The organism is Dryocola clanedunensis subsp. sulfonylureivorans (genome assembly GCF_016756775.1).
In the GTDB taxonomy this organism is placed as follows: domain Bacteria; phylum Pseudomonadota; class Gammaproteobacteria; order Enterobacterales; family Enterobacteriaceae; genus Dryocola; species Dryocola clanedunensis.
Genome location: NZ_JAERMU010000014.1, coordinates 1 through 113,726, shown reverse-complemented (window position 1 = coordinate 113,726; position 113,726 = coordinate 1). Strand labels below are relative to the sequence as shown.

The 113,726-nt window shown below is 54.4% G+C and carries 116 protein-coding genes and 1 tRNA gene (1 of these 117 running past the window's edge); 28 read left to right on the top strand and 89 right to left on the bottom strand.

All coding sequences use genetic code 11. The features are described from left to right. Together iutA and HYQ67_RS15750 are read left to right on the top strand one after the other, a co-directional pair. On the top strand, window positions 1–1,332 hold the 3' portion of the coding sequence (gene iutA, locus HYQ67_RS15755) for a ferric aerobactin receptor IutA (protein ID WP_202304924.1). The gene continues 867 nt to the left of window position 1, outside the view; only the last 1,332 of its 2,199 coding nucleotides appear in the window; the start codon falls outside the window, past its left edge; its stop codon occupies window positions 1,330–1,332. 140 nt (window positions 1,333–1,472) lie between these two features. Further along, a complete protein-coding gene (locus HYQ67_RS15750) occupies window positions 1,473–2,501 on the top strand; it encodes a Gfo/Idh/MocA family oxidoreductase (RefSeq protein ID WP_202304922.1) in 1,029 nt (342 codons plus the stop codon). 85 nt (window positions 2,502–2,586) lie between these two features. On the opposite strand, the gene HYQ67_RS15745 is transcribed toward HYQ67_RS15750, so the two are convergent. The 8 genes from HYQ67_RS15745 to hinT all read right to left on the bottom strand — a co-directional run bounded on the left by HYQ67_RS15745 (window position 2,587) and on the right by hinT (window position 8,649). After that, window positions 2,587–3,123: a glycine zipper 2TM domain-containing protein gene (locus tag HYQ67_RS15745; protein ID WP_202304920.1), complete on the bottom strand. Its 537-nt coding sequence runs from the start codon at window positions 3,121–3,123 to the stop codon at window positions 2,587–2,589. Window positions 3,124–3,298: 175 nt separating this feature from the next. After that, the gene (locus HYQ67_RS15740; protein WP_202304918.1) at window positions 3,299–4,603 is read right to left on the bottom strand and encodes an NAD(P)/FAD-dependent oxidoreductase; all 1,305 of its coding nucleotides are present in this window, start codon (window positions 4,601–4,603) and stop codon (window positions 3,299–3,301) included. A gap of 225 nt (window positions 4,604–4,828) precedes the next feature. Beyond that, entirely contained in the window at window positions 4,829–5,371 is a 543-nt protein-coding gene (gene ycfP, locus HYQ67_RS15735; protein WP_202304916.1) for an alpha/beta hydrolase YcfP, read from the bottom strand. 38 nt (window positions 5,372–5,409) lie between these two features. Further along, entirely contained in the window at window positions 5,410–6,435 is a 1,026-nt protein-coding gene (gene nagZ, locus HYQ67_RS15730) for a beta-N-acetylhexosaminidase (protein ID WP_202304914.1), read from the bottom strand. Window positions 6,436–6,447: 12 nt separating this feature from the next. Next, window positions 6,448–7,281 carry a thiamine kinase gene (thiK, locus tag HYQ67_RS15725; RefSeq protein WP_202304952.1) on the bottom strand — a complete coding sequence of 278 codons (834 nt, stop codon included), beginning with the start codon at window positions 7,279–7,281 and terminating at the stop codon, window positions 6,448–6,450. Continuing rightward, window positions 7,259–7,858 (bottom strand): penicillin-binding protein activator LpoB, encoded by a 600-nt coding sequence (gene lpoB / locus HYQ67_RS15720; RefSeq protein ID WP_237391279.1) that lies wholly within the window; start codon window positions 7,856–7,858, stop codon window positions 7,259–7,261. Before lpoB ends, thiK begins: the two co-directional genes overlap by 23 nt. A gap of 55 nt (window positions 7,859–7,913) precedes the next feature. Next, window positions 7,914–8,288: a YcfL family putative periplasmic lipoprotein gene (locus HYQ67_RS15715; protein WP_202304912.1), complete on the bottom strand. Its 375-nt coding sequence runs from the start codon at window positions 8,286–8,288 to the stop codon at window positions 7,914–7,916. Between the two features lie 4 nt (window positions 8,289–8,292). After that, on the bottom strand, window positions 8,293–8,649 hold the full coding sequence (hinT, locus tag HYQ67_RS15710) for a purine nucleoside phosphoramidase (RefSeq protein WP_202304910.1): 357 nt from the start codon (window positions 8,647–8,649) through the stop codon (window positions 8,293–8,295). A 300-nt stretch (window positions 8,650–8,949) separates the two neighbouring features. Here hinT and fhuE point away from each other — a divergent pair, with 300 nt between their 5' ends. Beyond that, a complete protein-coding gene (fhuE, locus tag HYQ67_RS15705) occupies window positions 8,950–11,139 on the top strand; it encodes a ferric-rhodotorulic acid/ferric-coprogen receptor FhuE (RefSeq protein WP_202304907.1) in 2,190 nt (729 codons plus the stop codon). A gap of 184 nt (window positions 11,140–11,323) precedes the next feature. Here the strand turns inward: fhuE and ptsG are convergent, their stop codons facing one another. The 14 genes from ptsG to yceD all read right to left on the bottom strand — a co-directional run bounded on the left by ptsG (window position 11,324) and on the right by yceD (window position 23,586). Further along, entirely contained in the window at window positions 11,324–12,757 is a 1,434-nt protein-coding gene (ptsG, locus tag HYQ67_RS15700; RefSeq protein WP_202304906.1) for a PTS glucose transporter subunit IIBC, read from the bottom strand. A 299-nt stretch (window positions 12,758–13,056) separates the two neighbouring features. Continuing rightward, window positions 13,057–13,851, bottom strand: a complete 795-nt coding sequence (locus tag HYQ67_RS15695) for a metal-dependent hydrolase (RefSeq protein WP_202304904.1) — start codon at window positions 13,849–13,851, stop codon at window positions 13,057–13,059. Window positions 13,852–13,861: 10 nt separating this feature from the next. Continuing rightward, a complete protein-coding gene (gene holB / locus HYQ67_RS15690; RefSeq protein WP_202304902.1) occupies window positions 13,862–14,869 on the bottom strand; it encodes a DNA polymerase III subunit delta' in 1,008 nt (335 codons plus the stop codon). After that, entirely contained in the window at window positions 14,869–15,507 is a 639-nt protein-coding gene (gene tmk / locus HYQ67_RS15685; RefSeq protein WP_202304900.1) for a dTMP kinase, read from the bottom strand. The genes holB and tmk overlap by 1 nt, the downstream gene beginning before the upstream one ends. Beyond that, window positions 15,497–16,519: a cell division protein YceG gene (gene yceG / locus HYQ67_RS15680; protein ID WP_202304898.1), complete on the bottom strand. Its 1,023-nt coding sequence runs from the start codon at window positions 16,517–16,519 to the stop codon at window positions 15,497–15,499. Before yceG ends, tmk begins: the two co-directional genes overlap by 11 nt. A 10-nt stretch (window positions 16,520–16,529) precedes the next feature. Next, window positions 16,530–17,330: an aminodeoxychorismate lyase gene (gene pabC, locus HYQ67_RS15675; RefSeq protein ID WP_202304896.1), complete on the bottom strand. Its 801-nt coding sequence runs from the start codon at window positions 17,328–17,330 to the stop codon at window positions 16,530–16,532. 124 nt (window positions 17,331–17,454) lie between these two features. Beyond that, the gene (gene fabF, locus HYQ67_RS15670; RefSeq protein WP_202304894.1) at window positions 17,455–18,696 is read right to left on the bottom strand and encodes a beta-ketoacyl-ACP synthase II; all 1,242 of its coding nucleotides are present in this window, start codon (window positions 18,694–18,696) and stop codon (window positions 17,455–17,457) included. Window positions 18,697–18,784: 88 nt separating this feature from the next. After that, complete coding sequence (gene acpP / locus HYQ67_RS15665; RefSeq protein ID WP_034456161.1) at window positions 18,785–19,021, bottom strand: acyl carrier protein; 237 nt, start codon at window positions 19,019–19,021, stop codon at window positions 18,785–18,787. Between the two features lie 154 nt (window positions 19,022–19,175). Then, window positions 19,176–19,910, bottom strand: a complete 735-nt coding sequence (gene fabG / locus HYQ67_RS15660; protein ID WP_202304892.1) for a 3-oxoacyl-ACP reductase FabG — start codon at window positions 19,908–19,910, stop codon at window positions 19,176–19,178. Between the two features lie 13 nt (window positions 19,911–19,923). Further along, a complete protein-coding gene (gene fabD / locus HYQ67_RS15655; RefSeq protein ID WP_202304890.1) occupies window positions 19,924–20,853 on the bottom strand; it encodes an ACP S-malonyltransferase in 930 nt (309 codons plus the stop codon). 16 nt (window positions 20,854–20,869) lie between these two features. Then, window positions 20,870–21,823, bottom strand: coding sequence for a beta-ketoacyl-ACP synthase III (locus HYQ67_RS15650; protein WP_202304888.1), 954 nt, complete (start codon window positions 21,821–21,823; stop codon window positions 20,870–20,872). Window positions 21,824–21,829: 6 nt separating this feature from the next. After that, window positions 21,830–22,864 (bottom strand): phosphate acyltransferase PlsX, encoded by a 1,035-nt coding sequence (plsX, locus tag HYQ67_RS15645; RefSeq protein WP_202304886.1) that lies wholly within the window; start codon window positions 22,862–22,864, stop codon window positions 21,830–21,832. A 13-nt stretch (window positions 22,865–22,877) separates the two neighbouring features. Beyond that, window positions 22,878–23,048, bottom strand: a complete 171-nt coding sequence (gene rpmF / locus HYQ67_RS15640; protein ID WP_202304884.1) for a 50S ribosomal protein L32 — start codon at window positions 23,046–23,048, stop codon at window positions 22,878–22,880. Between the two features lie 16 nt (window positions 23,049–23,064). Next, window positions 23,065–23,586 (bottom strand): 23S rRNA accumulation protein YceD, encoded by a 522-nt coding sequence (gene yceD, locus HYQ67_RS15635; RefSeq protein WP_202304882.1) that lies wholly within the window; start codon window positions 23,584–23,586, stop codon window positions 23,065–23,067. Between the two features lie 142 nt (window positions 23,587–23,728). On the opposite strand from yceD, the gene HYQ67_RS15630 reads away from it, so the two are divergent. Beyond that, on the top strand, window positions 23,729–24,313 hold the full coding sequence (locus HYQ67_RS15630; RefSeq protein WP_202304880.1) for a Maf family protein: 585 nt from the start codon (window positions 23,729–23,731) through the stop codon (window positions 24,311–24,313). Between the two features lie 130 nt (window positions 24,314–24,443). Here the strand turns inward: HYQ67_RS15630 and rluC are convergent, their stop codons facing one another. Further along, the gene (gene rluC, locus HYQ67_RS15625) at window positions 24,444–25,397 is read right to left on the bottom strand and encodes a 23S rRNA pseudouridine(955/2504/2580) synthase RluC (RefSeq protein ID WP_202304878.1); all 954 of its coding nucleotides are present in this window, start codon (window positions 25,395–25,397) and stop codon (window positions 24,444–24,446) included. A gap of 569 nt (window positions 25,398–25,966) precedes the next feature. Here rluC and rne point away from each other — a divergent pair. Then, complete coding sequence (gene rne / locus HYQ67_RS15620) at window positions 25,967–29,359, top strand: ribonuclease E (protein WP_202304876.1); 3,393 nt, start codon at window positions 25,967–25,969, stop codon at window positions 29,357–29,359. 164 nt (window positions 29,360–29,523) lie between these two features. Here rne and flgL read toward each other — a convergent pair whose 3' ends face one another. The 11 genes from flgL to flgB all read right to left on the bottom strand — a co-directional run bounded on the left by flgL (window position 29,524) and on the right by flgB (window position 39,364). After that, a complete protein-coding gene (gene flgL, locus HYQ67_RS15615; protein ID WP_202304874.1) occupies window positions 29,524–30,489 on the bottom strand; it encodes a flagellar hook-associated protein FlgL in 966 nt (321 codons plus the stop codon). 11 nt (window positions 30,490–30,500) lie between these two features. Beyond that, window positions 30,501–32,156: a flagellar hook-associated protein FlgK gene (gene flgK / locus HYQ67_RS15610; protein WP_202304872.1), complete on the bottom strand. Its 1,656-nt coding sequence runs from the start codon at window positions 32,154–32,156 to the stop codon at window positions 30,501–30,503. A 75-nt stretch (window positions 32,157–32,231) separates the two neighbouring features. Next, window positions 32,232–33,173: a flagellar assembly peptidoglycan hydrolase FlgJ gene (gene flgJ / locus HYQ67_RS15605; protein WP_202304870.1), complete on the bottom strand. Its 942-nt coding sequence runs from the start codon at window positions 33,171–33,173 to the stop codon at window positions 32,232–32,234. Then, window positions 33,173–34,267 carry a flagellar basal body P-ring protein FlgI gene (locus HYQ67_RS15600; RefSeq protein ID WP_202304868.1) on the bottom strand — a complete coding sequence of 365 codons (1,095 nt, stop codon included), beginning with the start codon at window positions 34,265–34,267 and terminating at the stop codon, window positions 33,173–33,175. Before HYQ67_RS15600 ends, flgJ begins: the two co-directional genes overlap by 1 nt. A gap of 12 nt (window positions 34,268–34,279) precedes the next feature. Then, window positions 34,280–34,975 carry a flagellar basal body L-ring protein FlgH gene (flgH, locus tag HYQ67_RS15595; protein WP_237391272.1) on the bottom strand — a complete coding sequence of 232 codons (696 nt, stop codon included), beginning with the start codon at window positions 34,973–34,975 and terminating at the stop codon, window positions 34,280–34,282. Between the two features lie 55 nt (window positions 34,976–35,030). Continuing rightward, a complete protein-coding gene (gene flgG / locus HYQ67_RS15590) occupies window positions 35,031–35,813 on the bottom strand; it encodes a flagellar basal-body rod protein FlgG (protein WP_202304864.1) in 783 nt (260 codons plus the stop codon). A gap of 30 nt (window positions 35,814–35,843) precedes the next feature. Beyond that, on the bottom strand, window positions 35,844–36,599 hold the full coding sequence (locus HYQ67_RS15585) for a flagellar basal body rod protein FlgF (protein WP_202304862.1): 756 nt from the start codon (window positions 36,597–36,599) through the stop codon (window positions 35,844–35,846). Between the two features lie 20 nt (window positions 36,600–36,619). Further along, on the bottom strand, window positions 36,620–37,831 hold the full coding sequence (gene flgE, locus HYQ67_RS15580) for a flagellar hook protein FlgE (RefSeq protein WP_202304861.1): 1,212 nt from the start codon (window positions 37,829–37,831) through the stop codon (window positions 36,620–36,622). A 28-nt stretch (window positions 37,832–37,859) separates the two neighbouring features. Continuing rightward, window positions 37,860–38,531 (bottom strand): flagellar hook assembly protein FlgD, encoded by a 672-nt coding sequence (gene flgD / locus HYQ67_RS15575; protein WP_202304859.1) that lies wholly within the window; start codon window positions 38,529–38,531, stop codon window positions 37,860–37,862. A gap of 11 nt (window positions 38,532–38,542) precedes the next feature. Further along, window positions 38,543–38,947 carry a flagellar basal body rod protein FlgC gene (flgC, locus tag HYQ67_RS15570; protein ID WP_202304857.1) on the bottom strand — a complete coding sequence of 135 codons (405 nt, stop codon included), beginning with the start codon at window positions 38,945–38,947 and terminating at the stop codon, window positions 38,543–38,545. Window positions 38,948–38,950: 3 nt separating this feature from the next. Next, complete coding sequence (gene flgB, locus HYQ67_RS15565; RefSeq protein WP_202304855.1) at window positions 38,951–39,364, bottom strand: flagellar basal body rod protein FlgB; 414 nt, start codon at window positions 39,362–39,364, stop codon at window positions 38,951–38,953. Between the two features lie 152 nt (window positions 39,365–39,516). On the opposite strand from flgB, the gene flgA reads away from it, so the two are divergent. From flgA to flgN, 3 genes are all read left to right on the top strand, one after another. Then, window positions 39,517–40,176, top strand: a complete 660-nt coding sequence (gene flgA, locus HYQ67_RS15560) for a flagellar basal body P-ring formation chaperone FlgA (RefSeq protein ID WP_202304950.1) — start codon at window positions 39,517–39,519, stop codon at window positions 40,174–40,176. A gap of 95 nt (window positions 40,177–40,271) precedes the next feature. Then, on the top strand, window positions 40,272–40,565 hold the full coding sequence (gene flgM, locus HYQ67_RS15555) for a flagellar biosynthesis anti-sigma factor FlgM (RefSeq protein WP_202304853.1): 294 nt from the start codon (window positions 40,272–40,274) through the stop codon (window positions 40,563–40,565). 4 nt (window positions 40,566–40,569) lie between these two features. After that, the gene (flgN, locus tag HYQ67_RS15550; protein WP_202304851.1) at window positions 40,570–40,995 is read left to right on the top strand and encodes a flagella biosynthesis chaperone FlgN; all 426 of its coding nucleotides are present in this window, start codon (window positions 40,570–40,572) and stop codon (window positions 40,993–40,995) included. Between the two features lie 96 nt (window positions 40,996–41,091). On the opposite strand, the gene HYQ67_RS15545 is transcribed toward flgN, so the two are convergent. From HYQ67_RS15545 to rimJ, 5 genes are all read right to left on the bottom strand, one after another. Continuing rightward, window positions 41,092–41,577, bottom strand: a complete 486-nt coding sequence (locus HYQ67_RS15545; protein WP_202304849.1) for a cold-shock protein — start codon at window positions 41,575–41,577, stop codon at window positions 41,092–41,094. Between the two features lie 80 nt (window positions 41,578–41,657). Then, window positions 41,658–43,193: a murein biosynthesis integral membrane protein MurJ gene (gene murJ / locus HYQ67_RS15540; RefSeq protein WP_202304847.1), complete on the bottom strand. Its 1,536-nt coding sequence runs from the start codon at window positions 43,191–43,193 to the stop codon at window positions 41,658–41,660. A gap of 219 nt (window positions 43,194–43,412) precedes the next feature. Beyond that, on the bottom strand, window positions 43,413–44,336 hold the full coding sequence (locus HYQ67_RS15535; protein ID WP_202304845.1) for a Gfo/Idh/MocA family protein: 924 nt from the start codon (window positions 44,334–44,336) through the stop codon (window positions 43,413–43,415). Window positions 44,337–44,338: 2 nt separating this feature from the next. Next, the gene (locus tag HYQ67_RS15530) at window positions 44,339–44,992 is read right to left on the bottom strand and encodes a YceH family protein (protein ID WP_202304843.1); all 654 of its coding nucleotides are present in this window, start codon (window positions 44,990–44,992) and stop codon (window positions 44,339–44,341) included. 9 nt (window positions 44,993–45,001) lie between these two features. Further along, the gene (gene rimJ, locus HYQ67_RS15525; RefSeq protein ID WP_202304838.1) at window positions 45,002–45,586 is read right to left on the bottom strand and encodes a ribosomal protein S5-alanine N-acetyltransferase; all 585 of its coding nucleotides are present in this window, start codon (window positions 45,584–45,586) and stop codon (window positions 45,002–45,004) included. A 301-nt stretch (window positions 45,587–45,887) separates the two neighbouring features. Here rimJ and HYQ67_RS15520 point away from each other — a divergent pair, with 301 nt between their 5' ends. Further along, window positions 45,888–46,130, top strand: coding sequence for a putative hemolysin (locus HYQ67_RS15520; protein WP_202304837.1), 243 nt, complete (start codon window positions 45,888–45,890; stop codon window positions 46,128–46,130). A 65-nt stretch (window positions 46,131–46,195) separates the two neighbouring features. Here HYQ67_RS15520 and fumD read toward each other — a convergent pair whose 3' ends face one another. Both fumD and HYQ67_RS15510 read right to left on the bottom strand, forming a co-directional pair. After that, window positions 46,196–46,414 carry a fumarate hydratase FumD gene (fumD, locus tag HYQ67_RS15515; RefSeq protein ID WP_202304836.1) on the bottom strand — a complete coding sequence of 73 codons (219 nt, stop codon included), beginning with the start codon at window positions 46,412–46,414 and terminating at the stop codon, window positions 46,196–46,198. Window positions 46,415–46,483: 69 nt separating this feature from the next. Next, the gene (locus HYQ67_RS15510; protein ID WP_202304835.1) at window positions 46,484–46,693 is read right to left on the bottom strand and encodes a hypothetical protein; all 210 of its coding nucleotides are present in this window, start codon (window positions 46,691–46,693) and stop codon (window positions 46,484–46,486) included. A gap of 343 nt (window positions 46,694–47,036) precedes the next feature. Here HYQ67_RS15510 and grxB point away from each other — a divergent pair, with 343 nt between their 5' ends. From grxB to HYQ67_RS15465, 9 genes are all read left to right on the top strand, one after another. Next, window positions 47,037–47,684 carry a glutaredoxin 2 gene (grxB, locus tag HYQ67_RS15505; RefSeq protein WP_202304834.1) on the top strand — a complete coding sequence of 216 codons (648 nt, stop codon included), beginning with the start codon at window positions 47,037–47,039 and terminating at the stop codon, window positions 47,682–47,684. A gap of 114 nt (window positions 47,685–47,798) precedes the next feature. Next, window positions 47,799–48,359, top strand: coding sequence for a lipoprotein (locus HYQ67_RS15500; RefSeq protein WP_202304833.1), 561 nt, complete (start codon window positions 47,799–47,801; stop codon window positions 48,357–48,359). Between the two features lie 154 nt (window positions 48,360–48,513). After that, complete coding sequence (gene pyrC / locus HYQ67_RS15495; protein ID WP_202304832.1) at window positions 48,514–49,560, top strand: dihydroorotase; 1,047 nt, start codon at window positions 48,514–48,516, stop codon at window positions 49,558–49,560. Window positions 49,561–49,635: 75 nt separating this feature from the next. Then, the gene (dinI, locus tag HYQ67_RS15490) at window positions 49,636–49,881 is read left to right on the top strand and encodes a DNA damage-inducible protein I (RefSeq protein ID WP_202304830.1); all 246 of its coding nucleotides are present in this window, start codon (window positions 49,636–49,638) and stop codon (window positions 49,879–49,881) included. A 302-nt stretch (window positions 49,882–50,183) separates the two neighbouring features. After that, window positions 50,184–50,438 (top strand): biofilm formation regulator BssS, encoded by a 255-nt coding sequence (gene bssS, locus HYQ67_RS15485; RefSeq protein WP_202304828.1) that lies wholly within the window; start codon window positions 50,184–50,186, stop codon window positions 50,436–50,438. 132 nt (window positions 50,439–50,570) lie between these two features. Then, entirely contained in the window at window positions 50,571–51,686 is a 1,116-nt protein-coding gene (gene solA / locus HYQ67_RS15480; RefSeq protein WP_202304824.1) for an N-methyl-L-tryptophan oxidase, read from the top strand. Between the two features lie 57 nt (window positions 51,687–51,743). Beyond that, window positions 51,744–51,857: a YceO family protein gene (locus HYQ67_RS15475; protein ID WP_202304822.1), complete on the top strand. Its 114-nt coding sequence runs from the start codon at window positions 51,744–51,746 to the stop codon at window positions 51,855–51,857. A gap of 298 nt (window positions 51,858–52,155) precedes the next feature. Next, on the top strand, window positions 52,156–52,710 hold the full coding sequence (locus tag HYQ67_RS15470) for a cytochrome b (RefSeq protein ID WP_202304820.1): 555 nt from the start codon (window positions 52,156–52,158) through the stop codon (window positions 52,708–52,710). Between the two features lie 17 nt (window positions 52,711–52,727). Then, window positions 52,728–53,300, top strand: coding sequence for a YceI family protein (locus tag HYQ67_RS15465; RefSeq protein ID WP_202304948.1), 573 nt, complete (start codon window positions 52,728–52,730; stop codon window positions 53,298–53,300). A gap of 200 nt (window positions 53,301–53,500) precedes the next feature. Here the strand turns inward: HYQ67_RS15465 and trhO are convergent, their stop codons facing one another. Further along, entirely contained in the window at window positions 53,501–54,550 is a 1,050-nt protein-coding gene (gene trhO, locus HYQ67_RS15460) for an oxygen-dependent tRNA uridine(34) hydroxylase TrhO (protein WP_202304818.1), read from the bottom strand. A gap of 226 nt (window positions 54,551–54,776) precedes the next feature. Here trhO and HYQ67_RS15455 point away from each other — a divergent pair, with 226 nt between their 5' ends. The 3 genes from HYQ67_RS15455 (at window position 54,777) to HYQ67_RS15445 (ending at window position 57,607) form a co-directional block, all read left to right on the top strand. Then, window positions 54,777–55,697 carry a Kdo(2)-lipid IV(A) acyltransferase gene (locus HYQ67_RS15455; RefSeq protein ID WP_202304817.1) on the top strand — a complete coding sequence of 307 codons (921 nt, stop codon included), beginning with the start codon at window positions 54,777–54,779 and terminating at the stop codon, window positions 55,695–55,697. Between the two features lie 201 nt (window positions 55,698–55,898). Next, window positions 55,899–57,125 (top strand): multidrug efflux MFS transporter MdtG, encoded by a 1,227-nt coding sequence (gene mdtG / locus HYQ67_RS15450; protein ID WP_202304816.1) that lies wholly within the window; start codon window positions 55,899–55,901, stop codon window positions 57,123–57,125. 107 nt (window positions 57,126–57,232) lie between these two features. Then, window positions 57,233–57,607: a MysB family protein gene (locus HYQ67_RS15445; RefSeq protein WP_202304815.1), complete on the top strand. Its 375-nt coding sequence runs from the start codon at window positions 57,233–57,235 to the stop codon at window positions 57,605–57,607. Between the two features lie 3 nt (window positions 57,608–57,610). Here the strand turns inward: HYQ67_RS15445 and HYQ67_RS15440 are convergent, their stop codons facing one another. The 3 genes from HYQ67_RS15440 to mdoG all read right to left on the bottom strand — a co-directional run bounded on the left by HYQ67_RS15440 (window position 57,611) and on the right by mdoG (window position 62,000). Then, entirely contained in the window at window positions 57,611–57,844 is a 234-nt protein-coding gene (locus tag HYQ67_RS15440) for a YceK/YidQ family lipoprotein (protein ID WP_431355446.1), read from the bottom strand. A 96-nt stretch (window positions 57,845–57,940) separates the two neighbouring features. Beyond that, complete coding sequence (gene mdoH, locus HYQ67_RS15435) at window positions 57,941–60,472, bottom strand: glucans biosynthesis glucosyltransferase MdoH (RefSeq protein WP_202304814.1); 2,532 nt, start codon at window positions 60,470–60,472, stop codon at window positions 57,941–57,943. Continuing rightward, window positions 60,465–62,000: a glucans biosynthesis protein MdoG gene (gene mdoG, locus HYQ67_RS15430; RefSeq protein ID WP_202304944.1), complete on the bottom strand. Its 1,536-nt coding sequence runs from the start codon at window positions 61,998–62,000 to the stop codon at window positions 60,465–60,467. Before mdoG ends, mdoH begins: the two co-directional genes overlap by 8 nt. A 292-nt stretch (window positions 62,001–62,292) precedes the next feature. Between mdoG and mdoC the strand changes: the two genes are divergently transcribed. After that, window positions 62,293–63,438, top strand: coding sequence for a glucans biosynthesis protein MdoC (mdoC, locus tag HYQ67_RS15425; protein WP_202304813.1), 1,146 nt, complete (start codon window positions 62,293–62,295; stop codon window positions 63,436–63,438). Window positions 63,439–63,551: 113 nt separating this feature from the next. Here mdoC and HYQ67_RS15420 read toward each other — a convergent pair whose 3' ends face one another. From HYQ67_RS15420 to HYQ67_RS15410, 3 genes are all read right to left on the bottom strand, one after another. Next, the gene (locus HYQ67_RS15420; protein WP_431355445.1) at window positions 63,552–65,039 is read right to left on the bottom strand and encodes a phospholipase D family protein; all 1,488 of its coding nucleotides are present in this window, start codon (window positions 65,037–65,039) and stop codon (window positions 63,552–63,554) included. Further along, entirely contained in the window at window positions 64,990–65,514 is a 525-nt protein-coding gene (ymdB, locus tag HYQ67_RS15415; protein ID WP_202304806.1) for an O-acetyl-ADP-ribose deacetylase, read from the bottom strand. Before ymdB ends, HYQ67_RS15420 begins: the two co-directional genes overlap by 50 nt. A gap of 257 nt (window positions 65,515–65,771) precedes the next feature. Then, window positions 65,772–67,967 carry a TonB-dependent receptor gene (locus HYQ67_RS15410; RefSeq protein WP_202304805.1) on the bottom strand — a complete coding sequence of 732 codons (2,196 nt, stop codon included), beginning with the start codon at window positions 67,965–67,967 and terminating at the stop codon, window positions 65,772–65,774. A gap of 381 nt (window positions 67,968–68,348) precedes the next feature. Here HYQ67_RS15410 and HYQ67_RS15405 point away from each other — a divergent pair, with 381 nt between their 5' ends. Continuing rightward, window positions 68,349–69,569 (top strand): mechanosensitive ion channel family protein, encoded by a 1,221-nt coding sequence (locus HYQ67_RS15405; protein WP_431355447.1) that lies wholly within the window; start codon window positions 68,349–68,351, stop codon window positions 69,567–69,569. Between the two features lie 3 nt (window positions 69,570–69,572). Here the strand turns inward: HYQ67_RS15405 and HYQ67_RS15400 are convergent, their stop codons facing one another. The 21 genes from HYQ67_RS15400 to csgB all read right to left on the bottom strand — a co-directional run bounded on the left by HYQ67_RS15400 (window position 69,573) and on the right by csgB (window position 85,854). Beyond that, window positions 69,573–70,187, bottom strand: a complete 615-nt coding sequence (locus HYQ67_RS15400; RefSeq protein ID WP_202304803.1) for a 4'-phosphopantetheinyl transferase superfamily protein — start codon at window positions 70,185–70,187, stop codon at window positions 69,573–69,575. Then, a complete protein-coding gene (locus tag HYQ67_RS15395; protein ID WP_202304797.1) occupies window positions 70,178–71,407 on the bottom strand; it encodes a beta-ketoacyl-ACP synthase in 1,230 nt (409 codons plus the stop codon). Before HYQ67_RS15395 ends, HYQ67_RS15400 begins: the two co-directional genes overlap by 10 nt. Beyond that, the gene (locus tag HYQ67_RS15390; protein ID WP_202304795.1) at window positions 71,404–72,135 is read right to left on the bottom strand and encodes a 3-ketoacyl-ACP reductase FabG2; all 732 of its coding nucleotides are present in this window, start codon (window positions 72,133–72,135) and stop codon (window positions 71,404–71,406) included. The genes HYQ67_RS15395 and HYQ67_RS15390 overlap by 4 nt, the downstream gene beginning before the upstream one ends. 12 nt (window positions 72,136–72,147) lie before the next feature. Further along, window positions 72,148–72,606: a hotdog family protein gene (locus tag HYQ67_RS15385; RefSeq protein WP_202304793.1), complete on the bottom strand. Its 459-nt coding sequence runs from the start codon at window positions 72,604–72,606 to the stop codon at window positions 72,148–72,150. Continuing rightward, window positions 72,599–73,756 carry a beta-ketoacyl-[acyl-carrier-protein] synthase family protein gene (locus HYQ67_RS15380; protein ID WP_202304791.1) on the bottom strand — a complete coding sequence of 386 codons (1,158 nt, stop codon included), beginning with the start codon at window positions 73,754–73,756 and terminating at the stop codon, window positions 72,599–72,601. The genes HYQ67_RS15385 and HYQ67_RS15380 overlap by 8 nt, the downstream gene beginning before the upstream one ends. After that, entirely contained in the window at window positions 73,753–74,391 is a 639-nt protein-coding gene (locus tag HYQ67_RS15375; RefSeq protein ID WP_202304789.1) for a DUF3261 domain-containing protein, read from the bottom strand. The genes HYQ67_RS15380 and HYQ67_RS15375 overlap by 4 nt, the downstream gene beginning before the upstream one ends. After that, window positions 74,388–76,691: an MMPL family transporter gene (locus HYQ67_RS15370; RefSeq protein ID WP_272929771.1), complete on the bottom strand. Its 2,304-nt coding sequence runs from the start codon at window positions 76,689–76,691 to the stop codon at window positions 74,388–74,390. Before HYQ67_RS15370 ends, HYQ67_RS15375 begins: the two co-directional genes overlap by 4 nt. Next, window positions 76,681–77,286 (bottom strand): LolA family protein, encoded by a 606-nt coding sequence (locus tag HYQ67_RS15365; RefSeq protein WP_202304787.1) that lies wholly within the window; start codon window positions 77,284–77,286, stop codon window positions 76,681–76,683. The genes HYQ67_RS15370 and HYQ67_RS15365 overlap by 11 nt, the downstream gene beginning before the upstream one ends. After that, window positions 77,283–77,705, bottom strand: coding sequence for an acyl-CoA thioesterase (locus tag HYQ67_RS15360; RefSeq protein WP_202304785.1), 423 nt, complete (start codon window positions 77,703–77,705; stop codon window positions 77,283–77,285). Before HYQ67_RS15360 ends, HYQ67_RS15365 begins: the two co-directional genes overlap by 4 nt. Then, complete coding sequence (locus HYQ67_RS15355) at window positions 77,699–79,405, bottom strand: glycosyltransferase family 2 protein (RefSeq protein ID WP_237391271.1); 1,707 nt, start codon at window positions 79,403–79,405, stop codon at window positions 77,699–77,701. The genes HYQ67_RS15360 and HYQ67_RS15355 overlap by 7 nt, the downstream gene beginning before the upstream one ends. After that, the gene (locus HYQ67_RS15350; RefSeq protein WP_202304783.1) at window positions 79,396–79,746 is read right to left on the bottom strand and encodes an ApeI family dehydratase; all 351 of its coding nucleotides are present in this window, start codon (window positions 79,744–79,746) and stop codon (window positions 79,396–79,398) included. The genes HYQ67_RS15355 and HYQ67_RS15350 overlap by 10 nt, the downstream gene beginning before the upstream one ends. Next, on the bottom strand, window positions 79,733–81,061 hold the full coding sequence (locus tag HYQ67_RS15345) for an AMP-binding protein (protein WP_202304781.1): 1,329 nt from the start codon (window positions 81,059–81,061) through the stop codon (window positions 79,733–79,735). The genes HYQ67_RS15350 and HYQ67_RS15345 overlap by 14 nt, the downstream gene beginning before the upstream one ends. Further along, window positions 81,054–81,629, bottom strand: coding sequence for a COG4648 family protein (locus HYQ67_RS15340; protein ID WP_202304779.1), 576 nt, complete (start codon window positions 81,627–81,629; stop codon window positions 81,054–81,056). Before HYQ67_RS15340 ends, HYQ67_RS15345 begins: the two co-directional genes overlap by 8 nt. Beyond that, complete coding sequence (locus HYQ67_RS15335; RefSeq protein ID WP_202304777.1) at window positions 81,629–81,877, bottom strand: acyl carrier protein; 249 nt, start codon at window positions 81,875–81,877, stop codon at window positions 81,629–81,631. The genes HYQ67_RS15340 and HYQ67_RS15335 overlap by 1 nt, the downstream gene beginning before the upstream one ends. Window positions 81,878–81,895: 18 nt before the next feature. Next, a complete protein-coding gene (locus HYQ67_RS15330) occupies window positions 81,896–82,168 on the bottom strand; it encodes a phosphopantetheine-binding protein (RefSeq protein ID WP_202304776.1) in 273 nt (90 codons plus the stop codon). Between the two features lie 15 nt (window positions 82,169–82,183). After that, window positions 82,184–82,966 carry a lysophospholipid acyltransferase family protein gene (locus tag HYQ67_RS15325; protein ID WP_237391270.1) on the bottom strand — a complete coding sequence of 261 codons (783 nt, stop codon included), beginning with the start codon at window positions 82,964–82,966 and terminating at the stop codon, window positions 82,184–82,186. Continuing rightward, window positions 82,966–83,688, bottom strand: a complete 723-nt coding sequence (locus tag HYQ67_RS15320; protein WP_202304774.1) for a beta-ketoacyl synthase chain length factor — start codon at window positions 83,686–83,688, stop codon at window positions 82,966–82,968. The genes HYQ67_RS15325 and HYQ67_RS15320 overlap by 1 nt, the downstream gene beginning before the upstream one ends. 215 nt (window positions 83,689–83,903) lie before the next feature. Then, window positions 83,904–84,215 carry a fimbrial protein gene (locus tag HYQ67_RS15315; protein ID WP_237391269.1) on the bottom strand — a complete coding sequence of 104 codons (312 nt, stop codon included), beginning with the start codon at window positions 84,213–84,215 and terminating at the stop codon, window positions 83,904–83,906. A gap of 130 nt (window positions 84,216–84,345) precedes the next feature. Continuing rightward, complete coding sequence (csgC, locus tag HYQ67_RS15310) at window positions 84,346–84,675, bottom strand: curli assembly chaperone CsgC (protein ID WP_202304773.1); 330 nt, start codon at window positions 84,673–84,675, stop codon at window positions 84,346–84,348. A 225-nt stretch (window positions 84,676–84,900) separates the two neighbouring features. Next, the gene (csgA, locus tag HYQ67_RS15305) at window positions 84,901–85,350 is read right to left on the bottom strand and encodes a curli major subunit CsgA (RefSeq protein WP_202304772.1); all 450 of its coding nucleotides are present in this window, start codon (window positions 85,348–85,350) and stop codon (window positions 84,901–84,903) included. A gap of 48 nt (window positions 85,351–85,398) precedes the next feature. Beyond that, window positions 85,399–85,854, bottom strand: coding sequence for a curli minor subunit CsgB (csgB, locus tag HYQ67_RS15300; protein WP_202304770.1), 456 nt, complete (start codon window positions 85,852–85,854; stop codon window positions 85,399–85,401). A 775-nt stretch (window positions 85,855–86,629) separates the two neighbouring features. Between csgB and csgD the strand changes: the two genes are divergently transcribed. The 4 genes from csgD to csgG are packed head-to-tail and all read left to right on the top strand — an operon-like array spanning window position 86,630 to window position 88,973. Continuing rightward, window positions 86,630–87,280, top strand: coding sequence for a biofilm master transcriptional regulator CsgD (csgD, locus tag HYQ67_RS15295; protein WP_202304768.1), 651 nt, complete (start codon window positions 86,630–86,632; stop codon window positions 87,278–87,280). Window positions 87,281–87,284: 4 nt separating this feature from the next. Further along, a complete protein-coding gene (gene csgE / locus HYQ67_RS15290) occupies window positions 87,285–87,674 on the top strand; it encodes a curli production assembly/transport protein CsgE (RefSeq protein ID WP_202304767.1) in 390 nt (129 codons plus the stop codon). 9 nt (window positions 87,675–87,683) lie between these two features. Next, window positions 87,684–88,100 (top strand): curli production assembly/transport protein CsgF, encoded by a 417-nt coding sequence (csgF, locus tag HYQ67_RS15285; protein WP_202304765.1) that lies wholly within the window; start codon window positions 87,684–87,686, stop codon window positions 88,098–88,100. A 39-nt stretch (window positions 88,101–88,139) separates the two neighbouring features. Beyond that, window positions 88,140–88,973, top strand: a complete 834-nt coding sequence (gene csgG, locus HYQ67_RS15280; RefSeq protein WP_202304763.1) for a curli production assembly/transport protein CsgG — start codon at window positions 88,140–88,142, stop codon at window positions 88,971–88,973. 44 nt (window positions 88,974–89,017) lie between these two features. Here the strand turns inward: csgG and HYQ67_RS15275 are convergent, their stop codons facing one another. From HYQ67_RS15275 to ghrA, 4 genes are all read right to left on the bottom strand, one after another. Next, window positions 89,018–89,494 carry a DUF1097 domain-containing protein gene (locus HYQ67_RS15275; RefSeq protein WP_202304762.1) on the bottom strand — a complete coding sequence of 159 codons (477 nt, stop codon included), beginning with the start codon at window positions 89,492–89,494 and terminating at the stop codon, window positions 89,018–89,020. Between the two features lie 102 nt (window positions 89,495–89,596). Continuing rightward, window positions 89,597–90,151, bottom strand: coding sequence for a TorD/DmsD family molecular chaperone (locus HYQ67_RS15270; protein ID WP_202304760.1), 555 nt, complete (start codon window positions 90,149–90,151; stop codon window positions 89,597–89,599). Window positions 90,152–90,176: 25 nt separating this feature from the next. After that, entirely contained in the window at window positions 90,177–90,914 is a 738-nt protein-coding gene (locus tag HYQ67_RS15265) for a phosphatase (protein WP_202304759.1), read from the bottom strand. An 81-nt stretch (window positions 90,915–90,995) separates the two neighbouring features. Then, window positions 90,996–91,937, bottom strand: coding sequence for a glyoxylate/hydroxypyruvate reductase GhrA (ghrA, locus tag HYQ67_RS15260; protein WP_202304758.1), 942 nt, complete (start codon window positions 91,935–91,937; stop codon window positions 90,996–90,998). A gap of 208 nt (window positions 91,938–92,145) precedes the next feature. Here ghrA and HYQ67_RS15255 point away from each other — a divergent pair. Next, window positions 92,146–92,233 (top strand) — tRNA-Ser (locus HYQ67_RS15255). 702 nt (window positions 92,234–92,935) lie between these two features. On the opposite strand, the gene HYQ67_RS15250 is transcribed toward HYQ67_RS15255, so the two are convergent. From HYQ67_RS15250 to HYQ67_RS15175, 16 genes are all read right to left on the bottom strand, one after another. Then, complete coding sequence (locus HYQ67_RS15250) at window positions 92,936–93,565, bottom strand: hypothetical protein (protein WP_202304757.1); 630 nt, start codon at window positions 93,563–93,565, stop codon at window positions 92,936–92,938. 272 nt (window positions 93,566–93,837) lie between these two features. Continuing rightward, a complete protein-coding gene (locus HYQ67_RS15245) occupies window positions 93,838–95,205 on the bottom strand; it encodes a VasL domain-containing protein (RefSeq protein ID WP_202304756.1) in 1,368 nt (455 codons plus the stop codon). Between the two features lie 161 nt (window positions 95,206–95,366). Next, entirely contained in the window at window positions 95,367–95,819 is a 453-nt protein-coding gene (tssE, locus tag HYQ67_RS15240) for a type VI secretion system baseplate subunit TssE (RefSeq protein ID WP_202304755.1), read from the bottom strand. Continuing rightward, window positions 95,812–96,348: a type VI secretion system lipoprotein TssJ gene (gene tssJ, locus HYQ67_RS15235; RefSeq protein ID WP_202304754.1), complete on the bottom strand. Its 537-nt coding sequence runs from the start codon at window positions 96,346–96,348 to the stop codon at window positions 95,812–95,814. The genes tssE and tssJ overlap by 8 nt, the downstream gene beginning before the upstream one ends. Further along, window positions 96,329–97,432 carry a type VI secretion system baseplate subunit TssG gene (gene tssG, locus HYQ67_RS15230; protein WP_202304752.1) on the bottom strand — a complete coding sequence of 368 codons (1,104 nt, stop codon included), beginning with the start codon at window positions 97,430–97,432 and terminating at the stop codon, window positions 96,329–96,331. Before tssG ends, tssJ begins: the two co-directional genes overlap by 20 nt. Then, window positions 97,387–99,150: a type VI secretion system baseplate subunit TssF gene (tssF, locus tag HYQ67_RS15225; protein WP_202304750.1), complete on the bottom strand. Its 1,764-nt coding sequence runs from the start codon at window positions 99,148–99,150 to the stop codon at window positions 97,387–97,389. The genes tssG and tssF overlap by 46 nt, the downstream gene beginning before the upstream one ends. Window positions 99,151–99,171: 21 nt before the next feature. Next, window positions 99,172–100,767, bottom strand: coding sequence for a type VI secretion system protein TssA (gene tssA / locus HYQ67_RS15220; protein WP_202304747.1), 1,596 nt, complete (start codon window positions 100,765–100,767; stop codon window positions 99,172–99,174). After that, window positions 100,767–104,180 carry an ImcF-related family protein gene (locus tag HYQ67_RS15215; RefSeq protein WP_202304745.1) on the bottom strand — a complete coding sequence of 1,138 codons (3,414 nt, stop codon included), beginning with the start codon at window positions 104,178–104,180 and terminating at the stop codon, window positions 100,767–100,769. The genes tssA and HYQ67_RS15215 overlap by 1 nt, the downstream gene beginning before the upstream one ends. Next, window positions 104,167–105,327, bottom strand: coding sequence for a hypothetical protein (locus HYQ67_RS15210; RefSeq protein WP_202304743.1), 1,161 nt, complete (start codon window positions 105,325–105,327; stop codon window positions 104,167–104,169). The genes HYQ67_RS15215 and HYQ67_RS15210 overlap by 14 nt, the downstream gene beginning before the upstream one ends. Window positions 105,328–105,330: 3 nt before the next feature. After that, window positions 105,331–105,597 (bottom strand): PAAR domain-containing protein, encoded by a 267-nt coding sequence (locus HYQ67_RS15205; protein ID WP_202304741.1) that lies wholly within the window; start codon window positions 105,595–105,597, stop codon window positions 105,331–105,333. A gap of 267 nt (window positions 105,598–105,864) precedes the next feature. Next, window positions 105,865–106,635, bottom strand: coding sequence for a hypothetical protein (locus tag HYQ67_RS15200; RefSeq protein ID WP_237391267.1), 771 nt, complete (start codon window positions 106,633–106,635; stop codon window positions 105,865–105,867). Beyond that, a complete protein-coding gene (locus HYQ67_RS15195) occupies window positions 106,619–108,655 on the bottom strand; it encodes a lipase family protein (protein ID WP_202304740.1) in 2,037 nt (678 codons plus the stop codon). Before HYQ67_RS15195 ends, HYQ67_RS15200 begins: the two co-directional genes overlap by 17 nt. A gap of 19 nt (window positions 108,656–108,674) precedes the next feature. Then, the gene (locus tag HYQ67_RS15190) at window positions 108,675–111,197 is read right to left on the bottom strand and encodes a type VI secretion system Vgr family protein (RefSeq protein WP_202304739.1); all 2,523 of its coding nucleotides are present in this window, start codon (window positions 111,195–111,197) and stop codon (window positions 108,675–108,677) included. Window positions 111,198–111,265: 68 nt separating this feature from the next. Continuing rightward, window positions 111,266–111,586: a DUF1493 family protein gene (locus tag HYQ67_RS15185; protein ID WP_202304738.1), complete on the bottom strand. Its 321-nt coding sequence runs from the start codon at window positions 111,584–111,586 to the stop codon at window positions 111,266–111,268. Further along, window positions 111,583–112,038 (bottom strand): STM2901 family protein, encoded by a 456-nt coding sequence (locus HYQ67_RS15180; RefSeq protein ID WP_202304737.1) that lies wholly within the window; start codon window positions 112,036–112,038, stop codon window positions 111,583–111,585. The genes HYQ67_RS15185 and HYQ67_RS15180 overlap by 4 nt, the downstream gene beginning before the upstream one ends. Window positions 112,039–112,052: 14 nt before the next feature. Next, a partial coding sequence (locus HYQ67_RS15175) for an AAA family ATPase (protein ID WP_202304736.1) occupies window positions 112,053–113,726 on the bottom strand: 1,674 nt, incomplete at its 5' end.

Below are 113,726 nucleotides of genomic sequence, written 5' to 3'. Positions count from 1 at the left end.
ACCGAACGCCACCTGATAAGCCTGCAGTATTCCAACAGCGATTTCCTGGGCCAGGAGCTGGTCGGCCAGGTGTACTATCGCGACGAGTCGCAGCTGTTCTATCCCTTCCCGACGGTGAACGGTAATAAAGACGTGACCGCCCTTTCCTCCTCCCAGCAGGATACGGACCAGTACGGCGCGAAGCTGACGCTGAACAGCACGCCACTCGATGGTTTACAGCTGACCTACGGGCTGGACGCCGACCACGAGCGCTTTACCTCCAACCAGATGTTCTTCGACCTGGATAAGGCCGCGGCCTCCGGCGGCCTGAACAACCAGAGTATTTATACTACCGGGCGCTATCCGGGCTACGACATCACTAACCTGGCGGCCTTCCTGCAATCGAGCTATGACATCAACGACCTGTTCACCCTGAGCGGCGGCGTGCGCTACCAGTACACCGAGAATAAAGTTGATGACTTCATCGGCTACGCCCAGCAGCAGGCCATTGCCGGGGGCAGAGCCACCTCCGCCGATGCCATTCCCGGCGGCTCTACCGACTACGATAATTTCCTGTACAACGCCGGTATCCTGATGCATATCAGCGAGCGCCAGCAGACCTGGTTCAACTTCTCGCAGGGCGTGGAGCTGCCGGATCCGGGTAAATATTATGGTCGCGGTGCCTACGGCCCTGCCGTCAACGGCCACCTGCCACTTATCAACAGCGTCAACGTCAGCGACAGTACGCTGCAGGGCGTGAAAGTTGACTCCTATGAGCTGGGCTGGCGCTACACCGGCGACAATCTGCGTACGCAGCTGGCGGCCTACTATTCACTGTCCGACAAGAGCGTTGTCGCTAATAAAGATCTGACCATCAGCGTGCTGGATGACAAGCGCCGCATCTATGGCGTGGAAGGTGCGGTGGATTACTTCATCCCTGATACCGCCTGGAGCACCGGCGGTAACTTCAACGTGCTGAAAACGGAGTCAAAAGTTGACGGCAAGTGGGAGAAATACGACGTCAAAGTCGCAAGCCCGTCTAAAGCCACGGCTTATATTGGCTGGGCGCCAGATCCCTGGAGCCTGCGCGTACAGAGCACCACGTCATTCAAAATCAGCGATGACGAAGGTAATGAGATTGACGGCTACACCACCATCGATTTCCTCGGCAACTACCAGCTGCCGGTGGGTAAACTGAGCTTCAGCATCGAGAACCTGCTGGACCGCGATTACACCACCGTCTGGGGCCAGCGCGCGCCGATGTACTACAGCCCTGGCTACGGCCCTGCTTCGCTGTATGACTATAAAGGCCGCGGCCGTACCTACGGCGTGAACTACTCCGTTCTGTTCTAAGTTTCCTCCTCAGGCCTGCGGTTTGCGCGGGCCTGCATTTTTACCACTGCACACAACTTCCCCCTCGACCGGCCCCGCCCACTGCTATAAAACATAAGGCAACGTCTATTTGTATTATGTATTTATCGCAGGGTATTCATATGCTAGTTGGATTCATTGGTAACGGTGCCGTAGTTGAAACGGCGTATCTCCCGGCAATCTCTCGCCTGTCGCTTCCCGGGCTGATCTTATACGGTTTCGATCCCGATCCGGCTCGCCGAAAAAGTGAAATTACCTCCTGCGACTCGCTGCATGATTTGCTGGCGCTGCCGCTGGATATGGTGCTGATCGCCACGCCTTCCCTTGCTCATCTTCCCGTGCTGGAAGCGGTGCTGAAAAGCGCCGTGCCGCAGATCGTGGTTGAGAAACCCGTTGCCGCCACCCTCGAGCAGCTCGCCGTGCTGGACAGCCTGCTGGCCGACCCGGCGGTAGCGTCGCGCGTGTTAGCGCTGGATCACTGGATGGTGCGCACCGACGCCACGCGGTTGATTAAAGATGTCAGCGAAATTGAACGCATTGAAGGCTTTCTACAGGAGCCGAGCGGCTTTAACGACGCGGGCGAACCCGTAGCCCTGAACTTTGCCACGGGCGAAGCGGATACGCGCACGTTACGCCACCCGGACGGGGTCATTGTCGATATCGGCACGCACGTGCTGGCAATGATCCGCGAGACTGTACATCAGCTTGGCGGCACGGACGAACTGAGCCTCGGGCTGGTTCACGCCCGCGACCGTCTCGGCAGGCCGATTAAAGAGGGTGATGTCACCACGGCAGAAGGCGACGCGGCCCTGCGCGGCACGCTTAGCGGCATCCCTATTACGCTGACACTAAATAAGTACGCGGGCCCGGCGGGCGGACAAAAAGGGATGAAAATCTATCTGCATGACGGACGGATTGTAAACGTGGGTCGCCGTGGCGCGGACGAGGTGGTAGAGGTGCTGAACGCCAACAGCAGCCGTCAGCATATTATCGATGGTCCGCTTTACGATCGGTGTTTAAAAGAAGTGGTATTGGGAAAAGAAAGGATGTTCGTCAGCGATCCGCAGGGAATTCCGGCGATGACACGGCGAAGAATACAGGAAGTGAAGGCGTTATTGGCGTTGCAGCAGGAGCTACGAGGGAAGCATTGAGATGGACTTGTCGGATGACGCTGCGCTTATCCGACCTACGATTGTTAACCGTAGGGGGTAAGCGGCAGCGTCATCCACCGGTGTTTTAAGCTTTATTCAACACCAGCTGGCCATTGTTATCCAATGGGATCTGCGAGCCTGGGTCTTTATCCATACGGATTTTGCCCTGCTGGTCGCCAATCTTGTAGGTTACGTCATAGCCGAGCATTTTCTCTGACTTGTCGTACACGGTTTTACAGCGCTGCTGGGTCGTGGTGTAAGTGTCACGATCCTGCATAGCACCCTGCACCTGGTTGCCGGCATAGCCGCCACCTAATGCACCAGCGACTGTCGCAACGTCTTTACCGCGTCCGCCACCAAACTGATGACCAATGACGCCACCTGCTACGGCACCCAGTGCGGAACCGAGGATGCGGTTTTCATCCTGTACCGGACGACGGTGCGTCACTGCCACGTCGCGGCACTCTTTACGCGGCGTTTTCACCGTCTCTTTGATCGGTGTTGCCGATACTACCTGTGCGTACTGGGGGCTACGGTCAAAAACGTTCATACTTGCAACCGCAGCAATACCAAGTGCTGCGGCCACGCCAATACCTATACCCGCTAACATTGATTTATTCACAGGACATCCTCCTGATTATGTGATTGCTGTGATTTTGCCTGCTGATGCCTGCGGAGCCAATCAGAAAACGGATGAAAAAGACATGTTCATCGATAAAACATAGGGATTTGAGAGGATTCTTAAGCATAAAAAAACCCGACGCATGGCCGGGTTGAAAAAATTTTGGTTAAGTCGATCAGTGCAGCTTCAGGCGCGGGCGGATCACGCGGTTGATACTGCCAACCAGCATCATCAGGCCCGTTTTGAAGTAGCCGTGCAGCGCCACCTGGTGCATCCGGTACAGGGAGATGTACACGAAGCGGGCCATGCGCCCTTCCACCATCATTGAGCCGCGCATCAGGTTGCCCATCAGGCTGCCTACGGTGGAGAATTTGGACAGGGAGACCAGCGAGCCGTGATCCTTATAAACATAGGATTTCAGCGGCTTGTCTTTCATCTGCGCAAGGATGTTAGTCAGCGCAAGCGAAGCCATCTGGTGCGCGGCCTGAGCGCGCGGCGGCACGAAACCGCCTTCAGGACGGGCGCAGGATGCGCAGTCGCCAATCGCGTAGATATCCGGATCGCGCGTGGTTTGCAGCGTAGGCTCGGTGACCAGCTGGTTAATACGGTTGGTTTCGAGCCCGCCGATATCTTTCATAAAGTCTGGCGCTTTAATCCCTGCCGCCCAGACCATCAGATCCGCCGCGATGTATTCGCCATCTTTGGTATTCAGGCCGCCCGCGTCTGCGGACGTCACCATTGTCTGGGTGAGCACCCGCACGCCAAGTTTAGTCAGCTCGCTGTGCGCCGCGCCAGAAATACGCGGCGGCAGCGCAGGCAGGATTCGCTCGCCCGCTTCCACCAGCGTGACGTTCAGCGCGTCGTTGGTCAGCCCTTTGTAGCCATAGCTGTGTAGCTGCTTAACCGCGTTATGCAGCTCCGCAGACAGCTCCACGCCGGTTGCCCCGCCGCCCACAATGGCAATATTTACTTTGCCGCTGGCGCCGAGGTTAGAAGAGTATTTGAGGAACAGGTTCAGCATTTCAGAGTGGAAGCGACGCGCCTGGTGCGGGTTGTCCAGGAAAATGCAGTTCTCTTTTACGCCCGGCGTGTTGAAGTCATTGGACGTACTGCCCAGCGCCATCACCAGCGTGTCATAAGGAATCTTACGTTCCGGAACCAGCAGCTCGCCCTTTTCGTCGCGCAGTTCGGCGAGCGTCAGGGTTTTGGCTTCACGGTTGATATCCATGACGGAGCCCAGCTGGAACTGGAAGTGATGATTGCGCGCGTGGGCCAGGTAGCTCAGCGCATCCACGCCTTCATCCAGGGAGCCGGTTGCCACTTCGTGCAGCAATGGTTTCCACAGATGGCTGTGATTGCGGTCCACCAGCGTAATTTTGGCTTTTTTGCCGCGGCCCAGTTTTTTCCCTAGCTGGGTAGCCAGTTCAAGTCCGCCAGCACCACCACCTACAATGACAATTTTTCTTAATGGCGTAGTCAAAGTGACCCCCTAAAATATTAACCAATTGTTAATTAAAAGTTATTTAAATAACGTTTAATTAACAACAGTTTGCATTCATCCGCGAAGGATAATGTCCAGAGAATAACATGAAGGGTGCATTGGTCATACCAAAATTGATGTACATCAATTTTAATGCCGAAAAGATACACAAAAAAGGGTCAGCTTATGCTGACCCTTTTGCGTAACGCATTGATGGGCTGAGTATTACCCCAGCGTTTTAAATGCCTTAATGCGCTGCAGGTGCGGAGAGATATTTTTGAATTTATGGCCCTGATTTTCGTCCCAGACTATCTCGTAGTAATGATGCAGCATTTCGGCCGTACGCTCGCTGTTCAACGCTTCATCTTTACGGGACAGGATGGTGAGGCAGCGGTCGCGGTTTTTCTCGCGGAAGTTCTGCACGCATTTGGTTGAAATGTCGGCGTACTCTTCCGGGCGGTCGATTTTGCCTTCCATGTTCTCCTGCGGGAACAGGTTTGGATTGAAGATCACCTGGCGAATATCACACAGGAAACCAATGCGCTCGGCCCAGAATCCCCCCAGCCCCACGCCGCAGATCAGCGGACGTTCGTCGTCGCTGAGCTGGAGCATTTTGTCGACTTCTTTCAGCAGGTGCTGCATATCATGTTTAGGGTGGAGCGTGCTGTAGCTGATAAGCCGCACGTCCGGGTCGATAAACTGAAGTTGCAGCACCTTTTCATGGTTACCGGGACTGTTTGAGTCAAAACCGTGTAAATAGATAATCATTGCATCCTCACCGCGAAATCTGGCCACAGGCCAGGGTATTAAAGACCCGCCTTGTGGGCCTGCCACTGCTCATGCAACGCTTCAAGCTGCTGGTTAACCTGCTTCCAGCGCGTCGATGACATCAGCTCCTGACGGGTAAATGAACCTTTATGGTACAAACCTGTAACACGCTCTGCTTTGACCGGAGACAGGTTATCTAACACGCTCACCGCGCCATTACGATTATTGCAGACGAGGATCATATCGCAACCCGCATCCAGCGAAGCCTGACCCCGCTCGGCGTAGCTGCCCATAATCGCCGCGCCTTCCATCGACAGATCGTCGGAGAAAATCACGCCTTCAAAGCCCAGCTCACCCCGTAATACTGTTTTTAACCAGTGTGGCGAACCGCTTGCCGGACGCGGGTCAACGTTGGTGTAAATGACGTGGGCGGGCATGATGGCATCGAGCTTGTTTTCAGTAATCAGCGAGCGGAAGATTTTCATATCGTGCTCACGAATCACCGCTTCTTCACGATCGTCATGCGGCGTCTCTTTGTGAGAGTCTGCCGTGACGGCACCGTGCCCCGGGAAATGTTTGCCGGTGGTTTTCATACCCGCGGCGTGCATGCCGTCGATGAAACGAGTGGCCATGGCCAGCGCTTTGTGGGGATCTTCGTGATAAGAACGTTCACCAATCGCCGCGCTAATATGCCCGACATCAAGCACCGGCGCAAAGCTGATATCAATGTCCATAGCAATCATTTCGCTGGCCATCAGCCAGCCTGCGTCCTGCGCCAGCTCTCCTCCCTTCTCCAGGCCATGCAGCGCGGCGAAAGATTGCGCGGCGGGCAGGCGGGTGAAACCCTCGCGGAAACGCTGCACGCGTCCACCTTCCTGATCCACCGCCACCACGAGATGATTACGCGATGCTGCGCGGATCTGGCGAACCAGCTCGCGCAGCTGCTCAGGATCGTGATAGTTGCGGGTAAACAGTATCAGGCCGCCCACCAGCGGGTGTTTCAGGATCTCACGCTCTTCGGCATCCAGCTCGAAGCCTGCCACATCTAACATTACCGGGCCCACATCTACCTCTCTTTATCTGTTCTTCGCCCGCAGCAGGCTCCAGGCCTCGTCTGCCAGCGCTATAAATGTTCTGTCCTGCGTTTGCTGCCAGCGGCATTCGTACCACGACGCCATCAGCATCATAACCCACGGTTGCCAGCGGTAAACCTGCCGCCGCAGCGTTTTCACGTCTATATGACTCGCTTTTGCATAGGCGTTAACCAGCGTTTCACTGTCGACGCCGTTTGCCGTAGCTATGGCCGCAAGCTCCAGCGCGATATCGCCATCGCCTGCATACTCCCAGTCGATGAGTTTGAGGCCGTCAGCCTGATGCACAAGATTACCGGCATGGACGTCCATATGCAGCGGTGCAAGGCGCAGGGGGTTTGGCTCACCGCGTTTTTTCATTCGTTTCAGGCAGCGTAACCACAGCAGGCTTCGTCGCCCTGGCGCTGCATGCTGCCAGTAATGTTCCAGCAGCGGTAACAAACTGATTCGCCAGCCGAAGCGGGCCTGGCCGTGCAGATGATACAGCATGGTGCTAAGCACGGGCAGCGAGCCGATATCCGATTTTACCTCGCCTGCGAGCCAGTGGACGATTAACCAACCGTCACTAAGACAGACTGGCCGCGGGCCAATCTCAGCCGGGATGCGCTTTAAAGCCCGATACTGTCGGGAAAGGGAAACGCCGGGCATTGCCGCTGAAGGCTGCTGTCGGGCAACATACTCTTTCCCGCCGGCCATGAAATGCAGACTTCCTCCACTCAGGCCTTCCAGCACAGAAAAGCATCCGGCGGCCTGAGCCGCCGGAATAGACCTGCTGATAACTGCCTGTAGCGCGGCCTTACTGCGTTTGCTGTACGGCACCGCTACCTGACCAGATGATTTCACCCGTTTGCACCAGCATCAGCTGCATTTTCACCGTAGGCGCCTGCACGCTACCGCTCGCGCTGGTGTAGATGACATACTGCGCTCCGACGTTGCGCGCAATGCCAATCGCTTTGCTGCGCGAGCCCAGGCTATCGTGCGGGGACAAACCAAGCTGCTGCTTCGCCATGGAGAGCTGCTGATCGGAAACCAGCGTGAATTTCCCATTATTTGCCAACGAGCCGCGCAGCGCTTCGGTCGCCTGGCTGGTGTTCAGCGAGCCATTAGTCCGGTTATTAACCGAATCAACCAGCAGCACACCCCCTGCCGTTACGCCATCGGCCTGCAGCATTTTGCCGACCATAGGTTGCATGGCACTGCCCCAGTCATAGGTACGGACTTTTGGCCTGGCTGGGATGGTAGGCTCAGGCTGTGTAATAGGGCCTGGCTGTTCCGGTACGGTTGGCACTGTCGGGACAGTTGGCTCGGGCTGTACGGGCTGGCTCGTGCCTGGTTTAACTTCCTCCACAGGGGCAGGCTGTTCACCGCCGCCTTTAATACAACCAGACAGTATCATCGCCGCGGCGACCACTACCAGGTATCGATGGATTCCCTTGATCAAAATTCACCCCTTATAAAGAGAGATAAAGACGCACTTTACGCGCGTCTGGATAACTGGCCGTTGACAACACCGTGACGGAAGCATGCGCCGGTATTGTGATTGAGCGTGTTTGTTCGAGCGGATGGACCTCCAGCCCTTTAGCGTCGTACCAGTAGAAACGGTAGTTAACGACGACTGGCACAGAGCGCTCATTATACAGCTCGGATCGGGAGACAGTGGCACCTTCCAGGGAGGAAATATCTGGTTTTTCAGCACTGATCCCTGCCGCCAGCACGGCGGATTCCATCACCAGCGTCTGCTGGTCGCTCACCGGGATGGCAGGTTTAGAGCTGCATCCAGCCATCAGCATAGTCGCAAGCAGTAATAAGAGCGTATTCCGCTTCATCAGGTTATCCCTTGTGGGTAAGCATCGGCCCCAGGGCGCGGCCACCAAGCAGGTGCATATGAATGTGATAAACCTCCTGACCACCGTGGCGGTTGCAGTTCACGATCAGGCGGTAGCCATCTTCGGCAATGCCTTCCTGCTCGGCGATCTTCGCAGAAACCGTCATCATGCGGCCTAACGCCAGTTCATGTTCGGCAGTGACATGGTTTACCGTGGGGATCAGTACGTTGGGAATGATGAGGATGTGTGTAGGAGCCTGAGGGGAAATATCACGAAAAGCGGTCACCAGATCGTCCTGATAAACGATGTCTGCCGGAATTTCGCGACGAATAATTTTACTAAAAATTGTTTCTTCGGCCATGACGCATACCTTTATACATTTGTTGTTGGCATAGCGTAAGAGTATGAGCGACTTAGTCGTACTCTTTCAACCTTAAGCGGTGATTTCTTTACCTAAACCGCACCCTTTGGCTTCATCAATAACCCAGCCTGCTGTTCTCCCCTGGCGGGCAATCAAAACGAGATTTCATCCGCCGATGTAACATATATTTACACCATTGATATGAATGCGTATATTTCTCATTTGCATTTTCATGCGCACTTACTGGCGGACACCTTTGTCAGCAAGGCACAACTTCCAACACTCGATTAAGGGTTTAAGATGTCTTTCACCATTCAGTCCAGGGATCGGCAACGTTTACCTGCCTGCGCGCTTTCCATGCTGGCATCTTGCATTGCCTTCGCTCTACTCTCTTCTGCCGCTAACGCCGCTGAAAAAAAAGCAGAAGAGACCATGATTGTAGAAAGCTCGGCGGCTGATACCGCTGAGGCAGAAGATCATGATTACAGCGTCAAAACTACCACCAGCGGAACGAAGATGCTGCTGGTGCCCCGCGATATACCGCAGTCGGTCAGTATCATCAGCGAACAGCGGATGAAGGATCAGAAGCTGGAGACCGTGGGGGACGTGCTAAAAAATACCACCGGTATTTCCGAGAGCGTTGCGGACTCCGACCGCAGCACCTATTACTCCCGCGGCTTCCTCATCGACAACTATATGGTTGACGGCATCCCGACCCTGTTCGAATCACGCTGGAACCTGGGTGATGCATTGACCGATACGGCTTTATTTGAGCGTATTGAAGTGGTTCGCGGTGCTAACGGGCTGACGACCGGTTCCGGTAACCCATCAGCCGCCATTAACATGGTGCGTAAGCATGCCGACAGCCGTGAATTTCAGACCAACGTCTCCGCGGAGTACGGCAGCTGGAACAAGCAGCGCTACGTGGCCGATCTGTCCACCCCGCTGACCGACAGCGGTAATATTCGTGGCCGCATGGTGGCGGGCTATCAGGACAACGACAGCTGGCTCGACCGCTACAATCAGCAGAAAAAATTCTTTTATGGCGTGCTGGATGCCGATTTGACCGAAGCCACCAGCTTCTCCGTCGGCTATGACTATCAGCAAACCAATGTTAACAGCCCTACCTGGGGAGGCATCCCGCGCTGGTACACCGACGGCAGCAAAACCAATCCTGACCGCAGCTATAGCACCGCGCCGGACTGGTCGTATAACGACAAAGAGCAGAAGCGCACCTTCATGACGCTAAAGCAAAAGCTGGGCAACGACTGGCAGCTCACCGTTAACGGCACGCACACCGAAATGACGCTCGAGAGCAAACAGATGTACCTCGACGGCCTGGTGGATAAGAACAGCGGCATGATGGTCAGCCCTTACGGTCCTTCTTATCCCTACGTCGGCGGCACGGGTTATAACACCGGCAAACGTAAGGTCGATGCGCTGGATACCTTCGCCAACGGTTCCTACGAGCTGTTCGGCCAGCAGCACGAGCTGATGATTGGCACCAGCTATACCAAACAGAAAAATACCTACTACAGCTCCTGGGAAAATGTGAGCGCCGATCAGATCGGTAGCTACTATGATTACGATGCCAACTTCCCGGAGACAAACTGGAACCCACTGAGCCTCGCGCAGGAAGATACCGTCCATCAAAAATCTGCGTATATCGCGACCCGCATCACTCTGGCGGACCCGCTGCACCTGATTGTTGGCGCCCGGTATACCAAATACAATCTTGATACGCTGAATCAGCACATGGAGAAGAATAATACCTCTCCGTACGCGGGCATCATCTATGATATCGACGAAAACTGGTCAACCTACGCCAGCTACACCTCCATTTTCAATCCACAAACGCAACGCGATATCCAGGGTAAATATCTCTCCCCTATCACCGGTAACAACTACGAAGCGGGCCTGAAAAGTGACTGGATGAACGGCCGGTTCACCACCTCGCTTGCGGTCTTCCGCATCGAGCAGGATCACCTGGCGCAGAGTACCGGCAATCTCATTCCCGGCAGTAATGGCGAAACGGCCTATCGTGAGGCGGATGGTACGGTGAGCCGCGGCGTGGAGTTTGAGGTGAATGGCGCGCTGACCGACGAGTGGCAGATGACGCTGGGCGCAACCCGTTATATTGCTGAAGACAGCGATGGCGACGCGGTAAACCCAAACCTGCCGCGCACGACGGTGAAATTGTTCACCAGCTATACCCTGCCAATGCTGCGCGAGCTGACCATGGGCGGCGGTGTTAACTGGCAAAACCACGTCTGGGCTGACGTAGCCGTGCCGGGTGGCACCTACCGTTCAGAACAGGGCAGCTTTGCGCTGGTTGACCTGTTCGCCCGCTATCAGGTTACCCAGGCATTCTCCGTACAGGCTAACGTAGATAACCTCTTCGACAAAGAGTACGACACCAACGTAGACAGCCGTGGCCTGGTTTACGGTGCGCCTCGTAATTTCTCTGTTACCGCTAATTACGCTTTCTGAATGAGATAATGCCGGATGACGCTTCGCTTATCCGGCCTACGCGATCGGCATCTGTTGTAGGGTGGATAAGCGCCAGCGTCATCCACCGATATATGTCGGATGGCGCTTCGCTTATCCTACCTACGTGATGACAGCTATAAAAAAGGGAGGCCATTGGCCTCCCTTAGTCTCCCCAAATCACTGCTTAGCTGTTACGGATCCACTCATCCATTTCAGTTTTCAGGTTATCGGACTTCGTCCCGAAGATAGCCTGAACGCCTGAACCAGCAACTACCACACCTGCCGCACCCAGTTTCTTCAGGCCAGCCTGATCAACTTTAGAGACGTCAGCCACGCTCACGCGCAGACGGGTAATACAGGCATCAAGGTTAGTGATATTTTCTTTCCCGCCGAAAGCACTAACCAGAGCCGGAGCCATTTCACTTGTAGAAGTGGTGGACGTCTCAGCGGTAGTGTCTTCACGACCTGGGGTTTTCAGGTCCAGCGCTTTGATCAGCACGCGGAAGATGGTGTAGTACACAGCCGCGTAGCACAGACCAACGATTGGGAACAGCCACAGCTTGCTGCTGTTACCGCTCAGCACGATGAAGTCAATCAGACCGTGTGAGAAGGAAGTCCCGTCACGCATACCCAGCAGGATACAGATCGGGAATGCCAGGCCTGCCAGCACCGCGTGGATGATGTACAGGATTGGTGCCACGAACATGAAGGAGAATTCGATTGGTTCGGTGATACCCGTCAGGAACGCCGTCAGCGCAGCGGAGATCATGATGCCGCCAACTTTTGCACGGTTCTCAGGTTTCGCTGAGTGCCAGATTGCGATAGCCGCAGCCGGCAGGCCGTACATTTTGAACAGGAAGCCACCGGACAGTTTGCCCGCAGTTGGGTCACCCGCCATATAGCGAGGGATATCGCCGTGGAAGACCTGACCTGCTGCGTTGGTGTATTCACCAATCTGCATCTGGAATGGAACGTTCCAGATATGGTGCAGGCCGAACGGTACCAGGCAGCGCTCGATGAAGCCGTAGATACCGAACGCCACTACCGGGTTCTGATATGCAGCCCACTGTGAGAAGTCCTGGATCGCGTTACCGATAGGTGGCCAGATGAAGGACAGCACAACGCCCAGTACGATCGCCGCCAGACCAGAGATGATCGGCACAAAACGTTTCCCGGCGAAGAAGCCCAGATACTCAGGCAGCTTGATGCGGTAGAAGCGGTTGAACATGTATGCGGCAATCGCACCAGCGATGATCCCGCCCAGCACGCCGGTATCGGCGAGGTGCTTGGCGTTAATTTCTTCCGCAGGCATATGCAGCACCAGCGGTGCGACAACGGCCATGGTTTTCACCATGATGCCGTAGGCTACTACGGATGCCAGCGCAGAGACGCCGTCGTTGTTGGTGAAGCCGAGAGCCACACCGATGGCGAAGATAAGCGGCATGTTGGCGAAAACTGAACCGCCCGCTTCCGCCATCACGTGAGAAACCACGGCTGGCAGCCAGCTGAAGTTTGCAGAACCGACGCCCAGCAGGATACCTGCGATAGGCAGTACGGATACTGGCAACATCAGCGATTTACCCACCTTTTGCAGGTTAGCAAATGCATTCTTAAACATAATTGAGAGTGCTCCTGAGTATTTGTGCTTTTTTTTACGCATTATGCGCATCGGACCGGGGGGAGAACCGGGCCATAATCAGGGCATCTAAGTGCCCTTTATTTATTACGCAGAGTAAAATAAATCACGAAATTTTTGTTTGACGGCTATCACGTTTCTTGGTCAGCCAGTATGAAAAATTTCATGAATTTACAGTACTCATGTCTGAATATTTCAAAAACGGTGTTCTCCACCCTTTTTGTGGCGGAGAACTTTACTCGCTTCACTGATTAATTACGAGCTAAAAAATAAGTCGTTTTTCAGGCAGATTGCAGGCGGGAGTGCGGGATGTGGAAGAGGTCGGCAAAGTTTTTTGTGGTCGTCTCCGCCAGCTCCTCCAGTGACACGCCCTTCAGCACTGCCATGTATTCTGCTACATCACGCGTCATTGCCGGCTGATTCTCCTTGCCACGATGGGGAACAGGAGCCAGGTATGGGGAGTCCGTTTCCACCAGAATACGGTCCAGCGGCACGAAGCGAGCGGCATCACGCAGCTGATCGGCGTTACGGAAGGTCAAAATCCCGGAGAACGAGATGTAGAACCCCATATCCAGCAGCTTCCCCGCAGTTTCACGATCTTCTGTGAAACAGTGTAGTACCCCGCCGCAGTCTGTCACTTTCTCTTCCTGCAGAATGGTCAGGGTGTCGGCGCGGGCATCACGGGTGTGCACGATGACGGGCTTGTTGAGCTCGCGACCAATGCGGATGTGGTTGCGGAACGACTCCTGCTGGCGCGGCTTGGTTTCCGGCGTGTAAAAATAATCGAGGCCTGTTTCCCCCATAGCCACCACGCCAGGCTCGGCGGCGAGACGGCGAAGTTCTTCAACGTCGTACTCTTTGTCCTGATTTAACGGATGGACGCCGCAGGAGTAGGCAACGTTCTCACGCTCACCGACCAGTTCGCGCATTCCACGGTAGCCCTCAAGCGTGGTCGCCACGGCCAGGAAGAATTTCACATCCCGCGCAGCGGCTTTTTCCAGCACGTCATCAACGTTTTTGTGCAGGGCTTCATAATCCAGACCATCGAGATGGCAGTGTGAGTCGACAAGAAACATACGGGTACTCTTAAAGATGTGGAGAAGGAAGGATAGCACCCGGGCGCATGAGTTGCTCCCAGGTCAGCAGTTGTTCGGTAATCAGTAATTCACGGTTAACGCCCACCACCGTCAGCAGCGATTCGCGGCAGGTGAACCAGCCTTGTAAAATAGCCTGTAGTACGGCGGGCTTTGCGCTGTTAGCAAGGTTTGCCACCAGCGGCTGCATATCTGCATTGGCCAGCCACTCCCCTGCTCCCTGCTGCCATTTAAGGGCGTCCAGCAGTAGCGAGCTAAGCCACTGAATGCGGCGCGTCGCCTCTTCATGGTTGAGCACCGGCAACATGGCAAGCATGTCTTTAGTTGAACATGCCTGCGCCAGTTTTTCACAGAGTGCCTGACGATGTTTCCAGTGCTCCGGTTGCAGCAGGTCAAGAGCCGCGGCCGGGGCACCTGCGCTAAGGCGCAGCGCGGCGCGGAGTTGGGTATTGTCCAGCGAGATTTCTCGGGCAAGCCAGGCAAGGGAGAAGGCTTCTTGCGGTGGCGAGAGATACCAGTAAAGACAGCGGCTGCGCAGAGTGGCGGGTAAGCGCTCCGGTTCACGGCTGCCGAGGAAAAACCAGGTATTCGCCGGCGGCTCTTCGAGCGTTTTGAGCAGGGCATTAGCTGCGGCTTCCGTCAGCTGCCCCGCATCCGTTAGCCAGACCACTTTTGCCCCGCCCTGCTGCGCATGGCCGTATAGCTTTTCGGTAATCTCACGGATGCTGTCGATACCCAGGCTACTTTTCCCTTTTTCCGGCTCGATAACATAGCTGTCAGGATGGGTACCTGCCTGCATTAGCTGGCAGCTGCGGCACTGGCCGCAGCTTTTGTTGCCCTGCGGCTGCTGGCACATCAGCCAGCGGCTGAGGGCATAAATCAGCGCGTCATCACCCATCCCCGGCAGGGCATGCAGCAATAACGCATGATGCCCACGGCCCGACTGATACTGGCTGAGGATCTGCTCAAACGGCCCGCGCAGCCAGGGATACCATTTCATCAGGCCAGTTCCTTCGCCCAGTTAATCACCGCATTGCGCACCGCAGCGGATACCTCGTCGAGCGTCTGCGTCGCATCGATGGTTTTGATGCGCTCATCCGCCGCAGCAAGCTCCAGATAACGGGCGCGGGTCCGGTTGAAGAAATCAATCGATTCCTGTTCGATGCGGTCCAGCTCACCGCGGGCACGCGCACGAGTCAGACCCACTTCCGGGGTCACATCCAGATAAATAGTCAGATCGGGATAGAAATCCCCGAGCACGGTATTACGCAAGGCCATCAGCAATTGCTGATCGATCTGGCGGCCGCCGCCCTGGTAGGCCTGAGTGGAGAGATCGTGACGGTCACCAATAACCCAGGCCCCGCGGGACAATGCAGGTTTAATCACCGTTTCAACCAGCTGTACCCGTGCGGCGTAGAACATCAGAACTTCGGCTTTATCCGTAACGATTTCGTCACCGATGCCTTTGTTATTGAGCGTCAGCTCGCGCAGCCTTTCCGCAAGAGGCGTACCGCCAGGCTCACGGGTAAAGACCAGTTCGGTCACGCCAAGCTCTTTTAAGGTCGCCACCACCACGTTGTGCGCGTTGGTTTTCCCTGCCCCTTCGAGCCCCTCAATCACAATAAATTTACTGACCATTCTTGTCCTTTAAAGCCTTGATATAAACCTGTACCGCCTGATTATGGCTGGCAAGGTTAGTGTTAAAGGTGTGACCGCCTTTGCCGTCGGCAACAAAATAGAGATAAGGCGTTTTTGCCGGATGCGCCGCCGCCTGTAATGAGGCTGCGGATGGGATAGCAATCGGGCCTGGCGGCATACCGCTAATCACATAGGTATTGTAAGGCGTCGGCGTTTCAAGATCTTTGCGCGACAGCTTACCATTATAGTTCTCACCCATGCCGTAAATCACCGTCGGGTCCGTTTGTAAACGCATGCCGATCCGCAGACGATTGATAAACACCGAGGCAACCCGGTCGCGCTCGCTCGCCACGGCCGTCTCTTTTTCGACGATGGACGCCATGGTGACCAAATCATTCTGCGTTTTGTACGGCAGCCCGTCGGCCTTACCGTCCCACGCTTCCTGGACGGCCTTTTTCATCCGCTCATGCGCACGTTTCAACAGCGAAACGTCCGTAGTATTGGCTGTGTAGAGCCAGGTATCCGGGAAGAACCAGCCTTCCGCCCAGTCGGCATGCTCGAGCTTAAGCGCTTCCGCAACCGTGGCGTAACTGTCATCTTTCAGGGTGTGCTTTATGTAGGGCGCTTCACGCATCTGCTTAAGCCAGTCGCTCAGGCGCATCCCTTCCACAAAGCGGATGGGGAACTGGGCTTCTTTGCCGCTGGCGAGCAGCGCAAGCATATCCCGCACCGTCATATCCGGTGTCAGGCGATAGGTGCCTGCTTTAAAGTTGGCGAGCTCGGGCTTCACTTTCAGCAGCCACTGAAAGACGCGCGGGCGTGTTATCAGCTTCTCTTCATAAAGCTGTTTGCCCAGGGCAAGGCGACCCGTCCCCGCTTTCAGGGTGAAAATCGTTTCCTGCTTAATGGTCAAATGGCTGTTTGCCAGCTGGCGGACTTTCCACGCGCCGACACCGGCGGCTATCCCCAGAATCACCAGTAACAGCAGGATAAAACGTAGCATCTTTTTCATCGGTAATCGTTTACTCGCAAAGTGGCGCTAAAAAATGGTAAAGCTCGCGCGAAGTGTACTGCCAGTTCTGCGCCTGCCTGACGGGCACAACCGGCATCAGGGCATTACAAATAAGTACCTCGTCGGCATCGGCCAGGGTTTGTACCCTCTCCCGAACTTCCCGCAGTTGCCAGCCGGAACCTGCCAGGCAGGCGATAATGTGCTGGCGCATCGTACCGTTTACGCCCGCTCGATTGACAAAAGGCGTGAAGACGACGTTACCCTTACGCCAGAATAAATTAGCCGCACAGCATTCCGTAAGCCACCCTTCGCTGTCAAGGACCAGGGCCTCTTCGGCGGGTGTCTGTTCAAGATGCGTACGGATCAAGACCTGTTCAAGGCGATTTAAGTGTTTTATTCCCGCCAGGGCAGGATTTACCCCCAGACAAATGGGACTAAGCGCAAGGGTGATCCCCTGCTCCCGCCAGGCCGCATAAGTTGAGGGATAGGGAGAGACGCTGAGGATACGGGTTGGTTGGTGGCAATGAGCGGCGCTGTACCCTCGCCCACCCGCGCCACGGCTGATAATCACCTTCAGCACGGCCTGGGACTCACGGGAAGCCAACTGTTGCATCTCATCCGCCAGCAGCACCCATTCAGCAAAAGGAAGCATGAGGGTTTCACAGGCAAGCTGTAAGCGGCGGATATGCCGGTCGATAAACTTTGTGTTGCCATCAGATATCGCGGCGGTGGTAAAACAACCGTCGCCAAACTGCACGGCTCGATCGTTTGCCGGAAGCGTCGTCTGCCACTGCCCATTGATTAAGTACATAGCAAGCCCTCGGGGTCTGATGGCGTTAGCGTGCCAGTGCGGAGAGGAAGCAACAAGGGAGGAAGTCTGAAGTTGGGGGCGAAAAACATAAAGGGCCCGCAAGCGAGCCCTTTACGAGAACGGTTTAGACCTTTTTAAAGATCAGGGAACCGTTTGTGCCACCAAAGCCGAAGGAGTTACACAGCGTGTACTCCAGCCCGGACACCTGGCGCGCTACGTGTGGAACAAAGTCCAGATCGCAGCCTTCGTCAGGGTTGTCGAGGTTGATGGTCGGTGGAACAGCCTGGTCGCGCAGCGCAAGAATAGAGTAGATAGACTCTACCGCCCCTGCGGCACCTAACAGGTGACCGGTCATCGACTTGGTTGAGCTAACCATCACGCGGCTGGCATCAGCACCAAAGATAGATTTAACGGCCTGCGTTTCAGCTTTGTCCCCGGCAGGCGTTGAAGTGCCGTGCGCGTTAACGTAACCGATTTGCCCCGGAGCAATGCCTGCATCACGCAGTGCATTTTCCATTGCCAGCGCGGCTCCTGCACCGGTATCCGGTGGAGAAGTCATGTGGTAAGCATCGCTGCTCATACCAAAACCGACGATTTCCGCGTAGATTTTAGCGCCACGTTTTTTGGCATGCTCATACTCTTCGACCATGATAACGCCAGCGCCATCACCCAGCACGAAGCCATCACGGTCTTTATCCCACGGGCGACTAGCCGCTTGCGGGTTGTCGTTGCGGGTGGAGAGCGCACGCGCTGCACCAAAACCGCCGACACCCAGCGGAGTACTGGCTTTCTCTGCACCACCGGCAAGCATTGCGTCTGCGTCGCCATAGGCGATGATTCGCGCTGCATGACCGATGTTATGCACACCAGAAGTACAGGCCGTGGCAATGGAAATGCTGGGGCCGCGCAGGCCAAACATAATGGTCAGATGACCTGCCACCATATTCACGATAGTAGACGGTACGAAGAACGGACTGATCTTACGTGGACCACCGTTAACCAGCGAGGTGTGGTTCTCTTCAATAAGACCCAGACCACCAATACCAGAACCTATTGCGGCACCAATACGGGTTGCGTTCTCTTCCGTTACTTCAAGCCCAGAATCCAGCATGGCTTGATGGCCAGCAACAATTCCATATTGAATGAAGGCATCCATCTTGCGCTGTTCTTTACGCGAGATAATGTCATCACAGTTAAAATCCTTTACTAAGCCAGCAAATTTCGTTGCATAGGCGCTAGTATCGAAATGGTCGATCAGGCTGATGCCACTCTGACCGGCAAGGAGAGTACTCCAGGTAGACTCTACGGTATTGCCGACAGGAGACAACATGCCCAGTCCGGTCACAACTACACGACGCTTAGACACGTTTGTCCTCCAGGGAGGGAAAAAATTAGGACTTGTGGGACACTTAGATAAAACTCAGGCGGTCGAATGACCGCCTGGAGATGTTCACTTATGCCTGGTGACCGTTGATATAATCAATGGCAGCCTGAACGGTAGTGATTTTCTCAGCTTCTTCGTCCGGAATCTCAGTATCAAACTCTTCTTCCAGAGCCATTACCAGCTCAACGGTGTCAAGAGAATCAGCGCCCAGGTCCTCAACGAAGGAAGCGGAGTTGATGACTTCTTCCTGCTTAACGCCCAGTTGTTCGCCAATGATTTTCTTAACGCGTTCTTCGATAGTGCTCATACTCTTAAATTTCCTATCAAAACTCGCTTTCGCGATGGTTTTCGTAGTGTATAAAATGTTGAAAAAGATGCAACTAAATCCCGGCAGGTCGTACCACGATTTTACGCTATTTTGCGGGCATTCGCCCAAATAACGCAAATAATTTTAATCGTGGTTAAACCATGTACATTCCGCCATTGACGTGGAGGGTCTCACCAGAGATGTACCCGGCCTCGTCAGAAGCTAAAAATGCTACTGCACTGGCGATTTCTTTTGCGTCACCTAAGCGACCCGCTGGAACCTGCGCCAGGATACCCGCACGCTGATCGTCAGAGAGCGCACGCGTCATGTCCGTTTCAATAAAGCCCGGAGCAACAACGTTTACAGTAATACCACGGGACGCCACTTCGCGCGCCAGTGATTTACTGAAACCAATCAGGCCTGCTTTCGCCGCAGCGTAGTTAGCCTGACCAGCATTTCCCATGGTACCAACCACAGAACCGATAGTGATAATGCGACCATGACGCTTTTTCATCATAGCTCGCATTACCGCTTTTGACAGACGGAAAACTGATGACAAGTTGGTTTCGATGATATCGTCCCACTCGGCATCTTTCATGCGCATTAACAGGTTGTCGCGAGTGATACCGGCATTATTGACCAGAATGTCCACTTCGCCAAACTCTGCGCGAATATTTTCCAGAACCGACTCAATGGATGCCGGATCGGTCACATTCAGCATAAAACCTTTGCCGTTTGCGCCTAAATAATCACTGATGGCCTGCGCACCGCTAACGCTTGTCGCCGTACCAATAACTTTTGCACCGCGAGCCACCAGGGTCTCTGCGATCGCACGGCCGATACCACGGCTTGCGCCGGTTACCAGCGCAACTTTTCCTTCAAAACTCATGGTTTTCCTCGTTTTATTGCTCAAGCGCCGCTGACAGAGAAGCTGGCTCGTTAATGGCCGCTGCGGTCAGGGTGTCAACAATACGTTTCGTCAGGCCAGTCAGGACTTTACCCGGGCCGACTTCCAGCAACTGGGTCACACCCTGTGCTGCCATAAATTCCACTGACTTCGTCCACTGAACCGGGCTATAAAGCTGGCGAACCAGCGCGCTACGGATCGCTTCCGGAGAAGTCTCACACTGCACATCAACGTTGTTCACAACCGCTACGGTTGGGGCGTTGAAGGTGATTTTTTCCAGCGCTACAGCAAGTTTATCTGCTGCGGGCTTCATTAACGCACAGTGGGACGGTACGCTAACAGGTAAAGGCAACGCACGTTTAGCACCCGCTGCTTTACAAGCCGCGCCAGCGCGTTCAACCGCGTCTTTATTACCGGCAATCACTACCTGGCCCGGTGAGTTGAAGTTGACCGGGGAAACAACCTGCCCCTGTGCCGCTTCTTCACAAGCTTTAGCGATGGACGCGTCGTCCAGACCGATAATAGCAGACATTGCGCCAGTGCCTTCAGGCACCGCTTCCTGCATCAGTTTGCCACGCAGCTCAACCAGACGGATAGCATCCGCAAAGTTGATCACACCGGCACAGACCAGGGCCGAGTATTCACCGAGGCTATGACCGGCCATCAGCGCAGGTGCTTTACCGCCCTGCTGCTGCCAGACGCGGAAGATAGCAACGGAAGCGGCCAGCAACGCAGGCTGGGTTTGCCAGGTTTTGTTCAGCTCTTCAGCCGGACCGTTTTGTACCAGCGCCCAAAGATCGTAGCCCAGCGCGTCTGAAGCTTCACGGAAAGTCTCTTCAACAATCGGATACGCGGCGGCTAACTCAGCCAGCATACCGACAGTCTGAGAACCCTGTCCCGGGAAAACGAAAGCAAATTGAGTCATTGTCTCATCCCTATAATCAAAAACGAACCAGCGCAGAACCCCAGGTAAAGCCGCCGCCGAAGGCCTCAAGCAGAACCAGCTGACCACGTTGAATACGGCCATCACGCACTGCTTCGTCCAGCGCAGCTGGCACGGAGGCCGCAGAGGTATTACCGTGTCTGTCCAGCGTCACCACTACGTTGTCCATCGCCATACCCAGCTTTCTCGCCGTCGCGCTGATAATGCGCAGGTTGGCCTGATGCGGCACCAGCCAGTCGAGATCGGAACGATCGAGGTTGTTCGCCGTCAGGGTTTCATCAACGATGTGGGCAAGTTCCGTAACGGCAACTTTGAACACTTCGTTACCGGCCATCGTCACATAGGACGGTTTGGACGGATCGAGACGGTCCTGGTTTGGCAGCGTCAGCAAATCGCCGTAGCTACCGTCAGCGTGTAAATGCGTGGAGATGATGCCTGGCTCTTCGCTCTTACCCAGTAAGACCGCACCAGCGCCATCGCCAAACAGAATAATTGTGCCACGATCGTTTGGATCGAGCGTACGAGCCAGCACGTCAGCACCAATCACCAGCGCGTAGTCTACCGCACCGTTTTTGATGTACTGATCGGCGATGCTCAGCGCATAGGTAAAGCCTGCGCAAGCTGCTGCAACGTCAAACGCCGGACAGCCTTTGATTTCCAGCATGCTCTGCACCTGGCAAGCGGCGCTTGGAAACGCGTGCGTCGAAGACGTTGTTGCGACGATGATCAAGCCAATTTGTGACTTATCAACACCGGCCATTTCAAGGGCGCGGGTCGCGGCCTGATAACCCATTGTAGCAACGGTTTCGTCAGGGGCTGCGATTCGGCGTTCACGAATACCTGTACGGGTGACAATCCACTCGTCAGAGGTATCCACCATTTTTTCCAGGTCGGCGTTAGTCCGCACTTGTTCGGGCAGGTAGCTGCCCGTACCAATAATCTTCGTATACATGTACGCTCAGTCACTCTTAGGTAATACAGATTCCAGGCGAGCAGCGATCCTGACCGGAACTTGCCGCTTCACCGCCTGCACTGCCTGTTCAATCGCGACAGCAAACGCTCGCTGATTGGCCGCACCGTGGCTCTTAATCACAGTGCCGCGCAATCCTAACAGACAGGCGCCATTATACTGGTCGGGGTTGAGGTGACTGAATCGCCTGGTCAGATGCTTTTGTAACCAACGCTTCAATAAAATCAGCCACCACGACCTTTTTTTCCCTTCGCCCTGCGATTTGAGCAGGGTAAGGAACATCCTGACAACCCCTTCCATTGTCTTGAGCGTGACGTTTCCTACGAACCCATCACACACCAGGACATCCGTTTTTCCGGTCAACAGTTCGTTGGCTTCAAGATAACCAATATAGTTGACAGAAGGCATCGTTTTTAATAATGCGGAGGCATCGCGAATGCTGTCGAGACCTTTGGTCTCTTCTTCGCCAATGTTCAGCAGCGCCACGCGAGGGTTGACCACGCCCAGCACTTCTTCCGCCATCACGGAGCCCATTATGGCGAACTGCACCAGCATATTGCTGTCGCAGACGACGTTGGCACCGAGATCCAGCACAACCGTTTTCCCTTTTTGCTGATGCGGCAGTACCGTCATCAACGCCGGGCGCTCAATGCCTTCAATAGGCTTGAGCAGTAATTTAGCCAGCCCCATCAGCGCACCCGTATTTCCGGCACTGACGCAGGCCTCTGCCCGCCCCTCTTTGACCAACTCAAGTGCCACCCGCATAGACGAACCGCGACTGGTGCGGATCGCTTGCGAAGGCCGTGCATCACTGGCAATAACCGATTCCGCAGGGATTATCTGCAGACGCGAACGTTTATCAAAATCAGCTTTGGCAAGTAATGGCGTGATGGTGTCGGGGCAACCGACCAGGAGAAGGCTTAGTTGGGAATTAGAGTCCAGTGCCTGCAATGCTGCAGGCACTGTCACGGAAGGACCGAAGTCCCCACCCATGGCATCTAACGCAAGGGTTAGACGTGTCAAGGTATCGTCAGGATTACTTAACGATAACCTTGCGGCCGCGGTAGAAACCGTCGGCAGTCATGTGGTGACGCAGATGAGTTTCGCCAGAAACTTTGTCCACGGACAGGGTGCTGGTGGTCAGCGCGTCATGGGAACGACGCATGCCACGTTTGGAACGGGTTGGTTTATTCTGTTGTACGGCCATGGACCTTACTCCTCAATTACTTACGCTTTAAACTGGCTAATACGGCAAATGGGTTTGGTTTCTCCGCCTCTGCAGGCAGTTTGCCAAAGACCATGTCCGCCTCGGACACTTCACAGTGTTCAGAATCATGCACCGGAACCACTGGTAGGGAGAGGATGATTTCATCTTCAACCACCGCCAGAAGATCGATTTCGCCAAATTCGTTAACCTGAACTGGCTCATACACTTCCGGGAGTGCTTCAGCCTGCTCGTCTTTGACGATCGGGCTAAAACAATACTGCGTGTAGACCTGATGCGCAAACGGCTTCCCGCAACGCTGACATGAGAGTGTTAACGAGACCTTCGCATCACCGGTTAAAACCGCGAGGCGTTGTTCGTCGATAGCAAACCGCATATCGCATTCCACATCACTGTCTACACTGACCACAAATTCGGCGACGCGCTCTACCTGTTCAGGTGTATACACACCATGGTAATCAAGGCGTTTTTGAGCCGTACGAACCGGATCGAGAGTCAGGGGTAATTTTACCTTTTGCATAGGGCGCGCATATTAACTTTGTAACGTCATAGAGTCAAAGAAAAAGGCCTCATAACAGCGCCTTTCGCCATTTATTCGCACACATTGCGGTGGCACAGTTTAAAATGCCTTTATCCAATTCGCTATCTTTAATGAAAAAAATATGAAACCTATTGTGCTGGCCTCAACTTCTCCCTTCCGCCGTGCGCTGCTTGAGAAGCTAGGTATGCCTTTTATAACGGCCTCACCGCTCACTGATGAAACACCCCGGCCTGACGAGAGCGCACGTGAACTGGTCACGAGGCTGGCTCAGGCGAAAGCTCAGGCGTTAAAAGAGAACTACCCTTCCCATCTTATTATCGGATCGGATCAGGTTTGCGTCCTGGATAATAACATTACCGGCAAGCCGCACACCGAAGAGAACGCTGTCGCCCAGCTGATGCAGGCGCGTGGCAGCATTGTGACCTTCTACACTGGGCTTGCCCTCTATAACTCAGAGAACGGCCAGCTGCAGACCGCCTGTGAACCATTTGACGTCCACTTCCGCCACCTGAGTGAGGATGAGATTCGCGCGTACGTACGCAAAGAACAGCCGTTGCAATGTGCGGGGAGCTTTATGTGTGAGGGATTAGGCATTGCGCTGTTCGAAAGGCTTGAGGGACGCGACCCCAATACGCTGATTGGCCTGCCGCTTATCAGCCTGTGTGAAATGCTGCGCAACGAGGGGTGCAATCCGCTGGGGCAGTAAGTTTGTCGGAAAATTGTCGGATGGCGCTGCGCTTATCCGACCTACGGGACGGGTTTTGTAGGGTGGATAAGCAGTCGCGCCATCCACTGGTAAGTGGACATAAAAAAAGCTCCCGGGCGGGAGCTTCTCATCATGCCGTTTTGCGCAGGACGGTAAGGCAGCGCTTCAGCTCATCGTCCATCGGCGCTTCGACGCGCATCACTTCACCGGTATTAGGGTGGGTGAATTTCAACGCGGCAGCGTGCAGGAAGAGGCGGCTAAGCCCGGTACCGTTCAGCTGTTTGTCGAACTCGCGGTCACCGTAGCGGTCATCGAAAGCGATGGGATGCCCGGCATGCAGGGTATGCACACGAATCTGGTGCGTACGGCCTGTCACCGGGCTGCAGCGTACCAGGGTTGCAAACTCATAGCGCTCTTCCACTTTAAAACGGGTTTCGGAAGGCTTGCCCTCGCTGTTCACACGCACAATACGCTCACCGCTTTGCAGGATGTTTTTCAGCAGCGGGGCCTGCACAACTTTGATATGGGACTGCCACTGGCCGCGAACCAGCGCCAGATAATCTTTCTGCATGCCCTTCTCACGCAGCTGCTCATGCAGCGAACGCAGCGCGGAACGCTTCTTGGCCACCAGCAGGATGCCCGAGGTATCACGGTCCAGACGGTGTACCAGCTCAAGGAAGCGGGCTTCAGGACGCAGAGCGCGCAATCCTTCGATCACGCCAAAGCTCAAACCACTACCACCGTGCACAGCGGTGCCTGATGGCTTGTTGAGCACCAGAATGTGGTCATCCTCATAGAGAATGGCATCGGTCAGTGCGGCCACTTTTTGAAGATGAGGAGAGACCTGTACCTCTTCACGTTCGGCTACTCTCACCGGCGGGATACGAAGCTGATCGCCATCCTCTAACTTGTACTCGGGCTTGACGCGTTTTTTATTCACGCGCACTTCGCCTTTACGCAAAATGCGATAAATCATGCTTTTTGGCACGCCCTTGAGCCGGGCGAGTAAAAAGTTGTCGACACGCTGCCCGGCCTCATCGGCGGAAATAGCAACGATTTGTACTGAAGGAGTCTGCGTTTTCATGGTCGGCGATTCTAATTAGCGTACGCGCATAGCGCCACTCATTTTTATGTGCTTAACTGACTTCAGCCTCATTTATCACAACTTAACCTGCTTTTATTCATTTTCTGTACAGAATGAAAATCAGCGCGTTAAAAAACTGTAAGAAACGAGGCATCAAAGGCAAAAGTCACCTTGCTATAATAAGCTTAGCAATGGAATAATGTTGCGGTTTTCCGTGTTAAGACTTGTCTAAACAAAGAACTTTGCGGAATTACCAGTTTTGCCTGAATGTTCATCCACGCAGCAATGGCGTAAGACGTTTTGTACTTTCAGGCAGTTAGCGGGCTGCGGGTTGCAGCCTGACCGGTAAAATGGAATCAACTCTTAAGAAATATTCTAAGGTTATTCCCACGATAATTGCGCTGTATTTCCGTATGAAATATAGGCTACCGACACTTTGCGCCTCTCAGCAAGCGACAACCGTGAGGTTGGCGACTGTGCGATCAGTCACGAGGCCATCGGTTCATTCCCGGTCAGCGTCACCATGCCCGTAGCTCTGTCACCAATGTAAGAATAATGAGTAAGTTACGATGAAAAGAATGCTAATAAACGCGACTCAACAAGAAGAGTTGCGTGTCGCCCTTGTAGATGGGCAACGCCTGTACGACCTGGATATTGAAAGCCCAGGACACGAACAGAAAAAAGCCAACATCTATAAAGGAAAAATCACCCGTATTGAACCAAGTCTTGAAGCGGCATTTGTAGATTACGGCGCTGAACGTCATGGTTTCCTGCCTCTTAAAGAGATCGCCCGCGAGTACTTCCCGTCTAACTATTCTTCTCATGGCCGTCCGAATATCAAAGATGTGCTGCGTGAAGGTCAGGAAGTGATTGTGCAGATTGATAAAGAAGAACGTGGTAACAAAGGCGCTGCCTTGACCACCTTTATCAGCCTTGCCGGGAGTTATCTGGTGCTGATGCCTAACAACCCACGTGCCGGCGGTATCTCTCGTCGCATCGAAGGTGATGACCGCACAGAACTGAAAGAAGCCCTCTCCTCGCTGGAGCTGCCTGACGGCATGGGTCTGATTGTACGCACTGCCGGCGTGGGTAAATCCGCTGAAGCGCTGCAATGGGATTTAAGCTTCCGTCTGAAGCACTGGGAAGCTATCCAGAAAGCGGCGGAAAACCGCCCTGCTCCGTTCCTGATCCACCAGGAAAGCAACGTTATCGTTCGCGCTTTCCGCGATTATCTGCGTCAGGACATCGGCGAAATCCTCATCGATAACCCGAAGGTGCTGGAGCTGGCTCGTCAGCATATTGGCGCGCTGGGCCGTCCAGACTTCAGCAGTAAAATTAAGCTCTACACCGGTGAAATCCCGCTGTTCAGCCATTACCAGATTGAGTCGCAGATTGAATCCGCTTTCCAGCGTGAAGTCCGTCTGCCATCCGGCGGTTCCATTGTTATCGATACTACCGAAGCATTGACCGCCATTGATATCAACTCCGCTCGCGCAACCCGCGGTGGCGATATCGAAGAGACCGCGTTTAATACAAACCTTGAAGCCGCCGATGAAATCGCCCGCCAGCTCCGCCTGCGCGACCTGGGCGGTCTGATTGTTATCGACTTCATCGATATGACCCCGGTACGCCACCAGCGTGCGGTTGAAAACCGTCTGCGTGAAGCCGTGCGCCAGGATCGTGCCCGTATCCAGATAAGCCATATCTCCCGTTTCGGCCTGCTGGAAATGTCCCGTCAGCGTCTCTCCCCTTCTCTGGGCGAGTCCAGCCACCACGTGTGCCCGCGCTGTAGCGGAACCGGCACCGTGCGTGACAACGAATCCATGGCACTTTCTATTCTGCGTCTGATTGAAGAAGAAGCGCTGAAAGAGAACACCCAGGAAGTGCACGCCATTGTTCCGGTGCCGATTGCCTCCTACCTGCTGAACGAAAAGCGTGATGCGGTCAGCGCCATCGAAACCCGTCAGGGCGGCGTGAAAGCCATCATCGTGCCAAACGATCAGATGGAAACCCCACACTACTCCGTGCTGCGCGTACGCAAAGGCGAAGAGACCAAAACCCTCAGCTACATGCTGCCGAAGCTGCATGAAGAAGAGATGGCGATGCCTTCTGATGAAGAGTATGCCGAGCGTAAACGCCCTGAGCAGCCTGCATTAGCGACCTTCGCTATGCCGGATGTGCCGCCAGCGCCTCAAGAGGCCGCTCCGGCTGCTGCGCCGGCTGCTGCCGCGAAACCTGCTGCTGCCGTTCAGTCTAATGAACCTGCGCAACCGGGTCTGCTTAGCCGCTTCTTTGGCGCGCTGAAAACCATATTTGCAGGCGAACCTGCTGCTGAAAGCAAAGAAGTGGAGGTCGTGAAACCGGCTGAAACTGAAACCCAGCGTCAGGGCCAGGGCCAGGAACGTCGTAACAATCGTCGTCAGAATAACCGCCGTGACCGTGGCGATCGCAACAACCGCGACCGTGACAACCGTGGTGAAAATCGCGACAACCGTGAACCTCGCGAACAGCGCGAGCCGCGTGAGCCACGCGAAAATCGTGACGAGAACCGTCGCAATCGTCGTCAGGGCCAGCAGCAGAACGCTGAAGTGCGTGAAGTTCGCCAGAACGTTGCTACCGAAGAAGCTGAAAAGCCGAAGACCCGTGACGAGCAGCAGCCACGTCGCGATCGCAACCGCCGTCGCAGCGACGACAAGCGTCAGGCGCAGCAGGAAGTGAAAGCCCTGCAGCGTGACGATGTGGTTGAGGTTGAGTCCGAGCAGGAAGAACGCGTTCAGACCATGCCGCGCCGCAAGCCGCGTCAGCTGAGCCAGAAAGTGCGTTTCGAATCTGCTGAAGATATCGCTAACGCTCAGGCAAATGCTGCTGCACTTGCTGCTCAGGAAGAAACCGCTGCGCCAGCAACCGTTGCGCCGCACACTGAAGTTGCAACCATTCCACTGCCTGCGGTTGTTGAAACCCCGGCAGCAGAACAGGATGACAATTCAGACAACCGCAACGATGCGAACGGCATGCCACGTCGCTCACGTCGCTCTCCGCGTCATCTGCGTGTAAGCGGCCAGCGTCGTCGTCGCTATCGTGACGAGCGTTACCCTACTCAGTCACCGATGCCGCTAACCGTAGCCTGTGCTTCTCCGGAGCTGGCTTCCGGCAAAGCCTGGATCCAGTATCCGATTGCCCGTCCAGAAATGGCGACGCATGAAGAGTACCAGGGCAATGCTGCACAGGCGAATGCCGCTGAGAATGTCGTTGAGCAGGCGGCACCAGCTGTCGCCGCCATTCAGGAGCAGCCAGTCGCCGCTCCGGTGGAAGCCATCGTCAGCGAGCCCGTTGCTCAGGAAGCGCCGGTTGAGACTCAGACCGTCGAAACCACGCATCCAGAAGTGATTGCTGCACCGGTAACCGAACAGCCTCAGATCGTTGAACAGCAGGACGAAGTCGTTGCTGAACAGGTGATTGAAGAAGTTGCTCCGGCAGCGGAAATTACTCCGGAGCCAGTTCAGGCAGCAGACATTGCCGAAGAAGCGCCGGTAGTCGTTGAAGAAACGGCCCCAGAAGAACCGGTTGCTACCGTTGAAGAGAGCAAGCCCGTTGTGGCAGCTCCAGCGACGGCGGTGGAAACAGCACCCGTTGTTGAGCCAACGCCTGTCGTTGAGTCAGCGCCTGTCGTTGAACCAGCACCCGTTGTTGAGCCAGCGCCTGTCGTTGAACCAGCACCCGTTGTTGAGCCAACGCCTGTTGTGAAGCCAGCGCCTGTTGCTGCCCCTGCTACGGTGCTCGCCGTGAAGCATGCTGCCGCACCGATGACTCGTGCACCGGCACCAGAGTACTCTCCAGAGCCTGCACGTCATAGCGACTGGGTTCGCCCGGACTATGAGTTCAGCGGTCGTGGTTCTGCCGGTGGTCACAGCGCCACCCACCAGGCTACCGCCCCGGCGACTCGTCCAGAAAGCGCCGAGTAACGTTAAGCGTTAAACTAAAAAGCCGGTCAGGAAACTGACCGGCTTTTTTATTGCTGACGCAGAAGGAAAAGCAGCACAGTTCAGGACAAAAAAATGCCCGCTCCGGGGTGCGGAAGCGGGCAGAGAAAGCGAGTCGTTTTCAGACTCGCCCAAACAACACGTTATTATTTATTCAGCTGAAATAATGACATACCTTGCATGTCGCTAAACGCTTTATAAGAGGCCTGAAGTGCCGCCTGTTGCATCGTATAAGAGGAGATCGTCGCATTCCAGTCTACATCAATGAGCGCGCTCATCTGCGTAGTCTGACCCAGCGCGCGGTCGCTGCCTAATGAATCCAGCTTGCTCAGTTCGTCAAGCTGAGTACCCAGCTCCGCACGGACGGTCAGCACGTTATTAAGGGAGTTCTTCAGTCCGCGCCCCGTTTTATCAATCACCGCAGTCTGTGCGGCCTTCGCATCATCATCCAAATCCCCAACCGGGGTTTTTAATGAGGCAATCGCTGAATCCAGCATTTTGAACAGATCGGTTTCAGATGGATCACCATTTGGCTCTGCAACAGCATTACTGGTAATGCTATTGAAGACATCACTGCCGGTGTGGCCAATCGTCATAGTACGAGCTGCATCTACGCTCTGTGTGATTGGTGTGTCCCCACCTTGATACCCAACAGTGCCCGTACCATCTTCCACGAAAGGCGCGCTCTCGGTTTTATAGCCAGCAAAAATATAGCGGCCGTTGCCGTCGGTACTATTGGCCAGATTCAGCAGCTGGTCACGGATCCCTTCCAGATCGGTGGCAAGAGAAGCACGGTCATCATCGCTCAGCGTACCGTTTCCGGCGTAAACGATTTTCTCCTGGGCGCTGATGATGCCATTGGTCACCTTATCCAGCACGTTCTCTTCCAGAGAAACTTTCTGAGTCGCAAAGGTACGCGCAAGGGCATACTGGCTGTTCTGCGTCTGTGCCTGAGAAAGGACTACCGCCTGCGAGGCGGCAATAGGATCGTCAGACGCACGGTTAACGCGCTTACCTGTGGACATCTGCTCGCCGTAGCGCAACCACTCGCTCTGAGCATTGCTGACACCACGCATGTTCTGGTCATACATCATTTGAGTACTGATACGCATAGGTGCTCCTGTTAGCGAATAGACAGTAAGGCATCAAACAGCGTTGATGCAGTCTGTAAAACCTGGGAGTTCGCCAGGTAATATTGCTGGTAACGTTGCAGGTTGCCGTACTCTTCATCCAGGTTAACGCCGGAGATGGACTGCTGCTGATTGCTCAGCTGGGTCACTACATTGCTCTGGGTCGTGCTGGTGACTTCAAGGGTCGCCGTTTTGTTACCAATGTCGCTAACCAGGCTTGCGTATGCATCGTTGAACGTTTTGTTGCCACCCACTTCATTTGCACCCTGCAGATCAAGCATTGCCTGAGCGTTGCGGTTATCGCTTTCGCCCGCGTCAGGGTCGCTTGCCAGCGCCAGCTTGCTTTCGTCGTCGATGGCAACATCCATATTCACAATGACGTTAGCAACCGGCTTCACGGTGAAGCTATCGTTCTTTTCAGGCGTACCGGAGACATCAATTTTCAGACCATCAAAGTTCAGGGTCTTGTTACCGCTTCCGTCATCAGCCATACCCGGATCGATTTTGGCGTTGTCAGACAGGCGAGTGACCTGCCAGTCCGTCCCATCAAAGACAACTTTATAGTCGCTGGCCTGCACTTTAGTGCTGTCAGCCACGTTTGCCACAAGCTCAGCCTCAGAGGCGTTCTTGCGGTTACCTACTACGGACGGGCCACCGATATCAAAAAGTGCCGTGCCCGGATCGCCGTTCGCATCGTAGCCCTGTTCGTGCTGTTCGTTCAGCGCCGAGCCAAAGGCCAGAGCCATCTGCCCCAGGCGGTTACGCGCGCTGTCCAGGTCCTGGGAGCGGAAAGTCAGCAGGCCGCCAAGCGAACCTGTAGTCAGCTGTTTTTCAGGGATTTCAGTGGTGCCGGCAACTTTGTCGACATACGCCACGGTAGTCCGCGTTGGATCCGCGCTGGAGGGAACGGCGGCCAACTGATGAGAAGAAGTGCCCTGAACGAGGTTGATACCGTTGCCGATAGAAACATTGTAGCTACCGCCATCCTGGACGTTAACTTCAACCCCAACAATCTGGTTAAGCTGGCTGACCAGCTGGTCGCGCTGGTCCAGCAGGTCATTAGGCGATGCGCCTGCACCCACACCTTTCAGGCGGGAGATTTGGTCATTCAGGTTGGCAATCTGGCTGGCGTAGTTGTTGATCTGGTCAACGCTGCTGGTGATAGCCAGGTTGACCTGCTTATCCTGGTCGCGCAGATACTGGTCGGTCACCTTAAACTGGTTTACCAGACCATCGGCTTTGCCCAGCATCGCCTGACGTGCGGCCGGGTCATCCGCGTTACTGACCAGCGTTTGCAGGCTGGTGAAGAAGTCCTGCATGGTGGTGGCGAGCGTGTTGGTGGAGCCAGACAACATGTCATCGATTTTCGACATTTGCTGGTACTGGGTCGTCAATCCGCTGCTCTGGTTTTGTGCGCCACGCAGCTGACTGGAAATAAATGAGTCATATTCGCGCTGCACGCCGCTCACATACACGCCGTTCCCGACAAATCCGCCAGCACCGAGCGTGCTGTTGGCTTGCGCAAGGATCGTCGTCTGACGGGTGTATCCCGCTACGTTATAGTTGGAAATGTTATTACTTACGGTGTTCAGTGCCGCCTGAGCAGCACTCAGGCCACTCATGGCACTGTTAATCAGGCTATTGGACATGGATTTTCCTTAAGCACGTATAGTCACGGGTCCTGTCGAATAGTATCGGCAGAACGCCGCAAGACTTGAGTCGAATCAGAACAATTTGGACAAATCGTTGCTATAAGCTTTGGCGACTTTCTCGCTCATGCCCTTAAGCTGCTGGATCATGCTGGTGAGCTTGCGTGCGTAGTTCGGATCGGTGGCGTAGCCTGCGTTTTGTAGCGCCTGTGCGCCCTGCTCCGGCGTGCTCGCATTGGTGACGGCGGCGTAACGTGGGTTGCGGGTCAACATGCCGACATAGTCGGACAGCGCCTCGAGGTAAGAGCCGTAAACGCGGAATTTTGCCTTCACCTTTTTCGCCTCACCGTTTTCAAACTCGGTGGTGGTGATTTCCGTGACCTTCCCTTTCCAGCCGCTCGTTGCTTTGACGCCAAAGATATTAAAGCTGGGCTCACCGTTGTTGGTCAGGATCTGCCGCTGCCCCCATCCTGACTCCAGCGCCGCCTGCGCCAGAATAAGGTGGTGAGGAATGCCACTTTGCTGACTGGCCAACCGTGCAGGTAAAGAAAGCTGGGCCAGGAAGTCTTTGCTGTCGCCGCTGAGCGGCTCTTCGTTTGAAGGCGCTTTGGGCACCGCCTGGCGTACCATCTGCGTCAGCGTCTGGTTCTGGAAGCTGGTCACCGTCTGCGCATCAAACTTCATCGGCACCTTGCCCGCCTCTTCAGACGGGTCGGCGTTTTCGCCCATTTGTTTAACCATCAGATCCGCAAAACCCAGTCCTCTGGCGCTTATCTGTTGGGCAATCTGCTGATCATACATACTGGTGTACATGCGCGTGGAGTCGCTGCTGAAAATGCCGTCCTTCGGCAGCGCCTCACGCATGCTTTTGAGCATCATCTGCACGAACATCCCCTCCACTTCGCGGGCCACCGACTTCAGATGGCCTTTCGGATCCTGTGCAACTTTCGTTTTCAGCTCGTTTAAGGAGCTTGCGTCCCACGCGGCACTGGTGAGTGACTGGGTGTCGTTTAGCATCAGATGATTTCCACTTTTGCACGCAGGCAGCCTGCACTTTGCATCGCCTGAATGATTGACATCAGTTCAATCGGCGAGGCACCAAGGGTATTAAGCGCACGCACCACATTGTTGAGGTTTGCGCTGGCGTTCACGCGCTGCATCGCCCCACCGCTCTGACGCAGATCGATTTGCGTTTGCGGGGTGACAACGGTCTGACCACCGCCAAAAGGCGTGTCCGGCTGGCTGACCTGGGCTGAGCGGTTCACGGTCACCGACAGGTTGCCCTGGGCAATCGCGCAGCTGTCCAGCGTCACTTCGCGGTTCATCACAACCGAACCAGTACGGGAGTTGATAATCACCTTCGCATCCTGCACCCTGATGTTCACTTCAAGGTTCTGGATATCCGCCAGCAGGCGAACCTGGGAACTCTTGCCGCTTGGGGTACGAATCTGAACCGTACGGGCATCCAGCGCGGACGCGCTGCCATAACCCTGGGAGCGGTTAATGACGTCGGTAATTTGCTGGGCGAGCGTGAAGTCGTCATCGTTAAGCTGCAGATTGATCACATTTCCCTGACCAAACGTCCCCGGCAGTTCGCGTTCAATGACCGCGCCGTTGGTGATACGTCCGCCGTTTAGCTGGTTCACCTGGACGCTGCTGCCGCCTGCGGAAGCACCTGCCCCCCCCACCAGAATGTTACCCTGCGCCAGTGCGTAAACCTGGTTATCAACGCCTTTCATCGGCGTCATTAACAGGGTGCCGCCGCGCAGACTTTTCGCGTTACCCATCGAGGAGACAACCACGTCGATGTTCTGCCCTGAGCGGGCGAAAGCAGGGTATTTTGCCGTGACCATGACAGCCGCCACGTTCTTAAGCTGCATATTCGTGCCGGCGGGAACGGTGATACCCATCTGCGAGAGCATGTTATTAAGGCTTTGCGTGGTAAACGGGGTCTGGGTCGTCTGGTCACCCGTTCCGTCAAGCCCCACCACCAGGCCGTAGCCAATCAGGGAGTTTTCACGCACGCCCTGCACGCTCGTCAGGTCACGAATACGCTCGGCGTGTGCCAGCGTGGTGACCAGCATCAGCATGCCGAATAAATATTTAACCATAGTATTCTCCGCTTACATCGGTGACAGGTTAAGGAAGAAACGCTGCAGCCAGCCCATGTTCTGCGCCTCATTGATGTAGCCGTTGCCGACGTATTCAATGCGGGCGTCGGCTACCTGAGTAGACGCTACGCTGTTGCTGCCGCTGATGGTGCGTGGGTTCACGACGCCGGAGAAACGGATAAACTCTGTTCCCTGGTTAATCGCAATCTGCTTCTCGCCCACGACGTGCAGGTTGCCGTTGGCAAGCACCTGATCGACCGTGACGGTAAGCGTGCCGTTAAAGGTATTGCTGGCGTTGGCGCCGCCTTTACCGCTAAAGGTATTGCTGCCTGAACCGTCCACCGCCGCACGATTGTTGCCAAACAGGCCTTCGAGGTAGCGCGGTGTGACATCCAGACCGAAACTTGTACTGCCATCCCGGCTGGCGTTCGCCGAGGAGCTTTTGCTGGCACTGACATTTTCCTGAAGCTGGATGGTCAACGTATCGCCTACGTTACGCGGGCGGCGGTCTTCAAATAGCGGTTGATAGCCATAATTCACCGGCTGCGCGGTCTGGAATATCGAGCCGTTAACGATCGGTGCAGGACCCGGCGTTGGCTGGGCGGTCGTCGCCCCTTCAACCAGCGGTTTCGCAGGGATCAGTGCACAGCCGCTGGTCGCCAGCATCAGGCTGATGACAACAGGACGAAGAACCATTTGTTTTTGCATTACTTTCATCTTCAGGTCTCGGCTGCCGGTGCGCACGAGCACACCGGCAAACATCTTACAATTGCGTCAGTTTTTGCAGCATCTGGTCTGTAGTAGAGACCGCTTTACTGTTGATTTCGTAGGCGCGCTGAACCTGGATCATATTCACCAGCTCTTCGGCCACGTTGACGTTAGAGGTTTCGACATACCCCTGATACAACAGCCCTGCACCGTTAAGCCCAGGGGTACTTTCATTCGGCGTACCGGATGACTGGGTTTCGGCATAGAGGTTTTCCCCCATGCTTTCCAGACCGGTGGCGTTCATGAAGGTGGTCAGGTTCAGCTGGCCAACCTGCACCGGCTGTGCCTGGCCCTGTAGCGTGGCGCTGACGATACCGTCACGCCCGATAGTAATGGTCAGGGCATTGGCCGGGATAGTAATGGCAGGCTGGATCTGATAGCCGCTGGAAGTCACCAGCTGGCCGTTCTGATCGACCTGGAACGAACCGTCGCGGGTATAAGCGTTGGTGCCGTCCGGCAGCTGTACGGTGAAGAAACCGTCGCCTTTGATCGCCACATCTTTACTGTTGTTCGTCTGGGACAGGTTGCCCTGGCTGTGCAGACGCTCGGTGGCCACCGGACGCACGCCGGTACCGATTTGCAGACCAGAAGGCAGCGTGGTTTGCTCAGAGGACTGGGCGCCGGGCTGACGAATGGTCTGGTAGAGCAAGTCTTCGAATACCGCACGCTGACGCTTGAAACCGTTGGTGGAGACGTTTGCCAGGTTGTTGGCAATGACATCCATGTTGGTTTGCTGGGCATCAAGACCGGTTTTGGCAATCCATAAAGAACTGATCATGTTGATTTCCTGTTAGTGACGCTTTGAGCGTTAGCCCATCGACAGCAGCTGGTTGGCACGTTGCTCGTTTTCATCGACGCTTGAGATCATTTTCATCTGCATCTCAAAGCGACGGGCGCTGGCGATCATGTCGGTCATCGCTTCTACAGGCTTCACGTTGCTTCCTTCCAGCACGCCAGGCATCACTTTGATGCTCGGGTCGCTCTGCAAAGTTGCCCCGCGGGCAGCCTGAGCGGTTGGGTTCAGACGGAACAAGCCGTCATCCCCACGCACCACTTCCTGCGCCGTTGCCTTAACCAGCTTCAGTCGGCCAATCGGCGCAACCGTGTTAGGGCCGTCGCCCGCATTCAGCGCAGAGATGGTCCCGTCGGCCGCGATGGTGATTTCCGCCCCTTCCGGGATGGCAATCGGCCCACCGTCACCCATCACAAGCTGTCCCTGGATGGTGAGCTCGCCGGTCGGACTGCGCTGCATGTTGCCGTTGCGGGTGTAAGCTTCGGAACCATCAGCGCTTTGTACCGCCAGCCAGCCGTCCTGCTGCAGGGCGACGTCGAGCGGACGCTGGGTGTAGTCCATATTTCCCTGGCTCATATCCACCCCAGGCGTCGAGGCAGTGACCAGCGTACGGGTTGGCAGTGAAAGACCTTCCACCGGTACCGCGCGCAGCGCTGAAAGCTGCGCACGAAAGCCGGATGTAGAGGCGTTGGCCAGGTTGCTGGCCGTGACCGCCTGCTGGTTGAGCGTCTGACTTGCCGCCCCCATGGCGGTATAAATTGCGTGATCCATTAAGCCGTCCCGTCAGGCGCTTAGCGCAGGTTAACCAGGGTGTTGAGGATCTGATCCTGGGTTTTGATGGTCTGCGCGTTAGACTGATAGTTACGCTGCGCGACGATCATGTTCACCAGTTCTTTACTCAGATCTACGTTCGAAGACTCCAGCGCGCCGTTGGTCAGCGTACCGAAGTTACCGGTGCCTGCAGTACCTAACAGAGCCACGCCTGAGGAGTTACTTGCTGACCAGACGTTATCGCCTTCAGAGGAAAGACCTTCAGGGTTTGCGAAGTTAGACAGGACGATTTGGCCCAGCAGCTGGGTCTGTTCGTTGGAGTAGTTACCCACGACGGTGCCATCATCGTTGATCTGGTAAGAAACCAGGTCACCAGGCTTATAACCGTTCTGGTTAACAGCAACGATGTCATTAGAACCGGTGTTCTGCTGCATGGAGTTCATGAAGCTTAAATCGAACGTAGCGGGGGTCGCACCCGGCATGGTGTCGGTCGTCAGGCCCGTTATCTCACCGCCGGATTGCAGCATGCCGCTTTCATCAAACACCATGGAGGTCTGCTGCTTAGCAACACTGCCCGCAACGCTGCTGTCCTGGGTATAAACATCCCAGGTGTTAGCCGTATTCGATTTCACAAAGTAAACGTTCATGTCATGAGCGTTACCCTGGCTATCAAAAACGGTCACCGTGCCTTTTTTGTTGTAGGTGTCGGAGTTAGTGACATCAAACGGTGAGGTGGCAGGAACGTCATCGGTGGAGTTCAGGTTGATCTGCATGGCGGCGGAGGTGGTGGTTTTCGCAGACATCAGGGTGTTCGGTACGGACAGGCCAACCGGGTTAGCACCCTGCTGGATAGTCGGTGGCGTACCTGTTGCCGGGTAACCCGTCAGGCTCAGACCCTGCATGTTCACCAGATTACGGTTCTCATCGAGCTTGAACTGGCCGTTACGGCTGTAGAATACCGAGCCGGCGCTATCGGTCAGACGGAAGAAACCGCTCTGGCTGATAGCCACGTCCAGACCACGTCCGGTGCTGGTGGTGGTGCCGTCGTTGAAGTCCTGAGTAATGCCCGCAACTTTAACGCCGAGGCCGACTTTGGAACCTGCAAACATATCCGCGAAAGAAGCGGAACCAGATTTAAAACCGTAGGTGGCTGAGTTGGCGATGTTGTTACCAATCACATCCAGATTGGTGGCTGCAGCATTCAGGCCGCTGACCGCTTGTGAAAATGCCATATCTTACTCCTTGTAATAGATTGAAGGCTTAAATGATCTGCCGGATTTCGTCGAGGGTGGTTGTGCCGTAAGTGCCGAGGTCTAATGCGGTTGTACCATTGCTGAGCGTGACACCGTTGACCATGGCAAAATTAAGCGGCTGCGCGACCAGCTGCGTACTGCCGCTGCTGGCGCTGATTGCTACGTTGTACGCGCCATCCGGTGCGGTGGTACCGTCCGTCATGCTGCCATCCCAGGTAAAGGTGTGCACACCAGCGGAAAGCGCACCGATATCAATGGTGCGAACGATTTTGCCGCTGCTGTCTGAAATCGTAGCCGTTACTTTATCTGCGGCCTGCTCAAGCTCCACGCCAAACGGCGTTGTGGCTTCGCTGCCGGAAAGAATTTTGGTGCCAGGGATCATGACGCCGTGACCAATCAACGTGCTGGCCTGCATCTGCTGGTTATTACTGATCTGACCGGATACCGAACCAAGGGTAGTGTTCAGTTTTTCGATGCCGCTCACCGTACTGATCTGCGCAAGCTGCGTAGTCAGTTCGTTGTTCTGCATCGGGTTGGTAGGATCCTGGTTTTGCAGCTGCGCCACCAGCAGGGTCAGAAAGCTTCCCTGCAGGTCCGCTGCACTACTGCCAGTGAGGCTGCCGGTGCCGGTAGTGCTGGCAGCAGCCGTTGTATCGTTAACATTTACGGATAGAGACATGCATTACTCCTTTATTGTCCGAGCGTCAGGGTTTTTAGCATCATGCTTTTCACGGTGTTGAGCACTTCCACGTTGGCCTGATAGCTGCGCGAGGCGGACATACTGTTCACCATCTCCCCTACCACATCGACGTTAGGCATCTTCACATAGCCTTTAGCGTCAGCCATCGGGTTGCCTGGCTGATACACCAGTTTGTCCGGGTCTTTGCTTTCCACAACTTCACTGACCCTCACGCCGCCAGTTTGCGCGCCAGGTGCAGCATTGACCTGAAAGACGACCTGCTTTGCACGGTAAGGCTGACCATCCGGCCCGGTTACGCTGTCGGCGTTGGCCAGGTTACTGGCGGCCACGTTCAGGCGCTGGGACTGTGCGGTCATTGCCGAACCGGCAATATCAAAAATGTTCAGTAACGCCATGGGTTAGCCTCCCTGCAGCACGGACATCATGCCTTTGATTTGCCCACTCAGCACCGTCAGGTCGGATTGGTACTTCAGGCTGTTATCCGCAAACTGCGTACGTTCGCGGTCCATATCAACGGTGTTACCGTCGAGTGCGGGTTGGTCAGGAACACGGTAAAGAAGATCCAGCTGCGGAACACTTTGTGTTTGCGCCGGAATATGGCGAGCAGAGGTCAAAGCAAGCGATACGCCTGTGCCTTCTGCGCGCCCGCGTTCCATCACTTTCTTCATTTCACTGGAAAAATCGATATCACGTGCCTGATACCCTGGGGTATCGGCGTTAGCGATATTGGCTGCCAGAATCTCCTGACGCTGAGCACGCAAATTAAGCGCTTCTTGCTGAAATCTCAGCGCGGCATCCAGTTTGTCGAGCATGTTCCCTCCGCATAATTAGGATTTGTCTGACAGCTTACGGCCCCTTACGCGTGCGTTATCGACGGAATAAGCACAAAATGCATCGCTATTTGTCGCCTTGATCAATTTCACCTACGGGTAGAATCGCAGCAACCTGAACAAGGAGAGGCATGATGAAAAGACTGAAAGTGTGGACAGGAGCCGCGGCACTGCTGGGGATGGCCTGTGCCAACGCGAGCCAGCTTGATGCTCCGTTGACCCAGTTTTTTCAACAGCGCCTGGCGGGCGTCAGTGAAAAGGTGTCCGTCACGGTGAAAACCCCCACGGCACAGCTGCCTGATTGTCCGCAGCCGGAGTTCGCGCTGCCCAATAACGGCCGCATGTGGGGCAACCTTAGCGTGATGGTGCGCTGCGGCAACAGTAAGCGTTATATCCAGGTCGCGGTCGCAGCCAGCGGTAAGTACGTTGTTGCCGCCCAGCGGCTCCCCCGAGGGACGACGCTGACTGCCAGTAATGTCACCATGAAATACGGGCGGCTGGATCGTCTGCCGCCTCGCGCCATGATCGATTTGAAGCAGGCGACAAACGCCACGACGCTCAGGGATATCTCACCAGGCCAGCCGATTATGCTGTCGATGGTACGTCAGAGCTGGCGGGTCAAAGCAGGCCAGCAAGTGCAGGTTGTTGCATCAGGCGCAGGGTTCAGTATTAACAGCCAGGGAAAGGTTTTAAATAACGCCGCGGTGGCGCAAAATGTTCGCGTACGAATGGCCTCAGGCCAGATTGTTAACGGTACGGTAGACGCTGATGGGAATATTCTGATTAATCTATAATCTTAATAAAGATTCAGTGGCCACTGCCGATAAATAGTTAACGACAAAATTGACTGGCTCGCCACCGTGAGCTCACCCTCGATGAGGAAAACATAATGAGCATTGACCGTACTTCTCCCTTAAAGCCTGTTAGCACCGTACAGCAGCGTGAAACAACCGAAGCCCAGACGCAAAAAACTCGTCTGCAGAAAAGCCCTACGACCAACAGCACAAGCGTCACCTTAAGCGATGCGCAGTCAAAGCTGATGCAGCCTGACAGCGGTGATATCAACATGGAACGTGTTGAATCACTGAAAACGGCTATTCGTAATGGTGAATTAAAGATGGATACTGGCAAAATCGCCGATGCGCTGATCCAGGATGCCCAAAGCTACTTACAGAGTAACTAATTGCATGAGTCGTCTGTTAGAAGTGTTAGACCAAATGACCGCGGTGCTCAACTCACTCAAAGAGGTGATGGACGCTGAGCAGCAGCAGCTTTCTGCAGGCCAGATTAATGGCAGCGCGCTGCAGCGGATCACCGAAGATAAAAGCTCGCTGCTGGCGACACTGGATTATCTTGAACAGCAGCGGCGGGCCGAGCAAAAACCTGACGCGCAGGCAAGCTCGGACGTCAGCCAGCGCTGGCAGACAATTACCCAGAAAACCCAGCATTTGCGCGATATTAACCAACACAACGGCTGGCTATTAGAAGATCAGTTGACGCGTAATGAGCAGACATTAGCGGTGCTGAAGCCGCACCAGGAACCCAAGTTTTACGGGGCAGATGGACAAGCCACGACGGTGAATCGCGGCGGAAATAAAAAAATTACGATTTAGGTAGTTAGTTGTCTGATGGCGCTCACGCTTATTCGACCTACGCTCTATGTCAGTATAAATAGGGTGGATAAGCGCAAGCGCCATCCACCGCTATGACTACCGTGGCAGCGCCTTCAGAATTTTCATCGTCGCATCCACATCAATCTCATCTTCTGAGAAAATCAGCGTGCTGTTCTGGAAAGTGGTGATCGCCAGCTTTTTCAGCGTACGCATCTGCCCTTCTTTCTTTTCTTCCTTCGGACGAATGCTGTTCATCAGCAGGCCTACGGAAAGCACCGTCTTTTCTTTATCAATTTTTGAATCCGCCGGCACTTCTTCGCTGTAGACCAGGAAAGATTTAATGGCCGTAATCTTGATGCGCTCACCGGCAATAAAAATGTATTTGCTGTCCGGCTCAACCTTGACCGCAAAAGCTGACAGACCTTTGTTGTTGGTGGTTGGCTCAAAGGTCACCGCCGCATCTTTCTTTATCAGTTCTGGGTTAGCGACTTTGATGACGTGAAAGTAACGGTTATCGCCGTTTTCATCTTTGATAAAACCAAAACCCTTTTCTTCAAACCAGGTTGTGATTGTCCCGTTCATAGCTCTGTTACCTAATTAAAAATTCAACATACAAAAATAGTAGGGTGGATACGCGCAGGCGTCATCCACCACACGAAAAGTTACTGCGTTCGCCGTGCGAAATCTTTCACTTTAAAGCCCAGCACCATCAGCGTACCGAAGTAGGCCGCAATACCGGCAACCACAACGGCCATCAGGCGTACCAGACGATAAGCCATATTGCCGACATCCCAGGCCGGCATGATGTGCATAATACCTAACAATACGGCAGACATCACGATAACCGCGGCAAACAGACGCCACAGGAAGGCAGCCCAGCCAGGCTGAGGCTGGAAGATATCTTGTTTACGCAGCTGCCAGTACAGCAGGCTGGCGTTGATGCAGGCGGCCAGACCAATCGACAGCGACAGGCCCGCGTGCTTAAGCGGCCCGATAAACGCCAGGTTCATCAGCTGGGTGAGGATCAGCGTCACAATAGCAATTTTAACCGGCGTTTTAATGTCCTGGCGGGAGTAGAACCCCGGTGCCAGCACTTTCACAACGATAAGTCCCATCAGCCCCACGGAATAGGCAACCAGCGCGCGCTGCGTCATCGCCGCGTCAAAAGCCGTGAATTTGCCGTACTGGAACAGCGAGACGGTCAGCGGTTTGGCAAGAATACCCAGCGCCACGGCGCTGGGCAGCGCCAGCAGGAAGCACAGACGCAGACCCCAGTCCATCAGACGCGAATATTCGTCGTGGTTGCCGCTGGCAAAGCTCTTCGCCAGGGAAGGCAGCAGGATAGTCCCCAGCGCCACGCCCAGCACGCCGGAAGGAAACTCCATCAGGCGGTCGGCATAATACATCCAGGAAACCGAGCCGGAAACCAGAAACGAGGCAAAAATCGTGTTGATGATGAGGGAGATCTGGCTGACGGAGACGCCCAGAATAGCTGGCCCCATCTGCTTGATGACGCGCGTCGCGCCCGCGTCTTTCAGGTTGATGCGCGGCAGCACCAGCATGCCGATTTTTTTCAGGTGCGGCAGCTGATAGGCAAGCTGCAAAACGCCTCCGACGGTCACCGCCCAGGCAAGCGCCATAATCGGCGGATGGAAATGGGGGGCGGCAAACAGCGCGAAGCCAATCATACTGAGGTTGAGGAACGTAGGCGCAAAGGCCGGCACAGAAAAACGGTTCCAGGTATTGAGTATTGCCCCGGCCAGCGACGCCAGCGAAATCAGCATGATATAGGGGAAAGTGACCCGCAGCAGATTGGTCGTGAGGGTGAATTTGTCCGCGGTGTCGGCAAAGCCCGGCGCGGTCACCAGAATCACCCACGGCGCGGCAATCATCCCCAGCACGGTAACAACCGCCAGCGCCAGCGTCAGCAGGCCCGAGACGTAAGAGACAAACACGCGGGTAGCGTCTTCGCCTTGCTTGCTTTTGTATTCGGCCAGAATAGGGACAAACGCCTGAGAGAAGGCCCCTTCAGCAAAAATACGACGCAACAAATTCGGTAACTTGAAAGCCACGAAAAAGGCATCCGTCGCCATCCCTGCCCCAAACACCCTTGCCACAATGGCATCACGTGCAAAGCCAAGCACGCGTGAAAACATGGTCATCGAGCTGACGGCAGCCAGCGATTTTAAAAGATTCATTTGTTATTCGGTTCCACAAACATCAACGCCTGCGGCGCAGGCGTTTAGACGGATGACAAACTCAAGTTGTAGGGTGAATAAGCAACGCGCCATCCACCGTATGGCATAATTTGTCGGGTGACGCTTCGCTGACCCGACCTGCCAGAACGCCTTTTCGTCAAATCCAGCGGCGTAGTCTACCTGTACATCGCGGAAATACTACCCTCAGATGTTACAGGCTTATTCGCTCATTGCCTCGCGCCAGAGCTTTTCGACAACCCTCTGCGCCAGCAGCGCCTGCTCGCCTGACGTTTCGGGCACCGTCTGGTTTGCCACGCAGTCGAGGAAGTGGCGAGCGCAGCCTGCAAAACCCCGCTGCTCAAGCGTAGTCTGCCAGCCGGGAATCGGGCGATGGAGGATGCCTGAACCACACTCTTCACGCCACTCCCGCATATCCGTCACATCATACAGCCCACCCTCAGTAACGGCCTGCACCCACTCGCGCTGGCTGCCCGCACGTCTGTGCATACTGGTGGTAATTTGCAGATGCTCCTTCGCAAAATGGTGCTCGGCAAAAAGCATGTGCCCCTGCTCGTTGGTTAGAAGAGTGCCGCTTTGCAGCTGGGCTTCGCCACCGGCAAGCCAGAGCGCGGTATCCACCACGTGAAGATAGTCATCCAGCAGGGTGAAGCGCAGATCGTTTGGCCCTACGCTATCAGCGCGGTGCTTGTCCATACGCAAAGACGCGCCGCTGGACAGCTTCTCTTTTAGATCCCGATAAAGCGGCGAAAAACGGCGGTTGAACCCTACCATCAGCGTGCGCTTTTTGCGTTCCGCCAGTTCTACCAGGCGCTCCGCATCCGCCAGGCTTTCGGCTAGAGGTTTATCCACGCAGACGCTAACGCCCGCGTTCAGTAGTTCGCTGACCACGGCAAAATGGCTGCTGGTGGCGCTGTGAACGAATATGGCATCACATTGTGCCGCCAGTTCCGCAATAGAAGAAACATAGGGGATACGGTATGCGTCGCACACTTTTTGCGCTTTCTCTTTTGTCGGAGAGAAGGCCCCCTGCAGCTGCCAGTCGCCTGCGTTGCTCAGCACCGGCAGCCAGGCTTTTTGCGCTATACCGCCCAGCCCTACCACGCCTATTTTTAATTTGCGCATGCTTAATCTCCCGGATGGGCCAGCAATGAGTCGAGACGCTGTTTCAGCTCCGTCACCTCTTCTTCCAGCAGTGCTACCCGCGCGTTAAGATCGTCGGCAGGAAGCGCTGAAACCATTGCGTCCGCTACGGTAGCCAAAGTCTCCACTTCGCCGCTGAACAGGTGCATATAGCGGCTTTCGCGCTTGCCCGGTTCACGTGGCATACGAGCCACAAAGGGGCCATCTTCTCGGCTCGCCAGGGTTTCCAGTATGTTTTCCACCTGGGCCATATCGCTAAACTCAAACATTCTTGCGGCCCGGCTGCGCAGCTCACCTGGGGTCTGTGCCCCGCGCAGGAGCAGCGTAGTGACAATGGCAACTTCCGCCGGGGAGAGCTTCAGATCGCCAAATTCAGAATTACAGAACCGCTGCTCATATTTCGTCACCCGGTTGCCAAAACCGCTCACGGTACGCAGAAAATGGCGTTTGACCAGCATGTCCAGCGTCTCCTGGACATCGTGTTCCTTGAGATCCATCACCGGCTCACGGTTTGTTTTCTGATTACACGCCGTAACCACGCCATTGACCGACATAGGATACTGTTCGGGGGTGGTAACCTGCTTTTCCAGCAGAGAGCCCACAACACGTGCTTCTGTCGCGGTTAATTGATACTTCATGTCATTTCCTCAACGGCCAGGTGTCCATAATTTTGACGTTAATGCCGTCAGGACGTGATCGCGCCAGACGCCATCAATAAGTAGATAGTCTTTGGCGTAGCCCTCTTTTTCAAAACCCAGGCGCGCCAGCAGGTCGCCGCTGCGCTGATTATGGGGCATGTAGTTCGCCATAATACGGTGGATATGCTGAGTACGCTGCATATAGCGAATGGCGGTGGTGAGCGCCTCAAACATCAGCCCCTGCCCCTGCCATTTTTCGCCCAGCGAATAGCCCAAATAGCAGGCATGGAATGAGCCGCGCACCACATTAGAAAAGTTGGCCACGCCGCGAATCTCTTTTTCTTCTTCATCCAGCAGCGCGAAGTAGTAAGCACTGCCGGTTTTGTGCATCTCGCCAATCATGCCCAGACGGGCCTGCCAGCCTGAGGGGTAGCAGTGGCTGTCATCGCGAACAGGCTCCCAGGGTTTCAAAAACTGGCGGTTCTCAGCGTAGTAATCAGCCAGCCGCCAGGCGTCACGGTCATAGACCAGGCGCACCACCAGCCTGTCGGTAGTTAAACGCACCTTCGGCACGTTACTGCGATAACCAAACATGTCCCCAGCTCCTTACATCCAACGATTTTTAAACCCACCATTACTACTATACCTGCGCCCGGCGGAGGAAGGAAAACAACAATATGAGGAACTTAAAAAGAAAGAGGGTAAACAGTTCAGATGACAAGATGCGGCACTTTCCTTCCCTGCGGGTGGAAAGCATCTTTCGAACATATTTTTAATCTTTTAAAAGACATTTGGCCTTAAGCGTTTGGGACTAATCTGTTTTTTGTAGACAGAGATTGGGTTAATTTTGTGTTCGAATTGTCCTGAATTGATTTGCTTCTTAAACAGGTGAGAAATGAAAAAGGTAGTAATGATGATGGCATTAACTTCTCTTCTTACAGCCTGCGCCGCTGACAATGAACCCCCAACAGCGAAACCAATTGGTATGGCTAACCCTGCCTCGGTGTACTGCGGAAAGATTGGCGGAAAACTCGAGATCGTGAAAGAGGCAAACGGTGAGGTTGGTTATTGCACCCTGCCGGACGGAGAGCGCATAGAAGAGTGGGCGCTGTTCAGAAGAGACCACAAACAGCCATAAGAATTTGTCCGTTCCCATGGCGGGTAATGATATCGGTAAAACCAAGCTGGCCTTAACGCCGGGTTTTATTGCCCGTTGCCCGCCAGCGCTTTGATGACATCGCTCATTGCCGCTTCGGTTAACGCTGAGCGCTTTATCTTTTTGTTGGCCAGCGAGGCTCGCAGGACACCAGCAATGACAATATGTTTAGGTTCCTGACCTAAATCGCGCATTTCAAGCACCACCTTCCCCACCACGCGACACATTTCCTGATAAAGCTCTTCTTCTTTTGCCCTGTTTGCCAAACCAACCTCCGTTCATTAATTGCGAAAACATACGCTCTCAGGCTTTGCTATCCGACCGGCTTACCTTCCTCATTCTCCCGGATAAATCAGCACATCGAGTGCCATTTCCACGGCGACATCCACATCACTGTCCTGCAATTGTGTCTGCGTCAGAATGATAGTGATAATAGACTGCCTCGAGATAGCTATCTGGTCTAACAGGAGCTGCATCACCGCCACGCCAATGACCTGTGCAATCTGTGGCTGCATCTCTGCGTAAAACTCAATTTCACTGCTCATCCTCATTCCCTCGAACGGTAATACACAATATAAAGCTATGCATCGTGTCCAAACCGGCTTTTAAACGTCTTACGAGCATCTTATTCCATGTATTCACCATAGCAGGATGCAATTTCCCTTGTGCCCTACATTTTCAATTAGTGCTTTCTATCAAACACAGTAGTGACAAACTGCCTCGCTGGCCCATCTGCCGGAATAGGTGAGCCGGAACTAATACCGGGTGTTGTCCGCTTTGATGACGTTGCGCTCTGTGCTGGCGGCGGGAAGCAAATTTGCGGGAGCCCATGTTCTCTTCCATACTGATTTGTTAACGGAATTTATCCGCACATCACTGGAGGAGAACGTGAAATTATATATTTACGATCACTGCCCGTACTGCGTGAAAGCGCGAATGATTTTTGGGCTGAAGAATGTTCCCGTTGAGCTGGTCGTTCTGCTTAACGATGATGAAGCCACGCCAACGAAGATGATTGGCAAGAAAATGGCCCCTATTCTGCAAAAGGATGACAGTCGCTATCTGCCTGAAAGCATGGATATCGTTCACTACATCGATAAACTCGACGGCAAACCGCTGCTGACGGGCCAGACCAACGCCGCTATCGGCGAATGGTTGCGTCACGTCCAGTCCTACTCCCAGCATCTTCTGATCCCGCGCATCGCTAAAGCGCCGTTTGACGAGTTCGCGACGCCGGAAGCTCGTGCTTACTTCGTGAAAAAGAAAGAGGCGCTGATTGGCCCGTTTGCCGAGCATTTGGCCCACTCACCAGGGTTAATTAAGAAAATCAGTGACGATCTGCGCAAGCTCGACAAGCTTATTGTTCAGCCTAACGCCGTGAATGGCGAGCTGTCAGAGGACGATATCAACCTCTTCCCGCTGTTGCGTAGCCTGACGCTTGTGGCAGGCGTGGAGTACCCGAGCCGGGTAAGAGATTACCGCGACAACATGGCCAAGCAGACGCAAATTAACCTGCTCTCCTCCGTGGCTATCTGACCTTTTGCCGGCCCTGCGCCGGCATTTCATCCTTTTCCTGTAGCCTGGCTTTCGCTGGTACATCATTCTGCTTTGTGTCACGATTCGAGATAAAACCAGGATGTTGAGGAAATCATGAAGAAGATTATTTTTGCCGGACTGTTAATCCTTACCGGCCTGCTGGTGGGCTGTAATCAACTCACTCAGTACACGGTCAGCGAGCAGGAAATCAATCAGGCGTTGGCCAAACACAATAATTTCTCGAAGGATATTGGGCTGCCCGGCATTGCCGATGCACACATCATTTTGTCCAATCTCGCTTCGCAAATCGGCCGTGAAGAACCCAATAAAGTCACGCTGACAGGGGATGCAAAACTTGATATGTCCTCCCTGTTTGGCAATCAAAAGGCCAACATCAAGCTGAAGCTGAAGGCCCTGCCGACCTTCAACAAAGAGAAAGGCGCTATCTATCTGCAAGAGATGGAGGTGGTCGATGCGACCGTCGAGCCGGAAAAAATGCAGTCGGTACTGCAGACCCTGATCCCTTATCTGAATCAGTCTTTGCGTAAATACTTTAACGATCACCCGGCGTATATCCTTAGCGAAGACAAGAGCGAAGGTGAGGCGATGGCGAGAAAATATGCTAAAGGCATCGAAGTGAAGCCTGGCGAAATCATTATTCCCTTCACCAACTAACCCCGCAACGGGGCAGCTGACCTCTGCCCCGACCTGCTCTGCGAAGAAATCTGACAACAAAGTCGTGCAAACGAAAAGGATTCCGCCTATCCTTAGTGCCCGGCATAAAACCAGCCCAAAATGACTGATTTTCCCTTCCAGCCGGAGCACTTTCATGACCGTACTACCTCAGGTATTAAAAATTCGCCGCCCAGACGACTGGCACGTTCATCTTCGTGATGGAGACATGCTGAAAACTGTGGTGCCAATGACGTCTGAAACCTATGGTCGCGCGATTGTGATGCCAAACCTGGCGCCGCCGGTCACCACCGTAGAAGCCGCCATCAGCTATCGCCAGCGCATTCTGGACGCCGTGCCGCAGGGGCACAGCTTCGAGCCGCTGATGACCTGCTACCTGACCGACTCGCTGGATCCCAACGAAGTTGAGCGCGGCTTTAACGAAGGCGTGTTCACCGCCGCCAAACTCTACCCTGCTAACGCCACGACCAACTCCAGCCACGGCGTCACCAGCACAGCCGCCATTATGCCCGTGCTTGAACGCATGCAGAAAATTGGCATGCCGCTGCTGATCCACGGTGAAGTCACCCATGCCGATATTGATATTTTTGACCGTGAAGCCCGCTTCATTGAAACCGTGATGGAGCCGCTGCGCCGCCAGCTGCCAGCGCTAAAAATTGTCTTTGAACACATTACGACCAAAGACGCGGCGCAGTACGTGCAGGAAGGCAACTCGCTGCTAGGCGCAACCATCACCCCCCAGCACCTGATGTTTAACCGCAACCATATGCTGGTGGGCGGCGTGCGTCCTCATCTGTACTGCCTGCCAATCCTGAAGCGCAGCACCCATCAGGAAGCGTTACGTGCGCTGGTAGCCGGCGGCTGCGACAGGGTATTCCTGGGGACCGACTCTGCCCCTCACGCCCGCCATCGTAAAGAGACCAGCTGCGGCTGCGCAGGCTGCTTTAACGCACCTTCCGCACTGGGCGCTTACGCCACCGTGTTCGAGGAGCTGAATGCGCTGGAACACTTCGAGGCGTTTACCTCCCTTAACGGCCCGCGTTTCTATGGCCTGCCGGTCAACGAGGAGACTATCGAACTGGTGCGCGAGACGGCCCTGGTCCCGGAGATCATCGCCACCGGCGATGACACCATCGTGCCATTCCTTGCGGGTGAGCAGGTTGCCTGGTCAGTAAAAAAATAATTATTTTTCAGCCCCCTGTTGCAGGAAACACAATTTGACTGTATAAATAACCAGTATATTGTACAGGGGGTTGTTATGCGTATTGAAGTGACTATTGCCAAAACCACGCAGTTACCAGCTGGCGCCGTAGATGCGCTGACGCAGGAACTGACTCGCCGTATTAGCCAGCATTTTCCGGAAACGGACAACCACGTCCAGGTGCGCTACGCCACGGGTAATAACCTGTCGGTGATGGGCGGGGCAAAAGAAGACAAAGATCGCATCAGCGAAATCCTCCAGGAGACCTGGGAGAGCGCAGACGACTGGTTTGACTCAGAATAAATTAAGAATCCCTCCTTGTTTTATTTTTTGCCGGGTGTCGCCATCCGGTTTTTTTACATCCATTTTTCTCCGCGATTAATTTCCAGGCAATATCCTGATTGCTAACCTGAACGCCCGGAAACATCCGAATTATTTGCCGCTTTATTGCTCAAGTGGCTTCAATAATATAAAAAAAGTGTTGCAGGGTATTTATTTCTTCCGCGAAATCCCTTATTCATTGATATACTTAACTGGCTTCACATTAAACAAGCATTAAACCTCGCTAGCCGTTGTCTTAAACACACGCATAAAAAGGGGTTATGATGGAAAAAAATAGTGATGTAATCCAGACCCATCCCCTTGTCGGATGGGACATCAGCACCGTTGATAGCTACGATGCGCTGATGCTTCGCCTGCACTACCTGACATCTGATAAACAAAAGCATGATGAAACTGAAATTGGCCAGACTTTGTGGCTGACCACGGATGTTGCCCGGCAATTTATCTCTATTTTAGAAGCCGGGATTGCAAAAATTGAATCCAGTGAGTACCAGGTAAACGACCATCGTAAGCATTGACGAATAATGTGAACGTTTTAAGCGAAGGCACCGAACTGGTGCCTTTTTCCGTTTTTATACGTGGTTCATTTGCCTGCCAGTTAAGAATTATTTAATCTGCTGGCTACTATTTGCGGGAGGAGAAGAAGCGACATGCATTACGACCTTATCATTGTCGGCAGCGGCTCGGTGGGGGCTGCCGCAGGATGTTATGCCACGCATTCAGGGCTGAATGTCCTGATGATTGACAGTGCTCATCCGCCCCATCAGCAGGGCAGCCATCATGGTGACACTCGTCTGATGCGTCATGCCTATGGTGAAGGTGAGAAGTATGTTCCGCTGGTACTGCGTGCGCAGAAACTATGGGATGCACTGGAAGAGATAAGCGGTGAAAAACTGTTTCACCGTACCGGTGTCATCAACCTTGGCCCCAAAGATTCCACATTTATCTCAACCGTACAAAGCAGTGCGCAGCAGTTCTCCCTGCCGCTCGAAACGCTGGATGCTGATGCCGTAATGGCGCGCTGGCCCCACATCACCGTTCCTGAAGGTTACGTTGGCCTGTTTGAGCCAAATTCCGGCGTGCTGCGTAGCGAACTCGCTGTCGCCACCTATATCCGCCTGGCAAAACAGGGGGGCTGCGCCCAGCTCTTTAATTGCCCTGTTACCGGCATCCGCCATACCGACGACGGCGTGGTGGTCGAAACGGCCGAAGGTGAATACAGCGCAAGCAAGCTGCTGGTCAGCGCAGGGACCTGGGTCACCAGACTCTTCCCCGAGTTACCTGTCACACCCGTACGCAAGATTTTTGCCTGGCATCAGGCAGACGGACGTTACAGCGAGGAAAACCATTTCCCTGCCTTCACCGGCGAAATGCCAGATGGCAGCCAGTATTACGGTTTCCCGTCGCAGGATAACGAGCTTAAGATCGGCATGCACAACGGGGGTCAACCGATTACCGCTCCCGAGCAGCGAAAACCTTTCGGCAGCGTGGCAAGCGACGGCAGCGAAGTATTCGGATTTTTGCGCAAATTCCTGCCCGGCGTGGGCGTCTGTCTGCACGGCGCGGCCTGCACCTACGATAACTCTCCGGATGAAGACTTCATCATTGATACCCTACCAGGCCACAGCAACACGCTGGTGATAACCGGTCTGAGCGGACACGGTTTTAAATTCGCTTCCGTACTGGGAGAGATTGCCTGCCTGTTTGCGCAGGGCAAAACGTCGGAGTACGACCTGACGCCATTCGCCCTTAAGCGCTTTCAGTAACCAGCCGCGGAGCCTACAGTAAGCTGTGGGTTCCCCCCCCTTCTGGTGGGAATAATTATGCGTCGTTTGATTCACTTTCTTATTAACAATGTCCGCGAACATCTCATGTTGTACCTTATTTTATGGGCGCTGCTGGCATTCATCGATATCGCTTATATTTATTTCTACTAGATTTATAACGCCTGATAATATTGACACTAACTGACAATTAACGAATATAAATATATAATCATGCAAATTTTTCGTTGAACCACGTCAACAACACCCCGCTATGAACTGCCTGTTCAGCATGATTTTTAATGTTCACAACGTGCCTTTTACTCTAAAGCAGTGAATGTTTAATGTGCTAATTATTCAAATTTTTAGTTTTAGTTTGATTATATTCTTCAATCACTCTTTTTATGTTGCATCGACGTTAACGAACAGTTTATGTTCTGCATTATTCAGGATGATAACCGGAAGCATAACTATGCAATGGCGTAATAGCTCAGACCGCTACGGACATTTTTCAGTACTCATCCATTGGCTCGTCGCGCTAAGCATCTACGGTATGTTTGGGCTTGGCCTGTGGATGGTCACGCTTGGCTATTACGATGGCTGGTATCACAAAGCACCTGAACTCCATAAAAGTATTGGCATGGTGATCCTGCTGGTGATGCTGGTTCGCTTACTTTGGCGATTCATCTCTCCTCCTCCGCCTTCGCTTGCCAGCTATTCGCGCTTAACCCGCACCAGTGCGGTGGCAGCCCATATTCTGCTTTACGTTTTATTGTTCTCGATCCTTCTTAGTGGCTACCTCATTTCAACAGCTGATGGCAAACCCATCAGCGTGTTTGGCCTGTTTGAGGTATCCGCAACCCTTAGCGATTATGGCGCTCAGGCAGACCTGGCTGGAACGCTGCATCTCTGGCTGGCCTGGGGCGTGGTGGTCCTTTCCGTGCTGCACGGCCTTGCGGCCCTGAAGCATCACTTTATTGATAAAGACGTTACGCTCAGGCGGATGCTTGGGAAATCTTCTCGTTAATGATGGAGCGAATGATGATGAAAAAATGCCTGCTGGGCGTTGCTGTCGGTGCCCTGATGTTCACGACCGGTTCGGCCGTTGCCGCCGATTATAAAATTGATAAACAGGGCCAGCATGCCTTTGTTAACTTCCGTATCCAGCATCTCGGCTATAGCTGGCTGTACGGCACATTCCGCGATTTTGACGGCACCTTTACCTTCGATGAGAAGAACCCGGCCGCCGATAAAGTCAACGTGACCATCAACACCACCAGCGTCGATACCAACCACGCCGAGCGTGACAAACACCTGCGCAGCGCAGATTTCCTTAACGTGAGTAAATTCCCTCAGGCGACCTTTGTCTCTACCGGGGTGAAAAAGGACGGCGATGAACTGGATATTGCTGGCAATCTTACGCTCAACGGCGTGACAAAGCCGGTCACTCTGGAGGCAAAACTGATTGGTCAGGGTGACGATCCGTGGGGCGGCGTGCGCGCCGGGTTCGAAGCCGAAGGGAAGATAAAACTGAAAGATTTTAACATCACCAAGGATCTCGGCCCGGCCTCCCAGGAGGTGGATTTGATTATCTCCGTGGAAGGCGTTCGTCAGTAAACGTGTTAAGGCCTCCTTCACCAGGAGGCCTTAGATTGCTGACAAAGAAGGAAAAAGCATGGTTTTTCCTTCTTTGTGGTAAGCAGGCGAAAATCAATGAATTGATTTTCCTTGTTATTTATTCGGTGAGATCTTTGTGAAACGCATTCGCTTTAGGTTTGTCATCAGTCTGAGGCCTCCTTCATCAGGAGGCCTTCAATTTACTCAGGATCCGGGATGCCCAGCGTGGTGTTCAGCGCACCGCGAGATTTATTGAAGATCTTATTACCGTTTTCACGGCCCGCACGGCGGCGGCGCTGCTCTTCCGGCGTAAGCGCCAGCTCTTCGCGGCACACTTCGCTACAGCAACCTTCAAACTTAGCGGCGCAGACCGGGCACTGAATAAAGAGCAGATGACAGCCGTCATTCTTACAGTTGGTGTGCGTATCGCAAGGGCTACCGCACTGATGGCAGTGGGCAATCACATCTTCCGAAATACGTTCCCCCATGCGCTCGTCGAAAACAAAGTTTTTGCCTACGAAGCGCACCGGGATCCCCTGTTCGCGAGCACGACGCGCATATTCGATAATTCCGCCTTCAATGTGGTAGACGTTTTTGAAACCGTTATAACGCATCCACGCGCTCGCTTTCTCGCAGCGGATCCCGCCGGTGCAGTACATGACAATTTTTTTGTCTTTATCGTCCTGCAGCATATCGACAGCCTTTGGCAGCTGCTCGCGGAAAGTGTCAGCCGGGATCTCCATCGCGTTCTGGAAATGACCCACTTCATATTCGTAGTGGTTGCGCATGTCGATGAATACGGCTTCCGGGTCATCCAGCATCGCGTTAACTTCAGCGGCTTTAAGATAGTCCCCCACATCGCTGGCATCGAATTCCGGGTCTTCAATGCCGTCGGCAACAATACGATCGCGCACTTTCATACGCAGCACCCAGAACGACTTACCGTCATCGTCCAGCGCGACGTTCAGACGCAGGTTATTGAGCGCAGGATGAAAGGCATACAAGGTTTCCCGAAAGGCCTCTACGCGGCTCTCAGGTACGCTAATTTGGGCGTTAATCCCTTCCCGGGCGAGATAAACACGGCCAAAGACATCCAACGCAACAAAGGCTTTATACAGCGCGTCGCGGGTGCTCTGCGGCTCATCAATGGTGAAATATTTGTAGAATGAGAGAGTGGTACGCGGCTCGGTTTCAGCAAGCATGCGCACGCGCAGTTCCTCATTCGATATGCGGTTGTGTAACACTGGCATGGTGTTCGCTCTGCAGTCATCAAAAAAGTGGTGCGCATCATATAGCAATTAACGTTAATTTACATCCATGTGTTTTACGCTACATTTTTTTCCTTCGACTCCCTATAAAATAACATTTTGATGAAATATCAGGCACTCCGCCGCCGTTAATTTTGGCCAGGCATCAAAAAATGCCACAATAGACTTATCACGAAGATCCGGCATTTGCCGTCACAATAGGTTTTACATGACGAACTTACCGCAATTCTCGCGCGCACTGCTCCACCCCCGCTACTGGGGTACCTGGTTTGGGATTGGCCTTCTGTATGTTGTGACCCTGCTACCCTACCCGGTCATCTATCGCCTTGGCCGAGGTCTTGGCCAGTTAGCCATGACGTTTATGAAGCGCCGCGTCAGGATCACCCGCCGCAATCTTGAGCTGGCCTTCCCGCAAAAATCCCCTGCGGAACGCGAAGCGATCCTGGTTAAAAATTTCGAGTCCGTGGGCCTGGGGCTGATGGAAACGGGCATTGCCTGGTTCTGGCCGCTGTGGCGTATCCAGCGCTGGTGTGACGTATCGGGCGTGGAAGAGATTCATAAGGTGCAGGAAGCAAAGCGTGGCGTGCTGCTCATCGGCATCCACTTCCTGACGCTGGAGCTGGGCGCGCGCATGTTTGGGATGAACACACCGGGCATCGGCGTTTACCGCCCGAACGACAACGCCCTGCTGGACTGGCTGCAAACCTGGGGTCGTATGCGCTCCAACAAAAGCATGATTGACCGCAAGGATCTGAAAGGCATGATCCGCGCCCTGAAACAGGGTGAGATTATCTGGTACGCCCCGGACCATGACTACGGCCCGCGCGGTAGCGTCTTTGTGCCATTTTTTGGCGTTGATGAGGCAGCCACCACCTCGGGCACCTATACGCTGGCAAGAATGTCAGGTGCGGCCATTGTTCCTATGGTGCCGCGAAGAAAGCCGGACGGTAAAGGCTACGAGCTGATTATTCTGCCCGCCGAGTTCGACCCGCCTCTGGAAACCCCGGAAGGCACCGCGCTGTGGATGAACAAGATAGTCGAGCAGTGCATTATGATGGCGCCGGAACAGTATATGTGGCTGCATCGCCGCTTTAAGACCCGTCCGAAGGGTGTACCGTCCCGGTATTGATCGGGTTCTGCGGCATAGGTTGAATAAGCGCAAGCGCCATCCAACATTTCTGGCGGGTGACGCGATGCTTACCCGGCCTGTGCATCTTCCCTATGCTCATCATTTAGCTAAAAAAGCTTTCCGGTTTGCCACTTTCCATTTATCAGGCGCATACTTAGCAGGGTAATATTTTCTTGTTACCAGCTATTTTACCGGAGCGGTATGACCCCCCCTGACAGCAGTATCAACTGGAAACGCAATCTCACCGTCGCCTGGCTGGGGTGTTTCCTCACAGGCGCAGCCTTCAGCCTTGTCATGCCCTTCCTGCCACTGTATGTCGAGCAGCTAGGCGTAACCGGACACAGTGCACTGAATATGTGGTCAGGCCTGGTCTTCAGTATTACCTTCCTGTTTTCCGCCATTGCCTCGCCTTTCTGGGGCGGCCTTGCCGACCGCAAGGGGCGTAAGATAATGCTGCTGCGTTCGGCGCTGGGGATGGCTATCGTCATGGTGCTGATGGGCTTTGCACAGAATATCTGGCAGTTTCTCGCCCTTCGCGCCCTGCTGGGTTTGCTGGGCGGGTTTGTTCCCAATGCTAACGCCCTGATTGCCACTCAGGTGCCACGCCATAAAAGTGGCTGGGCGCTGGGCACGCTTTCGACCGGCGGCGTGAGCGGAGCGCTGCTCGGCCCGATGATTGGCGGCCTGCTGGCAGATAGTTACGGTCTTAGGCCGGTCTTCTTCATTACCGCCGCCGTGCTGTTCGCCTGCTTTATCCTGACGCTGTTCTATATCCGTGAAGAATTTACCCCGGTGACCAAGAAAGACATGCTCCATGCTCGTCAGGTACTCACCTCGCTCAAGAACCCAAAACTCATTCTCAGCCTTTTCGTCACAACGATGATCATTCAAGTGGCAACCGGGTCAATTGCGCCGATTCTCACGCTCTACGTGCGCGACCTGGCGGGTAACGTCAGCAACCTGGCCTTTATCAGCGGGATGATTGCTTCGGTACCAGGCGTTGCAGCGCTGATCAGCGCTCCACGGCTGGGTAAACTTGGCGATCGGATAGGCCCTGAAAAAATCCTGATTTGTGCGCTGGTGATCTCCGTCTTACTGCTGATCCCAATGTCGATGGTGCAAAACCCGTGGCAGCTTGGCCTGCTGCGTTTTTTACTGGGTGCCGCCGATGGCGCGCTACTTCCCGCTGTGCAAACGCTTCTGGTGTATAACTCCAGCAACCAGATTGCGGGGCGTATCTTTAGCTATAACCAGTCTTTCCGTGATATCGGTAACGTCACCGGCCCGCTGATAGGCGCAGCCGTATCCGCCAACTACGGTTTCAGAACGGTGTTCCTGGTCACCGCCAGCGTGGTGTTATTTAACGCATTTTACTCCTGGTTTAGCCTTCGTCGCCCTGCGGAACGGATACGGATTCCCGGTGAGTGAGTAAAGAGATAAATCTCATACTTGCAACTTTGCGAACAGCGTCAACAATTAACATGAAATTGCTATGGAGCACCCGCTCCCCGACCTCTGCCATAAGGAGATATTTCATGAGCATGTACGCAACGCTTGAAGAAGCCATTGATGCCGCACGAGAATTATTCCTCGCCGACAACCCGGATGTGGATGAAGAGACTGCCAGCGTGCAGCAGTTGAATATCCAGAAATACATCCTCCAGGATGGCGATATCATGTGGCAGGCGGAATTTTTCGCCGATGACATTCAGGAAGGTGAATGTTTACCGATGCTGAGCGGTGAGGCCGCACAAAGCGTATTTGACGGCGAGTACGAAGAGATTGAGCTTCGTCAGGAGTGGCTTGAAGAGAATACGCTGCACGAATGGGACGAAGGGGAATTTCAGCTGGAGCCGCCTCTGGATACCGAAGAGGGGCAGACCGCCGCAGATGAATGGGATGAACGGTAATCGTTACTCGTAAGGCCCGTGGCTGGCGTCAATCGGCAACAGCAGCGTGTCAAATACCAGCGAGAGCGGTAAATCCAGCACCGTGATATAGCGCCATGCGCTGTCACGCATAGCCCACTGCACGCCGGGGTAATACTGATTGCCATGTCCCTGCCCCGGTACAGCGCGGCTGATAATGCTGCCGCAGCCGCTGAGCAGACAGGCGACTAACGCCACTATTAGTAATCTCAACACCATTTTCTCCCTTCTGTTTCAGGCCGAGTATACCGATCCACAGAATTAGCGCAAAAAAATGCCGACCCTGGGGTCGGCATTTCGCATTTTCTGGACGCGCTATTTCGTCTGTAGCGCGGCAGGATTGAGCTTAACCGTGTTATAGCTGTCCACCCAGGAGGAGTAGCGATCCGGATTCGACCACACGCGGTAGTGCATGCGCGACAGGGTGACCGGGTCGCTCAGCAGCACCAGGCGGCGGTCGCGGTTCAGTTTGTCCGGCGTTTCGTTCAGCGCCTGCTCAACGTGACGATCGCGGGCAATTTCCAGCACCTGGCTCGCACGGTGACGGGCCGTAGCCATCGCCGTGGTGAGAGCATTAAACGACGGGTTGAATACCGCGTGCATAAAGCCATCTTCCAGCGTGCGGCTGCGGTTGAGCTTCAGGTAGTTATCCGTATCCACCAGCACCTTCGGCGGCGAGTACTCTTCCGGGATCAGGAACAGCTTCCAGCGCTTGGTCCGCAGCCCCACCGTTGCCCGGCTGGAAATCACCGACACGAACGGCGAGAGGATCAGCGAGAACACGATAGGAGCCAGCCAGAACAGGAAGCGCAGATCCAGCCACGCCATACCAACGGCCCAGACCAGGCCCAGCAGCAGCTGCGATCCGTGGCGCATGAAGGCTTCACCCCATGGGGTGGAGTCATCATCACGCTGCGGGGAGTTCCACACCACCTCCCAGCCCAGGAACGCGCTGACCACGAATACGGTGTGGAACAGCATACGTACCGGTGCCAGCAGCACGGAGAACAGCACTTCCAGCAGCAGAGAGAGTGTTACACGCAGGAAGCCGCCGTACTCTTTCGAACCTTTACACCAGATCAGAATAATACTGAGCAGCTTAGGCAGGAACAGCAGCACCATGGTGGATGCAAACAGCGCAATAGCCAGCTCCGGACGCCACTGTGGCCACACCGGGAAAAGCTGACGCGGCTGCAGGAAGTACTGCGGCTCGGTCAGCGCATGCACCACCTGCAGGGCGGTCGACAAGGCCAGGAACATAAACCACAGCGGCGCGGACAGATAGGACATGACGCCCGTCAGGAACACCGCACGGTGTACCGGGTGCATGCCTTTCACCAGGAACAGGCGGAAGTTCATCAGGTTACCGTGGCACCAGCGACGGTCACGCTTCAGCTCATCCAGCAGGTTCGGCGGCAGCTCTTCATAAGAGCCCGGCAGATCGTAGGCAATCCAGACGCCCCAGCCCGCACGACGCATCAGCGCGGCTTCTACGAAGTCGTGGGACAGGATGGAGCCCGCGAAGGAACCTTCACCCGGCAGCGGCGCAAGCGCGCAGTGCTCAATGAACGGCTTCACGCGGATAATGGCGTTGTGACCCCAGTAGTGAGATTCCCCAAGCTGCCAGAAGTGTAGACCCGCGGTGAACAGCGGCCCGTAAACGCGTGTCGCAAACTGCTGACAGCGCGCATACAGCGTGTCCATACCGGACGCTTTCGGGGAAGACTGGATGATCCCGGCGTTCGGGTTGGCTTCCATCAGGCGCACAAGGTTGGTCAGACAGTCACCGCTCATCACGGAGTCCGCGTCCAGCACCACCATGTAGCTGTACTGGTTGCCCCAGCGACGGCAGAAGTCATCGATGTTACCGCTTTTACGTTTCACGCGACGACGGCGGCGACGGTAGAAGATCTGCCCTTCGCCCTGCACTTCGGCGATAAGCTCCATCCAGGCCTTTTGCTCGGCAACGCAGATGTCCGGGTTGTAGCTGTCGCTCAGGATGTAAACATCGAAATGTTTCTCCTGACCGGTGGCTTTCACCGATTCCCAGGTCGCCCGCAGGCCGGCAAATACGCGATCCACGTCTTCGTTACAGATAGGCATAATCAACGCGGTGCGGTGCTCCGGATTGATAGGCTCATCCCCAACGGTTGAGGCAGAGATACTGTATTTGTCTTTGCCCATCAGCAGCTGCAGGAAGCCCATCAGCGCGGTCCAGAAACCGGCGGAGACCCAGCAGAAGAGAATGGCGAAGAGGATCAGAATACCCGTTTGCAGGACGTAAGGCAGTATCTGCATAAAGGAGACCCACAGATCCTGACCAACCATGTCAGCAGGGTTGATCAGCGCCCAGCCCTGGTAAGGCAGAATGGTCTTCATATACCAGGTGGCAACAACGGTCTGTGCAATGGTCAGAATCAGCAGGATATAACGACGGATGGTGCCGACGGTACGCCATTTCTGCTCGGCTTCCGCCTCTTCTTTAGACAGGTAACGGGGGTTAACCTCGCGGCCTCGCAGACGGTCCCAGAAGCGCCCAATCGGGTTGGTGCGCCACGGATCCGGAAACATCGAGGAGCGGGTTGCTTTCGGCATAGCCTGAAGTTGAGTACGCCCTTCCTCATCCTGAATCAGCTGACTGCCGCCCAGCGAGCCGGGCCAGCTTGCTTTAAGCCGGGCCTTAACGGACGCCAGTGGGGAGTCGTCCGCACGGTCGAAATGCTGCTTTTGCTCATCCAGCGCTTCGTGCACCGCTTGCAGATCGCTTGCAGGAAGCGCCGCCTTTTCGGCGGCGGTAAGGGGGAGTGCCTCAATATAGTCAGGCGAAATTTCGGTAGACTTATTCATTAGCAGGTAACTGGTAGCTCCAGGTTTCACTCAGTGTCCGATCGCCATTGACCAGCGCCGCACGCATTTCCGTCGGCTTCTTGTCGTCTTTGACTTTCAGGCGCATCGTTAAGCGCCAGCCTTTGGTGACCGGGTTGTACTGCACCTTGCTGTCAACGATTTCACCGTTGTCGCCGATGCTGGTCTGCGCGGTTACCGGGGTATCCTGCGGCAGTTTTTTCATCTCCGTACCGGTGTAGTCCACCACAAAGGCAATGGTACCGTCCGGCTGACGGATAAGATTAGACTGCTTCACATCACCCGTTGAACGACGAGTCTGCAAGACGTACGCGTTGTCCGGCGCATGCATCTTATCTTCGTCGCGGCTGAAGGTAATGGTGTACTTGAAGTTCATCTCTTTGCCCGGCGCCGGCAGCTGATCCGGTGTCCAGTAGGCAACGATGTTGTCGTTGGTTTCGTCGTTGGTTGGAATTTCTACCAGTTCAACGCGACCTTTACCCCAGTCACCCTGCGGGGCTATCCACGCGCTTGGACGCTGGTCGTAACGATCGTCAAGATCTTCGAAGCGAGAGAACTGACGGCCACGCTGCAGCAGACCGAAGCCCACCGGATTTTCAGTCGCAAAGGAGCTGACCGCGAGATGTTTCGGGTTATTGAGCGGACGCCAAATCCATTCACCGTTACCGGCGTGGATAGACAGACCGTTGGAGTCATGCAGTTCAGGACGGAAGTTAGTGGCCGGCGACGGCTGGTTTGGCCCGAACAGGAACATACTGGTCAGCGGCGCAACGCCCAGTTTACCGACTTTATCGCGCAGATAGACTTTCGACTGCACGTTAACCACGGTGTCACGCCCAGGGGTTATCACAAAGCGATAAGCACCGGTGGCACGTGGGGAATCCAGCAACGCATAGAGGGTCAGCGTTTTATCGTTAGCTTTTGGACGTTCAATCCAGTACTCGCGGAAGCGCGGGAACTCTTCCCCCGACGGCAGCGCGGTATCGATAGCCAGCCCACGGGCTGAGAGGCCATAAACCTGACCTGAACCAATCACACGGAAGTAACTCGCCCCGAGCATGCTGACAATTTCGTCGTTCTTATCTTTGCTGTTGATCGGATAGAGCACTTTAAACCCGGCAAAGCCAAGGTCTTTGACGGTATCTTTGTCGTGTTTAACGTTACCGAAATTAAAGTAATCCGGGCTGTACTTAATCTTGTGGACCGCCGTTGCCGTGACTTCATTGATTTTCACTGGCGTGTCGAAGTACATACCCTGATGGTAGAATTCAAGCTTAAACGGGGTCTTTAACTTGCTCCAGTAGGCTTTGTCGTGGTTGAACTGGATCTGCTGATAGTCCGCATATTTCATGTCACGAAATTGCGATGGCAGGTTAGTTTTAGGTGCCTCATAGCTTTTGCCCGCCAATGTTTTCGCTTGTTTTGCGACATCATCGATCGTGAAGGCCCAAACCGTAGTGGTATAAAGGGACAGCATCACTGCAGCACCCAGCGCACACATTTTCATCATTTTTGGTTTATGTTTCATATTAACCAGCACATCCCCCTTTGTGTGCTTAAATCAATCCAATCCATTTTAATGGAAACTTCTGCTTTCCGACAACCAATTACCCGCATCGTTCAGCATACCGGCTCAGGCTTTAAGCAAAAAAAGACAACCGCTTACGCTTTGAGAGTCTCCTGTACAGACAGGATGTCACGGTTAGTGTAGGGTTGCCACGGAAAGTATCTTATTAGTGCTGGAGCCTGATAGATAATGTTCTTAAGGATAAGACGATTAGTCCGATAATGTCTGGAGTATTATGAGTAACGTACCTGTTCAACGCGAGTTTTTCCTGGATTCTATCCGGGCGTGGTTAATGCTTTTGGGTATCCCTTTTCACATTTCTCTTATCTACTCCAGCCACCAGTGGCACGTGAACAGCGCCCTGCCCTCATGGTGGCTGACCCTGTTTAATGACTTCATTCACGCCTTCCGTATGCAGGTGTTTTTTGTCATTTCCGGTTACTTTTCTTATATGCTTTTTTTGCGCTACCCGCTTAAACGCTGGTGGAAAGTGCGCGTTGAGCGTGTAGGCATTCCCATGCTGACAGCCATACCGCTACTGACGCTGCCTCAGTTTCTGATGTTGCAGCATATCAGTGGTAAAGGAGCGGACTGGCACAACCTCACGGCGTATGAAAAATACAATACGCTGGTGTGGGAGCTGATCTCACACTTATGGTTCCTGCTGGTGATGGTCGTCCTGACCACGGTCTGTCTTTTTGTGTTTAAAAAGATGAACAGATACATTACGCGCCACAAAGAGAAGCGTGATGCCCAATGGTCTTTAGGAACACTCTCACTCATTTTCCTGGCCTGCGGCATCTTGTACGGGGCGCTTCGCCGGACGATTTTTATTATTCACGCGCCGTTATTAAGCGACGGGTTGTTCAATTTCGTGGTGATGCAAACCCTCTTCTACCTGCCGTTCTTCCTGCTCGGTGCGCTGGCGTTCACCCGCCCAGGCTTAAAAGATTTGTTCACTAAGCCTTCACCCTGGTGCGCGGTAGGCGCAGCGCTGGCGTTTGCGGCCTATTTACTAAACCAGCGTTACGGTAGCGGCGACGCATGGATGTACGAAACGGAAAGCGTGATTACCATGCTGATGGGCCTGTGGATGGTGAATGTGGTGTTCTCGCTGGGCCACAAGCTGTTGAACTTCCACTCCCCGCGCGTAACCTACTTCGTTAACGCCTCGCTATTTATCTATCTGGTACACCATCCGCTGACGCTGTTCTTCGGCGCGTATATTACGCCGCACATTGAGTCAAACGCGCTGGGGTTCTTCACCGGTTTAGTCTTTGTGGTGGGCATTGCCATCGTGCTGTATGAAATTCACCTTCGCATTCCCGTGCTGCGCTTCCTGTTCTCCGGCAAGCCGCAGAACAAAGCGGCTAAAGCATAACGCCCTGACGTTTGTGACCGGGATACCCGGGACGACCACCGGATTTGGCGTCCCTCCGGGAATCCAATCCCGGCGTTTCCCCTAATTCATTGGCTCAAGTGCAAAGAGTCAGGTCAGAGCAGCCATTCCACCGGAAGCCGGTAAACCAGACGAACCAGCACCCGCTGCCAGAAGCGGGTGTGGGGTTCTTTCTTCCAGACAATCTCTTTGCCTTCGCTGTTCTCCACCCAGTTCACTCTTCCCCAGCGATCGAGCCGCAGTGCCCAGGCGGCCTCTTTCTGGCTTTGGGTGAAGCGCGAGTGGATATCTTCAGCAAGCTTTGCGCTCTCGATGACAAACCCCATCTCGGTATTCAGCATGGCCGAGCGCGGATCGAAGTTGAACGAGCCGATAAACACCTGCTGCTTATCAACGCTGAACGTCTTGGCATGCAAACTGGAGCCTGAATTCCCTGTTAGCCCACGGTCATGGGGAACATAGCGTCCGTCGTACTTTGGCTTCAGCTCAAAAAGTTGCACCCCGTGGCGCAGCAGTTTTTTACGCCAGCGGGCGTAGCCTGCGTGTACCGGAGCAACGTCGTTAGCGGCCAGAGAGTTGGTCAGGATAGCGACCTTCACGCCCTTGCGCACCAGCCCGAGGATCTGTGCCACACCCGCCCTCGTCGGGACGAAATAGGCAGAGATAATGTCGATCTCTTGTTTCGGCTGACCGATGACGTTCAGCAGGCGCTGGGGTAATAACGTATTATTTCTCGCCTTCCCCTGCCCTTTACGCGGGTCGTCACTCAGCAGACGGGTTTTTGCCCAATACATGCTGAGCGTGCGAGATACCAGATGAGTAGCGAACTGGCTGGTCGTTAGCCGATCAAGATAACGCCGTGCGATAGGGTCATTCTTCCAGTTCTCCGGTAACGTCACACGGTCATGGAGTCTCTCTTCATCTACTTCCAGCACTTTTTCCAGCGTCGATACCGACTGACAGTGCCAGTAGCGTTCAAAATCCTGACAAACTTCTGATACCACTGGCCCTACCGCCAGCACATCCAGATCCGAGAAAAGCGGCTGCTCCCCGGCACCGAAATAGGCATCCCCGACGTTGCGCCCGCCAATAATCGTCGCTTCGCCGTCTACCGTGAAACTCTTGTTGTGCATCCGTCTGTTTAAACGAGCAAAATCGGTCAGGTAGCCAATCGCGCGGAACAGGCGAAACGAGAAGGGATTAAACAGGCGGACTTCAATATTGGGATGAGCATTCAGCAGGCGCAGCGTGTCGTCCAGCCCGTTGGTGTTGTTGTCATCAAGCAGCAGCCGCACCTTGACACCCCGCTCGGCCGCGGACAGCAGCGCGCTGAACAGCAGCCTGCCTGACATATCGTCCTGCCAGATGTAATACTGCACATCCAGGGATTTTTCGGCCATGCCGCACAGCAGATAGCGCGCCGCAAACGCATCCAGACTGTCGGCTAAAGTATGGATACCGCTTAACCCAGGGTGCTCAGCCGTCGTCGGTGTTATCGCCTGCCCCAGGCGGGTTGCGTGTTCTTTGTCCACGTCAGAGTTGGGAAAGATAGTGTTGATAGATTCGGGTATTTTCGTCATCAAAACAGACAAAAACCACCTCTTCAGGCAGCGGTCTGATGCCGATATATTTATAAACTACATCCACCGCGATGCGTGCAGCCAGCTCTTTCGGATAGCCATAAACGCCCGTACTGATGGCCGGAAACGCAATAGTGCGATACCCGTTAGCCGCCGCTAAATCCAGACAGTTGCGGTAAGCCAGCTCAAGCAGCTCCGGTTCATGGTGGTCACCACCATGCCAGACGGGGCCGACGGCATGGATAATTGCTTTCACGGGAATATTTCCAGCCTCGGTAATCACCGCATGTCCCAGTGCGCACTCGCCCTGTTGACGGACGATGAGTTTGCACGCTTCAAGCAATGCGGGACCGGCAGCTTTATGAATGGCGCCATCCACGCCCCCCCCGCCCAACAGCGAAGCGTTAGCCGCATTAACAATGACATCGACGGCAACGGTAGTGATATCGCCCTGAACTACCGACATTCGTTCACTCATGGGTAAACCTCCAGTTAGTCTTTGATAATAGTCTAAACTTAGCCAACTGTTGCCGTATACCACATCCCGTGAGTTTTCCTGCGGGCCAGGTTTTTCCTGTCTTTATTCTCTGTGAATTTCAGAAACGTGCCGAAAATCTTAATTGGTCTTATGACGGCAGGATGACAAAGAAGGCTGTTAGCGAGGAATAACCGTTGCTGCGACTGGCACGCCTGGTTTTACGAAGGCGTGCCACAAAGGTCAGAAAAAGGGTGATATCAGAAGTCCACGGACATGGAGAGTTTGAGCATACGCGGGTCCCCCTGGGTGAGGTAGGTACCGGAATCATCTACCGATGCCCAGTATTTCTCATTGGTGACGTTTTCCACCGCCGCACGCCACGTCAGCGTTTGCTCCTTCACTTTCATGCTGTAACGTGCGCCCAGATCAAGACGCGTCCAGCCATCCAGCTTAATGGTGTTGCTGGCGTTGGCATACTGTGAGCCGGTGCGGGTAACGGTGCCGGTTGCGGTCAGATTCTGGGTCCACGGCAGATCCCACTCACCTCCCAGGGTCACGGCATAGCGCGGTACGCCCACGGCGTCGTTGCCATCGTTCACGCCGCCCGCTGTTTTGCTTAATTCCGGCTTCATCCACAGCGCGCTGCCCAACAGACGTACGCCGTATACCGGCTCGCCGAAGACGTTCAGCTCCATCCCACGGCTTTGCTGTTCGCCATAAAGGCCGTAGACGTTCTGCTCATCAACCATGCCAACCGGTTTTTTAATTTCAAACAACGCGAGCGTGCCGCCGAGGCGGCCGAAGTCCATCTTCATGCCAACTTCGTTCTGTCTGGACTGTACGATCCCGACAACCTGACCGGCATTGACAGCTTTGCTGCTGGCGGTTGGCCCTGGCTGCAATGCTTCAATGTGGTTGGCATAGAAGGAAACCTGCTCCCACGGCTTCACCACCAGGCCATAAACAGGCGTAACTTTAAAGGCGTCAAAGCGGGTAGCAGGCGTTTCCACCCCCTGATAATCATAGTTGCGTACCGTTACATCCTGACGACGGCCACCTACGGTCAGCAGCACGCGGTCATCAAGCGCTGAAAGCGTATCAGAGACCGACACACCTGACGTTCTGGTGCGGCTACGGTCGTGCGGATCGTCCATACTCCCCCCGCTGTAGAGCGTCGGCGGGTAGTCAATGGTCGTCGGGTCGTAGATATTAATGGTGTTACCCGAGCCTGATAGCGTGTAAGCCGAGCGGGTTTTACGATACACGCCGGAGTAGCCCAGATTAACGCTGTGCCCTATCACGCCCGTGTCGAACTTGCCGCGAATGCCGGTCATGCCGGAGAAGCTGTCGGCGATATAGCGTGTTCCCAGACGGCTGACGCTTGCATTGCCGTCATCATCCAGCAGCTTTGGCAGACTGTACTCACCGCGCTCGTCGGTGTTATTACCGCCGATGCCGCCATAAAACGTCCAGTTATTCGCAACGTCATATTCCCCGCGCAGGGCTGCAAAACGCGTTGTCATATCCGAATAGACCCACTTCTGGCTGTAGTTGTCGCTGTTGTCCGGCACGTCAGGCATCTCAGTGATAGCCCCCACGCCTATACCAATTCGCCCATTATGAATGGTGGATTTCTGCCAGCCTGCGTCCAGAGAGCCGCGCAGACGCTCACCTTGATAATCCAGGCCCATACTGGCAAGCGTGGTACGCTCTTTTTCATCATCGACTGCCGTATCACCTTCGCGATGGAGCACATTCACCCGCGCGCCAAACTGGTCGCTGTCACCGAAACGGCGACCGGCATCCAGCGAGGTGCCAATTTGCGAGTCAGATCCATAATCCACGCTCACGCGGGTTAACGGAATGCTATCTGCACGCTTCGGCTCCACGTTGATAGAACCGCCAACGCCCGATCCCCCCGGCGGTACGCCGTTAAGAAACGCACTGGAGCCTTTAATAATTTCCACGCGTTCGGCGATATTTGTCGTCACCACCTGGCGAGGCAGTACGCCGTATAAACCGCCGAAGGCAATATCGTCGCCGTCGAGCTGGAAGCCACGGATCCGGTATGACTCGGCAAAGTTGCCGTAGCCGCGTACCGCCTGCACCGTTGCGTCATTGCGAATCACATCTGTCAGCGTAGTGGCCTGCTGGTCCTCAATCATTTTTGAGGTGTAGCCGATAATGTTAAACGGGACGTTTTTGGCTTCCTGCTCGCCAAGCAGCCCCAGACGCCCGCCGTTGGCAACCTGGCCATCCAGATAAGCAGGAACCAGCTCATCTCCCCCGGCCCGGAAAGTCTCCTCCGGCGCGGCGGTAACGGTGATGGTGTCCTCTTTTGGGGAAGGCACCGCGGGCTGCGCGGCGGCGAAAGCTGGTGTGATAGCGGCGCTAATGAATGCGGCAAGGAGGCGTGGCCGCAGCACTGGCTGACAGGAGGCTGGATATGGCATGACAATTTCCCTGACAAATAATAATGAGAATGCTTCTTATTTTGAGCATGATTATCGTTTTCCAGCTAAGAATTGCAAGCAAAAATGACACAGCGTTTCAGGATATATCTTCCATGGGACTGGCGTTACGCCGCCCCTGCGCCTGAATACAGGAAACATTCGCTGATGAAGGTAAGATGGGTAATATAATTTGAAATGATATTTCCGGGAAATACAGATATTTAACTAATTTATTCTTCGCAAGAAATATCTTAATTCAGAAAAATTATTCAGAAGATTCTTCCTTGTTTGATTGATATATGTCGCTCAGATTGGCATCATAGCGCCCTTTACTTCGGAGACTACATGCAGGATTTTTTACTGCTTCTGAAAAGCTACGGCATGGAATTAAATAAGTACACTTATTTGGTCGTTATGCTGAGCGTGATTGTACTGACCGCCGTGGTTGTTCATTTTATTCTGCACCGTATCGTCCTGCGCATTTTTGAGAAGCACGCGAACAACAGCTCAAAACTCTGGCTGCAGATTATTACCCAAAATAAATTATTCAACCGTGTAGCCTTTACGCTGCAGGGTATCATCGTCAATTTCCAGGCCGTGATATGGCTGCATAAAAATGGCCAGGCCAGCGAAATCATCTCTACCTGCGCGCAGCTGTGGATCATGCTCTTCGCCCTGCTTTCGCTCTTCTCGCTGCTGGATATCGCGCTAAAGATCTCCCACAGATTTGCTATCGCTTCACAGCTGCCACTTAAAGGTATCGTGCAGGGCATCAAGCTGGTCGCCGCGATTATCATCGGCATTTTGATGATTTCCGTGATGCTGGATCAGTCTCCGGCGATTCTGATCAGTGGTCTGGGCGCCATGGCCGCCGTACTGATGTTGGTCTTTAAAGACCCGATTCTCGGTCTGGTTGCCGGTATCCAGCTGTCCGCTAACAACATGCTGATGCTGGGCGACTGGCTGGAGATGCCGAAATTTGGCGCGGACGGCGCGGTCATTGATATTGGTCTGACGACGGTAAAAGTGCAGAACTGGGATAATACGATTACCACCATCCCCACCTACGCCCTTGTTTCCGATGCCTTTAAAAACTGGAGCGGCATGTCGAAATCCGGCGGCCGTCGCATCAAGCGCAGTATTAATATTGATGCGACCAGCATTCATTTCCTGACGGAAGATGAGATCCTGCGCCTTAATAAATCACGAGTGTTAAAGCCGTATATTGAAGCGCGTAATGAAGAAATTAACAGTTATAATCAGCAATATAACGAAGAGGAAGGCAATGCGCTTAATTGCCGAGGCATGACCAACATCGGCACCTTCCGCGCTTATCTGGCCGAATATTTACAGCACCACACAAAAATTCGTAAAGACATGACGCTGATGGTGCGTCAGTTAGCGCCGGGCGCTGAAGGGATGCCGCTGGAAATATACGCTTTTACCAACACCACCGCGTGGCTGGAATATGAAGCGATTCAGGCTGATATTTTCGACCATGTTTATGCGGTAATGGGTGAATTTGGTCTGCGCGTTTATCAGTCCCCAACGGGCAATGATATGCGTAACCTGACGGCACTTGCCGGTTCAGCGCAGCAGTAATGTTTACAGCAGTATTAGCTCGGGCGTGAAACCGGCCGCAAAAGGTTCGCGCCCGCAGCAGGCAACCAGGGTATTGCTGACGGTAAAATGGCTCAGGTGAAGGCCCGCAGGGCTTAATGTCTCCAGCGGAAGATCTAATGAGCTGATTTGCCACACGGTACCCCCCTGCTGTTTGAGGACGGCCTCATGCGCGGTCCACAAACGCCAGAAGGCAGGAAGCTGCTCTTGTAGGGGTAGCCTTTCAAGCCAGTCAACCAGCCCGCCTGAAAAGCTGTGCCGCGCCACGGACATAAATCGAGGACGGGGCCGCAGCAGCTCTATATCACAGCCTACCTCCCCTTCCCCCACCAGCACCGCAACGCCTGTCGCGCTGTTACTGATATTAAAATTCGCCAGCTGCGGGTGAAAAGGTTTGCCGTTTGGCCCTCTCTCCAGCGCCGGCAACGCCTCCCGTCCCAGCAACATTGCCAGCAAAATACGCCCGGCCAGCCACACCGATCGGCGACGTCCGGGCGGTGCCGCAGCGGCCAGCTCAGGAGAAAGCCAGCGCCTGACGTACGCGTCATCTGCCAGACGCGTGATGTCAGCAAACGCCAGCCTGTAGGGCGTTACGGCCAACGGCGAAGCACCAGCGAGGTATTGATCCCCCCGAACGCAAAGTTGTTGCTCTGCACAAATTCGGTGTCCAGGCGACGGGCGCTGCCCATAATGTAATCCAGCTCACCGCAGGCTTCGTCCGGATTGCGCAGGTTCAGGGTTTCGGCAAACCAGCCTTCACGCATCATTTCGATACTCATCCACGCCTCAAGCGAGCCGCAGGCTCCAAGCGTGTGGCCAAAATAGCTTTTTAGCGAGGAGATGGGAGTTGTCGATCCGAAGACGGCAGCGGTGGCCTGCGTTTCGGCTATATCACCACGATCCGTCGCCGTACCGTGCGCACTGATATAACCGATATCGCTGGCGGCAAGTCCGGCGGAGCCGAGACCGCGCTCGATACAAATCTGCATCGTCTCTTTTTGCGGCTGCGTGATATGCGATGCATCGCAGTTGGTATGAAAACCGACGATCTCGGCGTAGATCGTTGCCCCGCGAGCCCGCGCGTGTTCAAGATCCTCGAGAATGAGCGAGCCTGCGCCTTCGCCAATCACCAGGCCGTCACGCGCCTGGTCAAAGGGGGCCGGGGTGCTCTTCGGCAGATCGTTTCGCTGGCTGGTGGCAAACAGGGTGTCGAACACGGCAGCTTCCGATGGGCAGAGCTCTTCCGCCCCACCTGCGACCATGACGGTTTGGTAGCCGTGTCGAATCGCTTCCCAGGCGTAGCCAATCGCCTGGCTCCCTGACGTACAGGCGCTGGAGGTTGGGATCACCCGGCCACGCAGGCCGAAGAATAGCCCGGCGTTCACCGCCGCGGTGTGCGGCATCATCTGCACATAGGTCGTCCCGGTGATATTGCGGGTATGTTTTTCCGTCAGCATGGTGGCGAATTCACTCACCGGCCCGGTGCTCCCCGTAGAAGAGCCGTAGGCAATGCCCGTATTACCGCTGGTCAACACAGGGTCATCGATTAACCCGGCCTGTTCAAGCGCCAGCTCCGTCGCTCGCGTAGCCATAAGGGAAACTCGTCCCATGGCACGGATGCGTTTGCGCGTGTAATGTGCAGGGAGCGAAAAATTATCAACAGGTGCGCCGAGCATGGTGTTCAGCCCGTCGTAAATCTGCCACTCCGGCATTTGTCTTACCGCATTCTGGCCTGAACGCAGCCCGTCTGAAACAGCCTGCCAGCTCTCACCAAAAGCCGTCACTCCGCCCATGCCGGTTACCACCACACGTCGGATCACAACATGCCTCCGTTAATGGAGATAACCTGGCGGGTGACATAGCCTGCCACCGGCGACATCAGGTAGCGGGCAAGCCCTGCCACCTCTTCTGATTGTCCCATGCGCTGCAAAGGGATAAGGCGCATCGCTTCTTTAAGCGCGGCGTCTTCCATTTCAATCATGCCGGTGTCAATTAACCCAGGCGCAATACAGTTGACGGTAATTTTGCGCTTTGCCAGTTCGATAGCCAGCGCTTTGGTCGCACCAATAATGCCCGCCTTCGCCGCGCTGTAGTTCACCTGCCCACGGTTGCCCATGATCCCGGAGACGGATGACAGGGTGATGATTCGCCCGCCGTCGCGCAGGCCAATCATTGGCATCACGCAGGGTTGGATGACGTTATAGAAGCTGTCGAGGTTGGTATGGATAACGCCATCCCAGTCCTCGTCGGTCAGCGCCGGAAAGGCGCCGTCTCGCGCCACGCCCGCATTATTCACCACGCCCCAGTAAGCGCCGTGGGCCTCGATATCAGCTTCAAGTACAGCCCGGCATTGTGTCCGATTCGCACTGTCGAACTGCATCAAGCGGCCCGTGCCGCCCTGCTGCTCAATAAGATTTAGCGTTTGCTGTGCGCCATCTGAATCGCGGTGATAATGCACCACCACGCAAAAACCGTCTTCCGCCAGCCCACAGGCAATTGCCCTGCCAATGCCCTTGCTGGCACCGGTCACCAGTACTGTTCGTGTCATACCACTATCCCGTTAAAATAATTGTTTTAATTCGTTCTTATCTGGTTGATACGTATTCACCCGCCCGCTTGCCATCACACGGTTATCCGCGAGGATTTCGCCTTCAAAACTGCCAATTTTCTCATCACTCATTAACAGCGTGACCTTACACTCCAGCAGCGTCTGCGCCGGGAACTGCCCTGCGGGGCACCGCAGACCACGCCCACCAATGAGCATCCCTACGCCGACGGACGCTTCACCCGCACGCATCGTGTGCCAGCCTGACCATACGCCCACCGTCTGTGCGATGATTTCGATGGCAAACCACCCGGGCAGCGCGCCGTCGCTATTTAAGAATGGCGCGAGCACGCCGTCAGGGCTGACCTTCACCTGGCAATGCGCGCTGGTTTCCGTGACCTCAATGACATTTTCCAGCAGGCACATCGGCGCCTCATGCGGCAAGTAGCGCTGCGGGGCCAGATAATCAGTCATGCGTCGCTCCAAATATCAGGGTGGCATTGTTACCGCCAAAGGCAAAAGAGTTAGACAACATGACCGGTTTATACTCCGCTCGCGCTGAGGTCAATAATCCGCAGGAGGCCAGCTCACTGTCCTGCGTGCAGTCGCTGAAATCCTGTGCTGGCAGCGGTAAGTTGCGGGTCAGCATCAGATAGCAGAGCACCGCCTCACAGGCCCCTGCCGCCCCAAGCGTGTGTCCGGTAAGGTGCTTGGTGGAGCTGCCCGGCACGCTTTCGCCAAACAGCTGGTGGATGACCTTCGCCTCAATGTCGTCATTCAGACGCGTGGCGGTGCCGTGCATGTTGATGTAGCCGATGTCCGCGGCGGTTAACCCTGCCTCTTTCAGCGCCATTTCAATGGCGCGAATGGCCCCGGCACCTTCCGGATGCGGCGCCGACATGTGCCAGGCGTCGGAAGACTCCCCTACGCCCAACAGCTTTACCGGGCCGGGATCACGGCTGAGCAGCAGCAGCGCCGCCGCCTCACCGATGGTGATCCCGTTTCGCTCGGCGCTAAACGGTCGACAGCGCCGCTCGCTCAGAGATTCAAGACTATTAAACCCGTTGATCGGCATCCTGCTCAACGTATCTGCCCCGCCCACAATTGCCACGTCCACCATGCCGGCTTCAATCAGCCGCTTGCCGGTGATGGCTGCCCTGGCGCTGGACGAGCAGGCGGTAGACACGGTAAAGGCCGGGCCGTTCAGCGCCAGGTATTCACTGACGAAGCGCGAAGGATCGCCCAGCTCCTGCTGTGCATAGCGATAAGTGTCGTTTGTTCCGCTGACTTTGCGATCCGCCTCATCCAGCCCGGAGGTGCTGGTTCCCAGCACCACGGCAATGCGATCGCGTCCGAAACGCGCCACGGCGTCATCAATCTGCGGCTGGATCTGAGCCAGCGCGGCCAGCAGCAGGCGATTATTACGGCTGTTGTGCCGGGAAAGCTCGGCGGGAACGGGCGGCAATTCCCCCCTCACCCGTCCTACCCAGCATTCGCCCTGCTGCAGCCAGCCGTCCGTGTCCGGCACCATCCCCGGCGATTGTCCTGTCACCAGGCTGGCAGCTATCTCATCCAGAGAACTGCCCATAGCGTTGACCATACCAACCGCGTTGACGAAGATCATGACTGGTTATCCAGGTTCTGGATCGCAATGAGATAGCCAAAGCGATGGTGCTGAATGCTGACGGGCTGGCGGCTCCCGTCACGGGTAACGTAAGTTATCGTTTCGATAAGTGCGTGGGTGTCATCGCGCAGTTCACGCTTAGCGCCGATGTCTTTTAGCGTCCAGCCCTTCGGTAGCTGCTGCTGCCACTCGCTTACGGGCCAGTAGCTCAGCATGATATCGGCAAGTACCTGGCTTGCCGGAGGCATTTCAGGCAGCGTGATGGACTGCTCGGTTTTCACCCCCGTCCTGTCGTAAGTCAGGCGGAACAAGCGGATGCCCAGCGGTGAAAGTCCTGCCAGCATCACTTTCTGGCTGTCTGCATTCAGCAGCACCATCAGCGACTGCGTTTTCCCTTTGAGGCTGGCGGTCAACAGCTGCTGTTTATTAATGGCAGGCGTAACAGAAGGCGCTGGCAGCGTGACCAACGTTCCCGGCTTCAGCCACGCCTGCGGGCGGGTCGGATCCTGCTTTGGCGCGTTACAGGCGCTTAGCAGCGATACGCTCAGAAGCAGAACGAAAGCGGAAAAATGGTGGAAGACGCTACCGCTTTTCCACCCTATGGGTGCAAAAATTTTTTGTTTTATGGTGCTCATGATTTTCCTTTATCACAGGCCGGCATGGCCAGCGGCGCGGTCAAAAACGCGCAGAAGATCCCGCAGCTCAGGACAATCCCGAAGCTGGAGATAGCCTGAGTCTGGCTAAAGACCAGCATGCCAAGCGTCAGCAGCGTAGTCAGTAACGCAACGCTTACCGCTAACATAGAGGTTAACGGCGTGCCGCGAGGGTTACTGAAGAACAGCGTGTAGTTAATACCGATCCCCAACACCAGCACCAGCGCCAGCAGCGAGAACAAATTAAGATCGTGGCCGCTGAAGGCCAGCGCCGCAAGGCCACCGCCCAGGGAAAGCAGCGAGGGCACCACGTTAAGCAATCCGCGTTTGACGCCGAGACGCAGCATATAGCTGACGGCGATGGCCGCGACCGCTACGGCCAGTAAAGCGGCTAACAGCGCGCGATAGAAGCCAAACAGCTCGTTGAAGGTGGCTTTACGATCTACCCAGCTGACGCCCGGCAGTTTGGCCGCAAGACTGCTCAGGGCCGCAGCGTCATGTACGCCGCTGACAGGGACCAGCGCCCCGCTCCTGCCGTCGGCTAGTGACAGCCACAATAAACGCCAGCCGCTGCTGATGACGCTTTTTGCCCAGATATCCGGGGTGACCGGCATCTGCTGTAAGTTCGGCGCGCTCACGCTGATTCCCGTCTCTGCCAGACGCTTTTGCAAAACGGGTGCGGCCTCACGCAGCAGGCGCAAATCTGCCTGCTGGCGCTCAAGAGAAGCAAGAGGGATCAGGCGATAGCCGTCGATTTTCTTACTTGTCCGCAGCGAAGCCAGCTCCGGGGCCAGCTTTTCCAGGCGCTGAAGCGTCTCTTCCGCGCTGTTCCCGTAAACCATGAACCATTTCTGATCCATGCCTTGTCCGGTCAATGCGGTCATCGCCTGCTCTTCATGCAGCAGATCCTGAGGCAGCGCCTGCAAGCTTGCAATATCGTCGTTCACGCGCAGCGAAGCGATACCCGCCAGGCTGACGAGCAGCAGCGTGCAGGGGATGCCCACGCGCACGGTTTTATTCGTTTGCCAGGCAGCAAGCCACGCAAGCATCCAGCGGCGGCATGGAACAGGCCGCACCGGCAACCCCCGCACCGCAAAGGGATACCAGCAAACGACGGTGAGGCAGGAGGCGGTTAAGCCGCTGGCGGCAAAGACCGCGAGCTGGCGGATGCCCGGGAAAGGCGCGAACAACATGATGAGATAAGCCAGCACCGTTGTCCCCAGCGCCAGCAGGAGCGCAGGGAGCACTTTGCGCAGGCTGGCGAGCGGCGAACTTTGCCCGCCGTGCACCATCCTCTCCGTCAGGTAATAGAGCGTGTAGTCTGCCGATACGCCAACAATCCCCAGGCTCATCACCAGCGTCATCAGATGCAGCTGGCCAAAACAAAGCAGCGTTATTGCCGTGCCTGCAAGCGCACCGACAGTCACGGAGGTCGCGCACAGTAACAATGGCCGTAGCGAGCGGAACACCAGCAGAATGAGCAGTAAAACGCCCGCCACCGTAGCGACCCCCAGCGTGGAGACGTCGTGTTTTGCCTGCTGGCTGGCGTAGTCGCTGTAGAACAGCGTCCCGCGGGACATGACTTTTGCCTGCGGGAACTGCTGCTGAAGGTGCTGTTGCAGCGCGCGCAGCTTGCTCACCGCTTCGCGCCCGCGCTGCATATCAAAGGAAGAGTCTTTCAGCTCACCGTGCAGCATATACCAGTAGCGCCCTTGCTTATCCCGCGCCACCAGCCAGCCGTCGATCATTCTTAACTGGCTGGCGCTCTGCTGTAGCGCCAGCTGAGACCCTCTGACCAGCATCAGGGGATCGTGGGTCAGCTCTTTACCGCTGACGCCGGAAAACGCCGAGTAAAGCTGCGACAGCACCCACTGGGCCTGGGCATCTCCGCCTTTTTGCAGGCGGGCGCGAGTCTGCGCATCCACCAGCCCGTTGCGGTGTTCAAAATAAAACTTGCCCCACTGCTGCTGGCCTGCGGCATCCATCGGCCCCTGCACGTTGGTTAAAAACGGCTGCTGGTTGAGCTGCGCCTGCCAGGCCTTTGCCACGCTGGCGTCCGGCCTGGTGCCCGGGCTGACCAGCCAGAGCATCTGCTTGTCGAGGCGTTGCAGGAAGCCCGCTTCAATCGCGGGCGGCACCTTGCCCAGGCTCTGGGCCGGCAACAGCGACAGGACGCTGCTGTCCAGCCGGGCCTTCGGTAACAGCACGCACAGCATCACGACCAGCAGCGTAACGACGACAAGCCAGCTCCATGCCAGCCCGCGCGGCCACTCAGAAGGCAAAACGCTGCTGCTCTTCTGGCGTCAGTTTACGTGGCTCCGGACGCTGGTTGCTGAAGGTGATTTCTGTGAAATCCCCCTGGGTGTCATTGAGCTCAATAGCATTGAGGTATTTCTCCCCTTTCAGGGTGATGGTGCTGAAGAGTTTGTCGAGCGGTGACGTCGTCGGCGTCAATACCAGCTGCCATTGCCCTTTGTCGAGATCGGAGAACCGGCTGGAAAAGTTCTCATCGAGCACCTTACGATCGGCCTGGAACAAAGCACGCAGCAGGTGGTTGAACTGGAACATCTGCGGATTGCTGTCGGCGGTGATCACCTGCGGAGCCTGGCTGCCCATCACCTGAACCATATGGCTGTCATCAAGAATCAGCGTCATCGGGAACGGATGCTGCTGTTGCCACCATAGCCCTTTGCTTTTTGCAATCAACACCTTACCGCTGGAATGCAGCGGATGAGCCATGCCGCTTATCTGACGCTCCTGCTGGAAGTCCGCACGCACCACCTGCTGCGCGGCAAAGCGCTGTTGAATATCATCAAGCGTGACGGCGCAGGCGCTATAGCTCACCAGCAGCAGCGCGGTCAGTACCAGTTTTTTCATGGTTTCATCCCCATGCGTTCGAATAACACCTCCGGCGAGACAAAGCACATCTCCCCGCTCGCGGCGTCAACGGCCACCTGAATGGTATAGCCGGACGTTTTGCGCTTACCGCTGGCGGCATCGACGATTTGATAGCCGATCTTCAGGCGGTTTTCGAATTCGAGCACGCTTGCCTGGACCAGGATTTGCTGACCAAAGGTGACCACGTCGCGATATTTCACCCGCGTATCGACAACCGGCCAGACGTAGCCTGAATCCCTCATGGCGCGATAACCGTAATCAAACTGGTCGAGCAGCGCTTCACGGGCGATTTCGAAGTAGCGGAAATAGTTGCCGTGCCAGACGACTTCCATCGCATCGACATCGTGAAACGGCACGGTGATACTGACCTCAACGTGAAAGCGAGGATCGCTTAACATGCAGACTCCTTTTCTGGCGGCAGCTGCCAGAAATCATAAAAATTAAACCAGTCGAGCGGCGAGCGTAAAGCGTAGGCTTCCAGCCGTTCGGCATAGCGATCTACCGCCTGCTGGAGTGCCAGCTGGCGCGTCGAACGTGGTAAAAGTAGCGGGTCGGCAAACGGCTCCGCGTGAATGCGTAACTTCCCCTGCTCACGAAGCACCATCATCAGGATCACCGGACAGCGCAACGCGGCGGCGAGGATAAATGGCCCCTGGGGGAAAGGTGCCGCCGCGCCCATAAACTGGCTCCAGCATACGCGCCGCTCGCCGCCGCGCTGCGGATTAACCGCAATTCGGTCCCCCACGATAGCAATCCACTCTCCTGCATCAAGCTTTTCACGCAGCATCATGGCGGTTTCCGGGCCAATATGCGTCACGGGCAGCAGGTTCACCGCCGCCTGGGGAGCTATCTCTTCGACAATTTGTCTGAAGCGCTGGGCATGGTCGGTAAAGACCAGCGCGTTGATAACCAGCCCCGCATCAAACTGAGCCAGCGCACGGCTGGCTTCGATATCGCCCAGATGGGCGGCAAGGATCAGCTTCCCACCGCCAGACTTCGGCTGTAAAACCTCCCGGCTTCCGGGGGCAAAGCTGATATCCCGACCCCATTTGATATCGCCTCGCCAGGCGGCGATTTTGTTGAGCATGGCATCGCCAAAGCGCAAAAAATGGCGAAAGCTGTTCAGGCCTGCGGGCAAAGTCAGTCGTTTATTTGCCGCCTGCTGCGCCACGCGCCGCAGCCAGTTTTGAGAGGCGCGCCGCTGGACGCCGCCGGTCAGCCACATCCACGCCACCACGGGGTACAGCAATAGCGTAAAAGCTCTGCGCCCCAGCGTCTGATAAATGCGCAGCATCAGGCGCATGCCCGCCAGTCCCTTACGCTCCGGCATTTGCGCCCAGTGCTCAGGTTGACGGCGACGCATCAGTAGCACCGGAATACGCGGCAGCATGCCGAAAAACAGCCGGGTGTGCATCCACGAAATCCGCAGATTGTCATGCAGGGCATCAAAATGCGACAGGCCATCGGGCGGATAGGTGACGCGGGTGCGCAAAAAGCGGCTGTCCACGCCAGCCCAGTAAAGCCGCACCATGATTTCCGTATCGAAATCCATCCGTTTTCCGGGAGGATGCTGTGCAACCAGCGAAAGCGTGGCCGCCAGCGGATAAACACGAAAGCCGCACATGCTGTCTTTCAGCGACAGCGAAAGCGTTTCAATCCAGACCCAGACATGGGTCACGTAGCGTCCGTAAAGCCGCGATTTAGGCACCGAGTCGTCATACTCCGGCTGCCCGGAAATCAGCGATCCTGGGTGGCTGCGGGATGCTTCCAGAAAACGGGGAATATCTTCGATGCAGTGTTGCCCGTCGGCATCCAGCTGAATAGCGTGGGTAAAACCAGCCTGCCGGGCAGCCTCAAGACCTGCGATGACCGCCTGGCCTTTGCCGCCGTTGACCGGCAGGCGGACCAGCGTGACGGCGGGATGGCTGGCCACCAGCGCATCAAGCTGGCAAGCCGTCTGCGGTTCGCTGCCGTCATCAACGATAAAACACGGCAGCATGAAAGGAGCCAGACGCGCAAGTACGCCAGGCATGGCAGCCCCGTGGTTGTAACAGGGGATCACCACGCAGGGGCGGAAGTCAGGCTGTATTAATGACATAGTTTAATTTTTCCACTGCTGACCGGGTGCTGCGCGTCGTCTGATACCTGCTGATAGCTAAAGCTCAGCACGCTGCGGGAGGCATCCCAGCGCAGAGTCAGCTCCAGCAGGCTGTCGGGCTGCACCGGGCGCTGAAACTTTACGCTGTCGATGGCGCTGAACCGCATGCCCGGCGCAAGCTCCGCGCCGTAGGTCATCACCCAGTCAAGCTGCGCGACGCCCGGCAGCAGCGGCTGAACGGGAAAGTGTCCCTGAAACCACATCAGGCCTGCAGGGACTCTCAGAAGCAGACACAGCTGATTCATGTCCGGCTGCGTGCGGCGCTCTTCAAGGGGTTTCATCAAATAATTCCTGTAGTTGTGTCCATGCCCGCTTGCTCTGGCTGTTAAGCGGAATACTCTCGACGATACGCCAGTAGCGGGGAATGGCCACCGGCTCGAGCCACTGGCTGAGTGACACCCGCCACTGCGTTTTTAATTTTACCAGCGGCTCATGCGGCAGATGCAATACCACAACGGCACCAGGCACCGTGCGCCCACCGCGCGAAAGGGTGATCACCGCGGCATCCTTAATCTCAGGCAGCGTCAGCAAACGTCGTTCAATTTCACTTAGTGAGACACGCTTCTCTTCTATTTTGACTATCCGGTCGCGGCGGCCCAGCAGGCTGAACGTTCCCTGCTCGTTGAACGCCAGGCGGTCATCAAGTTGACATTCACCCTCTTCAACCAATGGCGAACGTACCGACCATCCTTCAGCCTCTGCAACAAACTGGACCTCGGGGAACGGATGCCAGGGCTGTCCGCTGCTGAGGTGCTTTCGCCAGGCCAGCACGCTCGTTTCGGTCGTACCATATATCTCGCTGACGGGCACGCCGAGCCACTCTCCCGCCCGCCGTGCAATGTCATCATCCAGTTTCCCCGCGGCAGAAATAGTCATGCGGCAGGACGGCGCAGGAAGCCGGGTATCGAGACGTTTCAAAAATGCAGGGCTGCTGATAAACAGCAGAGGATGGGTCGCGTGCGCAGCCAGCTGTTCCGGAAACTGAATAAGCGAAGCATCGCAGGCCAGGCCCAGCGCCATCGGCAGCATAATGCGGAACGTCAGGCCATACATATGCTGATGGCTGACCGACGCCACAACCCGACAACCGGACAGCTCGCGACCCCACAAATCTGCAAGCCAGGCGCTTTCCTGGTCCAGCGCCGTGACGCTTTTAAAGACCTCGGTGGGCCTGCCGGTGGAACCTGAGGTAAACAGCACCACACCCGCGCCGGCGGGAATCGGCGGTAAAGCATTTATCGAAGAGATCGGCGTGTCGGGGTTGATAACCGGACAATTCAGCCGTAGCGGCCGATCGGTCACCACGCCGTGAAACAGAGCGTGCTGCTCGCGAAGCTGCGCTTCCCGACAATGCCCTGGCAGAACGGGGGTTTTTCCTGCGTGAAGCGCCGCCAGCAGCGCAACAGTAAAACGGTAGCTGCTGTCGAAGCAGAGCGCCCAGCGCTCGCCTGGCTGGCTGCATAGCTCAGCGTATAAGCGCTGAACGTCGCACCGCAGCCTCGCCTGCGTCAGACCCGTTTCCCCCTCAAAGGCAACCAGATGGTCATCACGGCGTGTGCCCCCCAGCCACTGGTCCAGCGGCAGACACTTATCCATGACGACGCTTCACCCGCTGACGGACGAGCCACTCCACGGCAAACAGCAGGCCCATCAACAGATAGCTGAGCATACCGTTCCACAGCGTCCAGAGATGAAGATTGCCGTGCAGACAGGTCCATACGGCAACGGTGCCGTTGATAATGAAAAAACCGCACCAGACCTGGGTAACCCGCCTCGTATAGCTGACCGCAGCCGGGCTGAGTTCACCTTCGCGCCATCTTGCCAGGCGCTCAACTAAAGGCATGCGGCTCAATAGCGAGCCGCCGAACAGGGCAAGCATCACCACATTCACCACCACGGGATACCACATCAGCAGGCGCGCCTCGCGAAGCCCCATACTCGCAAGGGTCAGGATCGCCCCCACGACAGCCAGCCCTTGCGCAGCCCGGCTCAGGGCGCCGGTTTTACCTCGTAATGCGGCAAGGCGCAGAACAAAACAGACGGCAAGCAGCGGCAGCAGCCAGCGCAGCTGCGGGTAAGTGAGCGCCAGCCAGACGGCAAAAGGCCAGCCCACCACGGCCAGCCCCCCTGCAACGCCCGACACTTTTGCGCCCTGCCCGCGCATCAGGACCCCTGATACAGCCGTTCTACAGCGTCGACCACATCCTGTACGGTGCGTACCGCTTTAAAATCTTCTGGCCTGATCTTCTTGCCGCTGCGTTTTTGCAGATGAACAACCATGTCCACGGCGTCGATGCTGTCGAGATCTAAATCTTCATAGAGGCGAGACTCCGGTTTAATTTGATCGGCATCCAGTTCAAACAGCTTGACCAGTAATTCGGTAACTTCTTGGTAAATCGCTTCTTGATTCATAACTGACTCATTCAATGATCAGGCGCTATGGCCGGGATGTTGGCTGGCGATAAAGGTCGCCAGAGTTGCCACAGAGTAAAAATGCTGACGCATGGCTTCGTTTTCGGCTGAAAGCACAACGCGATAGTGCTTTTTCACCGCAAGGCCCAGCTCGAGCGCATCGATAGAGTCCAGTCCTAAGCCGTCGTCACCAAACAAAGGGGCGCTGCTGTCGATATCGTCGGGGCTAATCTCTTCAAGATTCAGCGTGTCGATAATTAACTGCTTTATATCGTTCTGTAAGGATTCCATATTCGCATCCGGGTCTTAACGAGAGTCAGGCACGAGTTCCTGACGTAAATAATGGCTCAGGCGACGGGCGGCTAACGCCGGGGCTTCATCGCCGGTCTCTACAAAATCCTGGCTGTCGATACGCTGGCGTACCGATACCGTAATCATCGGTTTGCGGGCCGGGATTTGATACCAGCGGCTCTGCTTGTCGAGATATCGCTGGTCACAAGCAATATGCACCAGCCGCAGGGAACAGGCGCTGCGCACGGCAATCTGTGCCGCTCCCCGCTGAATGGCTAAAGGTTCCCCAGCACGAGTCCGCGTGCCTTCCGGGAAAATCAAAATGCTCTCCCCCGCGGCAAGTCTGCGCTGGCTTTCCGGCAGCAGGGTTTCGCCCTGGCTGTTTATTAAATAGTCCGCGGCACGGATAACGCCCCGAAAACAGGGGTTGTTAATCAGGCTCGCTTTCACCAGACAGCCGATTTCCGGGGTCTGTGAGGCAATAAAAACATAATCCAGCAGCGTAGGATGATTCGCAACGACAAGACTGCCGCGCTCTGCTCGCAGGGTCTCCACGCCGTGGATCCGATAATCGAATACGCCAAGCATTCTGCCAATACGTAAAAACAGGCGGAAACTCGCGCTGATGCTGCGGCGAGCGATGCGACGACGTTTTTCCTGCTTTCGTACAGCCAGCAACAACAAGTTAAACCATATCAGCGACAGGACAAGGCCGCCGCTGCCGAACAGCACGAACAGGAACCCCGTCATCATGACGCGCCAGCCCCATGCGATGCGCCGTTGGGCCTGCCGCCACATCAGTTCCGGGTCCATTGCCAGGATAAGCGTTCACCCGTGATGGCAAAGCTTTCTTTTGCGCTAAGCCAGGCGTGCAGGAAAGCCAGGCTTTGTGGCAGCGTTGAGTCGCTATCTGCGGCTACCGGCACGCTTTGCGCCTGTATCTGATTGCCTGCTTCCAGAAGTAAACCCACTGCAAAGGGGTAGTCTGCTTCACCAGGGGAGAAGTGCGGCTGATAAAAATCGGGGATGGCGCCATCAAAATCCACCAGCAAGACGCGCTGATAGCCGGCATGGTGGAAAGCCGCCACTTCAACCATTGCCTGGCAGAATGTGTCCCGGCCGGCGGACACAGAAGAAGAGACAAAGGGTGATTTCGCCGCAATAGTGGTATTGCCCACCGCAGCATTATGAACGGACATGGCGAAATCAGTAGGCGAAAGCGCCTGCTGTTCCGCAAGCGCGGTAAGAATGCGGTAGTTGCGCTCCAGCTCGCCGTGACGGCTGGCGAAGACCAGCGCATCAACCTGACTGCGGGCAAGTATTGCCAGCGCAGCCTCTACGGCCAGCCTGCTGCCTGAAGCCAGCCGACGAGCGGTCATCATCGGCAGATGCGTACATTTAGCGATTGTCGACGTTGCGTCAATCGTGGCCGTCGCTGCTGCCCATGCGCGCCATTGTCCGGCCCCGGACAAACCGGGTGCACAGGCCTGCCAGTCGGTAATGTTAAAGGCTAACTTCATTCTCGCTACCATCATCATTTGCTACTGCCCGCTTATGTAACTTTTATTTTTGCCGCGGGCTATCGAATAACTCTCAATCCTTCAGATCATCCTTAAAAAGATTATTTTGTTGCCAGGGATTTTTCTGAAGGCGCGGAATAGTAACAAAACCAGCGCGGAAATAAATCCTCATCGACGAAAAGTCCTGACCCGGTGGACAACCAGGCCAGGCGGGATCACTGGTAGGTAACGCTGACGATAGCCAGCGTTTTCTGCGGATCGAGATAGCGAATATCTGTGCGAATAGTGCTGTCATTATGCACGGTGTAGTTATTCAGGGCCGAGTAAGCAACGGAGTGCGTGACAGGTTTTCCTTTATTGCTGCAAGTGATATCCACCGCTTGTTGCTGATGAGAGAGACCGCACCCACCTTCAACAATCTCGCCGCGGAAGTGAATGACCCCGCCACTGTCATCGGCATGGGTGAAGGCTGAAAGGCTGGCCAGTGCAGCAATACAACATAAATGTTTTACAGTCGCTTTTACCATGATGTTTACTCCTCAACGTTATCTATACGGAGAGTTATCGGCAAACTATACGGGCGCTACAGTAAAAGATTGGTCTACGAATGAAACATTCACCACAATTATCTTACATTTTTAAATACTGGCCTTTGCGTTATATCTTACCCGGCATGACCCACTGCTTTTCTAAATGAAGGTCTTTGCCATCGCTGAGCGTCACCGTAATGGAGACCGTGTCACCGGGGTCAATATTGAGGCTTAAGGTCGTTAACTTGCTGGGCTCATTGGCCCTGATAAAGACGGTTGAGCGCTGATGACTGGTGCTGCTCCCCCCTGCCCCGGCGCGCGTTGCCGCAAGCTTCATCGCACACTGACAGTCAGCGGTTAAAGTCGCAACAGGCTCGATGGTATAAATATTGCCCTGCTGCTGGGTCGTAAAGGACAGCTGGTTAGAGAGTGCTGCTAACAAAATTAAGGTATGCATCTTTTTCTCCCATAAAAAAACAGGGCCGTGGCCCTGTTTCAGACTGATGACAAACCTAAAGCGAACGAATTTCGCAAAGATCTCACCGAATAAATAACAAGGAAAATCAATTCATTGATTTTCGCCTGCTTACCACAAAGAAGGAAAAACCACGCTTTTTCCTTCTTTGTCAGCAATCTAAAACAGGGCCGTGGCCCTGTTTTTATCTTTAGCGCAGATTCTCAGTTAGTACTGGGAAGCCGTCGCATGGTTACCGAAGCCAACCTGATTAACCTGGACGTGTGAGCCAGATGCGGTCTGGTCAACAACAGCACCGTTACCCCCGCCGTATTGACGGACGGTAATATCAGACTGTTTGCCGTTCCACTGATCGATAGTGGCGTTGTTAGCAAAGCCGTTCTGAGAAAGTTCTACTGAACTGTCATCAGAACCCTGGCCGACGTCGGCACCGTTGCCCCCACCAGACTGTTTAATATCTGTAATGGAGTTTTTCGCGTCAGATTGCAGCGCCGTTGCATTGTTACCGCCACCCTGCTGGTAAATTTTCAGAGTAGAGTTTTCATTTGATTGTGGCATACCGCCACCAGGATAGCCGCCACCGCCGCCGAAACCTGCTGCCAGTGCACTACCGGAAACCATCAACGCTGCTAATGCTGCCACTTTGAAAAGATTCATGGTGAAACCCCCATCGGATTGAGAATATAAGCCCAAATAGTTTGTGTATTATCGTTGGATAACACGAACCGCCATTTGTGACTGTTTCTGCACTACAACTGCTGTTTTTTGCGTACCGTTCTGAACAATGCTTGCTCTATTTCCGGAACCTTTCTGGATAATAAAGGCTGCGTTTCCAGAATTAGTTTGCTTAATGTCCGCATCATTAGCACTGCCCTGCTGCGAAATATAAGCAAGATTGTAAGTTCCTGATTGATCGACATTTGCTCGGTTGCCATTCCCGTTTTGGGAGACTTCCGCCAGCTGTCGATATCCTTTTTGGTTGACGTCAGCAGTATTACTGCCGCCGTACTGACCAATAATGGCTGCCTGATTAAAAGAGGCTTTGCTTAACTCATTCACTGCAAAGTTATACTCTGAAGCTGCAAGGTCGGGACCCGCCGCTAGTACATAACCAGGCACACCCAGTAATGCTAACACCATAAATAACGTTCTGTTTTTCATGTTGTCATCCTGGACCTGGATGCCGCCAGGTAATTAAGCCAAAAATATTTCCTGTTAACGCCAGCGGTAAGAAGTTATTGCTGCGTTACGGAAATGAGTATGTCCGTCGAAACATTTAAAATATCTCACCCGCACGTTGTATTTTTATAAATAAGCTCACCCCAAAGCATGAGTTATTTAAAAAAAACCAATACCAACAAGGCGTTTATTAGATATAAAAAACTAGCGCCTGCTGATGACGCATGTAGCAATAGTCAATTTATCTATCGCTGCCATATGGTTGAGGGCCTCACGGAGAAGAACAGCAAATTATTGCGTAGCGTCGTCACCAGAAACCGTTTCCTTAAGCGAAGCGGGGGAAGTAACACCGACACCTGTCACTTACATGTGTTAAATTTATTCAAATGAAAAATAACAAGATAAATATCCATATATATCAATAAGATAATTTTATTTGTATGATATATTAAATTGTGCAAATTAATAGATATGTACAACTTTAGTATCAAGACTAAATAGTCAAAACTTATCAATGAAACACTTTAATATCACCAGTTACATTCAGTTACACGTTTAACACTTGCTTTAAGATTAGTAACCGCTAGATTGGAATCAGCAGCAATCATTTTATTTAACACTCTCAGCGTATTTTAAAACGCCTCCATGTGAGTGTTTTGGAATTTAACACAGCAGTGCCGCACTAATCAGTACCTCTGGTGAATTAACTTCCTGTTAATTCAGCTGTTAGTGCATTAAAATCGGGTGGAGTTTCATCATGTTTAATGAAGTCCATACATTAAATGGTCACACATTGTTGTTGATCACTAAACCTTCGCTGCAGGCTACAGCTTTATTACAACATTTAAAGTCAACTTTAGCCATTAACGGAAAACTGCATAACATTCAACGCTCTCTTGAAGAGGTAGCCGGTAATGTTCTGGTGTTATTCGATATGGTTGAGGCGGACAAGAAACTTATTAATTACTGGCAGGATAACTTAAGCCGTAAACATAACAGCATCAAAATTCTTCTTCTTAATACGCCTGAGGAGTATCAGTTCCGTGACATTGAGAACTGGCCCCATATTAATGGCGTGTTTTATACAACGGAGGAAGAGCCACGCGTGGTGGAAGGGATTCGCGGTGTCATGGAGGGTGAGTGTTACTTTTCACAGAAATTAGCCAGCTATTTAATTAATCACTCCGGAAACTATCGTTTTAACAACGTTGAGTCTTCGTTGCTAACGCACCGTGAGAAGGAAATTCTTAATAAATTGCGAATTGGCTCTTCGAATATCGAAATTGCCCAGTCGCTATTTATTAGTGAAAACACGGTAAAAACCCATCTTTATAATCTGTTCAAGAAGATAGCCGTTAAGAACCGCACTCAGGCGGTCTCCTGGGCAAACGATAATCTCAGGCGATAAGGCCATGAAACGACAACCTGCTTTACTGCTGGCGACAGTATTACTGTGCGCTTCGGGCGGCGTTCGCGCCGTTGAAGTGGAAATCCCCGGACTGCTGACGGATCACACCGTTTCTTCTGTGGGTCACGATTTTTACCGTGCCTTCAGCGATAAGTGGGAAAGCAGTTTTACCGGGAATCTGACTATCAATGAGCGACCCAGTGCCCGTTGGGGAAGCTGGATAACTATTACTATCGATCAGGATGTGATCTATCAGGCTTTTCTCTTCCCCACGAAACGTGACTTTGACCGCAACGTTGAGGTCGCACTGATTCAAACCGATGAGGCGATTAAACGCCGGCAGGTAGATAAGGCTCTGTTGAGCACCGGTGATTTAACCCACGATGAGTTTTAGGAGGCTGTCATGCGTCTAGTTCATGCAGTTTTACCGTTACTGCTGGTCACACCGCTGGCCTGGGGAGGAAATATGGTTTTCCAGTTCACCAACCCTAATTTTGGCGGTAACCCCAATAACGGCTCGTTCCTGTTAAATGAAGCACAGGCACAAAATTCCTACAAAGACCCGAGTTACGACGATGATTTTGGTATCGAGACTCCTTCCGCGCTGGATAATTTTACTCAGGCTATTCAGTCGCAGGTTCTCGGGGGGCTGCTGACCAATATTAATACCGGGAAACCGGGTCGTATGGTCACTAACGACTTTATTGTTGATATCAAAAATACGGATGGCCAGCTCACGCTTAACGTTACTGACCGCAAAACCGGGAAAATATCAACGATTCAGGTTGCTGGCTTACAAAGTAACTCTACTGATTTCTAGTGGACTTAAACAATCAAAAAGTATTTAAGGATAAACATCATGCAGCGCTTACTTCTTATCGTAGCAGTGTGTTTATTAAGTGGTTGTTTAACCGCGCCACCTAAAGAAGCTGCACGACCTACTCTGATGCCTCGGGCCCAGAGCTACCGCGATTTAACCCATTTGCCGGAAGCTCAGGGAAAACTGTTTGTCTCGGTCTATAACATTCAGGATGAAACCGGTCAGTTTAAACCTTATCCGGCGAGTAACTTCTCCACCGCTGTCCCGCAGAGCGCCACCGCCATGCTGGTCACCGCGCTGAAGGACTCCCGCTGGTTTATCCCGCTGGAACGTCAGGGATTACAAAACCTGCTTAATGAACGCAAAATTATCCGCGCCGCCCAGGAAAACGGCACCGTTGCAGATAATAACCGGCAGCCTCTGCAATCTCTGATGGCGGCAAACGTCATGATTGAAGGTTCCATTATTGGCTATGAAAGCAATGTGAAATCCGGCGGGGTCGGTGCGCGTTACTTTGGTATCGGCGCTAATACGGAATATCAGCTCGATCAGATTGCGGTGAACTTACGCGTGGTGAATGTCAGCACCGGTGAAGTCCTTTCTTCAGTCAACACCAGCAAAACTATTTTGTCTTATGAAGTGCAGGCCGGCGTATTCCGCTTTATCGACTACCAGCGCCTGCTGGAAGGTGAGATCGGCTACACCAGCAATGAACCTGTGATGATGTGTCTGATGTCTGCTATTGAAACCGGCGTTATCTACCTGGTGAATGACGGTATCGATCGCGGGCTGTGGGACCTGAAAAACCCCTCCGACAGAAACAACCCAATACTGGTTAAATACAAAGAGATGTCAGTTCCTCCGGAAGCGTAATCGCCGGCGGACAATAAAAAACCAGCCGCGGCTGGTTTTTTTATTTATTCAGTCATCGCCGAGAGTTGTTTTGCTTTTCTGGCCGCAAGCCAAAGCCCACTGTTCTTCATTGCAAAGCCAAATACCAGGCCAAGTAATAAAGAAGGCACGACGATCCGCCATTCACCCTGGTTGGCGAACGTTGCGCAGGCTCCGATAAAAGTACCGGGCACAAAAGAGAGCAAAACGTGCCGGGCCTGAAGACACATCAGGAAGGCGACGACGCCGGTGACCACATAGCCGAAGATCTCAAGCTGCGGTGCAAGCGCGCTGCCGTGAATGATCACCTCCGCCCAGATAACTCCGCTACACAATGTGCATAGCGAAATAAACAGCCCCTTCAGGCCGCCCTGCGGACAAGCAAAATAGGCCGTGCAGCCAAGGAAACCGGCCCAGCTAAGCAGGCCAAGACTGACCGCTACCCAACCCCAAATGCCTGAGAGGATACCGGTGGTCAATGCGAGAGAAATGAGTATGTTCATGGCGGCGTATCATAGCAGAGCCTTGCTGCGCCACTACGATCTGCCGCACGTTTTATGAAAGAAACAAAAATTTATTGCATATTAAATGTGATGACAGTCACATCACTCCTCTTCAGATTCTTCCAGCTCATCACGCATTGCCTGAATAGCCTCACGGCTGACGGCGGCCAGCGTCCGGTAGAATGACGTTGTCGCGTGGGCTTCTACTTTACCGAGGAATGTGCCGCACCAAGGCAGCAGGTACTCATCGAAAAGCATAACCTGAGCTTCGTATTCATCTTCCTGAGACTGGTCTTCCAGCCAGGAAGCGGCCAGCAGCAGAGTGCCGAAATGGTCGGCTGGCGTTTCGGCAAGCGGCATACCGCGCGCTTTCAGAAATTCACGCACTTCCCCTTCCTGACTCCCCTCTTCCCAGGCTGAACGATAAGGCGACACGCTGCACTCTTCCCCAACGAACAGGGCATTATAATCGGCGGCCATCAGCTGAGGATCGCAGCCCTGCTGAAGTCTCGCCAGCAGCTCATCCTGCTCAAGGGGCCAGCTTGCCGCCAGCTTCCCTTCACGGATCATCGTCAGCAGCGGCACCAGCAGCGGATCCTGCGGCTGGCGGTAAAACAGCGATCCCAGTACACGGCAAATAATAGAAAACTCATTCATGCTTTCAGTCCATTAAGGGGGGAGATTAGAGCGTGGCAAACTCAGCTATCGGAGCCATGCCACGTGATTCAAGGAAAGCTAACAGACGGCGCGGAGAGACGTTCAGAATACGCTCCTCCGGGAAACCAACCTCATCAAGAATTTTACGGCACTCGGTGAAATCCCCCAGGCTAAACGCCGTATGGGAATCTGACCCCAGCGCCAGCCAGCCGCCAGCATCACGGACGGCAGCCGCAATCTCATGACAGTTAGGGCCGCTCCCCTGGCGCGAATGGGTGAAGGAGGAGTTGTTCAGCTCCAGCGCCACATGATATTTCGCCGCCGCCTCTGCGATAGCAGGAATATCAACCGGGAACTTTGGGTTGCCAGGATGGCTGATGATATGCACATCCCCTGCGGCCATCGTCGCGATCATTGCTGCCGTGTGGGTGACTTTATCCTGCGGGGGGAAAACAGGTTCGTGGAAACCGGCGATAATCAGATCCAGAGCATCGAGCATCGGCCCGGTGCAGTCTATTTCCCCTTGGGTATTTTTAATATTCGCCTCAATGCCGCGCAGAATACCGACGCCATCTACCAGGCGCGGCCAGATACGCATGTTCACGAAATGCCAGTAGTGCGGCGCATCAGCCATGTCAGGGCCGTGGTCAGTAATGGCAAATAATTTAATGCCTTTGCTTTTAGCAATGGCAATATAGTCATGAAGGGTACTGTAGGCGTGGGTGCTGGCGACGGTATGCATATGCAGGTCAACGGGATACATGGCTCTCTCCTTTTCTCTTTAAGCCAAGGATAGCAGTTATCGCCGTTGAATTTTAGCCCGGCAGCGGCGCCGGGCCGCAGTTTAATAGCCGTGCTGCAGAGAAACTTCTCCGGTCGGCTTATCGCCCTTCTCAATCTGGCCGATCGTCTTTGCAATATAAGCCATAGCCTCATCCGGGCGTGTCACCGCCGCAACGTGAGGGGTTATCGCCACGCGAGGATGTTTCCACAATGGGTTATCGGCTGGTAGAGGCTCTTTCGCGAAGACGTCCAGCATGGCACCTTTGATCTTGCCGTTTTCCAGCGAGGCCAGCAGGTCTGCCTCCACAAGATGGACGCCGCGCGCCAGATTAAGCACATACGCCTGGTCGGCAAGCTGCGTCAGCAAAGACTTATTGATGATACCCACGGTTTGCGGAGTATTCGGTAGCAGATTAATCAGCACTCGCGTATCGCTGAGGAACTCACCGAGTTGCTCTTCGCCCGCGAAGCTTGTGACGCCTGGATAATCCTTTTTACTGCGGCTCCAGCAGCGCACCGGGAATCCCCACGCAAGCAGACTTTCCGCCACCTTGCTGCCCAGAACGCCAGCGCCGAGCAGGCCAATAGTGAACGCTTCGCGACGGTAATCTTCCAGCGGCTGCCAGTTCGCCTCAAGCTTTTGTGCCTGGTAATCATCAAAACGACGGAACCAGTGCAGCACCTGGCTTACGGCATACTCCTGCATCTGTAGTCCCATCCCGGTATCTTCCAGGCGGAACAGCGGCACTCCGGCGGGGAGCATATCGGGGTGAGCCTGAAGGCGGCTGAGAATAGAATCCACACCGGCACCAAGCGCAAAAACCGCCTTGAGCTGTTGACGTCCGGCGAGCATTTCCACCGGTGGGTGCCAGACCAGCGCATAATCCGCAGGGCCGTTATCGCCAGGCGCCCACTCACGAACGCGAGCATTGGGCAGTAAGTTTTGCAGGCCGGTCAGCCACGACCGGGTATCGAACGTTGGGTGATAAAATATGATATCCACGCTTTCTCCTCTTTTTTTCTTAGGCTTACGCGAAACGCGAATCAATTCAAGTCCTGAATGTAATAAAAAAGCAGCGGCCTTTGCTGATTTAAAGCACAACTTGCGTGAAGTTTGGCTAAACGAGCGGAATTCGGTGAAAAGGTCATTGACGAGATAAGTCATTTTCCCTACATTAGCGCCCGTTCCAGCAGCGCTGGAGCAACAATACGGTGAGGTGTCCGAGTGGCTGAAGGAGCACGCCTGGAAAGTGTGTATACGGCAACGTATCGAGGGTTCGAACCCCTCTCTCACCGCCACATTAAAAGAAGAGCTCGCATGCAAATGCGGGCTTTTTTTTCGCCTGTAGCACCATACGAGAGAGGGTGAGAATCCTCGACAGGGTTCGACAACAGGCTTTAGCCTGTTGGACGTCAGGGACAGATATGGCCATGACGCCCGCAGGGTGAGCGTAGCGAATCAGCCCCTCTCTCACCGCCACATTAAAAGAAGAGCTCGCATGCAAATGCGGGCTTTTTTTGGTTCATCACGGTTTAGCGTGAACCAATAGAAAGCGGCGGTAAAAGTGGTTAGTTTTGTATTCGCCAAAACACTCACCAGCCCCTCAGAACAACCGAATCATACGGATGCATATGAGATCGTGTCAGCAGTGAGTATTGTCACGAAGGATATCATTACGTTATTGGGCGATCCCGTCCGATGAAAATACACAATCCGGGTGCGCCATACTGCTACATTTACTGAAAATGCCAGCCTGCGACTGGCATTTATTTAGTAAATAAATTTGCACAGCGGGTTATATTAAATAACAAAATCATATTCACATAGGTTTAATATATTGAAGTAAAGCATGCAAACATCACTTTCGAAACGAATGAAGCCACATTACAACCAGGGAAAATCATCATAACCATGCCATAATTAACTTGTGTTAGTTCAGATTTTATTCCTGGATACCGTGATGAACAAACTCGCCCCACTTATGTTGCGTAAGATTTGCATTACCTTTTCAGTTTATTTCTTTTTATTAATCGCCCACGTGCTTTTTCTACGGCCCTTAATGACCTGCGCGGAAACAGTGTTGCCTGCTGTTCAGCAATACTGAGATGCATATTTTTTTCAAGCAATGCCCATTCAGCTTCAGTCCAGGGACAAAAACCTGAATCAGATCCCTGAAATTTCAGACCGAGCTTACTTGCCTGTAACTTGATGGCGCCCGACGTTCTGCCAGGTAAGTGCTCTTTCAATTTTGTTCCCAGCGTCGGGTAATATTCGCTCAGGATCTGCAACTCTTCTTCCCGCCAGTAAATACCACTCGTTACGCCAATTTTCGCAGCCCGGCTGAATATTGCTTTTTCGCTTCTGGCTGGCAGGATAGCCATAATATGCGCATAACCAGCACCGTCAGCATAATAGTGACGGATAATTTCATCTTCTTCTTCAGTCCATTCTGAGGGCCTGCTTCGACGACACCCCAGCTTATGCGCCATCAATCCGACGGCTCCCGAGGTACGCCCTAGCCGGATTGATATCTCCACCAGAGACATTTTACGATAATTTTCTTCCAGAAAATTTAAATCCTTAATTGTCCATCTGCTGTTGTTATTCGGATTCGGGGTCTTTTCCCCCATGCCTGGACTCCCTGATAACTCTATTATTCCGCATGAATATAAATGCTGCTCAGGCAACAGTACTTTTCCATATCGTTCAATGGAAACAGCGTTGTATCACAATTTTTCATCCGGAATACAGGGCGCCCCCTCAATTTCAGGACATTCTGATAGTTGTGCACATAATGGAAGACGTTTTATTAGCAGATAACGCATAATTCAATTTAAAAGCCCCTGCCTCCCCACGGGCAAGTTCCTTAACTTCCTGTATAAATTGCGTGACTACATGAATGTTATCCGACTGTGTCTGGCTGTTGGTGACGGCTGCTTTCGTCTGCCCTGACGCCTGACGTAGACCAGGCATTGATAAGCTGCTGCAGATGGCTTTCAGACTGTGCATGAAGGCTGGCACTGGCGGCAGAGGGATCGCTCAGCATACGCAGCTGCTCCTCAAGCGGTACCGTCTGGCGAAAGCTGGATATTGTCCTGAAAACTACCGATTTTAGTTCGCTGACGGTAATGTACCTGCCCTTCTGTCCGTCCAGCGCATCCAGCTTGTCCGACAGCGCCTGCAGCTGCACCATGCCGTCGTGCCAGCCGTTCATCGCGTTCGCCGGGAGAGCGTTAACCGCCAGATGCTGCTGCCACCGCTGGCGCATCGCCGCGACCTCCTTGCTTTCGGGCCACAGCGCCTGCGCCTGATCCAGCAGGGCGTTGCCGTAGTGCTGCGTCCAGTCAGGTGACAGCGCCGCCAGCGCATCAAGCTGCGTGGACGTGCGTTTTAGCCACGTCGCCGGGTCAGGTTTGTGCCCCTGCGCCTGCTGGAGCTGCTCGCGGTTCAGGGCCTGCGGCAGAGCCGTCACCGAAGCGGTTAATGCTCTCGAGGCATCATCAACGCGATGGAGATAGTGCCAGCCCCATACCGTAACAGCCCCAACGACCAGGGCGGTACAGGCTCCTGCCAAAAATGTCGGCCAGCGCTTTGGCGACGGCGGCATTTCATGCGCAACGTCAACATTCACCTCCGGTTCAGGGCGAATGACATACACCAGACGACTGCCGGATGATGCAGCTTCCGCCTCACTCTTCAGCGCCTGGGCAGGCAACGCTACCGCGGGCGTCTGCGCATCCGAAGATGTACTGTTTTCCAGTCTTATTAATGCATTATGCACCTGCTGTGATAACGCCGCGGTCTGACAGGCATGCTTCAGAGCCTGGCGGGAGAAAATGTCATCCAGCGCGGTCAGCAATTTTTCTGCACTCAGTAAAGCAGGCAGATCGTTATGATCCAGGCTGAATGTACGGAAGGTTTTTTGCAGCCGCTGAAGCAGACCGTTTATGATCTCCACCCGGGCATGCGTGGGCTGCGGCCACAGCTGCGTCCACTGGTGTCCAAGCAACGCCACAAGCACGGACAGCCCTTCGTTCATACCGTTAACGCGCGCAAGGTGGCTACGAGCCAGGGTATACCAGGCCGCCGTTTGCAGTTCGACACCGTTGTGTTCAAACAAAACCAGCGAAAGCGTCTCTACATGCTGCCAGTCCACGTCCGGGCGCGCCGGATGGGTCAGCTTGCTCATTTCTTCACGCAGAGCGGCAAAATCAGGTAACGAACGGGGATCGCTGCCGGTGCGTACCGGGCGGGGTTGCGGATCGTGCATTTTTACTTCCCTGATAAAGATTAAGAGGTAGTAGCGGGCAACAGGTGTTCAAGCAGGGTAAAAAACTCATCTTCGACAAAAGCGTGTCTGCTGGCTTTTCCAGAAATCGCGTTTTTGCAGACATGCTGTCCCTGTGAGTTATCGCCTGAAAGTGGAGCACCCTACAAGCGGGTCTGAGTATCGAGGAAATGCTGCTGTTTGAGGTGGCGGATAAGCACGCGCCCTTCCGGCATAAAGTCCGTGCCGTAGCGCACCAGGCCAATGCCTTTTAGTTCGGCATCAATGGCGTAACGCAGCTCGCCGGGGAGAGTTTGATCCAGCATCACGACGCTGATGCTTTTCAGCCGTGGCTCATACTTCAGCAGCACATCGGATAGCGTGCCCATCAGCTGATGGGCGGTGCCGGGCAACCCCTGGAGGATTTTAGTCATATCCGGCAAACCGTAATCCGGCAGGTGCGCCAGCGTCCCGGCACGGCAGTTGAGGATGCGCTGCATATTATCCAGCACCGAGAGGATCACCTGGTTCTGCTCGCTGACCTGGTGAAGATCGAGATCGCCGGTGAAGTTGCCAAAAAGGGTCTCATACAGCGACGGGCGTGGCGACTCACTCATCTTTCAGCGCCTTCAGGGTTAACCGGTTGTTACCGGCCTCAATAACCCTCGCCTTGTCCGGATCGAGGTCGTCCCGGCTCAGTACCACGCGCCAGGTGTTGTTTGTCTGATCCGGCGACATAAACATCCCGGCCACCGCCACATACTGCGCCTTTTCGTCCATCGGCATATCGACCGTCACGGCCCCGCCCGGCTGCAGGCGAATGTCTTTCTCCGCCACCAGGTCTGCCTTGATGGCCTGACTGTCAGTCTTAAACAGTGACGGGTAGTCCGTCGTATCGAAGGTTTTACGGTCCTTGAGCTGATAGATACGCACCACTGTGGACAACGGCACGCCGCCAGCGTTGCTGTTTACGGCCTCACGGGCCCTGATATCCAGATGCAGGGTCTTTATCTGCTTATAAAAAATCGATTTGGTCACGGCGACGGTGCCATCTGTGACGCTCTGGGTCAGCCCACAGCCAGCGAGCATCAGTGTGATACTCGCGGCCAGTGCCACCAGGGGGAATTTACCAGCGGTACTCGCCATCTTCATCGGTCTCCCTGCGGTGAATATGTTCCTGAACGCGCTCATAGCGGCCCAGATTGATGGTTATGATTTTGGTGTGTTTAAGGGTGCATGCAGGATCCAGCGGCCGCATAACGGCAGTGCGACCCAGCTGCACCGCACCTGCTTTGGGTTTGCTGCTCATCGTCGCATCGGGAAGCAGGCTGCGATCCACGCACAGCTGCAGCCGCACATCGAGACGTGATCCGAGATAGACATGCAGCAGTGCCATTAAATCGGTATGAAGGTCTCCCCCAGGCAGCCAGCTCTGCACTTCTTCCGGGTCGGTGGTGGTCAGTCTCATCAGCACCTGACTGTTCACATCGGTGGCATAGTTGCCCATCACCGGGCGGTTGGCCAGGGTGACAGGCTGGCGCACGCTCATGGTCAGCGGCTTTTTCAGCGGAACACGACGCTTGTCGTGATGCCAGATTTTCGCCTGGGTATGGGGGGCCAGCAGCCGCACCAGTGAGGCCATCCCTTCCGCGGTACGTCCCGGCAGCAACATCACCGGCAACAGCGCCAGAAAGCGTGAGGCCGGGGCCGCAATATTGTCCGTACACCCATCAATGCCGAGTCCCGTCAGTCCCAGCAGGTACTGCGATATATTGTCCCTGCCGCCCGCTTCGAAGCTCGCCGGATACGAATATTTACGCCAGATGCGATAGTACTGGGCAATCAGCCGGTGGTTGAAGATATCGAGAAAGTCAGCGGTCGCCTCATACCCTTCCCGCCGCTGAGTGATGTCATCGATATAGTGCGTGGGCAGCGGCGATTCGACACCGTAGAGTCCCATGAAAGTGACACGCACCGTGGGCGGCAGGTGCGGATGTTCAGCTGGCTCAAGTGCTTTAATTTCCGAGGCGGGAAACCCCATTCCCGGATGCGGCCGAAAACGTACCGGTTCATGACGCACCTGCCAGGTGCTGCCGGTGACCGGCCTGTCCGGCTGGCTCTGTTCCAGTAACTGGCAGAAGCGATAAAAGTTGATGTGTGGCAGCCGGTCACCAAGCTGCGCAATCAGCCTGGCAGGCGCGGACTGTGATTCTCTTTCCACCGGATGCATTTTCCTTCTGGCTGAACAATGAGCGTGAGCTGGTTAAACTGGTTCATATCGGCATAGAGACCAAAGAACCGGTTGAGCATTTCACCGAACAGGTGAATATCTCCCTCCCCTGTGAAACCGTTGCTGTCGAGGGTGACTTCGATGTCCAGCCCCCGCAGCAGATACCCCTGTTCAAACCGCTGGAGTCGGTGATGAGTGACATGCTGAATGGCTTCCAGCCGGCGATTATTGAGTTCATCCTCCTGCCAGTTATACAGCGCCAGCGTTCCGCGCAGCACCTCGGCGGTACTCATCATATTAAGGAAGCCGGAGCCAAGATGGCTCAGCACCCGCCAGTGAAAACGGTCTTCGGCAGGGGGGTAGACCGGCAATGTAGGTTTGACGAGATTTCTGACCGTTAACGGCGCCTGCACTACCTGTTCACAACGGTCAAGCAGCGTGCTCTGCAGCGCGCGGCGCGGTAACTGACCGTTAGTGCCGGTGATTTGCAGCGAGACGGCTTCACGCTCAAACAGGCGGTCATCTTCCCACTGGTGACCGCCGAGAATAAGCCAGGTGTCATACAGCCCGGTCACACTCCGTTTCACTCGGGTGTGGTAGTAACGTGGCGGGGCATGACGACGCATCATGCCCCCTTTATGACGAAAGCTGCTGAAGGGGACGTACTCCGCATCACGGGTCCGGTTTGAGCCGGTGACCGAATCCACCGAGTAAATCTCGGTATGTCCGTCCTGCAACCTTTTCGGTCGCAGCAGATACTCGCTTTCAAGCCCGGTGATGGTGAGCGGGTCAGCTTCCAGGGTGAACAGGTTAATCACCGGCACACAATGAAGACGTACGGCGTCATCACTCACCGGCAGGTCTGAGGGCCAGGGCGTACTGAACACCACTTCAATGTCGAAATACTCAGCGCCCGGCGGAGGCGTGATGCCGTCCAGCCCGTTAAGGTGAACAAACATAAACTTGTCGCGGAAGGTGAAGTACTCCAGCAGCAGCTGATAGCCGCTGAAGGCGGTATCGCCTTTAGGCCACAGGCCGTCCTCTTCAGCAAACCCGCCTGGGGAAAAATACCCGTCAAGGCGGATACGGTCAGTCTGCCCGGGTAAACGCATGTACAGCGCCGCCTGCCGTTTCGTCAGCATCAGGTGCAGCTGGCTGCTGACGGGCGCATCCGCGCCGAGGTACAGGCTCAGATGACTGAGGTCTGCATGAGACCAGTCCGCCTGAGTGCTGCAGGCAAAGCGCATCGAGAGCCGCGAACGACCGTCCGGTTCGGTGGCCATGGTCACGCCAGAAACACTGAGCGGATTGAGCATCACATCCCGGGTCGTACGGTAGCGACAAACGGTGTTCTTCGGCCCCACCGGGCGGGAGTACACTTCAAGTCCCGCGGGCATCACTTCCGCCATTTTCACGGCCTGAAGCGCGGGCGTGAACGCCACCACCGAAAGTGACGGAATGGTGCGCAGATAGTGTGGCCAGAGCATGCTGACCAGCCCTTCGGTCAGCTCCGGCAGGTCGTCGTCAATCTTTTCACGCAGCCGCCCCATCGAGAAAGCAAAGCCTTCAAAAAGGCGTTCGACATACGGGTCAGGTGTCCCCGCCTTATCCAGGTCCAGCATCGCGGCCCGGTCAGGGTGGGTCTGAGCAAACTCTTTCGCAGCATCACGGAGGTAGCGCATTTCCGCGTCGTAATAACGCAGGGTTAAGTCATCCATTTTATTTCTGTTCCTGTGGATTTAACCGCAAAGCACGGCAGCACGGGCGGGATCGACCGTAATCAGCGCGGCCAGCAACTTGTCCATCAACGGGGTCAGGCGCACTTTGTCGGCCTCACTGCGACCGGCTTTCAGGCGCAGGAGTTTCAGGTGGCGGGCCCGAACTTCAAATAACAGCTCAGGCTCCCATTCGGTGAGGGTGACGTCACGGGCCCGTTCTCCCAGTTCGGCAAACAGGTGCACCGCCAGCTCATTTTTTCCGTACTGCTCGGCAATACGCCCCATCAGCAGGCGTAGCAGCCACTGCTGGCGTGCGCTGGTGATGCCGGGACGGGTCTGCAGCCAGGTCAGCGCCGCATCCGGGCCGCCACTGTCGGCCAGGGACACGGCTTCCGGCTCCAGGGAAAGGATATCGTCATGACCGGCAGCCATCTGTGCGGAGGGTGTGTCATTGCCCCACCCGCCCGTCGACTCCAGCACATTCTGCTGGATCCAGTTCAGCGTCACTTCATCGGCAAACGGCGTGCCGTCACTGAAGGCCAGTGTCTCCAGTCCGGACAGACGGGCCAGCAGTCCTTTCATGTCAGCTGCAACAATGTCGGCCAGCGTCTCCTGCCCGGACTTCATCAGGGCCTGGTGGATATACCACTGCAAATCCAGCCACAGATGGTTGGCGCCCCGGGAAAAGGTGCTGTCCGCCGTTTCCAGCATTTCACTCCAGTTCTGCTGCAGATAGAGGCGTTTCAGTAACGCCCGCTGGTCGGCCCTTGGCGGTTCGATACGCGTGCGACCCTGTGCATCGGGGGCCGGAATGGCATGCAGCGTATCGTGGCGCAGGCTCTTCATCAGGTGATGGGCTGACAGCCATCCGTCAGGCTGTTCACGCAGATATTCGGCGAAGGTACGTGCCTGCGCCAGTAAATCCTGGCCAGAGGTAATACGTCCTGTGACCGGGGCGTCACCGTGACGTATTGTTGATTGCGGTTCGCTGTTGCTGGCATTCTGCGGTACAACTGCGTCCACACCACCGGCTTTCTGCAGACGGCTTTCCAGCGCACCAAACAGCGCATTAAGCTGTGGACGGTTTTCATCGGGCTCGTTTTCTGTCAGCTGAGCTATCAGCAACAGCGCGCCAGCGGTACGCACTGCCTCATCCCTGACCACTTCCGGGTACAGCGACAGGCTGTCGGTCATTCGCGAACCAGCCAGCCATTCCAGCGCCGCCTTGCGGCTGCGGTCACGCTGCGGATACAGTCGGGAACCAAAGCGCTCAAGGAGTCCGGCCAGCAGTTCGAGGCCCTCCGCCAGGCCCTGCTCACCTTCGCGGTGCAGTTTTGCCCAGCAATAGTACGTCGCCACCCGAATGTCTTTGGCCGTACCGGTGAGTAGCTTCTCAGCCAGCTGGCAGATGAGCGCCGTGTCAGCCCCGGAGAGTTTATTAACCTCCTCCCGCATCTGCTGGAAGTCGTCGTCGTAGCCCGGGTCATCCCCGACGGAGGACGCCCCTGACAGCGGTTGCAGCCAGCGGTCCCACTGCGCCACCCGTTCACGGGTGCTCTGCAGCAGCGTCGCTTCCTCTGCCTGGCAGGCGCTGAGTAATGCACTCAGGGTACTCATCAGTAATCCCCCCCGGTATTGTTGCTGGCGCTGGCTATTGAGCCTGACGGTGCCGCACCGCCCGTGCTGAAAATGGTCTCCGGCAGACGGAATTTACGCAGCTTCAGCAGCGCCAGCGGCCCTTCTCCGGCTTCGGTGCGCAGGGTATAGTTCAGCGCGCGTCCGTCCTGTGCTTTCCAGTGCAGGCTGTAGCTGCTGCCCACCCCCGGATACGCACTGACAGACGCGGTATCGAGCAGGCGTATCCAGCCCCAGGCGCCCGGGATGTCCGCATACTGACGGGTGCCTGCCTGGGTACTTATCCAGCTTAACGTCGCCCCGGGGGCTTCCGTGTCACCCGGCCAGGTGAAGCGTTTCCACGCCGGGAGCTGGTTCACGTAGGTCAGCTTCTGGCTGTCGATAATCATATCGGTCTGCATCACCCCGGCGGCGGTGCCGGGGCGCAGCTCAAAGTTCATGCCGGCATTGCCTTCGGTGAAAGCCACATCGGAGATATGACTCAGGGTATTGATGGCGTTGAGGAAGGTCGGGTTAAAGGTCAGCCCCTGCGCGTTAATGCTGTCCGGCACCCAGTGATTCCCCTCGCGATGCAGAACACCCTTGAGGCGAGTCTGCAGGAACTGTGCGATACGCCCGGAATCTGCATTGAGATATTTGGCCAGCAGCGGCAGGGACACATCACTGCTGCTGTTGCTGAACGGATAGCGCCCGCCAAACGCACTGTTCCATTCGTTAACCACCGCCTGCTGCCACTGGGCATTGAGGCTGTCGGCCGCCGGGGTCAGCACCTGCTGCCAGGCCTGCTCCATCGGGTTCACAAACACCGTACGGCCAAACCCGCTCCACTCCTGGCCGAGGCCGGCGGCAATCAGGCTGCCGTAGTCGCGGGTTTCGGTCAGATCGACCGCCTTGCCCTGGAATACCGTCTGCGCAAGGGTCTGGGTCATGGCCTGCGGGTCGGCCGCGTTGGTCACCTGCTGCAGGCGCAGACGCACCTGGGTGACACGGGTCAGATACGACTGGAGGCTCTGGGCCTGCATGCCGGAGCGGGTTTTGTCCATCAGCGCCAGCACCGGGCCAAAAGTCGCGTCCAGCGGGCCGTGAACGCCGGCGCTCTGGTCAATCGCATCCTTATTGTCCCCACCCAGCAGATTTTTTGCCGACTTCACCAGAGAATCGGAAATCGCCTCACCAGTTTGTCCGGTGCGTCCCTGCACGTTCAGGGTATTCATCAGCGCCACCAGAGGTGACTGGCGTACATCGGCCATCAGGGTCAGCTGGTCAATCGAGTCCGACAGCGTGGCCGCCTGATTCCAGCGCAGGCTGTTGAGGAACTCCAGCCAGGCACCGCCAAAGTCGGTAAAGTAACGCTCCGTCAGGCGTTTCTTCAGCGCTTCCGGGGAGGCTTCATCCTGTGATACCGCCTGACGCTTGCTGTCAGTGAGCACCCAGTCGAGCTCATCCCGGCGCGCCTTCACCACTTTATCGATGGCAGGCTGCACCGCCTGCTCCCAGGCCTGACGGGTGAACATCCCCGGCACCACCTCAGCGGAACTGAACAGGCGGGCCGCGTCCGTGTCGCCGGTCATGTCTTCCAGGCGCATATCGACATACAGGTGTGCGACCCGGGAGAGCATCTTCTGGTACAGGGAGGACTCGCTGTTGCGCATGCCCATCAGGCGAACCAGCAGGGACCGCGCCTGGCTGACCATGCTCTCATCCGCAGATAACGTCCACTGCGGATGGGCCGCCAGCTGTGCGCCATAAAACGACAGCAGCGACGGGGCCATACCCTGCCAGACGCTGTCTTTCACACCATCACGTTTCGGCCAGTCATGCAGCAGCGTCGCGCTGAACCAGCGCGCATCCATACGTTCCGGGCGGGCCAGCATCAGGTAGAGCCTGAGCTGGTCATAGGTGGTTTTTGCCATCTGCTCGCGCAGCGGACTGCCCGGCGGCAGCGCGTTAAAAGCACTGACCTGCTTCTGCAGGTGGTCTGCAGCTGCATCCCGCAACAGCGGCAGCGCGCTGTCCTGATAACGCGGCCAGAGGGCGGCCAGCAGGGCGTTATTCTGGCTCAGCCCGGCCTGTTCATACCACGGCACGCCGTGCTCTGAACGGTACTGCAGACGGGCCAGCGTTTTCTGCAGTTCAGACAGCGCATGCAGACGCTGTTCCAGCGGCTGATTTGACCGCGCGGCCAGAGAGGCCTGCACATCTGCCCCGGCAATCTGACTGCGGTTACTGACATAGGCAATCCCCATCCAGGCAGCCCAGCCGACCATCAGCAGGGCTACAGCTGCAGCCATCACTTTACGCCACGGAATGCCCGGCTTGCGCGGCCGCAGTGCGACGGGCAGCATACGAACAGAATCAGGCAGAACATCCCAGCGTTTGTCCATCCCCCAGTGGTGCTTCACGGCACGTTCAGCACCGGCAGACGGCTGACTGAACACCACGCCGGCCAGCGGCAGCGGGCGGTACGGATTGAGCATCACCGACAGCGGTGCGGCCACGCTCTGTGGTTCGCGAATAAGCTGGTCGGCAAGCGTCAGCAGGAAGTTATGTTTCACCTCTCCGCAGGTCTGCTGCAGGCCCTGAGTGGTCAGTTCCGGCGTCAGAGCAGCGAGCTGCTCTGCCAGCCCTTCCGCACGACTCCCGGCAGGCAGCAGACAGCCCGTCGCCTGCACAATGCGCCCTTCCGGTTTACCAGCACGCGGATGCAGGGACCAGGCATACAGCGGGATTTTCCAGCCCAGCACGTCCATGCGGTCGCTGATGGCATGGGAAAGCGTATCCATAGTACTTTCAGACGGTACCGGCAGCGGCTGCTCCAGCCCCGGTGCTGAGAGCTGGTCAAAGGCCGAGGTGACCCACACCAGCCCATCCACCGGTCGGCGACGTAGCTTACGCAGCGCCGTCAGCCAGGCACTGTCTGCTGGTGTATTGAGGTCACCGCCCCACAGCAACAGCGTGCCGCGGTCTTCCTGCCAGAGCTGGCCCGTAAGACCGGGGGTCAGCTGTTCAACCTCAGAGGCAGTACCTGTTATCAGCAAAATACGTGTTTTACGTCCCCAGCGTCGGCCATAGAGGTTACGCATGGCTTCACGAATGGTATCAACGGTGACATTGCGTGGCGGAGTCCGGGCAGCTCTTGATTCATCAGAAGGCAGCGCATTGTTCTTCTGCTCCTGCCAGCGGTGATACTTTTCCCGCATGAACCGGAACATAAACGGCGTATAGAAAAAAATAAGCAAGACTATCCATACGGCAGCAAATGCAAACATTTGCTTAAGTCGGGTGTCAAGGCCATGTGAGGGGCCAAAATGAAGGATCAAGGCCCCTGTAATCGCTGAGATGCAGGCTATTATGCCGACAAGCCCCCCTCTGCTCCATGAACTACCCGGCATCATTTTTTTCACTCCCTGAGGTAACAGTACTGACGAAACGGTCAGTACCTGAGGTAAACAGCCCTAAAACAGGTTTGTTGCTGACGGACACGATGTCGGCCAGTAATATGGCTAAAAGCCACGCACTGCCAGCACCTGGAATACCGTTATATTTTTCCAGTACATCAATTTCCTGCGGCACCCACGGCGTCAGATGTGATTGCGACACGGTCATTAGCTCAGCAAACCAGTCATTCCAGTTCCCGTAGTCACAAAACACGTTTGATGTCTGACAGGCGATCGTTTGTGTTTCGAGGAACAATCCCATATCAGCTTTGAAATTTGTCATGTCCAACGGCATTGGTCGCAATAGGCGGGCAGAGTGAGGAAGCTGATATTTTTCAGCAATATCATCGCTGGTAAGCATCATGACCGCGAGAGCATCGGAATACTGTTCAGCAGCCTGATTTTGCAATATCAGGATCAGATCAATGTCGAAAACGGGATTTTTAAGGCGCTCTTCGATCCAGGCAAAAGAAAGGGCTTCACAACATGAAATCGAACCTGTCAGCGCACGCCCTGGGTAAGTTCTTCCCCATGATTCGCGAAACCGGGTCTCGAAGTCTGAGGAATTTATGTCACTCACAATGGTGACGTTGAATGGCACTGTCGCAGGCAACATCGCGATCGCGTTTTGTACACCGGCCAGACCCAGTTCGAGCAAGGAGGTGGACGTCGCTGATATCGCATCAAAATGGCTGGTCAGTGAAAACAATTGCGGCGCATCGGCTGCATCTGATTTAGCAATGGCGTCAGAGGTCACTCCAGAAGGTAGCAGTATGCTGCTTCCAAGCACGGCCAGATAGCGGCCAGCCCAGGCTTCCCACTGTTGCTGTCCGTATTCAGCTTCCTTCTGCAAAAACTGATGTTCATTGACTGTTCTGCCCCACAACCACCCCCGTAAACAAAACAGGAAAAACCAGCCAAGAACCGGACTGGATGCCAGCCACCAGATATTGAATGCAGCCAGTACCTTAACCGTGCCTGACGCATGCAGGATAAACAGCAAAATACCCACAACCGCGGCAACACCTCCTGCCAACAGCCATCCTGTAAAAGATGGCTCAGGAGGCAACTCCATTGTTGTTGCTTTCGTCCTTTCCCAGCTCATTGATTATCCTACTGTGCTGTTTTGAGCACTTGAAATTACAGTACAACCGCACTGACATTTGCAGCCATCGACGACGACAGCACGACCATTAACTGTACGATATGGTGATCCCTCAACAATGGGATTAGTTCCATGTCCTTCAACAGGACAACTGACTAAATCACCAACAAGAGCAACCTTGATACCGTTAACCGTAAAATTTGCAGAGGCAGAAATTACTTTTCCGCCGTGAGAAGTTTTATCACCAAGTAAAACAACACCTTTAGTCATAATGACTCCCTGACAGACATTAATGCCTATAAGAATTAATATTGATAAGAGCGGGCAGAGCCCAATATAACAAATACAAAATAAACGACACCAAGCATGCAATGGCTAAAAACATCCAGCACACCCAGTCTTTATTTTCGTCATCTTTATGCTTTTCCTTTTAAATAAATAGAAAGAAGTAGCCAAATTAGCAAACCAGTCAATGCCATGACGCCAAAAGAAACGATCAAACACATACCAATAATATACTTCATGATTCACACAAGTTTATTTCATTGAAAGTAGTTTTTCATAATCAGGTATAGTCTGATGAACTGGACCAATACTGCCATCTGGATATGTTATTTCTAATCCAGAAGGCTTTCCCTTTGCACTACTGAGCACTACTATTTTATCCATGTGCACAACAGGTTCTATTAAAATTTTATTTATATGGTGAACATTAAATCTTCTGGTCCATTGATTAGAATCGACATTCCCACCAAACAACTCAACATACTCGTTACCAGATCGACTTAACGTTGTAATCATAGGGAAGAAGTCTGTGTTTATAACAAAATCCCCTTGAGATTCTTTAGCGCTACCTGTCCCATAACCATCGCTAAAACCATACTTGTCAAAATCGAGGATATAGTTGGTAGATAAATTATTTCTATCGTGAACTAATGGGTTGGAATTATTGATATGGAAGCTTATTTTAATTGAATTGAGCATCCATTGGCAGGAACCACCTCCTTCAATGGCAATCTGTGTTTTCCAAGTGTTACCATCCTTTTCCTTAGTGAAAGCCTGCTTAAACCCATTAATGCCCTTAATATCGTACGATTCTCCACTTGAATTCTTACTAGTATCCTTACATATGTCCGAACGATACATTACTTGCATTGGTTGAAGCATAGTCCCATCTGGCACTTTAAACAGAACCGTAACCCAATGAGCATCTTTTGCTGGTGACAGTGTTTGATCTGTATGATCACCACAGCCAGCTACTGAAAGAAAAACGATAAAAAGAATTATGTTATTATTTAGAAAGTTCAACCTCTTCCTCCGTGATATTCGAATAGCGGATAAGTGAATTTTTTCCAGTTTCTTCCTTAAGTGTCAGATTTAAGCTTGATGGAAGCATGTCCTGAAGCTGAAAAAATATCTGATTCCGTCGTAGCTCTTCTTGGTTACTCCTGCCTGATTTCGCATTTGATTCCATGGTACGCTGAAATGATTCTCGCATTTCTTTTCGCCCCATTGGGCGAGCAGGATCCGCTAACTCCAAAACCTGGTTATGTATGTAAGGCAGATATTTATGGGCCATAGAGTGACTTCCTGGATTGGAAAGTAATCCATCCAATGATGGATTTGTATTTCGCGGAAATATCTTCTCCAACATAGCTTTCCCAATTGACTCTACAAATGCGGCTTGATGTTTACCTGATGCAGCTAAAGCCTCATCATTCAGCGAGGGGACTAAATACAATTTTACGGATGCATAATCGCAAGAATACACCACACCAGGCGATGGATTGTCACGCCCCCCACCACCAATCCATGGTGTATACTGGTGATTTTTCTTCATCACACATTGCTGTGCTTGGAAAAATATAACGATATTACCATGATGCCAATAAGGATCTTTCTTTGTTTGCAGCCCCAAAGATTGCTTTCCTAATTGCTCAATAGCAATTCCGATACCTAATCCTGTCGTAGCAAGCCAGTTAAACCCTAAATATTCCCCTATAGGACCAAACTTTTCATAAAAGTCGCTATCTAAATCTGCGTCCGGTGGAATTTGAGTGACGGTATCATTATCATTTACATGACGATAGTGAGTAATATCATTAATACTCTGAATTGCAGACATGCTGAATGTTCGCGGCATACCATAAGTATAAATTATTGGTTGGTAGTTTTTCATGTCTGCCGCATAGATCAGCGCCAGAGCCCCTCCTAAACTGTGACCACAAATGTATAATTTTTTTGTATTTCCAGTATCATCCAGAGACACATCTATTTTCTTGAACGCATCACCAAACTTATTTTTTGCTAAATTATATGCATCCAAAAAACCACCATGAACATTTCCGGCACTGACAATCGAGCCAGGACATTTTTTAGGGGCAAAGGATGCATCTGTAATTCCATTCAAAAGGCTATCAGTACCACACCATGCAACGATCAAATGAGCCGAACATTCAACATAAAACAACCGGGTATCCCCCTCAGGTTGCTCTGTCTCGCGCGTATTCATATATATTGCCTTTAGATATCGCTGATTGAATGGTACATCTACAGACAATGTATGATAAAAGGAAGGGTATTCAGCAAATTGAGGAACGTTGGATAAATCCGTACATTGTTTCAGGAAAAAACTCTCTATTAGGTTACTATTTTTCTCATTTGAATAAGCGAGATCTGCCATAACCCCCAAGTTTAATCCATTTGCGAGCGAGTAATCCTTGGTATCATGTAAATCCAGCACCCACGCACGGAACGGGCATATCTCAATAACGACTCGGTTATCAAGATACTCTCTTTCAATGATATGTCCTTTAAGCGAACGCTGCGGGGGGAAATGAAACTCCGGTAATGTAGGCTGATCCCAGTCTTTTATGGTTGGAGCTTCATCGCACAGTTCTCCAATCGTAACATAACGGTATAAAAAGCCATCTGACTCAGCCTTGACCTGAATATCAGATTTATAATCTTCAGCAGCATCTTCACTGCGTTTGGTGAAAGGTTTAGCACTTTGAGGTTGATGAAGGGGATTTCGTTTTACTCCGAGGACTCGTGTTTCCATTTCATCTGCGAGCTTTTGAGGATCAAGCACTAGTGTAAGCTCAAGCCAGTGAAGCTGCTCTATTCTGATAATACCATTTGCATCACTGTTACCTTTATAGACTGGTATGTGATTAATTCTGCTGGCTTCATTTTCCACTGTATATGGTATACCAGCCACAGGGTCACCAAGCTCATCAACGAGCTGAATTTCAGACCAATATTTTTTCTGTTTGCCCGTTAAAGCAACAGGAAACTTAAGGTTAAGTGAAGATACCGCTTCTGTCATAATCTTATTCCTTATTATCCTATTCTTCGTCCGGGAATATAACTTTCATGGATGAGGGCAAATACGTATAAACAGGAAGCGTTTTACCATCAGGCCCAGAAGTACCTTCGTAGACATCACCTTCGGCAGTTGTGATGTGATAACGCGTAAACGGACTTATCTCTCCACTTTCTGGATCTTTCAATGTGAAACCTTCACCGTAACCTTTAGGGAAGGTCACAGGAGGAGTGCTGAGCGTTGCAGGTCCAGTCTGGTTAACGTTTGCAGCCTTCTGCAAAATATTGCCAGAGCAACCAAGTTCGATATTTATGCCAGCTAACTTTATGTACGAGCCGTCAAGATTCTTCAGTACAAGTTCTGAAGCAGCGCAAATCTCAACTTTTCCACCAGAGCTTGTCACCTTGATATCCTCACTGGCTGCAATATTTAAAGCACCATTTTGCGCCTGCAAATCAATAAGCCCCTGCCCTGCGTACAACTTCATCCCTGAACTTTGTGCAAATAAGCTGACTGATTTGGCCGCAGCCATCGTTACGGAATCAGCTGCGCTAATATCAGCATTTTTGCCTGCCATGATTCCAACACTTTGCCCACCTGATGAAACTCGCACAGCTTCAGGACTTACTATCCCAATACCATGCGGTGCATGCGCAACAATCCCAGCCTTCTGTAACTTATTTAACGAGCGGTTTAGTTGCGACTGACTGTCAGTTTCTCCTGAGAGTGCTTTTGCACTTTGAGCTGCTTTACTCAGGCTTCTTGCCAAAGAAAGTGCTTGCTCAAGCTGCTGAATAGCGGCCTGCATATCGAGCATTCCGCCCTCAGCAAGTGGTTGCTCGTCAGCACTCAACATAATACCTTTGCCACCACGTATACTGATCCACTCATCAGTTCGTAACTCAGCCCCCTCTCCACGTAACGCACTGTCTGCATTGACATTATGTCCAAGATTGAGCTGCGTTTTCCCCCCGTACTCCGTGCTGAGCTTAACGTGCTCCTCACCGCGCTTGTCCTCCATCCGCAGCTTATTCAGGCCGGCGGTACGGATAACGTTGCGCGTGCTGTTGGCTTCAGTGACGTGGTCGACATGGCGGGAGTCATGCATCGCGTGGGCGATATACGGCCGGTCCGGGTCACCTTCATGGAAAGCGATGGCCACTTCGGTACCCTGTATCAGCGGGAAGTGGAAGCCGTACTTGTCACCACCGTAAGGCTTGGCAAAGCGCACCGGCATACTTTCCATGCCCTGACGTTTGTCATCACGGTCGGCATCAAATTTTACCCGGTACAGGCCCGATGCATCCTGCCAGGCGTAGATATCGTTGTCTTTGGCGCTGGTCACGCGCGCCATCAGGGTGCCGCTGACCACCGGACGCTTTTTGGCTACAGGCCGCCAGCAGCGGTTCTCGTAGTAAGGCATCGCCGCCCACTCCACCTTCAGCGCGTTCTGACGGCTGGCGGTGTAGCCGGCGCTGATGATGATGAGCCCGTTTTCGGTTTCACGGGGAAGAGTCGGTGGGATGGCCGTTTCAGTAATGGTCAGCACCTGGGCCGGGCTGAGGGTGTGGTCGGTGCTGCTGCCGGTTACGGTGGTCTGCCCGGACAGGAAGCGCTCATGCTCCAGACGCGCCCAGAAGTTGGCGGTTTCAGCTGTCGGATTAATTTTGTCGCCACGTTCAAGGTGGCGCGGACGGTGGTGATACACATCCCCGTAGGTAACACCGTCGCCGTCGCCCCGGGTCATGTCCGCAGGAACGGACATCAGGATGTTCTGGGCTTCCCGGTGGTTGTAATCATTTGCTGTAACGGAACGTTCCACCACGTTCTGCCGGACGTGCACGTCCCACACCGAGTCGACCGCATTGTCATTCGTCCCTGACGGGCTGTTCAGCGGGAGCTTTTTCCCAAACGTCCATGCACTCTGCTTGTCCGCGAAATGTACCACTTCGGTCTGGGTGTCAGGCTGCAGGGTGAAGAAGTAAAAAATCCCCACCTCAGCCAACAGACGTTCAATGAAGGCGAGGTCGTTTTCCTGATACTGGTTAATCTGCTCACGCTTTGGATAGTCGGTTTTGAGGGTGAACTCATACTCCCAGCCTTTCAGGCCATGCTCCTGGAGGACTTCGGTGACCACCTCTGGTACCGACTTATTGACGAAGAAGCGATGGGTACGGAACTGGTTACGCAACAATGCCATAAACGGTTCAAGTGTTATCATGTATTCGGCCTGGTCGGCAGAACTTCTTATACGCTCAAAGTGCGTCACCACGCCATGCACTACTTTCTGACCAGTCAGCATAGTGAGCATCCCGGTTCCCATGGTCAGGGTTGCCGGTTTGCTCAATATCTGGCTGGCATCAATATTTTTATCTATGCTGGTAAAACTGATGTCATAGCGATAGAGCTGGCTCAGCGATTCAGTCCCACAGAAATCTTCGACATCCAATGACGAATGACAGGAGGGAATATTAAGCTGATAGCGATTGAGAGTAGTATTAACCAGACCCGAAAAGGTATTCTGTAACATGTCTGTCAGACTCATTGTCATAACTCCGTGGTGGTAATCTGTTTGATGTCACCACCAGTTAAAGTGAGGTAATAAAAAACAAATCATTTATATAACCAGCGCCCAGCCCTGGCTGACTCAATAAACATTCGTATCGTTAGTGGCGATTTACTCTGCGTTATTTTTTTGCACAGGAATGTAGATTTGCCCTGCCAGGGATAGTAATTATTAATGGAAAAACCATCTGCCGTGATATGAAAGTGATGGAAGAATGCGTCGACCATTTCAGCAACGTCTTCAACTTCAAAGAGCTCCTGCAATACGGCATCATCATCTATGTCCACCCTTTTCATAAAAAGAGTTGTGACCAAAGGGAGGTCATGAAGAATAAAATCTCTTACTTTGTCATCAGTTACCCTGTTCACCAGATTTTATCCTCTTCACGAGCAATGATGTTGTAGCGCATGACCGTTCGATAACTGATAACGGAAATGTCATGCGCAAGAATCACCCATCCCAAAACAGGAACCGCCCTCCCCACGAAGGCACCAAGATTATTAACCCAAAAAATCTTTATTCCTTTCAATGAAAATGACTTCTTCGTAAGTGTAGGTAATACTCTTTTTCGAAATTTATAGCTGATATGCCTGCGAAAAAATAACGAAGCTGGAGATGTTCCCCTGGTTGCCGTTTCCGGTTTGCCTGGTATATCAATGATGTTGTTACCCAGTATTAAAGCGGCGATGCCAACGATATCCTGTACACCCAATTGTTTTTCTGTTTCATCTACCAGCACCCAAAAAAGCAGCTCCCAGGCGGTCAGATTATTCATGCCGTCAAAAAAATAGGTTCCGTTAAGCTCTTCAACAGTATCCATATTATCTGTCCTGATTAGTCCCTGAATTCCAGCCCGATACCCTCTTCCTCACTCCACCCCAGGGTGAGTGAGCGGGGTTTCTGTTTAGCCGCCATATGGGTCAGCAGCTGCTGGCTCAGCACCGGCAGAATTTGCTGGTTCAGCAGGCTGTCGACGTTACGTGCGCCTGTGTCCGGCAGCAGGCAGGCGGCGGTCAGGGCGTCAAACAGGCTCTCGCCGATGTTTGTTGTCAGGCCGTAGTGGCGATGCAGGCGTTTACTGACCTGCGCGAGCTTCATCTGCACGATGGTGCGCATGGCAGGCTCACTCAGCGGACGGTAAATCACGGTCTGAAAGCGGGCCAGCAGCGCGGGCTGGAAGTGGTCGCGCAGGATCGGGCGCAGCAGCTCATGCAGATCGCCTTCGCTCGCCTCCGGGCGTTCATCCAGCAGCTGCATGATGTGGTCGCTGCCGAGGTTGGAGGTCATCAGAATGACGGTGTTGCGGAAGTCGATTTCACGCCCTTCGCCGTCGCGCATGAATCCGCGGTCGAAGACCTGATAAAACAGGTTCATCACGTCGCGGTGGGCTTTTTCTACTTCATCCAGCAGCACCACGCTGTAAGGGCGCTTGCGCACGGCTTCGGTGAGAATGCCGCCCTGGCCGTAACCGACATAGCCCGGCGGGGAACCTTTCAGCTGCGACACCGTGTGCGGCTCCTGGTACTCGGACAGGTTGATGGTGATGAGTGACTTCTCGCCGCCGTACAGCACATCCGCCAGCGCCAGCGCGGTCTCGGTCTTGCCGGTGCCACTCGGGCCGACCAGCAGGAACACGCCCTGCGGGCCGTTCTCTGACGTGAGGCCGGTTTTAGCGGCGCGAAGGCGCTGGGCGATAGCGTTGAGGGCCACGTCCTGGCCCACCACGCGCCTGCCGATTTCGTTTTCAAGGTTCAGCAGTTCGGTCTGCTCATCCTTCATCAGCGAGGAGAGCGGCACGCCGGTCCAGTCGGCAATGACGTTGGCGACGGTGCGGGTGTCCACGTCCACCTGAATCAGGGCGCTGCTCTGCTGGAGCGCATCCAGCCGGGTCTGTAACGCGTGGATTTCCGCCTGGCGGCTGATGTCCTGGCGGCAGGCCATCAGCTGCTCGCTAATCGTTTTTTCTTCGGTGAAGCGGGATTGCAGAAGGTTTAGCGCACTGTTTTTGTCCTGACGGTGCCGATCGATGACGGCCAGGCGATCGCTGTGTTTATTTCCCCCCACCGCGATATCTTCAAGCAGCGCCTGTTCTTCCAGCTCCAGCGCGGTCAGCTGCGCTTTCAGGCGCACAATCTCTTCCGGCACGGTATCCAGACTCATCCGCACGCGGGCGGCGGCGGTGTCGAGCAGGTCAACGGCTTTGTCCGGCAGCTGGCGTCCGGTGAGGTAGCGGCGGGAGAGCGTCACCGCCGCGCGTACCGCGTCGTCGGTAATGTGAACATGATGATGTTCGGCGTAGCGGGATTTCAGGCCCCTGAGCATCAGGCAGGCGGTGTCGTCGTCCGGCTCGTCCACCTTCACCATCTGGAAACGGCGCTCAAGGGCCGCATCACGTTCAAAATACTGTTTGTATTCGCTCCAGGTCGTGGCGGCGATAGTACGCAGCTCGCCACGAGCCAGGGCTGGTTTCAGCAGGTTGGCCGCGTCTGCGCCCCCCGCCTGGTTCCC

Excerpts from the sequence above, each read along its gene's own strand:
- HYQ67_RS15750 (WP_202304922.1), top strand. The coding sequence starts at position 1,473 with ATGCTAGTTGGATTCATTGGTAACGGTGCCGTAGTTGAAACGGCGTAT.
- ycfP (WP_202304916.1), bottom strand. The coding sequence starts at position 5,371 with ATGATTATCTATTTACACGGTTTTGACTCAAACAGTCCCGGTAACCAT.
- lpoB (WP_237391279.1), bottom strand. The coding sequence starts at position 7,858 with ATGATACTGTCTGGTTGTATTAAAGGCGGCGGTGAACAGCCTGCCCCT.
- HYQ67_RS15715 (WP_202304912.1), bottom strand. The coding sequence starts at position 8,288 with ATGAAGCGGAATACGCTCTTATTACTGCTTGCGACTATGCTGATGGCT.
- hinT (WP_202304910.1), bottom strand. The coding sequence starts at position 8,649 with ATGGCCGAAGAAACAATTTTTAGTAAAATTATTCGTCGCGAAATTCCG.
- fhuE (WP_202304907.1), top strand. The coding sequence starts at position 8,950 with ATGTCTTTCACCATTCAGTCCAGGGATCGGCAACGTTTACCTGCCTGC.
- ptsG (WP_202304906.1), bottom strand. The coding sequence starts at position 12,757 with ATGTTTAAGAATGCATTTGCTAACCTGCAAAAGGTGGGTAAATCGCTG.
- HYQ67_RS15695 (WP_202304904.1), bottom strand. The coding sequence starts at position 13,851 with ATGTTTCTTGTCGACTCACACTGCCATCTCGATGGTCTGGATTATGAA.
- holB (WP_202304902.1), bottom strand. The coding sequence starts at position 14,869 with ATGAAATGGTATCCCTGGCTGCGCGGGCCGTTTGAGCAGATCCTCAGC.
- tmk (WP_202304900.1), bottom strand. The coding sequence starts at position 15,507 with ATGGTCAGTAAATTTATTGTGATTGAGGGGCTCGAAGGGGCAGGGAAA.
- yceG (WP_202304898.1), bottom strand. The coding sequence starts at position 16,519 with ATGAAAAAGATGCTACGTTTTATCCTGCTGTTACTGGTGATTCTGGGG.
- pabC (WP_202304896.1), bottom strand. The coding sequence starts at position 17,330 with ATGTACTTAATCAATGGGCAGTGGCAGACGACGCTTCCGGCAAACGAT.
- acpP (WP_034456161.1), bottom strand. The coding sequence starts at position 19,021 with ATGAGCACTATCGAAGAACGCGTTAAGAAAATCATTGGCGAACAACTG.
- fabG (WP_202304892.1), bottom strand. The coding sequence starts at position 19,910 with ATGAGTTTTGAAGGAAAAGTTGCGCTGGTAACCGGCGCAAGCCGTGGT.
- fabD (WP_202304890.1), bottom strand. The coding sequence starts at position 20,853 with ATGACTCAATTTGCTTTCGTTTTCCCGGGACAGGGTTCTCAGACTGTC.
- HYQ67_RS15650 (WP_202304888.1), bottom strand. The coding sequence starts at position 21,823 with ATGTATACGAAGATTATTGGTACGGGCAGCTACCTGCCCGAACAAGTG.
- rpmF (WP_202304884.1), bottom strand. The coding sequence starts at position 23,048 with ATGGCCGTACAACAGAATAAACCAACCCGTTCCAAACGTGGCATGCGT.
- yceD (WP_202304882.1), bottom strand. The coding sequence starts at position 23,586 with ATGCAAAAGGTAAAATTACCCCTGACTCTCGATCCGGTTCGTACGGCT.
- HYQ67_RS15630 (WP_202304880.1), top strand. The coding sequence starts at position 23,729 with ATGAAACCTATTGTGCTGGCCTCAACTTCTCCCTTCCGCCGTGCGCTG.
- rluC (WP_202304878.1), bottom strand. The coding sequence starts at position 25,397 with ATGAAAACGCAGACTCCTTCAGTACAAATCGTTGCTATTTCCGCCGAT.
- rne (WP_202304876.1), top strand. The coding sequence starts at position 25,967 with ATGAAAAGAATGCTAATAAACGCGACTCAACAAGAAGAGTTGCGTGTC.
- flgL (WP_202304874.1), bottom strand. The coding sequence starts at position 30,489 with ATGCGTATCAGTACTCAAATGATGTATGACCAGAACATGCGTGGTGTC.
- flgK (WP_202304872.1), bottom strand. The coding sequence starts at position 32,156 with ATGTCCAATAGCCTGATTAACAGTGCCATGAGTGGCCTGAGTGCTGCT.
- flgJ (WP_202304870.1), bottom strand. The coding sequence starts at position 33,173 with ATGCTAAACGACACCCAGTCACTCACCAGTGCCGCGTGGGACGCAAGC.
- HYQ67_RS15600 (WP_202304868.1), bottom strand. The coding sequence starts at position 34,267 with ATGGTTAAATATTTATTCGGCATGCTGATGCTGGTCACCACGCTGGCA.
- flgH (WP_237391272.1), bottom strand. The coding sequence starts at position 34,975 with ATGCAAAAACAAATGGTTCTTCGTCCTGTTGTCATCAGCCTGATGCTG.
- flgG (WP_202304864.1), bottom strand. The coding sequence starts at position 35,813 with ATGATCAGTTCTTTATGGATTGCCAAAACCGGTCTTGATGCCCAGCAA.
- HYQ67_RS15585 (WP_202304862.1), bottom strand. The coding sequence starts at position 36,599 with ATGGATCACGCAATTTATACCGCCATGGGGGCGGCAAGTCAGACGCTC.
- flgE (WP_202304861.1), bottom strand. The coding sequence starts at position 37,831 with ATGGCATTTTCACAAGCGGTCAGCGGCCTGAATGCTGCAGCCACCAAT.
- flgD (WP_202304859.1), bottom strand. The coding sequence starts at position 38,531 with ATGTCTCTATCCGTAAATGTTAACGATACAACGGCTGCTGCCAGCACT.
- flgC (WP_202304857.1), bottom strand. The coding sequence starts at position 38,947 with ATGGCGTTACTGAACATTTTTGATATTGCCGGTTCGGCAATGACCGCA.
- flgB (WP_202304855.1), bottom strand. The coding sequence starts at position 39,364 with ATGCTCGACAAACTGGATGCCGCGCTGAGATTTCAGCAAGAAGCGCTT.
- flgA (WP_202304950.1), top strand. The coding sequence starts at position 39,517 with ATGAAAAGACTGAAAGTGTGGACAGGAGCCGCGGCACTGCTGGGGATG.
- flgM (WP_202304853.1), top strand. The coding sequence starts at position 40,272 with ATGAGCATTGACCGTACTTCTCCCTTAAAGCCTGTTAGCACCGTACAG.
- flgN (WP_202304851.1), top strand. The coding sequence starts at position 40,570 with ATGAGTCGTCTGTTAGAAGTGTTAGACCAAATGACCGCGGTGCTCAAC.
- HYQ67_RS15545 (WP_202304849.1), bottom strand. The coding sequence starts at position 41,577 with ATGAACGGGACAATCACAACCTGGTTTGAAGAAAAGGGTTTTGGTTTT.
- murJ (WP_202304847.1), bottom strand. The coding sequence starts at position 43,193 with ATGAATCTTTTAAAATCGCTGGCTGCCGTCAGCTCGATGACCATGTTT.
- HYQ67_RS15535 (WP_202304845.1), bottom strand. The coding sequence starts at position 44,336 with ATGCGCAAATTAAAAATAGGCGTGGTAGGGCTGGGCGGTATAGCGCAA.
- HYQ67_RS15530 (WP_202304843.1), bottom strand. The coding sequence starts at position 44,992 with ATGAAGTATCAATTAACCGCGACAGAAGCACGTGTTGTGGGCTCTCTG.
- rimJ (WP_202304838.1), bottom strand. The coding sequence starts at position 45,586 with ATGTTTGGTTATCGCAGTAACGTGCCGAAGGTGCGTTTAACTACCGAC.
- HYQ67_RS15520 (WP_202304837.1), top strand. The coding sequence starts at position 45,888 with ATGAAAAAGGTAGTAATGATGATGGCATTAACTTCTCTTCTTACAGCC.
- HYQ67_RS15510 (WP_202304835.1), bottom strand. The coding sequence starts at position 46,693 with ATGAGCAGTGAAATTGAGTTTTACGCAGAGATGCAGCCACAGATTGCA.
- HYQ67_RS15500 (WP_202304833.1), top strand. The coding sequence starts at position 47,799 with ATGAAGAAGATTATTTTTGCCGGACTGTTAATCCTTACCGGCCTGCTG.
- pyrC (WP_202304832.1), top strand. The coding sequence starts at position 48,514 with ATGACCGTACTACCTCAGGTATTAAAAATTCGCCGCCCAGACGACTGG.
- dinI (WP_202304830.1), top strand. The coding sequence starts at position 49,636 with ATGCGTATTGAAGTGACTATTGCCAAAACCACGCAGTTACCAGCTGGC.
- bssS (WP_202304828.1), top strand. The coding sequence starts at position 50,184 with ATGGAAAAAAATAGTGATGTAATCCAGACCCATCCCCTTGTCGGATGG.
- solA (WP_202304824.1), top strand. The coding sequence starts at position 50,571 with ATGCATTACGACCTTATCATTGTCGGCAGCGGCTCGGTGGGGGCTGCC.
- HYQ67_RS15475 (WP_202304822.1), top strand. The coding sequence starts at position 51,744 with ATGCGTCGTTTGATTCACTTTCTTATTAACAATGTCCGCGAACATCTC.
- HYQ67_RS15470 (WP_202304820.1), top strand. The coding sequence starts at position 52,156 with ATGCAATGGCGTAATAGCTCAGACCGCTACGGACATTTTTCAGTACTC.
- HYQ67_RS15465 (WP_202304948.1), top strand. The coding sequence starts at position 52,728 with ATGAAAAAATGCCTGCTGGGCGTTGCTGTCGGTGCCCTGATGTTCACG.
- trhO (WP_202304818.1), bottom strand. The coding sequence starts at position 54,550 with ATGCCAGTGTTACACAACCGCATATCGAATGAGGAACTGCGCGTGCGC.
- HYQ67_RS15455 (WP_202304817.1), top strand. The coding sequence starts at position 54,777 with ATGACGAACTTACCGCAATTCTCGCGCGCACTGCTCCACCCCCGCTAC.
- mdtG (WP_202304816.1), top strand. The coding sequence starts at position 55,899 with ATGACCCCCCCTGACAGCAGTATCAACTGGAAACGCAATCTCACCGTC.
- HYQ67_RS15445 (WP_202304815.1), top strand. The coding sequence starts at position 57,233 with ATGAGCATGTACGCAACGCTTGAAGAAGCCATTGATGCCGCACGAGAA.
- HYQ67_RS15440 (WP_431355446.1), bottom strand. The coding sequence starts at position 57,844 with ATGGTGTTGAGATTACTAATAGTGGCGTTAGTCGCCTGTCTGCTCAGC.
- mdoH (WP_202304814.1), bottom strand. The coding sequence starts at position 60,472 with ATGAATAAGTCTACCGAAATTTCGCCTGACTATATTGAGGCACTCCCC.
- mdoG (WP_202304944.1), bottom strand. The coding sequence starts at position 62,000 with ATGATGAAAATGTGTGCGCTGGGTGCTGCAGTGATGCTGTCCCTTTAT.
- mdoC (WP_202304813.1), top strand. The coding sequence starts at position 62,293 with ATGAGTAACGTACCTGTTCAACGCGAGTTTTTCCTGGATTCTATCCGG.
- ymdB (WP_202304806.1), bottom strand. The coding sequence starts at position 65,514 with ATGAGTGAACGAATGTCGGTAGTTCAGGGCGATATCACTACCGTTGCC.
- HYQ67_RS15410 (WP_202304805.1), bottom strand. The coding sequence starts at position 67,967 with ATGCCATATCCAGCCTCCTGTCAGCCAGTGCTGCGGCCACGCCTCCTT.
- HYQ67_RS15405 (WP_431355447.1), top strand. The coding sequence starts at position 68,349 with ATGGAATTAAATAAGTACACTTATTTGGTCGTTATGCTGAGCGTGATT.
- HYQ67_RS15390 (WP_202304795.1), bottom strand. The coding sequence starts at position 72,135 with ATGACACGAACAGTACTGGTGACCGGTGCCAGCAAGGGCATTGGCAGG.
- HYQ67_RS15385 (WP_202304793.1), bottom strand. The coding sequence starts at position 72,606 with ATGACTGATTATCTGGCCCCGCAGCGCTACTTGCCGCATGAGGCGCCG.
- HYQ67_RS15380 (WP_202304791.1), bottom strand. The coding sequence starts at position 73,756 with ATGATCTTCGTCAACGCGGTTGGTATGGTCAACGCTATGGGCAGTTCT.
- HYQ67_RS15375 (WP_202304789.1), bottom strand. The coding sequence starts at position 74,391 with ATGAGCACCATAAAACAAAAAATTTTTGCACCCATAGGGTGGAAAAGC.
- HYQ67_RS15365 (WP_202304787.1), bottom strand. The coding sequence starts at position 77,286 with ATGAAAAAACTGGTACTGACCGCGCTGCTGCTGGTGAGCTATAGCGCC.
- HYQ67_RS15360 (WP_202304785.1), bottom strand. The coding sequence starts at position 77,705 with ATGTTAAGCGATCCTCGCTTTCACGTTGAGGTCAGTATCACCGTGCCG.
- HYQ67_RS15355 (WP_237391271.1), bottom strand. The coding sequence starts at position 79,405 with ATGTCATTAATACAGCCTGACTTCCGCCCCTGCGTGGTGATCCCCTGT.
- HYQ67_RS15350 (WP_202304783.1), bottom strand. The coding sequence starts at position 79,746 with ATGAAACCCCTTGAAGAGCGCCGCACGCAGCCGGACATGAATCAGCTG.
- HYQ67_RS15345 (WP_202304781.1), bottom strand. The coding sequence starts at position 81,061 with ATGGATAAGTGTCTGCCGCTGGACCAGTGGCTGGGGGGCACACGCCGT.
- HYQ67_RS15340 (WP_202304779.1), bottom strand. The coding sequence starts at position 81,629 with ATGCGCGGGCAGGGCGCAAAAGTGTCGGGCGTTGCAGGGGGGCTGGCC.
- HYQ67_RS15335 (WP_202304777.1), bottom strand. The coding sequence starts at position 81,877 with ATGAATCAAGAAGCGATTTACCAAGAAGTTACCGAATTACTGGTCAAG.
- HYQ67_RS15330 (WP_202304776.1), bottom strand. The coding sequence starts at position 82,168 with ATGGAATCCTTACAGAACGATATAAAGCAGTTAATTATCGACACGCTG.
- HYQ67_RS15325 (WP_237391270.1), bottom strand. The coding sequence starts at position 82,966 with ATGTGGCGGCAGGCCCAACGGCGCATCGCATGGGGCTGGCGCGTCATG.
- HYQ67_RS15320 (WP_202304774.1), bottom strand. The coding sequence starts at position 83,688 with ATGAAGTTAGCCTTTAACATTACCGACTGGCAGGCCTGTGCACCCGGT.
- HYQ67_RS15315 (WP_237391269.1), bottom strand. The coding sequence starts at position 84,215 with ATGGTAAAAGCGACTGTAAAACATTTATGTTGTATTGCTGCACTGGCC.
- csgC (WP_202304773.1), bottom strand. The coding sequence starts at position 84,675 with ATGCATACCTTAATTTTGTTAGCAGCACTCTCTAACCAGCTGTCCTTT.
- csgA (WP_202304772.1), bottom strand. The coding sequence starts at position 85,350 with ATGAATCTTTTCAAAGTGGCAGCATTAGCAGCGTTGATGGTTTCCGGT.
- csgB (WP_202304770.1), bottom strand. The coding sequence starts at position 85,854 with ATGAAAAACAGAACGTTATTTATGGTGTTAGCATTACTGGGTGTGCCT.
- csgD (WP_202304768.1), top strand. The coding sequence starts at position 86,630 with ATGTTTAATGAAGTCCATACATTAAATGGTCACACATTGTTGTTGATC.
- csgE (WP_202304767.1), top strand. The coding sequence starts at position 87,285 with ATGAAACGACAACCTGCTTTACTGCTGGCGACAGTATTACTGTGCGCT.
- csgF (WP_202304765.1), top strand. The coding sequence starts at position 87,684 with ATGCGTCTAGTTCATGCAGTTTTACCGTTACTGCTGGTCACACCGCTG.
- csgG (WP_202304763.1), top strand. The coding sequence starts at position 88,140 with ATGCAGCGCTTACTTCTTATCGTAGCAGTGTGTTTATTAAGTGGTTGT.
- HYQ67_RS15275 (WP_202304762.1), bottom strand. The coding sequence starts at position 89,494 with ATGAACATACTCATTTCTCTCGCATTGACCACCGGTATCCTCTCAGGC.
- HYQ67_RS15270 (WP_202304760.1), bottom strand. The coding sequence starts at position 90,151 with ATGAATGAGTTTTCTATTATTTGCCGTGTACTGGGATCGCTGTTTTAC.
- HYQ67_RS15265 (WP_202304759.1), bottom strand. The coding sequence starts at position 90,914 with ATGTATCCCGTTGACCTGCATATGCATACCGTCGCCAGCACCCACGCC.
- HYQ67_RS15250 (WP_202304757.1), bottom strand. The coding sequence starts at position 93,565 with ATGGGGGAAAAGACCCCGAATCCGAATAACAACAGCAGATGGACAATT.
- HYQ67_RS15245 (WP_202304756.1), bottom strand. The coding sequence starts at position 95,205 with ATGCACGATCCGCAACCCCGCCCGGTACGCACCGGCAGCGATCCCCGT.
- tssE (WP_202304755.1), bottom strand. The coding sequence starts at position 95,819 with ATGAGTGAGTCGCCACGCCCGTCGCTGTATGAGACCCTTTTTGGCAAC.
- tssJ (WP_202304754.1), bottom strand. The coding sequence starts at position 96,348 with ATGGCGAGTACCGCTGGTAAATTCCCCCTGGTGGCACTGGCCGCGAGT.
- tssG (WP_202304752.1), bottom strand. The coding sequence starts at position 97,432 with ATGCATCCGGTGGAAAGAGAATCACAGTCCGCGCCTGCCAGGCTGATT.
- tssF (WP_202304750.1), bottom strand. The coding sequence starts at position 99,150 with ATGGATGACTTAACCCTGCGTTATTACGACGCGGAAATGCGCTACCTC.
- tssA (WP_202304747.1), bottom strand. The coding sequence starts at position 100,767 with ATGAGTACCCTGAGTGCATTACTCAGCGCCTGCCAGGCAGAGGAAGCG.
- HYQ67_RS15215 (WP_202304745.1), bottom strand. The coding sequence starts at position 104,180 with ATGATGCCGGGTAGTTCATGGAGCAGAGGGGGGCTTGTCGGCATAATA.
- HYQ67_RS15210 (WP_202304743.1), bottom strand. The coding sequence starts at position 105,327 with ATGAGCTGGGAAAGGACGAAAGCAACAACAATGGAGTTGCCTCCTGAG.
- HYQ67_RS15205 (WP_202304741.1), bottom strand. The coding sequence starts at position 105,597 with ATGACTAAAGGTGTTGTTTTACTTGGTGATAAAACTTCTCACGGCGGA.
- HYQ67_RS15195 (WP_202304740.1), bottom strand. The coding sequence starts at position 108,655 with ATGACAGAAGCGGTATCTTCACTTAACCTTAAGTTTCCTGTTGCTTTA.
- HYQ67_RS15190 (WP_202304739.1), bottom strand. The coding sequence starts at position 111,197 with ATGAGTCTGACAGACATGTTACAGAATACCTTTTCGGGTCTGGTTAAT.
- HYQ67_RS15180 (WP_202304737.1), bottom strand. The coding sequence starts at position 112,038 with ATGGATACTGTTGAAGAGCTTAACGGAACCTATTTTTTTGACGGCATG.